This window comes from Exiguobacterium sp. K1, from assembly GCF_033721435.1.
Lineage (GTDB): Bacteria > Bacillota > Bacilli > Exiguobacteriales > Exiguobacteriaceae > Exiguobacterium_A > Exiguobacterium_A artemiae.
In genome coordinates, this window is record NZ_JAOTIT010000001.1 from 915,731 (window position 1) to 1,000,180 (window position 84,450).

119 protein-coding genes and 1 pseudogene (1 of these 120 running past the window's edge) are annotated in these 84,450 nt (G+C 47.1%); 46 read left to right on the forward strand and 74 right to left on the reverse strand.

Features of this window, described 5'->3' with window-relative positions:
* Window positions 1-1,127, reverse strand: the 5' portion of a protein-coding gene (locus N7U64_RS04735) for an MFS transporter (RefSeq protein WP_318928702.1). 73 nt of this gene lie to the left of the window's left edge; 1,127 of the gene's 1,200 nt are visible here — the first part of the coding sequence; the start codon lies at window positions 1,125-1,127; its stop codon lies beyond the left edge, outside the window.
* 234 nt (window positions 1,128-1,361) lie between these two features.
* On the opposite strand from N7U64_RS04735, the gene N7U64_RS04740 reads away from it, so the two are divergent.
* The gene (locus N7U64_RS04740) at window positions 1,362-1,658 is read left to right on the forward strand and encodes a hypothetical protein (protein ID WP_251135853.1); all 297 of its coding nucleotides are present in this window, start codon (window positions 1,362-1,364) and stop codon (window positions 1,656-1,658) included.
* Window positions 1,659-1,737: 79 nt separating this feature from the next.
* Here N7U64_RS04740 and N7U64_RS04745 read toward each other — a convergent pair whose 3' ends face one another.
* The gene (locus N7U64_RS04745) at window positions 1,738-2,496 is read right to left on the reverse strand and encodes an SDR family NAD(P)-dependent oxidoreductase (protein WP_318928703.1); all 759 of its coding nucleotides are present in this window, start codon (window positions 2,494-2,496) and stop codon (window positions 1,738-1,740) included.
* An 84-nt stretch (window positions 2,497-2,580) separates the two neighbouring features.
* Between N7U64_RS04745 and N7U64_RS04750 the strand changes: the two genes are divergently transcribed.
* Window positions 2,581-2,961: a MerR family transcriptional regulator gene (locus tag N7U64_RS04750; RefSeq protein WP_318928704.1), complete on the forward strand. Its 381-nt coding sequence runs from the start codon at window positions 2,581-2,583 to the stop codon at window positions 2,959-2,961.
* Here the strand turns inward: N7U64_RS04750 and N7U64_RS04755 are convergent.
* Window positions 2,958-4,028 carry a threonine aldolase family protein gene (locus N7U64_RS04755; RefSeq protein WP_318928705.1) on the reverse strand — a complete coding sequence of 357 codons (1,071 nt, stop codon included), beginning with the start codon at window positions 4,026-4,028 and terminating at the stop codon, window positions 2,958-2,960. The two genes, N7U64_RS04750 and N7U64_RS04755, sit on opposite strands and share 4 nt — an antisense overlap.
* A 134-nt stretch (window positions 4,029-4,162) precedes the next feature.
* Between N7U64_RS04755 and N7U64_RS04760 the strand changes: the two genes are divergently transcribed.
* Both N7U64_RS04760 and N7U64_RS04765 read left to right on the forward strand, forming a co-directional pair.
* A complete protein-coding gene (locus N7U64_RS04760) occupies window positions 4,163-4,834 on the forward strand; it encodes a hypothetical protein (RefSeq protein ID WP_318928706.1) in 672 nt (223 codons plus the stop codon).
* 206 nt (window positions 4,835-5,040) lie between these two features.
* Window positions 5,041-5,337, forward strand: coding sequence for a hypothetical protein (locus tag N7U64_RS04765; protein ID WP_012370268.1), 297 nt, complete (start codon window positions 5,041-5,043; stop codon window positions 5,335-5,337).
* A gap of 79 nt (window positions 5,338-5,416) precedes the next feature.
* Here the strand turns inward: N7U64_RS04765 and N7U64_RS04770 are convergent, their stop codons facing one another.
* The 5 genes from N7U64_RS04770 to N7U64_RS04790 form a co-directional block, all read right to left on the reverse strand.
* Window positions 5,417-6,559: a GGDEF domain-containing protein gene (locus tag N7U64_RS04770; protein WP_318928707.1), complete on the reverse strand. Its 1,143-nt coding sequence runs from the start codon at window positions 6,557-6,559 to the stop codon at window positions 5,417-5,419.
* 165 nt (window positions 6,560-6,724) lie between these two features.
* Window positions 6,725-6,991, reverse strand: coding sequence for an SPP1 phage holin family protein (locus N7U64_RS04775; RefSeq protein WP_012370266.1), 267 nt, complete (start codon window positions 6,989-6,991; stop codon window positions 6,725-6,727).
* The gene (locus N7U64_RS04780; RefSeq protein WP_318928708.1) at window positions 6,988-7,650 is read right to left on the reverse strand and encodes a M15 family metallopeptidase; all 663 of its coding nucleotides are present in this window, start codon (window positions 7,648-7,650) and stop codon (window positions 6,988-6,990) included. Before N7U64_RS04780 ends, N7U64_RS04775 begins: the two co-directional genes overlap by 4 nt.
* Window positions 7,651-7,665: 15 nt before the next feature.
* The gene (locus N7U64_RS04785; RefSeq protein ID WP_318928709.1) at window positions 7,666-8,469 is read right to left on the reverse strand and encodes a helix-turn-helix domain-containing protein; all 804 of its coding nucleotides are present in this window, start codon (window positions 8,467-8,469) and stop codon (window positions 7,666-7,668) included.
* 149 nt (window positions 8,470-8,618) lie between these two features.
* Window positions 8,619-8,816 (reverse strand): hypothetical protein, encoded by a 198-nt coding sequence (locus N7U64_RS04790; RefSeq protein ID WP_318928710.1) that lies wholly within the window; start codon window positions 8,814-8,816, stop codon window positions 8,619-8,621.
* Between the two features lie 113 nt (window positions 8,817-8,929).
* Between N7U64_RS04790 and N7U64_RS04795 the strand changes: the two genes are divergently transcribed.
* Window positions 8,930-9,718, forward strand: coding sequence for a hypothetical protein (locus N7U64_RS04795; protein ID WP_318928711.1), 789 nt, complete (start codon window positions 8,930-8,932; stop codon window positions 9,716-9,718).
* A 9-nt stretch (window positions 9,719-9,727) separates the two neighbouring features.
* Here N7U64_RS04795 and N7U64_RS04800 read toward each other — a convergent pair whose 3' ends face one another.
* The 6 genes and pseudogenes from N7U64_RS04800 to N7U64_RS04825 form a co-directional block, all read right to left on the reverse strand.
* The gene (locus tag N7U64_RS04800) at window positions 9,728-10,270 is read right to left on the reverse strand and encodes a DUF402 domain-containing protein (RefSeq protein ID WP_318928712.1); all 543 of its coding nucleotides are present in this window, start codon (window positions 10,268-10,270) and stop codon (window positions 9,728-9,730) included.
* An 11-nt stretch (window positions 10,271-10,281) separates the two neighbouring features.
* The gene (locus N7U64_RS04805; RefSeq protein ID WP_318928713.1) at window positions 10,282-11,067 is read right to left on the reverse strand and encodes a M15 family metallopeptidase; all 786 of its coding nucleotides are present in this window, start codon (window positions 11,065-11,067) and stop codon (window positions 10,282-10,284) included.
* A 71-nt stretch (window positions 11,068-11,138) separates the two neighbouring features.
* Window positions 11,139-12,239: a HAMP domain-containing sensor histidine kinase gene (locus tag N7U64_RS04810; RefSeq protein WP_318928714.1), complete on the reverse strand. Its 1,101-nt coding sequence runs from the start codon at window positions 12,237-12,239 to the stop codon at window positions 11,139-11,141.
* Window positions 12,232-12,929: pseudogene (locus N7U64_RS04815) on the reverse strand (response regulator transcription factor). Before N7U64_RS04815 ends, N7U64_RS04810 begins: the two are co-directional and overlap by 8 nt.
* Window positions 12,930-13,041: 112 nt before the next feature.
* Window positions 13,042-13,458 (reverse strand): NAD(+)--rifampin ADP-ribosyltransferase, encoded by a 417-nt coding sequence (gene arr / locus N7U64_RS04820; protein WP_318928715.1) that lies wholly within the window; start codon window positions 13,456-13,458, stop codon window positions 13,042-13,044.
* A 264-nt stretch (window positions 13,459-13,722) separates the two neighbouring features.
* Window positions 13,723-13,977, reverse strand: a complete 255-nt coding sequence (locus N7U64_RS04825; RefSeq protein WP_318928716.1) for a type II toxin-antitoxin system Phd/YefM family antitoxin — start codon at window positions 13,975-13,977, stop codon at window positions 13,723-13,725.
* Window positions 13,978-14,135: 158 nt separating this feature from the next.
* Here N7U64_RS04825 and N7U64_RS04830 point away from each other — a divergent pair, with 158 nt between their 5' ends.
* Together N7U64_RS04830 and N7U64_RS04835 are read left to right on the forward strand one after the other, a co-directional pair.
* Window positions 14,136-15,260, forward strand: coding sequence for a diguanylate cyclase (locus N7U64_RS04830; RefSeq protein WP_318928717.1), 1,125 nt, complete (start codon window positions 14,136-14,138; stop codon window positions 15,258-15,260).
* Window positions 15,261-15,286: 26 nt separating this feature from the next.
* Window positions 15,287-15,511 carry a hypothetical protein gene (locus N7U64_RS04835; protein ID WP_318928718.1) on the forward strand — a complete coding sequence of 75 codons (225 nt, stop codon included), beginning with the start codon at window positions 15,287-15,289 and terminating at the stop codon, window positions 15,509-15,511.
* Window positions 15,512-15,580: 69 nt separating this feature from the next.
* On the opposite strand, the gene N7U64_RS04840 is transcribed toward N7U64_RS04835, so the two are convergent.
* Window positions 15,581-16,126 carry a GNAT family protein gene (locus N7U64_RS04840; RefSeq protein WP_318928719.1) on the reverse strand — a complete coding sequence of 182 codons (546 nt, stop codon included), beginning with the start codon at window positions 16,124-16,126 and terminating at the stop codon, window positions 15,581-15,583.
* A gap of 164 nt (window positions 16,127-16,290) precedes the next feature.
* On the opposite strand from N7U64_RS04840, the gene N7U64_RS04845 reads away from it, so the two are divergent.
* The 6 genes from N7U64_RS04845 (at window position 16,291) to N7U64_RS04870 (ending at window position 20,367) form a co-directional block, all read left to right on the forward strand.
* The gene (locus N7U64_RS04845) at window positions 16,291-16,578 is read left to right on the forward strand and encodes a hypothetical protein (protein WP_318928720.1); all 288 of its coding nucleotides are present in this window, start codon (window positions 16,291-16,293) and stop codon (window positions 16,576-16,578) included.
* A 130-nt stretch (window positions 16,579-16,708) separates the two neighbouring features.
* Window positions 16,709-17,944, forward strand: a complete 1,236-nt coding sequence (locus N7U64_RS04850; RefSeq protein ID WP_318928721.1) for an MFS transporter — start codon at window positions 16,709-16,711, stop codon at window positions 17,942-17,944.
* A 113-nt stretch (window positions 17,945-18,057) separates the two neighbouring features.
* On the forward strand, window positions 18,058-18,558 hold the full coding sequence (locus tag N7U64_RS04855; RefSeq protein WP_012370254.1) for a DinB family protein: 501 nt from the start codon (window positions 18,058-18,060) through the stop codon (window positions 18,556-18,558).
* A gap of 56 nt (window positions 18,559-18,614) precedes the next feature.
* Window positions 18,615-19,052, forward strand: coding sequence for a MarR family winged helix-turn-helix transcriptional regulator (locus N7U64_RS04860; RefSeq protein WP_012370253.1), 438 nt, complete (start codon window positions 18,615-18,617; stop codon window positions 19,050-19,052).
* 61 nt (window positions 19,053-19,113) lie between these two features.
* A complete protein-coding gene (locus N7U64_RS04865) occupies window positions 19,114-19,635 on the forward strand; it encodes an NAD(P)H-dependent oxidoreductase (protein WP_318928722.1) in 522 nt (173 codons plus the stop codon).
* A gap of 27 nt (window positions 19,636-19,662) precedes the next feature.
* The gene (locus N7U64_RS04870; protein ID WP_318928723.1) at window positions 19,663-20,367 is read left to right on the forward strand and encodes an SDR family NAD(P)-dependent oxidoreductase; all 705 of its coding nucleotides are present in this window, start codon (window positions 19,663-19,665) and stop codon (window positions 20,365-20,367) included.
* A gap of 85 nt (window positions 20,368-20,452) precedes the next feature.
* On the opposite strand, the gene N7U64_RS04875 is transcribed toward N7U64_RS04870, so the two are convergent.
* Together N7U64_RS04875 and N7U64_RS04880 are read right to left on the reverse strand one after the other, a co-directional pair.
* A complete protein-coding gene (locus tag N7U64_RS04875; protein ID WP_318928724.1) occupies window positions 20,453-20,983 on the reverse strand; it encodes a GNAT family N-acetyltransferase in 531 nt (176 codons plus the stop codon).
* A 5-nt stretch (window positions 20,984-20,988) separates the two neighbouring features.
* Window positions 20,989-21,450 carry a MarR family winged helix-turn-helix transcriptional regulator gene (locus N7U64_RS04880; protein WP_012370249.1) on the reverse strand — a complete coding sequence of 154 codons (462 nt, stop codon included), beginning with the start codon at window positions 21,448-21,450 and terminating at the stop codon, window positions 20,989-20,991.
* Window positions 21,451-21,620: 170 nt separating this feature from the next.
* Here N7U64_RS04880 and N7U64_RS04885 point away from each other — a divergent pair, with 170 nt between their 5' ends.
* The 4 genes from N7U64_RS04885 (at window position 21,621) to N7U64_RS04900 (ending at window position 23,400) form a co-directional block, all read left to right on the forward strand.
* Window positions 21,621-22,163 (forward strand): hypothetical protein, encoded by a 543-nt coding sequence (locus N7U64_RS04885; protein ID WP_318928725.1) that lies wholly within the window; start codon window positions 21,621-21,623, stop codon window positions 22,161-22,163.
* A 23-nt stretch (window positions 22,164-22,186) separates the two neighbouring features.
* Window positions 22,187-22,408 carry a PLD nuclease N-terminal domain-containing protein gene (locus N7U64_RS04890; RefSeq protein WP_318928726.1) on the forward strand — a complete coding sequence of 74 codons (222 nt, stop codon included), beginning with the start codon at window positions 22,187-22,189 and terminating at the stop codon, window positions 22,406-22,408.
* Window positions 22,409-22,583: 175 nt separating this feature from the next.
* On the forward strand, window positions 22,584-23,009 hold the full coding sequence (locus N7U64_RS04895; protein ID WP_160168613.1) for a MarR family winged helix-turn-helix transcriptional regulator: 426 nt from the start codon (window positions 22,584-22,586) through the stop codon (window positions 23,007-23,009).
* Between the two features lie 19 nt (window positions 23,010-23,028).
* Complete coding sequence (locus tag N7U64_RS04900; protein ID WP_318928727.1) at window positions 23,029-23,400, forward strand: hypothetical protein; 372 nt, start codon at window positions 23,029-23,031, stop codon at window positions 23,398-23,400.
* 31 nt (window positions 23,401-23,431) lie between these two features.
* Here N7U64_RS04900 and N7U64_RS04905 read toward each other — a convergent pair whose 3' ends face one another.
* From N7U64_RS04905 to N7U64_RS04955, 11 genes are all read right to left on the reverse strand, one after another.
* Complete coding sequence (locus tag N7U64_RS04905) at window positions 23,432-23,791, reverse strand: hypothetical protein (protein ID WP_318928728.1); 360 nt, start codon at window positions 23,789-23,791, stop codon at window positions 23,432-23,434.
* Window positions 23,791-24,006, reverse strand: a complete 216-nt coding sequence (locus N7U64_RS04910; RefSeq protein ID WP_318928729.1) for a helix-turn-helix transcriptional regulator — start codon at window positions 24,004-24,006, stop codon at window positions 23,791-23,793. The genes N7U64_RS04905 and N7U64_RS04910 overlap by 1 nt, the downstream gene beginning before the upstream one ends.
* 113 nt (window positions 24,007-24,119) lie before the next feature.
* The gene (locus tag N7U64_RS04915; RefSeq protein ID WP_318928730.1) at window positions 24,120-24,371 is read right to left on the reverse strand and encodes a hypothetical protein; all 252 of its coding nucleotides are present in this window, start codon (window positions 24,369-24,371) and stop codon (window positions 24,120-24,122) included.
* Window positions 24,372-24,474: 103 nt separating this feature from the next.
* Window positions 24,475-25,269 (reverse strand): ATP-binding cassette domain-containing protein, encoded by a 795-nt coding sequence (locus tag N7U64_RS04920; protein WP_318928731.1) that lies wholly within the window; start codon window positions 25,267-25,269, stop codon window positions 24,475-24,477.
* Window positions 25,266-26,060, reverse strand: coding sequence for an ABC transporter ATP-binding protein (locus tag N7U64_RS04925; RefSeq protein ID WP_318928732.1), 795 nt, complete (start codon window positions 26,058-26,060; stop codon window positions 25,266-25,268). Before N7U64_RS04925 ends, N7U64_RS04920 begins: the two co-directional genes overlap by 4 nt.
* A 14-nt stretch (window positions 26,061-26,074) precedes the next feature.
* Complete coding sequence (gene nikC / locus N7U64_RS04930; protein WP_318928733.1) at window positions 26,075-26,929, reverse strand: nickel ABC transporter permease subunit NikC; 855 nt, start codon at window positions 26,927-26,929, stop codon at window positions 26,075-26,077.
* A complete protein-coding gene (locus N7U64_RS04935; protein ID WP_318928734.1) occupies window positions 26,926-27,870 on the reverse strand; it encodes an ABC transporter permease in 945 nt (314 codons plus the stop codon). Before N7U64_RS04935 ends, nikC begins: the two co-directional genes overlap by 4 nt.
* A 15-nt stretch (window positions 27,871-27,885) precedes the next feature.
* Window positions 27,886-29,499, reverse strand: a complete 1,614-nt coding sequence (nikA, locus tag N7U64_RS04940) for a nickel ABC transporter substrate-binding protein (protein ID WP_318928735.1) — start codon at window positions 29,497-29,499, stop codon at window positions 27,886-27,888.
* A 104-nt stretch (window positions 29,500-29,603) separates the two neighbouring features.
* The gene (locus N7U64_RS04945; RefSeq protein WP_318928736.1) at window positions 29,604-30,446 is read right to left on the reverse strand and encodes a hypothetical protein; all 843 of its coding nucleotides are present in this window, start codon (window positions 30,444-30,446) and stop codon (window positions 29,604-29,606) included.
* A 70-nt stretch (window positions 30,447-30,516) separates the two neighbouring features.
* Window positions 30,517-31,080, reverse strand: coding sequence for a DUF1349 domain-containing protein (locus tag N7U64_RS04950; RefSeq protein WP_318928737.1), 564 nt, complete (start codon window positions 31,078-31,080; stop codon window positions 30,517-30,519).
* A gap of 51 nt (window positions 31,081-31,131) precedes the next feature.
* Complete coding sequence (locus tag N7U64_RS04955; RefSeq protein ID WP_318928738.1) at window positions 31,132-31,518, reverse strand: hypothetical protein; 387 nt, start codon at window positions 31,516-31,518, stop codon at window positions 31,132-31,134.
* Window positions 31,519-31,578: 60 nt separating this feature from the next.
* Between N7U64_RS04955 and N7U64_RS04960 the strand changes: the two genes are divergently transcribed.
* Entirely contained in the window at window positions 31,579-32,088 is a 510-nt protein-coding gene (locus N7U64_RS04960; protein ID WP_318928739.1) for a hypothetical protein, read from the forward strand.
* A gap of 24 nt (window positions 32,089-32,112) precedes the next feature.
* Here the strand turns inward: N7U64_RS04960 and N7U64_RS04965 are convergent, their stop codons facing one another.
* Window positions 32,113-32,793, reverse strand: a complete 681-nt coding sequence (locus tag N7U64_RS04965) for a VOC family protein (RefSeq protein ID WP_318928740.1) — start codon at window positions 32,791-32,793, stop codon at window positions 32,113-32,115.
* A gap of 114 nt (window positions 32,794-32,907) precedes the next feature.
* On the opposite strand from N7U64_RS04965, the gene N7U64_RS04970 reads away from it, so the two are divergent.
* Window positions 32,908-33,777: an alpha/beta hydrolase gene (locus tag N7U64_RS04970; protein ID WP_318928741.1), complete on the forward strand. Its 870-nt coding sequence runs from the start codon at window positions 32,908-32,910 to the stop codon at window positions 33,775-33,777.
* A 22-nt stretch (window positions 33,778-33,799) separates the two neighbouring features.
* Window positions 33,800-34,351, forward strand: coding sequence for a hypothetical protein (locus N7U64_RS04975; protein WP_318928742.1), 552 nt, complete (start codon window positions 33,800-33,802; stop codon window positions 34,349-34,351).
* A 61-nt stretch (window positions 34,352-34,412) separates the two neighbouring features.
* Here the strand turns inward: N7U64_RS04975 and N7U64_RS04980 are convergent, their stop codons facing one another.
* Genes N7U64_RS04980 through N7U64_RS04990 form a run of 3 tightly spaced genes read right to left on the reverse strand, consistent with a single transcriptional unit; the run spans window position 34,413 to window position 36,320 of the window.
* The gene (locus tag N7U64_RS04980) at window positions 34,413-34,919 is read right to left on the reverse strand and encodes a DNA topology modulation protein (RefSeq protein WP_318928743.1); all 507 of its coding nucleotides are present in this window, start codon (window positions 34,917-34,919) and stop codon (window positions 34,413-34,415) included.
* 22 nt (window positions 34,920-34,941) lie between these two features.
* Window positions 34,942-35,193, reverse strand: a complete 252-nt coding sequence (locus tag N7U64_RS04985) for a hypothetical protein (protein WP_318928744.1) — start codon at window positions 35,191-35,193, stop codon at window positions 34,942-34,944.
* Window positions 35,194-35,243: 50 nt separating this feature from the next.
* Window positions 35,244-36,320 (reverse strand): DUF871 domain-containing protein, encoded by a 1,077-nt coding sequence (locus tag N7U64_RS04990; RefSeq protein ID WP_318928745.1) that lies wholly within the window; start codon window positions 36,318-36,320, stop codon window positions 35,244-35,246.
* 127 nt (window positions 36,321-36,447) lie between these two features.
* On the opposite strand from N7U64_RS04990, the gene N7U64_RS04995 reads away from it, so the two are divergent.
* The gene (locus tag N7U64_RS04995; RefSeq protein ID WP_318928746.1) at window positions 36,448-36,936 is read left to right on the forward strand and encodes a DUF4825 domain-containing protein; all 489 of its coding nucleotides are present in this window, start codon (window positions 36,448-36,450) and stop codon (window positions 36,934-36,936) included.
* Between the two features lie 84 nt (window positions 36,937-37,020).
* On the opposite strand, the gene N7U64_RS05000 is transcribed toward N7U64_RS04995, so the two are convergent.
* From N7U64_RS05000 to N7U64_RS05010, 3 genes are all read right to left on the reverse strand, one after another.
* Window positions 37,021-38,394, reverse strand: coding sequence for a PTS transporter subunit EIIC (locus N7U64_RS05000; protein ID WP_318928747.1), 1,374 nt, complete (start codon window positions 38,392-38,394; stop codon window positions 37,021-37,023).
* A 12-nt stretch (window positions 38,395-38,406) separates the two neighbouring features.
* Window positions 38,407-39,300, reverse strand: a complete 894-nt coding sequence (gene murQ / locus N7U64_RS05005) for an N-acetylmuramic acid 6-phosphate etherase (RefSeq protein WP_318928748.1) — start codon at window positions 39,298-39,300, stop codon at window positions 38,407-38,409.
* A gap of 140 nt (window positions 39,301-39,440) precedes the next feature.
* Window positions 39,441-41,378: a glycoside hydrolase family 3 protein gene (locus tag N7U64_RS05010; protein WP_318928749.1), complete on the reverse strand. Its 1,938-nt coding sequence runs from the start codon at window positions 41,376-41,378 to the stop codon at window positions 39,441-39,443.
* Window positions 41,379-41,591: 213 nt separating this feature from the next.
* On the opposite strand from N7U64_RS05010, the gene N7U64_RS05015 reads away from it, so the two are divergent.
* From N7U64_RS05015 to N7U64_RS05025, 3 genes are all read left to right on the forward strand, one after another.
* On the forward strand, window positions 41,592-42,104 hold the full coding sequence (locus tag N7U64_RS05015) for a hypothetical protein (protein ID WP_114595996.1): 513 nt from the start codon (window positions 41,592-41,594) through the stop codon (window positions 42,102-42,104).
* A 145-nt stretch (window positions 42,105-42,249) separates the two neighbouring features.
* Window positions 42,250-43,119 (forward strand): AraC family transcriptional regulator, encoded by an 870-nt coding sequence (locus tag N7U64_RS05020; protein WP_318928750.1) that lies wholly within the window; start codon window positions 42,250-42,252, stop codon window positions 43,117-43,119.
* 247 nt (window positions 43,120-43,366) lie between these two features.
* Window positions 43,367-43,672, forward strand: coding sequence for a hypothetical protein (locus N7U64_RS05025; RefSeq protein WP_147269816.1), 306 nt, complete (start codon window positions 43,367-43,369; stop codon window positions 43,670-43,672).
* Window positions 43,673-43,778: 106 nt separating this feature from the next.
* On the opposite strand, the gene N7U64_RS05030 is transcribed toward N7U64_RS05025, so the two are convergent.
* Both N7U64_RS05030 and N7U64_RS05035 read right to left on the reverse strand, forming a co-directional pair.
* Window positions 43,779-44,513: an acetoacetate decarboxylase gene (locus N7U64_RS05030; RefSeq protein WP_318928751.1), complete on the reverse strand. Its 735-nt coding sequence runs from the start codon at window positions 44,511-44,513 to the stop codon at window positions 43,779-43,781.
* 13 nt (window positions 44,514-44,526) lie between these two features.
* Window positions 44,527-45,549, reverse strand: coding sequence for a ketopantoate reductase family protein (locus N7U64_RS05035; protein ID WP_318928752.1), 1,023 nt, complete (start codon window positions 45,547-45,549; stop codon window positions 44,527-44,529).
* 100 nt (window positions 45,550-45,649) lie between these two features.
* Between N7U64_RS05035 and N7U64_RS05040 the strand changes: the two genes are divergently transcribed.
* Window positions 45,650-46,525 carry a LysR family transcriptional regulator gene (locus N7U64_RS05040; protein ID WP_318928753.1) on the forward strand — a complete coding sequence of 292 codons (876 nt, stop codon included), beginning with the start codon at window positions 45,650-45,652 and terminating at the stop codon, window positions 46,523-46,525.
* Window positions 46,526-46,593: 68 nt separating this feature from the next.
* Here N7U64_RS05040 and N7U64_RS05045 read toward each other — a convergent pair whose 3' ends face one another.
* Window positions 46,594-46,923: a winged helix-turn-helix transcriptional regulator gene (locus N7U64_RS05045; RefSeq protein ID WP_012370213.1), complete on the reverse strand. Its 330-nt coding sequence runs from the start codon at window positions 46,921-46,923 to the stop codon at window positions 46,594-46,596.
* 335 nt (window positions 46,924-47,258) lie between these two features.
* Between N7U64_RS05045 and N7U64_RS05050 the strand changes: the two genes are divergently transcribed.
* From N7U64_RS05050 to N7U64_RS15390, 3 genes are read left to right on the forward strand one after another with little or no spacing between them, the layout of a single operon-like run.
* Window positions 47,259-48,461 carry an MFS transporter gene (locus N7U64_RS05050; protein WP_318928754.1) on the forward strand — a complete coding sequence of 401 codons (1,203 nt, stop codon included), beginning with the start codon at window positions 47,259-47,261 and terminating at the stop codon, window positions 48,459-48,461.
* Between the two features lie 2 nt (window positions 48,462-48,463).
* The gene (locus N7U64_RS05055; protein WP_318928755.1) at window positions 48,464-48,652 is read left to right on the forward strand and encodes a hypothetical protein; all 189 of its coding nucleotides are present in this window, start codon (window positions 48,464-48,466) and stop codon (window positions 48,650-48,652) included.
* Window positions 48,615-48,743, forward strand: coding sequence for a hypothetical protein (locus N7U64_RS15390; RefSeq protein ID WP_413230421.1), 129 nt, complete (start codon window positions 48,615-48,617; stop codon window positions 48,741-48,743). Before N7U64_RS05055 ends, N7U64_RS15390 begins: the two co-directional genes overlap by 38 nt.
* A 12-nt stretch (window positions 48,744-48,755) precedes the next feature.
* Here N7U64_RS15390 and N7U64_RS05060 read toward each other — a convergent pair whose 3' ends face one another.
* Window positions 48,756-49,499, reverse strand: coding sequence for a class I SAM-dependent methyltransferase (locus tag N7U64_RS05060; RefSeq protein ID WP_318928756.1), 744 nt, complete (start codon window positions 49,497-49,499; stop codon window positions 48,756-48,758).
* A gap of 157 nt (window positions 49,500-49,656) precedes the next feature.
* On the opposite strand from N7U64_RS05060, the gene N7U64_RS05065 reads away from it, so the two are divergent.
* Entirely contained in the window at window positions 49,657-50,562 is a 906-nt protein-coding gene (locus tag N7U64_RS05065; RefSeq protein ID WP_214848626.1) for a TerC family protein, read from the forward strand.
* Window positions 50,563-50,690: 128 nt separating this feature from the next.
* Here N7U64_RS05065 and sstT read toward each other — a convergent pair whose 3' ends face one another.
* The 17 genes from sstT to N7U64_RS05150 all read right to left on the reverse strand — a co-directional run bounded on the left by sstT (window position 50,691) and on the right by N7U64_RS05150 (window position 62,302).
* On the reverse strand, window positions 50,691-51,962 hold the full coding sequence (sstT, locus tag N7U64_RS05070; RefSeq protein WP_214848625.1) for a serine/threonine transporter SstT: 1,272 nt from the start codon (window positions 51,960-51,962) through the stop codon (window positions 50,691-50,693).
* Between the two features lie 417 nt (window positions 51,963-52,379).
* Complete coding sequence (locus tag N7U64_RS05075; protein WP_318928757.1) at window positions 52,380-52,550, reverse strand: DUF6440 family protein; 171 nt, start codon at window positions 52,548-52,550, stop codon at window positions 52,380-52,382.
* A 197-nt stretch (window positions 52,551-52,747) separates the two neighbouring features.
* Window positions 52,748-53,599, reverse strand: a complete 852-nt coding sequence (locus N7U64_RS05080) for a hypothetical protein (protein WP_012370206.1) — start codon at window positions 53,597-53,599, stop codon at window positions 52,748-52,750.
* Between the two features lie 114 nt (window positions 53,600-53,713).
* On the reverse strand, window positions 53,714-53,947 hold the full coding sequence (locus tag N7U64_RS05085) for a hypothetical protein (RefSeq protein ID WP_318928758.1): 234 nt from the start codon (window positions 53,945-53,947) through the stop codon (window positions 53,714-53,716).
* A 16-nt stretch (window positions 53,948-53,963) separates the two neighbouring features.
* On the reverse strand, window positions 53,964-54,740 hold the full coding sequence (locus tag N7U64_RS05090) for an ankyrin repeat domain-containing protein (RefSeq protein ID WP_318928759.1): 777 nt from the start codon (window positions 54,738-54,740) through the stop codon (window positions 53,964-53,966).
* Between the two features lie 423 nt (window positions 54,741-55,163).
* Window positions 55,164-55,547 (reverse strand): hypothetical protein, encoded by a 384-nt coding sequence (locus N7U64_RS05095; protein WP_318928760.1) that lies wholly within the window; start codon window positions 55,545-55,547, stop codon window positions 55,164-55,166.
* An 18-nt stretch (window positions 55,548-55,565) separates the two neighbouring features.
* Entirely contained in the window at window positions 55,566-55,874 is a 309-nt protein-coding gene (locus tag N7U64_RS05100) for a hypothetical protein (protein WP_318928761.1), read from the reverse strand.
* A gap of 127 nt (window positions 55,875-56,001) precedes the next feature.
* Complete coding sequence (locus N7U64_RS05105) at window positions 56,002-56,685, reverse strand: hypothetical protein (protein ID WP_318928762.1); 684 nt, start codon at window positions 56,683-56,685, stop codon at window positions 56,002-56,004.
* Window positions 56,675-57,301, reverse strand: coding sequence for a hypothetical protein (locus N7U64_RS05110; RefSeq protein ID WP_318928763.1), 627 nt, complete (start codon window positions 57,299-57,301; stop codon window positions 56,675-56,677). Before N7U64_RS05110 ends, N7U64_RS05105 begins: the two co-directional genes overlap by 11 nt.
* A 151-nt stretch (window positions 57,302-57,452) precedes the next feature.
* A complete protein-coding gene (locus N7U64_RS05115; RefSeq protein ID WP_318928764.1) occupies window positions 57,453-57,665 on the reverse strand; it encodes a hypothetical protein in 213 nt (70 codons plus the stop codon).
* Window positions 57,666-58,029: 364 nt separating this feature from the next.
* Window positions 58,030-58,425 carry a hypothetical protein gene (locus N7U64_RS05120; RefSeq protein ID WP_318928765.1) on the reverse strand — a complete coding sequence of 132 codons (396 nt, stop codon included), beginning with the start codon at window positions 58,423-58,425 and terminating at the stop codon, window positions 58,030-58,032.
* 45 nt (window positions 58,426-58,470) lie between these two features.
* On the reverse strand, window positions 58,471-59,091 hold the full coding sequence (locus tag N7U64_RS05125; protein ID WP_318928766.1) for a hypothetical protein: 621 nt from the start codon (window positions 59,089-59,091) through the stop codon (window positions 58,471-58,473).
* Between the two features lie 82 nt (window positions 59,092-59,173).
* Window positions 59,174-59,929: a hypothetical protein gene (locus N7U64_RS05130; RefSeq protein WP_318928767.1), complete on the reverse strand. Its 756-nt coding sequence runs from the start codon at window positions 59,927-59,929 to the stop codon at window positions 59,174-59,176.
* Between the two features lie 155 nt (window positions 59,930-60,084).
* Entirely contained in the window at window positions 60,085-60,564 is a 480-nt protein-coding gene (locus tag N7U64_RS05135; protein WP_318928768.1) for a hypothetical protein, read from the reverse strand.
* A gap of 153 nt (window positions 60,565-60,717) precedes the next feature.
* Window positions 60,718-61,242 (reverse strand): hypothetical protein, encoded by a 525-nt coding sequence (locus N7U64_RS05140; RefSeq protein ID WP_318928769.1) that lies wholly within the window; start codon window positions 61,240-61,242, stop codon window positions 60,718-60,720.
* Window positions 61,243-61,313: 71 nt separating this feature from the next.
* Window positions 61,314-61,880 (reverse strand): hypothetical protein, encoded by a 567-nt coding sequence (locus N7U64_RS05145; RefSeq protein ID WP_318928770.1) that lies wholly within the window; start codon window positions 61,878-61,880, stop codon window positions 61,314-61,316.
* Window positions 61,881-61,909: 29 nt separating this feature from the next.
* On the reverse strand, window positions 61,910-62,302 hold the full coding sequence (locus N7U64_RS05150; protein WP_318928771.1) for a DUF5412 family protein: 393 nt from the start codon (window positions 62,300-62,302) through the stop codon (window positions 61,910-61,912).
* Window positions 62,303-62,676: 374 nt separating this feature from the next.
* Between N7U64_RS05150 and N7U64_RS05155 the strand changes: the two genes are divergently transcribed.
* Window positions 62,677-63,204: a hypothetical protein gene (locus N7U64_RS05155; protein ID WP_318928772.1), complete on the forward strand. Its 528-nt coding sequence runs from the start codon at window positions 62,677-62,679 to the stop codon at window positions 63,202-63,204.
* 184 nt (window positions 63,205-63,388) lie between these two features.
* Here N7U64_RS05155 and N7U64_RS05160 read toward each other — a convergent pair whose 3' ends face one another.
* The 4 genes from N7U64_RS05160 to N7U64_RS05175 form a co-directional block, all read right to left on the reverse strand.
* A complete protein-coding gene (locus tag N7U64_RS05160; protein WP_318928773.1) occupies window positions 63,389-64,258 on the reverse strand; it encodes an SMI1/KNR4 family protein in 870 nt (289 codons plus the stop codon).
* Window positions 64,259-64,284: 26 nt separating this feature from the next.
* Window positions 64,285-64,560, reverse strand: a complete 276-nt coding sequence (locus N7U64_RS05165) for a hypothetical protein (protein WP_318928774.1) — start codon at window positions 64,558-64,560, stop codon at window positions 64,285-64,287.
* A 46-nt stretch (window positions 64,561-64,606) separates the two neighbouring features.
* Window positions 64,607-64,927: a hypothetical protein gene (locus tag N7U64_RS05170; protein ID WP_318928775.1), complete on the reverse strand. Its 321-nt coding sequence runs from the start codon at window positions 64,925-64,927 to the stop codon at window positions 64,607-64,609.
* 178 nt (window positions 64,928-65,105) lie between these two features.
* Window positions 65,106-65,561, reverse strand: coding sequence for a VOC family protein (locus N7U64_RS05175; protein ID WP_318928776.1), 456 nt, complete (start codon window positions 65,559-65,561; stop codon window positions 65,106-65,108).
* A 77-nt stretch (window positions 65,562-65,638) separates the two neighbouring features.
* On the opposite strand from N7U64_RS05175, the gene N7U64_RS05180 reads away from it, so the two are divergent.
* Together N7U64_RS05180 and N7U64_RS05185 are read left to right on the forward strand one after the other, a co-directional pair.
* On the forward strand, window positions 65,639-66,547 hold the full coding sequence (locus N7U64_RS05180; RefSeq protein ID WP_318928777.1) for a YafY family protein: 909 nt from the start codon (window positions 65,639-65,641) through the stop codon (window positions 66,545-66,547).
* A gap of 77 nt (window positions 66,548-66,624) precedes the next feature.
* Window positions 66,625-66,846, forward strand: coding sequence for a hypothetical protein (locus tag N7U64_RS05185; protein ID WP_318928778.1), 222 nt, complete (start codon window positions 66,625-66,627; stop codon window positions 66,844-66,846).
* Between the two features lie 190 nt (window positions 66,847-67,036).
* On the opposite strand, the gene N7U64_RS05190 is transcribed toward N7U64_RS05185, so the two are convergent.
* Window positions 67,037-67,396 (reverse strand): cupin, encoded by a 360-nt coding sequence (locus N7U64_RS05190; protein WP_318928779.1) that lies wholly within the window; start codon window positions 67,394-67,396, stop codon window positions 67,037-67,039.
* 428 nt (window positions 67,397-67,824) lie between these two features.
* Between N7U64_RS05190 and N7U64_RS05195 the strand changes: the two genes are divergently transcribed.
* Window positions 67,825-68,409 (forward strand): histidine phosphatase family protein, encoded by a 585-nt coding sequence (locus N7U64_RS05195; RefSeq protein ID WP_318928780.1) that lies wholly within the window; start codon window positions 67,825-67,827, stop codon window positions 68,407-68,409.
* Here N7U64_RS05195 and N7U64_RS05200 read toward each other — a convergent pair.
* Window positions 68,387-68,842: an NUDIX hydrolase gene (locus N7U64_RS05200; RefSeq protein WP_290830790.1), complete on the reverse strand. Its 456-nt coding sequence runs from the start codon at window positions 68,840-68,842 to the stop codon at window positions 68,387-68,389. The genes N7U64_RS05195 and N7U64_RS05200 overlap by 23 nt on opposite strands.
* A gap of 203 nt (window positions 68,843-69,045) precedes the next feature.
* Between N7U64_RS05200 and N7U64_RS05205 the strand changes: the two genes are divergently transcribed.
* Entirely contained in the window at window positions 69,046-69,393 is a 348-nt protein-coding gene (locus tag N7U64_RS05205; protein WP_214848584.1) for a hypothetical protein, read from the forward strand.
* 23 nt (window positions 69,394-69,416) lie between these two features.
* Complete coding sequence (locus N7U64_RS05210; protein ID WP_318928781.1) at window positions 69,417-69,995, forward strand: GNAT family protein; 579 nt, start codon at window positions 69,417-69,419, stop codon at window positions 69,993-69,995.
* A 63-nt stretch (window positions 69,996-70,058) separates the two neighbouring features.
* Here the strand turns inward: N7U64_RS05210 and N7U64_RS05215 are convergent, their stop codons facing one another.
* Complete coding sequence (locus tag N7U64_RS05215; RefSeq protein WP_214764969.1) at window positions 70,059-70,280, reverse strand: DUF2188 domain-containing protein; 222 nt, start codon at window positions 70,278-70,280, stop codon at window positions 70,059-70,061.
* Window positions 70,281-70,418: 138 nt separating this feature from the next.
* Here N7U64_RS05215 and N7U64_RS05220 point away from each other — a divergent pair, with 138 nt between their 5' ends.
* A complete protein-coding gene (locus N7U64_RS05220) occupies window positions 70,419-71,060 on the forward strand; it encodes a hypothetical protein (protein ID WP_318928782.1) in 642 nt (213 codons plus the stop codon).
* A gap of 53 nt (window positions 71,061-71,113) precedes the next feature.
* On the opposite strand, the gene N7U64_RS05225 is transcribed toward N7U64_RS05220, so the two are convergent.
* Window positions 71,114-71,929, reverse strand: coding sequence for an HAD-IIB family hydrolase (locus N7U64_RS05225; protein ID WP_318928783.1), 816 nt, complete (start codon window positions 71,927-71,929; stop codon window positions 71,114-71,116).
* A 141-nt stretch (window positions 71,930-72,070) separates the two neighbouring features.
* Window positions 72,071-73,309 carry a beta-ketoacyl-ACP synthase II gene (gene fabF, locus N7U64_RS05230; protein ID WP_318928784.1) on the reverse strand — a complete coding sequence of 413 codons (1,239 nt, stop codon included), beginning with the start codon at window positions 73,307-73,309 and terminating at the stop codon, window positions 72,071-72,073.
* Window positions 73,310-73,427: 118 nt separating this feature from the next.
* Here fabF and N7U64_RS05235 point away from each other — a divergent pair, with 118 nt between their 5' ends.
* Complete coding sequence (locus tag N7U64_RS05235) at window positions 73,428-74,267, forward strand: helix-turn-helix transcriptional regulator (protein ID WP_131972940.1); 840 nt, start codon at window positions 73,428-73,430, stop codon at window positions 74,265-74,267.
* A 116-nt stretch (window positions 74,268-74,383) separates the two neighbouring features.
* On the opposite strand, the gene N7U64_RS05240 is transcribed toward N7U64_RS05235, so the two are convergent.
* The 4 genes from N7U64_RS05240 to N7U64_RS05255 all read right to left on the reverse strand — a co-directional run bounded on the left by N7U64_RS05240 (window position 74,384) and on the right by N7U64_RS05255 (window position 76,327).
* Window positions 74,384-74,584 carry a hypothetical protein gene (locus N7U64_RS05240; protein WP_318928785.1) on the reverse strand — a complete coding sequence of 67 codons (201 nt, stop codon included), beginning with the start codon at window positions 74,582-74,584 and terminating at the stop codon, window positions 74,384-74,386.
* A gap of 25 nt (window positions 74,585-74,609) precedes the next feature.
* Window positions 74,610-74,876, reverse strand: coding sequence for a hypothetical protein (locus N7U64_RS05245; protein ID WP_318928786.1), 267 nt, complete (start codon window positions 74,874-74,876; stop codon window positions 74,610-74,612).
* Between the two features lie 21 nt (window positions 74,877-74,897).
* Window positions 74,898-75,314: a hypothetical protein gene (locus N7U64_RS05250; protein ID WP_318928787.1), complete on the reverse strand. Its 417-nt coding sequence runs from the start codon at window positions 75,312-75,314 to the stop codon at window positions 74,898-74,900.
* Window positions 75,315-75,388: 74 nt separating this feature from the next.
* Window positions 75,389-76,327 carry an SMI1/KNR4 family protein gene (locus N7U64_RS05255; RefSeq protein ID WP_318928788.1) on the reverse strand — a complete coding sequence of 313 codons (939 nt, stop codon included), beginning with the start codon at window positions 76,325-76,327 and terminating at the stop codon, window positions 75,389-75,391.
* A 170-nt stretch (window positions 76,328-76,497) separates the two neighbouring features.
* Between N7U64_RS05255 and N7U64_RS05260 the strand changes: the two genes are divergently transcribed.
* Window positions 76,498-77,403 carry an EamA family transporter gene (locus tag N7U64_RS05260; protein ID WP_318928789.1) on the forward strand — a complete coding sequence of 302 codons (906 nt, stop codon included), beginning with the start codon at window positions 76,498-76,500 and terminating at the stop codon, window positions 77,401-77,403.
* A gap of 14 nt (window positions 77,404-77,417) precedes the next feature.
* A complete protein-coding gene (locus tag N7U64_RS05265; RefSeq protein WP_318928790.1) occupies window positions 77,418-77,882 on the forward strand; it encodes a hypothetical protein in 465 nt (154 codons plus the stop codon).
* A gap of 84 nt (window positions 77,883-77,966) precedes the next feature.
* Here the strand turns inward: N7U64_RS05265 and N7U64_RS05270 are convergent, their stop codons facing one another.
* Both N7U64_RS05270 and N7U64_RS05275 read right to left on the reverse strand, forming a co-directional pair.
* Complete coding sequence (locus N7U64_RS05270; RefSeq protein WP_131972948.1) at window positions 77,967-78,446, reverse strand: glutathione peroxidase; 480 nt, start codon at window positions 78,444-78,446, stop codon at window positions 77,967-77,969.
* 72 nt (window positions 78,447-78,518) lie between these two features.
* Complete coding sequence (locus N7U64_RS05275; protein ID WP_318928791.1) at window positions 78,519-78,737, reverse strand: hypothetical protein; 219 nt, start codon at window positions 78,735-78,737, stop codon at window positions 78,519-78,521.
* A 237-nt stretch (window positions 78,738-78,974) separates the two neighbouring features.
* Here N7U64_RS05275 and N7U64_RS05280 point away from each other — a divergent pair, with 237 nt between their 5' ends.
* From N7U64_RS05280 to N7U64_RS05305, 6 genes are all read left to right on the forward strand, one after another.
* Entirely contained in the window at window positions 78,975-79,946 is a 972-nt protein-coding gene (locus N7U64_RS05280) for a DUF2268 domain-containing protein (protein WP_318928792.1), read from the forward strand.
* Between the two features lie 50 nt (window positions 79,947-79,996).
* Window positions 79,997-80,434: a hypothetical protein gene (locus N7U64_RS05285; RefSeq protein ID WP_318928793.1), complete on the forward strand. Its 438-nt coding sequence runs from the start codon at window positions 79,997-79,999 to the stop codon at window positions 80,432-80,434.
* A gap of 77 nt (window positions 80,435-80,511) precedes the next feature.
* Window positions 80,512-80,736 carry a type II toxin-antitoxin system RelB family antitoxin gene (gene relB, locus N7U64_RS05290; RefSeq protein WP_026829710.1) on the forward strand — a complete coding sequence of 75 codons (225 nt, stop codon included), beginning with the start codon at window positions 80,512-80,514 and terminating at the stop codon, window positions 80,734-80,736.
* Window positions 80,733-81,002 (forward strand): type II toxin-antitoxin system RelE family toxin, encoded by a 270-nt coding sequence (locus N7U64_RS05295; protein ID WP_012370160.1) that lies wholly within the window; start codon window positions 80,733-80,735, stop codon window positions 81,000-81,002. The genes relB and N7U64_RS05295 overlap by 4 nt, the downstream gene beginning before the upstream one ends.
* A 376-nt stretch (window positions 81,003-81,378) precedes the next feature.
* The gene (locus N7U64_RS05300) at window positions 81,379-81,618 is read left to right on the forward strand and encodes a hypothetical protein (RefSeq protein ID WP_318928794.1); all 240 of its coding nucleotides are present in this window, start codon (window positions 81,379-81,381) and stop codon (window positions 81,616-81,618) included.
* Between the two features lie 15 nt (window positions 81,619-81,633).
* Window positions 81,634-82,551 carry a DMT family transporter gene (locus tag N7U64_RS05305; protein ID WP_318928795.1) on the forward strand — a complete coding sequence of 306 codons (918 nt, stop codon included), beginning with the start codon at window positions 81,634-81,636 and terminating at the stop codon, window positions 82,549-82,551.
* Window positions 82,552-82,595: 44 nt separating this feature from the next.
* Here the strand turns inward: N7U64_RS05305 and N7U64_RS05310 are convergent, their stop codons facing one another.
* The 3 genes from N7U64_RS05310 to N7U64_RS05320 all read right to left on the reverse strand — a co-directional run bounded on the left by N7U64_RS05310 (window position 82,596) and on the right by N7U64_RS05320 (window position 84,012).
* A complete protein-coding gene (locus N7U64_RS05310; RefSeq protein ID WP_318928796.1) occupies window positions 82,596-83,141 on the reverse strand; it encodes a hypothetical protein in 546 nt (181 codons plus the stop codon).
* A gap of 73 nt (window positions 83,142-83,214) precedes the next feature.
* On the reverse strand, window positions 83,215-83,688 hold the full coding sequence (locus tag N7U64_RS05315) for a GNAT family protein (RefSeq protein ID WP_318928797.1): 474 nt from the start codon (window positions 83,686-83,688) through the stop codon (window positions 83,215-83,217).
* Window positions 83,689-83,724: 36 nt separating this feature from the next.
* The gene (locus tag N7U64_RS05320; protein ID WP_318928798.1) at window positions 83,725-84,012 is read right to left on the reverse strand and encodes a hypothetical protein; all 288 of its coding nucleotides are present in this window, start codon (window positions 84,010-84,012) and stop codon (window positions 83,725-83,727) included.
* A gap of 177 nt (window positions 84,013-84,189) precedes the next feature.
* On the opposite strand from N7U64_RS05320, the gene N7U64_RS05325 reads away from it, so the two are divergent.
* Entirely contained in the window at window positions 84,190-84,429 is a 240-nt protein-coding gene (locus N7U64_RS05325; RefSeq protein ID WP_318928799.1) for a hypothetical protein, read from the forward strand.
* Window positions 84,430-84,450 lie beyond the last annotated feature (21 nt).

The following is an 84,450-nucleotide window of genomic DNA, read 5'->3' on the forward strand; positions in this document are numbered from 1 at the left end:
AGACCGCTTCCGGAAAAGAACAGAAACACGGTATCAATCGCAAACATGGTCGTCAAATAGGCCGTCAATCCGAAGAACAACGCCGAACTGAAGGTTGAAGCAGCGACCATCGCCGAACGAATCCGTCCGAGCAAGGCATCCGGTGTCGTCTGTTGCAACAGCGTCGAAAACGGAATTCCGAACAGACTGAGCGCCATCCCAAGCAACAACATCCCGCTGAAGGCAAACGGCAGAGATGTCGTCAGTCCGATCAGCAAGGTAAAACCGCCCTGCAAGACCATCGACAGATAAAACATCTGCATCAGATCAATCCGGTTCGCAAGTCGCGCATACAACAGCGACATGCCGATCCCGCCGATGACGAGGGCCAGTTCGAGCAGCGAAAACGTATTTGCTCCGCCCCGGATGACGTCTTTCGCAAACGGCGCGAGTAACGCGTTGACCGGTGTAATCATCCAGTTGGCGAGGATACCGAAAACTAAAATCCGGATCAAGCGGTTGTCCCGCGCTAAATAAGTAAACCCTTCCCGTAAATCGGTCCAATAAGTCAGTTGCGGTTTAACTGCCGTGTCTGGTGCCGACCGTAACGGGAACAACAGGAACCAGGCGATCAGGTGGACGACGGCTTCCATTCCTAAAATCACCGTAATCGAAAATCCACTGATTAATAAACCACCCGCCAATAGTCCGGCCAACGTCCCGACCCGGTCGAGCGTACTCAAATAGGCATTGGCAACCGGCAACTGCTCGGACGCGACGATCCGGGTGACGACTTTAAACGCCGTATTGCCACCGATGACCTGCAACAGCGTCTGAGCCGCAAGCAGACTCAGCAACGGCAGAAGGACTGCCTCCGTTTGCGTCAGAAGATACCAGACGGCACCAAGCAGTAAAAACCGGATCAAGACGGTCGCTTTCAGCAGACGGACCGGCTCGATCCGGTCAATCCACGGTCCGACCAGACTCGAACTGATGAAACGGATGACAAACACGGCACCGATGACTAACGAGACGGCTGCCGGCGACAGCAGTCCGGCACACGTCCAGTAGATCGCGATATAGGAGATGCTCGCTCCGACAGTTGCAATCAGGTCAGAGACATAAAAATAACGAAACAGGCGGTTCATTCCAACTTCTCCTCTCACAAGCGGGTTCTCTCCCCCGACATTTTCTCTTTCATCAGTTTACACTTTTTTACATAACCAGCACAGAAGCATTTCCATTTTTTACAGAACCGGTTTTTCCGACATCTGTTCGTCATATTCGATGAATCTTGTTATCGACTTCTCATCGGACTGTAACGCAGAAGTCGTCCGAAGTCCTCTATACTGAACACAGAAGGAAGTGAAGAGCCAATGAGAATGCATACACGTACAGTCACCCATCATGAATCGACGGATCATCCATCGGAAACACGGCTCGGCTATTACTTTTTATTAATCGTCTTGCCGCTTGGTCTGGCGCATCTTGCCCAGTCGCTGATTCCATCAGTCGATTCCCATCAATCGTTTTTATTGTCCCTGCTTACGGTTGGCGCAATCAGTCTGTTTTCGATTCTTGGACGTCGGACCGACGGCAGTGCTAAAACTACCTTTTTCAGCTACGCGCTGTTTTTAGTCGTCAGTTTAACGTCGACGTTTGTCATGCCGCTGATTTAAGATGAACTACATATCGTTTCATCTGCTTCAGACACAAAAAAAGCCAGTTTCCGCAATGCGGAAGCTGGCTTTTGATCTTTTACTTATTCGCACCGACATACGTAAAGAGTGGTCCGCGCAGTTCAAACGAATAATCTTCCGCGTTGACGATACCAACGATTTGATCGCTGTCGAGCAGTTGATCGAGGAACGTCGCCATCTCTGCCGCCGTATGGTACTTGGCGACGTTTTTACTGTAATCAAATCCAGCTTCCCCGCGTGATCGGTCGGCGAATTCCGTTTCCGTCGCCGCCGGTGCGAGGACTTTCGCCCGCAGTTTCGCCCCGGAATTTTTCAATTCTTGCGCGAGTCCTTCCGTATAGGCGCTGACATAAAACTTCGTCGCGCAGTACGTGACCGCGTTCGGGACGATCCGATAGCCGCCGCCGGATGAGACGTTCAGGACCGTCGTGCCTTCGACGTCATGATAATCGTGGACATAGCGGCTCGTTAAGACCGTCAAAGCTTCGATGTTCAGCCGGAGCATCTTCTCGACTTTCGGGACTGACACATCTTTGACATTGTCGAAATCACCGAATCCGGCATTATTGATCCATGTCTCGATGTCGAGATCTTTCAACGAGTCATACAGTTCGTGGACGTTGACCGATTCCGTCAAATCAACGGACCGCAGAATGACATCACTGTCCGGTGCCAGGGCTTTGACTTCATCGCGTAATTTTTCCAGTTCATCCGTCCGGCGGGCGACGAGAACCAGTGATTTTCCTTTTTTCGCAAGCACTTTCGCTGTTTCGTAACCGATACCGGAGCTGGCTCCTGTAATGACCGTGTATTTCATGAACAATTCCCCATTTCTGTTTGGTATAGTGAAAGTCTACAAGTTAGAGTCAACTCTAAGTCAAGCAGGAGAGGTGCGATTAAGATGTATACGATTTCAGAAATCAGCCGATTAACCGAAACAACGGCCCATACAATTCGCTATTACGAAAAAGAAGGACTGTTATTCCCGACCCGCACAAAAAGCGGCGTCCGGCGTTATGATGAAACCCAACTGACGTGGCTCCGCTTCGTCCTTCGGCTCCGGGCGACGCATATGCCGATCGACCAGATCCGGGAATATGTCGAACTGTTCCTCGCATCGTCCGAGACGCACGACACGTCGCTTGAGCGGCTCCGTCTCCTCGAAGCACACCAGCAAAACGTGCGTGCTCAGCTCGCGGAACTCATCCGGACGGAACAGATGATTACGGACAAAATTTCCGTTTACCAACAGCTTCATCCGTTAGTCAAAGAAACGTTTTAAGAAAAAGCTTGCCGGAGCCGGGCAAATCCGGCGTCTCGCGTTTGCTGATCCAGCTCTCCGTAAGCATCGCCGACACTGATTTCTGTTGAACAATACCCGTCTTTGTCGACGAGATAACCTACGAACCCGAGCCCCGTCTGTTCCTGGACCTGCTCGAGTTTCGGGGAAATGTCCACCGCCTGTCCGTCAAAATGGAGGTGGAACATGTTCGAGACCGGAACTTCCGGTGTCGTATGGACGCCCGGTAATGCATTAAACTGCTCTGCCAGTTGTTTTGCCTGCTCATAGTACTGCCCCATCCGGTCCTTTCGCAGTTCATAATAATAATCGGCCGAAACGATGTACGGATACAAACTGATTAAGTCCCCGCCGTACCGCCGCTTCCAAATTCGCGCCGTCTGACAGAACGCTGCTGGGCCTGCGAGAATCGCACCGGCAATCCCACCGAGTCCTTTATAAAACGAGATATAAATACTGTCAAACAAGCCGGCAATCTCCGCTGCCGTCTTTTCATAATACGGTAACATCTCAAACAGCCGTGCGCCGTCGAGGTGCAGCCGGATTCCCCGTTCGCGGCAATACCGGCTGATCGTTTCGAGTTCACTGAAAGCCGGAGCGACACCGCCGATTTCCCGTTGCGGCAACTCGAGCAACAGACAGGCGATGTCCGGTAACGCCTTAATTTCGTCGAGCGTCATCAGCCGGTCCGCTGCGCCGACCAGAATCGTTTCGATCGGGTGCAACTCCTTCAGTCCGTCCTGCTCATGGATTTCGAGATGACAGAGCGGATGGTAAGCGACGGTCCGGTTGTCCGTCTCGTCCGACCAGATCCGTAACGCCACCTGTTGCGCCATCGTACCGCTCGGGAAAAAGACGGCATCGTCCATTCCCAGTACATCCGCAAATTTTTGTTCGAACGGTTCGATGATTGATCCCGTTCCGTATTGATCACTCGCCGTCCCGTCTGCCACTTCTTCAAAAGCGGTTTTTAAGACGCCGACATTCCGTTTTCCGTGTCCACTGATCTGACCGGTTGCTTGTTGAAAACTTGTGCGTAAGCGATTCATGGGGTAACCTCCATTTATTTAGGAAATAATGACTATTTTTTGAAAAAAAATCAAAACGATGCCGTGTCGTATTTGCTATACTCAGTTCAGACTCATGCAACCGCCGTTTTGACGGTATGAAAAGAGGTGATCCCGTGCAGACTTCGTTCCGATTGAAAATCGGTTTGTTTCTTTCCAGTGTTTTATTGATTCTGTTTATACTCCAGTCGTTCATCCCCCGTTTTCTGACATCGTTCGTTTCTCTTTTCGACAGTCGGACGACAGGCTCCTGTACGACACGTTGTGGTGATTCATCTCATCTTACGCTTCCATCGGATCCGCTCGTCATCGATTTCGAGCCCCTGGTCGAGACCGTCGCGCCGGAGCCGGACCCGCTGTTACTGCGGACCGGATTTGATTCCGCCGTCGTCGCGCCTCCATACCCGTTCATCTTTATTTTCCTTTTGATCATATCAATCGGACTGCTCGTTTATTACATCAAAATCATCCGTCCAACCCGCTTCCAGCCGCTCCTCTTCACACCAAGCCGCGTCGAGGTGATCCGCTACGGACATTATGAACTGCCGGCGGAAGACATTCGCCAACATATGCTGCTGTTTAACCGCCGCCTTCCTCAAGCGCTGCAACGGCGGGAACAGGAGACGATGACGGAATGGTTCGCACGGATCAAATTTCCGTCTCCGGTCAATCCGCATTACTTAGAAGTCCGTTACGGCGGACATGTTTCGATTCCGGTCCACCAACTGACGTTTTTTAAACAGACGACCGAAGACTTTTTACGACGTGTCGGCTCGACGATCATTTGATCCAGCAGTGCCTGATTCCAGATCAGCCACTCCTGAATCAAGTGATTTTTTAGTGGTCATAAAAGTATTCCCTAATCCACCAATATTCGGTCTTTTTCAGGCAGAAACTGATATTCCTCAAGAAAATTGGGTATTAAAGACTATATAGCTAACTAACATCTTATAATCTTTTGAACTGTTTCTGAAAGAGAGCGAGGCGAAACGAGATGATTACAGCACAAGAAGCGTACTTCATAAAAAATGGTCTGAATGAACAGTTTGAAGACCCTCGAATCGACTGCGACTTTTCCATTTTCTCGCTCGAACCGTTTCAACTCTTGTTACATGTACATGATGAAGAGCTTGATGAATTGAGTACGGAAACCCGGTATGTCCTGAGTCGAAAGATTCGGTCTCAACTGCATCAACTGGACGCGAAAGTCGGCGGTACGCCGGTCAAGACGGTTTTTGTCATTTCTGCACCGTTGATTTCCGAACGGTCCTATTGCGTGATTTTGCAATGATTCGAACGACCATTCATGGATTTCAAAAAAGCTCTGATCCCATTTTCGAATGGAATCAGAGCTTTTTTAAGTAATCCGATTAACTGGCTTCATGGCTCGAAATTTGATTGCGGCCGCTCGACTTTGCCCGGTACAGGGCCTGATCGGCGAGGACAATCAAATCGCCTTCCGTCAACGTCTCGCTCGGCCGGACGACGGCCAGTCCGATGCTGACACTGAGCTGGCAAAGCGGTTCGTACGCTTTGTGTTCAATCTTCATCCGGAGAATCTCGCTGCGGATCCGTTCCGCGACATGTGTGATCTGTTCGACGTGTTCAGTCAAGATGACCGCAAATTCTTCCCCGCCGTACCGGGAGACATGCCCGAACTCGCCCGCTTGTTTCTTTAATGTCCCGGCGACTTTCTGCAGACACCAGTCACCTTTCAAGTGACCGTACGTATCGTTGTACAGCTTGAATTCATCGACATCGATCAAAATCAAGCCGACGTCCGTCTGCTGTTCCCGGGCAGCCGTGAAGGAAGCTTCCAGATGCTCGTCGAACGCACGCCGGTTCGGAATCGCGGTCAAGGCATCGTGCAAGGAGCGGTGAATCAGCGCCTGCTGACTGCGCTCTAGTCGGAACGTCTGCAGGAAGATCATCAGCAACAGGACGGCGACACTGACGACGATCACGATGACCCATTTGGCGGACGCCGACGCCCGTTTGGACCGTTCCGTCGCTTCCCGGATGATCTTATCGATGTCCTGATTGATTTTCGCATTGATCGGCCGGAACTGATTGACGTAGTCCATCCCGCTGTAGCGGTTTAAAGCCGCCCGTTCGATCTGATTGCTCTGAATCCATTTAATCTGTTGTTCGTAAAATCCGTCCGTCTGTAAAATCAACGGAATCGCTTCATCTGCCAGTAACTGCTTCAGAATCGGGTGACGTTGATCGAGCATCTTCAACCGGGCAATCGTTTCATTCAGTTCCGCATTGGTACTTTTAAATTGCTGAAACGTCTGATCATTTTGATCGAGTAGATAACTGCGGACGGTAAGCTCTTGATCGAGCAATAACGGAAACAGTTGCGAAGCGGCATTCGAGATCGGAATCGCTTCCGTCGTGATCCGGTCATTCTCTTGTTCAATTTTCAGGAAGGCATTGTAACTCCAGATACTCGTAAACATCAATGAAAACAATGCAAGTAATAAATAAAATTGCAACGTCGATAATTTCAAGTTCAGTCTGACCTCTTTCTTTTCCGTCGGCAGCGACTTCAAGACGCTGACGATACGGGACGCTACCTTATTATCGGTATCTTGGGATCAAACCATTAGCGCTCTACTCGAAATATTGCCCGTTGTCTGCACATTTCAAACAAATTACCAGTTCAGGCGGCACATTCATCCTGATTTTTCCTGTCCTTCGCGCCGAACCTGTCCTTTCCACTCTCGTAACATCACTTGCGCCTGTTGCGCCGCCTCGGTCAGATTGTTATTTTTCCACCAGGCATAGAGGAGACTGCCTGCCCCGAGCAGTGCCGTCAAAGCGGTTTCGATTTGATTCGTCTCAAACGGCAACGGGGTATAACCGAACGCAAGCAACGTTAAATTGACGAAACTATAGAGCGGCACGAACAATCGGATGAGGGCAATCAAACGTTCCTTCATCGGCGAGCCCCAAACAGATGCCGCCATGTGACCGGACCGATGATTCCGTCCACTGCTAACCGGTGCTGCCGTTGAAACTGTTTGATGCGTTGCGTCAACTTTTGATCAAATCGTCCGGTCAACGGCAGGCGGAGCCGCTTTTGAATCAGCCGGATCAGCGTCCGGTCCATCCCCTTGGCTCCCGCATAAAGCGGTTGACCGGGATAACGGGGTCCGAGCAACGGTTTTGTTTGACCATTGACGGCATCGTACAGTTGAAAATGCGGATAATCCGGAAAGCTGCCCCAGTCCCCGCCCCATTGCATCTGATACCGTTTCATCGCGGCAACGATCCGCTTCAACCGTGGATCGGGCGGTGCCGGAAACTCGGCCCGTTTGCCGCCGTCCGCGTAAACAAACAGATCGACGGCGACACCGAAGTTATGATTCGATTTCCCTCCTTTGGCATAGGTGACGATTTTCCCCGGACGTGTCCGCCCGCTGGCATACAAGTCGTCCTGTTCCTGTTTTGTCCGAAAGCCTTGCGCGATGCCGATCGGTAATCCTTCTGCCGCCAGTTCCGTGATGACGGTCCGTGTAATCGCGGCGACGTCCGGGTCCATCCCGTTCGTCAGTTTTCGGTTCGCTTGGTCAAGTAACCAGTCAAGTGACGGTATCATAAAAGTCCTCCTTCATCAGATCAGTTCTGCAAGCAATAAAGCCAGTTCCCCTTGGTCGGGAACGGTTTGTTCAAACCGTTGTTTTTGCTCCGTCTCCGCCTGTTGCTGTTGTTGGCGTTCCCGTTCGACCCAGTCCGGTAATTTCCCGTGTTTCTTCCGGCGGGGTGATCGCGTCACAGCGGTCCGGCGGCGTTTTTCATGCGTGTCGATTTGTTCCTGCGTCAATAGATTCCGCTGTTTCAGACTGTCGATGACGACCTGGATGTAGTTAAAGTTACGAATGTTCGCCGCCGCTGCCTGTTCGATTGCATGATGCAGGACGGCAGGACTCGTTTCTTTCAGCAACGCCTCCAGTTTCCTGCGAATCGACGGTGTGACACGACCGATTTCCGTCTCAAAATGAGTGAGGATTTCCATGACTCCGGGAGGTGGTGGTTCTTTTTTTAAAGACGGTTTCTTAACCCCTTTTTCTTCGGAGGCGACAGATGGCTGCCCGGTTGCCGTCTCTTGACCCGGGTCCTGTCCGGAAGTGACCGGGGACACCATTCGAATCCGGTAGCCGTTCGACGTTTGTCCCCCGTGCCGGTCGAACCGCTCGACCTTTTCGATCCATCCTTTTTCGACGAGCGTCTGAAGACAGTTTTTGACGGTCGTTTTGCCGCACGGAACAGCGTCCGCGAGCGTCTGATGCGACGGGAACGCGAGTCCATCCCGACCGGCATAACTTTGAAGCAGCAGATAGACCATTTTTTCATGGACGGATGAAAAAGCCGCTCCGTCGCGTAACAGTTGATGCTCGACACGTAAGTAAGGGTGCATGAACTTGTCCTCCTTTAAATTCAGGAGGAATTTCCTCCTTTCTATCCAGAAATAACAGGACGACGGACCCGGTTGTTCGGAAGTTTTTAGACAACAAACAGACCCGATGTACGCGGAATAGACGGTTCCGGATACATCGGGTCTGAAATTCAGAGAAAACGGAGATAGACATACGGCAGTACACCGGCGAGCAGGATGCTGAAGACCGTCATACCGGTTGTGATGAAAATAGCCTTTGCCATTGACAGCTGTTGTTTTCGATAAGCGGTCAGGACGGCTTTGACAATCGTCCCAAGCATTAAGGTACTTAAGAGAAATGAGCCCACCAGGAGAATCAGTATTTCCATACCAGTCACCCTTTCCTGTTTTTTAGTCATTCGACAATCTTTTCTTGACGCCCCACTCAAGCTTGCTAGACTGAACAAGAGAACGCTTACACCAAATAAAAGGAGTTTTGATGATGTCACGCCAACAGACGCTACTTGCACGCCTTGATCAGATCGGTCAGCAACTCGAACACACAAACAACGCCTGGTTATTACTCGGACTCGGTTCCGTCGGTCAGGAGCTGGAACGGCTCGACCGCTATTCCGACCTCGATTTTTTTATCATTACGAAACCAGGGCAAAAGCAACGGTTCCTCCAGCAACTTGACTGGTTGGAGTCGGTCCATCCGCTCAGCTTCATTTTCCAAAACACGGTCGACGGCTTTAAATTGTTATTCGCGGACGGGATTTACGGTGAATGTGCGATTTTCGAACTCGACGAGATGCCGGAAATCGCTTTTTCACCGGGACGGATTGTCTGGCAGGATCCGACATTCCCGGGCGTCGACTGGACCGTCTCGCAACAAGCGGCACCGCCAATCCGGCGTGATACACTCGACTTCGCACTGAACGAAGCGTTAACGAATCTCTATGTCGGCTTGTGCCGGTATGCCCGCGGCGAACGGTTATCCGGTCTCCAGCTGGTCGAACAGCATGCTTTTTCACAACTCCTGTCCGTTTTGCACCTGCTCGAGTCGGAAGTCGTGTATTATCCGGACCAGTACGGCAATGAACGCCGGGCCGAGCAACGATTCCCGCAAGCGCAGGAACGGTTTGCCGATGTCCTGCAAGGATACACCCGAGTCCCAGAATCAGCGCTTGCGCTGCTCGAGTGGCTCGAACAGATTCAGCCGGTCAATTCCTCGATGGCGGCTGAAATTCGGCGGCTCGCTACGGAATGCAGGGCGAAGCAAAATGGGTGATAACAGGCTTCATGGCAATGGCGTGGTGTGACGGTCGTGCCGTAATCGGTCCAGCCAACCGGTCAAAAATCCGTCAAACGGAAACGCCTGTCGTTGAATCTTGTCCTGCAGACGACGAAGCATCTGTTCCGCTCCTGTGATGACGTCTACCGGATACTGATACACTAACTGATTTTCCAAAAATTCATCTTCGTCGACGACTGTCCACTGTCCGGTTGTATCCCGAATGAGGTCCAGATCCAGGTCAACGAACCGGAGACCGGATGCTGTCCATTCCGTCGGCAGGCAAATGTTGCAGTAGTACCGTTCACCGTCTCGTTCGAGATCCAAGTTGACGGTATACCCTTCCTGCAAATCGTAATATTCGAGTGACGGTGTGGCACAACTAAAAGTTTGCTGACGTGTGTGATGGACGAGCGAACGTCCCGTCTGTCCGTAGACCAGAATATACTGAGGTGTTTCCTGCAGCAGGGTCGTATCCCATTCACAGTGGGGTGTTCCATCATATTTAACGACTTGGACGCGGACAGTTGCTGTGACAGACGAATGCATACGTTTCCCCCTTACTCTTGTTTTAGACGCGACGTAACAATAAAACCGTGTTCGTTCGTACCGGATACTTGAAACAGCGGCGTATCCGGTATCCGGATTGACCGCTGTTTCGTGTATTGAACAAAATATGTTTGATCTGCTATTTTCATCTTGTAGGCGTTCTCTTGTTTGAGATAAGCTATGTATTCTTCCAGCACCCAATCTTCCTCGTACATCTTATGGCTGTGCGGCAAGCCGACATAACGAATATGCCACGGTTCAAATGAAATTCCCGTTACTGCTTCCTTTCCTTTAGGATACCGGATGATAAAACCGAACTTATGGGCATTTTTCGCAAGCCATCTGCCTTCTTTGGATTGACTCATCTTCCCGCGGGTCGAACCGAGATCGACCGACAGACCCGTTTGGTGTTCGCTGTGACCGGCAGGCAACGCAAAATCCGCCCCATATCCTTCATATAGTTGCTGTTGCAGCTTCCCGCTTCGGTAGGCACTATTGATTTGAAAGTGTCTGACTCCCACTTTTCCCGCACGACGTATCATCTGTCGTAAAGCTGTCCCGACATGCTGTTGTACTAATAAATCCGCTTCGTTATGTGTCTCCGTTGCCACCTTCGGGATTTTGCCAAGATTGTGCGGATTTTCCTGAATCTCCGTTTGTTTATTGATCAATACTAAATCTCCTTGATACAACGATGCATCCTTCAATGAAATTTTGTTCGTCAGAGCCGGTGTACGTGTGAGGTAGAATTGAAAAACGACAAGCATAATCAAGAGTACCCCGATTAGTTTTTTCATGTTAAATCCTCTCCTTTTCGTTATTACACATAGCGTAAAGAAAAGGGTTTAAACGAAAGTCGGGATAGTTCTTAAGAATTTCTTAAATCAGCCGGCAAAACGACTTCAAACTGAATTTTTCCGGCAGCTTGTTTTAATTCAATCGTCCCTTCATGTCTCTCGACAATCGTCTTTGCAATGAACAGACCCAAACCGGTTTGTTTCGTCGGCATGTTCCGGACTTGATCGACGGTGTAGAACATATCGAACAGATACGGTACATCCACTGCTTGAATCATTTGACCGGCATTGGTGACTTGAATGACGATGGCTTCGTCACGCCGGAAAGCTCTGACAACGACCGGCTGATGTAAATCACCGTAACGCAATGCGTTACTGAGCAGGTTCTCGAAGACGCGCGCCAGCTCTTTGCCGTTACCGCTCACGAGCAGATGCTGTGAAATCTGCTGGTGTACTTTGGCCTCGACACGGCTGATCAAGGGATACATTTCATCCAGGAGTTGCAACAGAAGATGATGCAGATCGACCTCTGTCTGTTCTGTTGTCTTCAGCGACAAATCAAGTTTTGAAATATCAAACAAGGTTTCGAGCAGTTCTTCCAGATCCCGTGATTTTTTGTAGGCAATTTTGGCATAGACGGTCCGTTCTTCAGGCGTCGTCGTCGGTTGATTCAGTAAATCGAGGTATCCGGTCACGGATGTCAACGGTGTTCGTAAATCGTGCGCCAAGTTGGCAATTAGCGTTTCTTTACTGCGCTGGGCGAGCGTCTCTGCCTGAATGGCCGTTCGTAAGCCGCTGCTTGCCGCATTTAAGTCGTTTGCGATTTGGCGAAATTCATCTTTCGAGGCAATCTCGACATGATGCGAAAAATCACCTGCTGCCAGCTGACGGATCCCGCTAGAGATATCCTCAAAATATTTCGTATACGTCCGCGTCAACAGATAAAAGATAAGGATTGAAAAGGGGATATACAACGCTAAAAAGATATAGACGTCGCCTACTTCCCGCATCCAAAACCGGTACCGCATATACGTATCCCCGTAAAAGACATGATGATGGTAATAGTACTGGAGTGCCTTATACAGCGCGAACGTGATGACGGCTGCAATCAACAGACTTTTGATGAACAGATAGATGATGCGGGTCCGAAAGCCGTTTATAAACTTACGCATTGACCTTATACCCAACACCCCAAACGGTCTCAATCAACATCTTTGTTTTATTCGTATCGGATATTTTTTTTCGAAGTGTCCGGATGTGGACCATGACCGTATTGGCTCCGTCAAAGTAATCTTCCTTCCAAACCCGCTCAAAGATTTTTTCCGTACTGAAAACCTGATTCGGCGAGCCGGCGAGCAGCCAAAAGATATCAAATTCCTTTGGTGTCAAATTGACAGCCTGTTCGTTGACGAGGACCGTCCGTTGGTTGGCATCGAGCATCACGTTTTGAAGGCTGATGAGATTCGTCTCGACCGGGTTCGCTTGTCCTGTCCATTGGAAAACACGCCGTAACTGGGCATTGACACGGGCGACCAATTCAAGCGGATTAAACGGTTTGGTTATATAATCATCCGCTCCGATCACAAGCCCGCTGATTTTATCAAAATCCGATTGTTTGGCGCTTAAAAAAATAACGGGTGTCTGATGGGTTTGCCGGATTTGTGTCAGATTTCGTGCCCGTTCAAATTCGGCATCATGATGTCCAGAATGACGAGATCGACCGGATGCCGCCGGAAGCGTTCGAGTCCTGACATCCCGTCATGGGCAAGTAATGTCTGAAATCCTTCGTTGCGCAAATGAATCGAGACGAGTTCGGCAATTTCGATTTCGTCTTCAATGATGAGAATGGTTCGTGTTGTCATAAGCTGTCCCCTTTTCTAAACTTGAACAGCTTAAATGATGGCATATCAACTAATTCATTTCCCTTTTTTCAAAACATTTTTCACAGGTATTTCCATTTTTATTGGAATGATCTTAATCCAAAATGACATTTTTCCCTTCCTTCGTTAACCGGGCTAAGTAAGCCTTCATTTGTTGAATCATTTCCTCCGAGTGCCGCTCCCAAACAGCAAGCTCCGCGACGATGAGAAGCGGCTCCTTCGACCGGTAGGACCGTGTTGGATTACCGGGAAACCGCTGATCCGTCAAGTTTGGATCATTTTCGAACGTCCCGAGCGGTTCGACGAGATAAATCCGTTCCATGCCGTCACCTTTGGCAAGCTCAGCTCCCCACTTCGCAGCTTCAAGTGTTGCCGTGAAATAGATATAATTTGACCGTTTCTCCTGATAGTTCGATTGATAATCGGGTGTCAATTGATCGCCGACCTGCAAAACGGCTTTCGTCCCGTGCAGAAACGGTCCCTGGTCGAGCACTTTGGTTTGTCCGGTCATTACTGTTCACGTCCTTTTTCAGTAGTCTTGTTAGTAGTGTAGGGCAGAACGAACTGTAAAAGTAGTCTGTTTCCGTCTAGCGATTCGCGGTATAATTCGAGTAGAGAAGAACAAAAAACTCCCGAATATACGTCACGTTCCATAAGGAGCGGTGCGTTTCGTTCGGGAGTTTTCGCTTAATAATGATAACGGCATTGAAGGATTTCCACCTATTCACTCGTCGACCTGTAAACGAGGCGATGATCCGTAAAAAGTAGACGGACTTTACTCATCAATCAACGTTCTTTCTGTCAGCTTTTCTTGTTGGAGCTGGTCAATTGACTCCAGTAGACGGACTGAATTTTGAGGACTTCGCATTAAATAGATGGTCTCCATCAAACGATTGTATTCTTCTTCAGAAAGTAACACGGCATTTTCGTTATTTTTTCGTGAAATGATGACTGCTTCCTTATCATCATGCACTTGATCTAAAATCTGTTTAAAATTTTTACGGGCATCACTGTATGTGACAATCGACATGTTAGTTCCTCCCTACTTGTTTTCTCTATTTTTATTGTACATGATTTCGTACAACTACTTAATCTTCGTTTCTGATTTCTTTCACAATCGAAAGCCCAGATTTCTTCCTGATTGACAACTTTTGTCAGCATGGTATTGTAAAAGTATCACGGTCAAGGATGTGGAAAATCATATTCATCGTCGAGCTGCTCGTCAACGCCTGTATCGCGTTCACCGGGTTTTACATCATTTCAAAAATCATCCATTCCACCCGATTTTCATCCTATGCCGTTAAGTCGTTGATCATTGGTCTTGCGACCGGTTTACTTGGTGTCGTACTGATGTTCAAGGGCATTCAGGTCAATGACTCGTTACGGATGGACTTACGTCATTTGCCGCTCGTCCTGCTCGCTTTTTACGGCAACCGTTTCCCGCTTGTCGTCGCCACGTTGATCATCGCCGGTTCGCGGTTTTTATTTGGCGTCACGCCCCAAGCGTTTATTGCGTTCGTCGCCATCATTGCGATCAGTACCGGGATGATTTGGATTCATCGCCAGCTCTTGAATCGGCCGTTTCGTCAGAATCTCGCCCTCAACGTTTGGGCGCTGTTGATGATTACGTTCACCGTTCTGATTAATTTAGGCTTTAACGATGCCTCGCTTCGTTTGTTACTTGCGACCTGGACGATCGGTCTTGCCGTCGGTGTCCTGTCGAGTATGCTGACGCTTGATTTCCAAACATTGAACCGTCAAGTCGAACTATACAAACAATCGTCCGAACGTGATCACCTGACCGGACTCTACAACCGGCGTGTCTGGGATACGCGCACAGCCGGTTTGGAACAGGAAGGCCGCATTTACAACGTACTCGCCCTCGATATCGACCACTTTAAGCATGTCAACGATACATACGGTCACGGAAACGGGGATCTCGTATTGCAACAGTTCGCAAACATCCTGATGGAAGAAACGCGTCCCCACGATATCACGGCACGGATTGGCGGAGAGGAATTTATGATTCTGATTTATGACCTGACTCCACCCAAAATAATCAAGGTCGCAAACCGGATCCGGGAACGGATTGCGCATGAACGGTTCCAACTGGACGGATTTCCCGACATCACCGTCACGGCTTCGATCGGAATTGCTCACGGAAAACAGATTCACATCCAGCACATGAACGGACTCGCGGACGAAGCCTTATACACCGCTAAACAACAGGGGCGAAATCGGACGATTCTGTTTAATCAACTCGATCAGCAGAGTATTGCTGCGTCACACTCCTCAACGGAAACAAGGATTTAACTACATACTATTGGAGGTTTTACTTAATGTACGAACCAAAACGGGAATTCATCACGACTTCGGAAACGATTCTTTTTGTCAGTAGCCTGTTCATGTGGATATATGTGATCCAATACTTCGGTGCGGTCGATTCTGCATGGTGGATCTTGCCAGCAGTAACATTCGTCTTATTTTTACGTTCGTTTATCGGCAGACGGGTCGATTTGAGTTTTAACTGGGTGGAGGAAGAAGAAGAACGCAAGTCCGAATAAAAATAACGCAAATCAAACAACAGCCCGGCTTCTCCGCTTGTTCAGGAGAAAGACCGGGCTGTTGTTCATTCACTGTTCTAAATAACGTTCCCGCGTCAAGGCCATCAGAATCGAATCGACTCGTCGTCCGTCAACTTCGAAATCGTCCTCTTCTACCCCGGTCACCTGAAAACCCAATTTTTCATAGACGTGCCGCGCCCGCGGATTAAAGTCAAAAACGCTTAACGTCAAGCGGGCAAGCGATGTCTGCCGAAACAGGTAATCCATCAGCAACCGGGTCGCTTCCGTTCCAAGCCCGCGGTTTCTGCCGGCTTCCCCAATCAGAATCCGGAAGTTCATGCTGTGGTCGCTTGACTGATACTCATTGACGACAACCTCACCGACGAGCGTTCCAGTTGCTTTGTCGACGACTGCCAAATCCAGACGGTCCGGCTGGTCATGTCTCGTTCCATACCAGGTTTTAAGTGTCTCCCGGTCAAAATCCGCTTCACTTCCGGTCAGTTGAAGGACTTCAGGATCGCGCAAACACTGTTCGATCATCGGAAGATCTGCCGTCTCAAAAGGTCGGAGGATGACCGATTTTCCTGTCAAGACAGGCTTAACCGTTAAATTCATAATCAGATGGCTCCTTTTCGATTGTATCGGATTCACTTTCATTCACTATACACGATATCAAATCAAAAAATGACACTTACTTACAATTTTGTACGTTTTATTTACAATTCCAATCTTTTATACTGAATGTATTCTTAATGTATTTAGAAGGAGTAATGTTCCCTATGAAATTTCCTAAATGGCTCCTTTACCTCGGCGCACTCCCGACTTTCGTTTTTGCCTTTTACGCCATTACGAACCCTGCCTTCCGTGCTCAAATCGCAGAGTCGTTTCCGCTTGCGGCGCCCGTCCTCGCTGTCATTTTTACCGTGTTTATCGCCTTTTGGACCCTGTTCTTCATCTTAACGAACGGGCTTCGCCGGCATCTCGATTTAATCCTCCTATCCGCCCTGTTGCTGATTTGTTTTCTGTTAACGAGTTTGTTTGCGACACTCGACTATTTTCTCACGTAACAGATTTTCCTCGAGCCATCTTCCGGATGGCTTTTTCCATTTTCTTCTTGCTTTCTCACTTTGCTTCCCGTAGTATCAACTGTAATCATTTTCTATATATTCAAAAAACATTCAGTAGGAGTGATGGCACATGCGCGGAACATGGAAACATCCTGCCCTCTTATTATCAAGCGTCGGCATCTCCAATCTCGGGGCGTGGGTCTACTTCATTGCCCTGAATTTGATTGTCCTCGACCGGACGAATTCAGCGTTTGCTGTCTCCGTTCTCTACATGCTCGTCCCAATCGCTACCCTGTTATCGAGTTTTTGGTCCGGTACGGTCATCGATCGTGTCGATAAGCGGAATCTGATGGTGGTGCTTGATCTGGCACGGGCTGTCTTAATTGCCGTCCTGCCGTGGATTGACTCGTTATTGCTTTTGTACACGCTGGTCTTTTTCATCAATATCGGCAGTTCACTGTTCGAATCGGCTTCCCTCATCTATATGACAAAACTCGTCTCGAAAACCAACCGCCAACGGTTTAATGCCTTAAAAAATTTCATCCAATCGTGCGGCTTCATTCTTGGGCCGACAATTGCCGGTCTCTTGTTCCTCGTCGGATCGCCGACGTTCGCCATCTATCTGAATGCCGGTGCTCTCGGTCTGTCGGCTCTGATCCTGTTTTCCCTGCCGGACATCGAAAAACAGACGACAATCACCGGTGCCGAACGGCTCAGTTTCGCTATGATCGTCGCGGACTGGAAAGAAACGTTACGGTATGCGCACAAACACTGCTACATCACGCTCGTATATGCCCTGTTCTGTGTGATGACGATTTTCATGTCCGGTCTCGATTCACTGGAAGCGACGTTTGCGACCCGCGTCCTTGATTTTCCCGAGAGTACGTACGGCTTTCTCGTCAGTATCGCCGGGCTCGGTATCATTGCCGGTTCCGTCATTAACGCGACGTGTACGAAATGGCTCAGTTTACGATTCCTGATCGGCTTCGGAGCCATCGCGACACCGGTCGGCTACCTCATTTTTGCGACGTCAACCGATTTTGTCATCGCAGCACTCGGCTTTTTCCTGCTGACGTTTGCGTTATCGTTCGCGAATACCGGGTTTTTGTCGTTTTATCAAAACAATGTCCCCGTTTCGATCATGGGTCGATTCTCGGGCGTCATCAACGTCGCCGAGTCGATTCTCATCATCGGACTGACGTTATCGATTGGTCTGCTGGCCGAAATGTTTTCGATCCGCTCGACCTATATCGTCTTCTCGCTCGGCTTTTTCCTGATTGGTCTCGTCTCATTACCCATCGTCTTTAAACGGACCAAACAAACGTTGTATACGATGACGGTCGACGACGAAGCCAAAGTATCCTGAACCGGACAGGACCATGAGGAATGATTCCTTATGGTCCTGTTTTTTAGTCGCCCAGACGCCGGCCGGACATGCTATAGTCAAGAAAATGGATATCTGCTGAAGGAGGGATTGATGTGACGGGAATCGACTGCCTGTTACACCTGTATCAGGAACTGGACCGGTATACGGAAGATCAGATTCATCACATTTCGCAACCCGGCGTCTGGTCGCTTGGTCAAATGTATGACCATATTTTACTTGTCGCCCACGAATACCTGGACGAAGTCGGAAACTGTGCTTCACTGACGACCGATACAGCGGACGGTAAAACACCGTTTGGCGAAGAATTATTCCGCCAGCAGGCTTTCCCACCGATCAAAATCAGACTGCCGGACGAGATGAATGCCCCGCCGGACAATACGGACAGCCGGGATCGCTTAAAACAGCGTCTGCTTGAACTTGTTAAACGGATGGAAGACTGGTCGCAGCAGCTCGGTCAAATCGAACCGCAACGGAAATCAAGACATGGCGGTTTTGGCTGGTTGAATGCGCAGGAATGGTATCAACTGATTGAAATGCATACCCGGCACCACTTCCGGCAGAAAAAAGAATTGGAACAGGTTCTTCCGGATTGACGACAGGCTTTTCAATATGTTAATTTGTATATGCAAATGAAAGGAGTTGATTTTCGATGCGTTCCGAAGAGGAAGAGGTGTTAATCCATTGTCTTTACTTCACAGCCAGTCGATTCGCGCGAAATATCACGAAGATGGCGGAGAAGTCGTTTGACCTTGATGACTTGGCCCCCTCCTATCTCTACCTGATCATGATCGTTAAATTCCGTCCGCGGATTACTCAAAAAGAGTTGTGCCAGGAGTTATCGATCGCACCGTCGACGAGTACCCGATTCATCGATAAGCTCGAGAAAAAAGGTCTTGTCCTACGTGAAATGGACGGAAAACAGTCGCTGATTTCCTTGACGCCTGAAGGGGAAGAGATTTATCGCCGATTCCGGCTTTCGTTAAAGGAATTTTTCCAGGCCTACTCGGATATTCTCGGTAAAGAGTTCAGCAAAGACTTGAGTAAGACGTTACATGAAGCGAGTAATACATTAGAAAAAGAACTCTAGTTCTTTTTTTTGACCTTTCATTTGCATATACAAACGAAATTTACTTAGAAGGAGCCTGAATATGAAAAAAACATTAATCATCGTCGCTCACCCGAATCTTGAAACTTCCGTCGTCAACAAGGCATGGCGGGAACAATTGTCGAAAGAGGTGGAAGGAACGGTCCATGATCTCTATGCGAGTTATCCAGATGAAGTGATCGACGTCGAAAAAGAACAGGCGTTGCTGCTCGCACACGACCGGATCGTCTTCCAGTTTCCGTTTTACTGGTACAGCAGTCCTTCACTTTTGAAAAAATGGCAGGACGAAGTGCTTTCGTTCGGCTGGGCATACGGTCCTGGCGGTACGAAATTGAACGGGAAAGAATTCATGCTCGTCATCTCGACAGGCGGTCCGGCGGAATCCTACCAGGCCGGCGGATATAACCGCTACAGCATGAGTGAGTTGACACGTCCCTTCCAGGCGATGGCGAATCTGACCGGGATGCAATTCCTGCCGTCCTTCATCGAACAGGGCGTCCGGTTCCTGTCCCCGGAACAAGTCACAGAAAGTGCTGTACAGCTCGTCGCCCACGTCCAAAAATAAAATCCAACAGAAAAAGAAGTTTTCACCATGTCCACACAGTATGCGCTCGTCACCGGTGCCAACAAAGGAATCGGACTTGAAATCGTCCGTCAATTGGCAGAGCAGGACTATCATGTCTTTTTAGCAGCACGTGATGAAGCGAACGGTCAATCGGCCGTCGCCTCCCTTGCCTCGGACAAGGTCACTTTCGTTCAACTCGATGTCACGGATCCGGGATCAATCGACCAAGCTAAACAACAGATTCTTGCTGTGACGGACCGGTTGAATCTGTTGATCAACAATGCAGGCATCGCCCTTGATTTCGGACAGCCACCGATTACGGTCGACGTCGATGTCTTGCGTCAAATCTTCGACGTCAATTATTTCGGGACGTTCCAAGTGACGCAAGCCTTTTATCCTTTGTTATCAAATGGAAAAATCATCAATGTCACGACAGACATGTCGTCCCAGACTTCGTTTGCTGAAGGACGGATTCATCCGCTTAACGTGTTAGGTTACAATTCTTCAAAAACTGCATTAAACGCCATGACGTTATCACTCGGCACACAGTTTCAGGAGAACGGACCAGAGATTTTCGGTGTGACACCCGGATTCACGAGTACAGACCTGAACGGCAATGCGCCCGGAGGCAAGACGACAGCCGAAGGAGCAGCCGTCATCGTCCGCTATGCGCTTGATGATACGAATTACAACGGAAAAATCCTGAATGATCAAGGAATTATGCCTTGGTAAAAAAAATCGAATGGAAAGAATCGCTCTGTTGTACACTAAAACCTCCCGATCTCATGTCCGGGAGGTTTTTAGGTCTTACCGTTCCTCATTCCGCTTCAAGCGTCTTCGTCATGATCCAATCCACTTGTTCATCTTCTCCCATAAAGAAAGAGTGTGCCCCTGTCTGCACAAAACCGAAACGTTGATAAAAGCGAATCGCATGATGATTTTCTTCCCATACCCCTAACCAGACCTGGTCCATCCCCTGCCCCTGAGCAATCTCCAGAGTTTTTTCCAGCAATCGCTTCCCAAGACCTGTTCCCTGGTAATCCGAACGAATGTAAATCCGTTCAAGTTCCAAGGTGTTTCCTTCCATCGGTTCAGTTTGAGCAGCACCGACATTCAGCTTTAAATAACCGGCAATTTTTTCGTTACTTTTGATGAAAAAGAAAAATGAATCCGGACGTTCCAACTCCCGTATCAATTTTTCGCGTCCGTAGGATTGTTTGAGGTAATCCTCGAGGTGCTGCGGATCATTCTCAGATCCGAATGTATCCGTAAATGTTTCCACACTAATTGCTTGCAATGCTTCAACATCTTTGACGTCACAGCGGACAAACTCAATCGTTTGTGTCATTCTGTTCACTCCTCCAAATAATTTCGTATTCCGCCTTTTTTGACGAAGTCCCACTCCTGTTCGATATTTTTACGAACCCGCTTCGTCAACTGGTGTAACTGCGTCTGTTCCTCTTCACTCAGACCAGCCAGAGCAACGCGCTTCGAATACGCATGCTCCTGAAGGATTACCGGGCATGTCGCCAATCCTTTTTCAGTCGGATACAATTTCTTGATTTTTTTGTTCACGACATCCGCCCGTTTTTCGATGAATCCGGCTTTTTCTAATTTTTGAATCGACCGGGCTGCCGTCGTCCGGTCCACAAGAATCAGTTCAGCAAGTTTTTCTTGAATGATACCCGGATGCTCACAAATCCGGACAAGATAAATGTATTGTCCTTTTGTCAGTTCCAACTCTTTAAATTCCACATTGCTGATGGAATCAAGTGCTCGCGCAATCATTCCAATCTCACGTAATAGTTCTCCCATATCGTCCCCTGTTCTTTGTTTAAAAAATTATATAGTTTTATTATATTATTTTTTGTTGCAAATGCAACAAATTTTCAATTGTATGATTTTGTTAAAAAACTCTTTTCTCCATTTGACAAAAAGTGTATATTAAAACCATCTATTCATTTAAAGGAGGATCTACCTACCCCGTGAAATTCTTTAGAACAACCCGGACCCCTGAATTGTCGTGGATTCCGGAGCAGGAATGGCAAACCGTCTGTGCCAAACGATCCATTCATATTCAACAGCATCCGAACGAACAACTCGTCGGTCTTGCTTACAATAATCAGCAACAGATCGTCCAAGTGACACGCAACATTCATGTGCCACTATTCAGTTACTACGTCACGTTACTGGAAAATCGTCATACGTATAAAACGGTTTTATCCAAACGGTCCCATATGACAATTCAACACTTGTCGACACGCTTGCTCGGCTCGAGTGAACTTGCCGAGTTCAGCTTACTCGATATCCATGTGCGGGAAGAAGGTCTTGGGGAACGCGGTTTATTGCTCGAGTCCTTAATACACGACATTCAACATAAATATACCCATTACCGGGTCAGCGGTGATTTTACCGCCATTTCTTACGGCGGCCGTGTTGCTGCCGAATGCTTTACCCGATACGGCTTTACTGTTGAACAGGATCGATTGATTTTGAAGAATTTCCATGACCGATTGTTCGTCAGCTAATCAGTGCTCAGGAGGTATTCCGTTTGAAATTAAATAACCGGAAATGGTTGACCAATATTGTCCACCTGCTTGGATTCTGTTTGATGATCACAGCTTATCTCGATTTGTGGAAACGCCCGAAGACACGTGGTCCGAAATGGATCTGGGCTATCCTGATTTTTCTCGTCAACTATCTTGGTCCGGTCGGTTATCTCGCCTGGGGACGCCATGTTCCGCCGGCAAAAACCGGTTCAAACATTAACTAAAAAGCTTCGTTCGTCCACCTGCTTATCAGGTCAAACGAACGAAGCTTTTTTGTCAGGCACAAGTGGTAGGAGATCACCCGATTCTGTGTTAATTTGAATATATGAAACCGCTTGATTCAAAACCGGCGTTTCTTATTATTTTACCGTTTACACGGTGACAGAAAAGAGGGATCTGATGACTTCACACCTGTCTACTCCATCCTACCGTCATTGGCAGGCCATCCAAAAACTGCATCACCGCTATATGAAGGAAGTCAACGCCGTCCTGAAGGACTGGGGCTTATCGAAATCACAGTTCGATATGCTCGATACGTTATACCGGGAACAAAGCGCGACACAAAAATCACTCGAGACGACACTTGAACTGTCGAGCGGAGCCATCTCGCAAACCTTAAAAAAACTATTCGAACTTCACCTCATCACCCGCAAACGCATCGACCGGGAAAAACGGTTGGTCCTGACACCGTCAGGCGAGACAATCGTCGAGGAATCGTCCCCTGTCGTCGAAGTCATTCATGAACAGTACTTCAAACAGTTTACGATGGACGAGCATGAGTCGTTCGACCGCCTGCTCCACAAGATGCAAAACAATCATATCTAACCCGGAAGGAGCTGTTCTGATGATCCTCAGACATTTTACACACCGTCGCTTTTTACCGGCCATCGTCGCCCGCGGCGGACTTTCCGTCAAAGATACAGGCGGAGATTACTTACAATTCGAGTTCGATCCTCCAAGTGACCGGCTGTTAAAGACAATCCATGACACCCGCTCCTCGGATGAACTGCCGTGGGACGAGACCGATATTGTTGCGCTAGACTTCGATTTCGTCAAGATGCAGGCAGCTGACATCGAAGTCCTGGAACAGGTAAAGGACGCTACGTGGAACATCGTACCCGATTCGAATGTCGGTCCTTCCCGATTCGTCAAAAGCTTTTTATCGCTCGGTTATCTGACGGAAGAATCAAGAGAGCAGTTGTCCGAATATTATTAAAGAACGGGTCGCTGACCTGTTCTTTTTTTCGTCAGCTGCGCCGATTGTAAATAAACAGCATCACCGGGAACGTCATGACCTGAACAAACAGCACACACAGCAACGCTGTCATGATGTCGTCGACGACTTTCCACTGGACGAGTGTCAGCATTACAAAAACGTAGACAATACTCAGGACATAGGACAGTTGACCGCTTTTCATCTTAATTTTTTCCTGCCGTTCGTCATACGTCTCAGCAGCCGGGAAAACTAAATCGACCGCCAGTTGACTGATTCCGACCAGCATAAGGATGATACTGTGCGGACTGGGTCCGTTGAACAGCGTCAGATAACCGCCGTAAATCAGTAGAACGGAGAACAGTAAACGATTGATCACCGGCATATATTTCATCAGACATCGTCTCCTTTTTCTTTCGAATCGGATATAAAAATCGCTTCAATCGGACAATCAAACAACGCAGCGATTGAAAAGGCCAGTTCGAGCGATGGATTATAGCGCTCTTTTTCAATTGAAATGACGGTCTGTCTTGATACACCAAGTGCTTCTGCAAGCTGCCCCTGCGACCACTGACGGGCTTCCCGTAACCCCTTCATTCTGTTTTTCATCCCAGTCACCCCTCAATTCCAATAATAGGTAACTTACATTCGAGTGTCAAGTTTCCTTTACAAGCAGGATAAAAGAAAAACCACTCAATCCGCTTGGACTGAATGGTTCGCGCTCAAGAAGATTTAACCGGTTGACCAACAGTTTCCTGTTGCTTTTTTAGATCCTGTTGCCACCAGCCGGCAATGTAAAATAAAGCAGCCATTACGAAAAAGGCCATTGGATAGTAGATCAAACCAAACGCCGCTAGACCCTGGGCCGATGTTTCCTGTGTTAAAGTCATATACGTTCCAAACAGTTTAATGACAAACAGCATGAAAATCCCGACTGCAACCGCAAGTGTTCCCAACAAATAGTGTTTGTTCATATTAAACGCTCCTTCTCCACTTTTGTTAACGATACCATTTTAATCCATTATTTACCTTATAATTAAAAAAATAAAAACACCTCCTGCCCGATGGAAGGAGGTGTTACTTTCGAATCGTCCGGTCCCGCGGATGAATGGCGAGGACGGCCTGACGGATTGCCTGAACGTGCTCATCCGTCGCTTCCGAAAACGACCGGAGCGTCGGGTAGTCACCGACCAGCTGACCTTGATCGAGAATCACGAACCGGTCGCTCAGCGCTTGCGCCGCCTGCACATCATGCGTGATGAAGACATAGGCGAGACCAAGCATCTCTTTTAAATTCCGCAATAAGTCGAGAATCAGCGCTTTATTGACCATGTCGAGACTGCTGACGGCTTCATCGAGGATAATCAGCTTCGGATTCGTCGCGATCGCCCGGGCGATACAGATCCGTTGCAACTGACCGCCGCTGAACTGATTCGGATACTTCGTTAAATCCGTTTTTGATAAACCGACCTGTGTCATCAGTCCGCCTAACCGTTCGTCTAATGCATCGGGTGACAACCCGAGGAAATTCGTCAACGGTTCGGCGATGATCTGTCCCGCTGTCAGCTTCGGATTGACGGCCGCAAACGAATCCTGAAAGACGACCTGGATGTCTTTCCGGTATTCCTTCGACGCCGATTCGTAAATGTCTTGTCCTTCAAACAGGACCCGTCCTGCTTTCGGGCGCTCGAGTCCGAGTAAAATCCGACCGAGCGTACTTTTTCCGGCACCGCTGCGGCCGAGTAAACCCAGGCAGGTTCCGGCTTCAAGCGTCAGTGAAACGTCCTGTAAGACCGTCTGCTCCGCCTGCCTCGTTAAAAACCGTTGATTGCCGTAGCGGTGGGAGACGTGTTCCAGTTGCAACAGGCTCATGCCTTCATCCCTCCCGCCTGAATTCCGTGTTGGGTCAACAGTTGCCGGGTGTACGGGTGACTCGGCCGGTCGAACAGATCAAAAACATCCGCCTGTTCGACGATTTCACCGTCCCGCATGACGAGGACATGGTCCGCCATCTCGGCGATGACACTCAAGTCGTGGGAGATCAAGAGAATCGCCGTGTCATAGGTAGCACGGACTTTCTCGAGATAATACAGGACCAGTTTTTGATTGTAGACGTCAAGCGCCGTCGTCGGTTCGTCGGCAATCAGGACATGCGGCCGGAGACAGACCGCGAGTGCAATCATGACCCGTTGCAGCATGCCGCCACTCAGTTCAAACGGATAGGCTTTTAAAATCCGGTCCGGCTGTTCAAGATTGACTTCAAGCAGCGCTTCAATCGCCCGCTCTTTCGCTTCACGTTTACTGCACCGGTCGTGCGTCCGGATTGTCTCCATTAATTGATGACCAATTGTATAGACCGGTGTGAAGGCACTCATCGGATTTTGCATGATGAAGGCAATCTTCCCGCCGCGGACACGCCGGAGCGTGCGGTCGGACAATGTCATCAAATCGGTCGCATCGAGCACAATCCGTCCAGACTGACGGATGACCTTTTCGTCGAGCAGACGGAGGAGAGCCAGACTCGTCACCGTCTTACCGCAACCGCTCTCCCCGACCAGACCGACGATTTGTCCGGCTGCCAGTGAAAAAGAAATATCACGGACGAGCGGCTGACCGTTCGTCGTTTCGATCGTCAAGTGTTCGACGGATAATACAGGTTTCATCCGAGTCTCTCCTTTCATTTCGTTTGTTTGGTCACTCCGAACCGTTCCGATAATGATTCCCCGAGCAGATTAAAGCTCGCAATGACGAGCATGATCAGCAGACCGGGATAAATCATCAGTTCCGGATTCGTCCGGGTATATGATTTACCTTCGTGAATCATCGCTCCCCATTCGGCTCCCGGCGATTGAACACCAAGTCCGAGAAACGACATCGCCGAGATGTCCATGATCGCCCAGCCCATCTCAAGTGTCCCGATGACAAGGAGCGGCGGCAGGATGTTCGGCAACAGATGCGTCCGGAAGATTTTCCAGTGCGAGGAGCCGTTGACACGCGCCGCGGCAATGAAGTTTTTTTCCTTCAGCGTCATGATCAACCCCCGGAACATCCGGGCGTAGTAGACCCACTGGACGAGCATTAAGGCGACGATGACCTGTTTCAGTCCCGGTCCAAAAATCCCGACGAGACCGAGGACGAGAATCAGACTCGGAAATGCCATCACGCCGTCACAAAACCGCATCAGCAGTTGGTCGACCCAGCCGCCGATGTAGCCGGCAAGCGTCCCGATCAATAAACCGATCAACAGTGACGAGGCAAAAATCAGGACGGCAAATCCGAGCGACACCCGGGCACCATGCAACAGTCGCGACAACGTACAGCGTCCGAGATGATCGGTTCCGAGCGGATACGTCCAGGACGGCTCCTGCAGTTTGACCGCCAGATTGACGAGATACGGATCATGAGGGGCAAGCCACGGTGCAGCCAGAGCCGCGAGAAACAACAGCCCTAAAAATACGGAACAGCCGATCAAAATCAGCCGTTGATTCGACAGGCGGTCAAGCAGACGCGGTCGTCCAAGCGGAACATTCATCGTCTGTTCCCTCCTTTCCGGGCAATCCGTGGATCGATTGCCAGTTGCAATAAATCAACGAGCAGACTGCTACCGATAAACAGCAAGGCCGCGAGGAAGACGTAGCCTTGAATGATCGGCATGTCGCGGTCAAAGATGGCTTCAATAAAATAACGGCCGAATCCCGGCCATGAGAAGACAGTCTCGACGATGATCGTCCCCGTCAACAGCTTCCCGAGGTTCATCCCGAGTCCGGTCAACATCGGCGGAATCGCGACCCGCAAGACGTGTTTTCCTAAAATGATCGTTTCCCGGATGCCGCGTGTCCGGGCAAACAGGACGTACGGTTCGCGCATCGTCTCGATGACGCTCGTCCGTAACAGCCGCGTATACAGCGCAATCAGCGGCAACGCCAGCGTGATTGCCGGCAAGATGACGTGACTCGGACTGCCGATCCCGCCGACCGGTAATAAATCAAGCTGGACGGAAAAAAAGAAAATCAGCAGGTAGCCGAGCCAAAATGACGGAATCGACGCCCCGATGAAGGCGATCCCCCGGCTCAAATGGTCAAAAAAACCATTCTTCCGAATTCCCGCGAGAAAGCCGAGCGGGATACTGACGAAAATTGCGAGCAACAGACTCGACAGCGCCAGCTGGACGGTCGCCGGCAAACGGAGCAACACTTCGTCGAGGACCGGTTTCCCGGAAACGTACGATGTTCCGAAATCAAAACTGGCCAGCCGGACGACGGTCGTCACGTACTGGGTCAAAAACGACTGATCGAGTCCGAACTCGGCCCGCTTTTGTGCGAGCACCTCTTCCGTCGGTTGGATGTGGGCGGCAGACAGATACGCTTCCGCCGGATCAACCGGTGACAAATAAATCATCACCGTCAGTAATAAAATAGCGAGGAGCAGAATCGGAATGACCGACCCGACCCGTTTCAGAATATAGACGCCCATTCCGTTCACCTCCTTTTACTTGATGCCGATTTGGGCGAACGGACTTTCATCCCGGTTCGCGGCAAATTTAAAGTTCGTGACCCCGTTTTGATAAATCGCCATCTTTTTCAGATACGAGATCGGGACGAGGGCTCCTTGATCTTGGAGCGACGGCAGAATCTCGGCATACATCTTCTGACGTTTCGTTTCATCTGTCGTCTTCAGGACATCTTTCATTTCCTGTAACAGTTGATCCTTGTTCGGATAAGCGGAAATCGCTTCTTTAAAACCGAATCCGTCCGTCCCGATGATGTTAACGAATGTATGCGGATCATACGGTGCGCCAAAGTTACTGTACATGTTGATATCGAATTTGTTGTCTTTGAAGCGCTGGACTTGATCCGGCAGCTCGACACCAACGATTTTCAAATCGACACCGATGCTCGCCCACTCTGATTGTAACGTCTCCGCCATCGCTTTTTGAACAAGTTCCGCAGCATCATACATCATTTCAATCTGTAACGGTTGTCCGTCTTTTTCACGGACCTTTTTGCCGTTCGGCAGTTTCCAGCCGGCTTCGTCCAGTAGCGTTTTCGCCTTTTCGACATCAAAGTCCCGTTTTTCAACGTTCAGGTTCGATGTGTACGGCAGGTTCGGCGGCAGGATGAAGTCAGCCGGTGCTTCGAGACCGGACGTGATCCCTTCAACAAGTGTCTTCTTATCAAAGCCGTATTGCAGGGCTTGACGGACGCGTTCGTCTGCCAGCTGTTTTTTCTTCGTGTTCATGATCAACAGACGCGTCGCGACCGGTTCTGACATCGTCGTCTTGTAAGATTTCGTTTCTTTCAGTTGATTATAGGCGTCGACACTGATTGCCCCTTCGCCGAAAATCAAATCGATGTCGCCTTTTTCAAAGGCGAGTACGCGGCTTTCGGCATCGGGAATGATGTCGACCTTGATTTTCTTCACTTTCGGCTTTGGTCCCCAGTAGTTTTTGTTGACCTTAAACGTCGCGTATTGATCCGCTTTGTACTCGTCGAGCACCCACGGACCGGTTCCGACTTCTTGTTCGACGCCTTTTGACGTATCGCCGTTTTTCGGGAAGCCGGCTTCGCCGAGGAAACGAACCGGACGGACGACCGCCAATTCCTGAATCGTCGGATAGTAGGCTTCCGACAACGTCATCCGGAACGTCTGCTTGTCGACGGCTTCCGTCTTGTCGATTTTTGAGATAAAGCCAAGCCAGCTATGTAAGGCTTTGTTTTTGAGCACGGCGTCAAAGTTCTTTTTGACGATTGTCGCATCAAACGTCGAGCCGTCCGAGAACTTGACATCGTCACGCAGTTTAAAGGTATATGTTTTTCCGTCTTTTGAGATGTCCCATGATTTCGCGAGGAACGGCTCGAGCTTTCCGCCTTCTGCGTAATGGACAAGCGGTTCGTAGACCATCGACTGAGCGAACAGTTGCGACGGGTTGTAGACATGCGGATTCATCTCGCCGATGTCACGCGGCCAGGCCATCGTTAATGTATCTTGATTTGATTTATTGTCAGCATCTTCGTTCGGATTTGAACAACCGAACAGCAGTGTCGTAATCGAGAGGATGGAAACAGCTTGAATGATGGATTTCTTACGGCGTGATACGTTCATAGTGGACAGGACTCCCATTCGTATTGATAATCATTTTCAATTGTAAGAGTCCGTGCTAAGAATTGTCAATGGATAATCCGTGAAAGCGTTGATTTCCCTGTGTTTTATGGTGAAGTCGAATCATTTTTGTATTGCATATATGACGTTTCAACAAATTCGAAAAACCACCCAGGCAAATAGTAAAACGAAATGATTCCACCAATCCACCTACTTATGTCAGCTAATCCCTCTATCGCCAGTGAGAAATTGAATACACTACCGACTAGAAGAATGATATGAAAACATACCTTTTTTTGAGCAATCTGCCTCTTTCTAGTTTCACTTGAAAACCGATTTTTAAAGTCTGTCCGATAGTAACACCAGTCAAACAGAGTTGTATGCGACGACAAGGATAAAAAGAAGAACCAACCGACTAAACTACCAGTCAACCACAATTCATTCCATTGGAGGAAAGGTATCACAGTAGTCAAGACACCCGTGCTGAATATGAATGGCATGAGAATGAAAAACAAGACCTGATCGACGAAGAAACAGAAACGACTTTTTAAAAAGTTCCAAAACGTTTTTTTGTCTCGATTTAGACCAACCTGATTTTCCTCGTTTGAAGATTCATCTTTTACAATTAAAGGACTGATTGTGAGAAGAAAAATAAGTGCCAAAACGATTAAGGCAATTCCTTTCAGCGAAACACTACCACCTCTGTGCAGATTCTCTAACAAAAGAACAGTCGCATAGAGAATAATTAAAAGATACCCCGCAAACAGAAGGTAGTTGATCCGCCCTTGCTTAAAGACGATCCGTCCATGAACCAGTTGACGGATTGTCGTTTCATACCAACAAATGAAGCCATCCATTGGACGATTTAACTGATGGATGAGATACATGAATCGACCGACAATGCCGTAAAATAGGCAGCATACTATAAAGATACTGAAGATCATGGCCACTTCATTTTTCCTCCCTTCATAAATAAAGCACTCATAAGACGATATGAGTGCTTAAGTAATCTGATTTCATTTATACTTCGCGATAGTCAAACTCCAATACTTCGACGTCACATCCCTGACCTTCGAGATTCGGACTGCAGGCGTATGGACCGACTTTCCAGTCTCCGTCCGCATGCAGATGAGCAATCCGTAACTGCTCCTTCGTCTCACCATCGACGAAGTAAAGTTCAACGTCCTGTTGATTGCAGACGAGTTCAAATATCAGCGGCTGATCAAAGACCGTATTATCGATATCGCGCGATGACCAATCGGAATAACCGAATGAGGTGACGACGGCTCCGAGATGCGATTTCCCGTCCGGAATGAATTCCGCTGAAACTTTTAGCCAGTTGTCCTCGTTTAAATAAAGTAGGATGCCTGCCTGATCATATGTTTTTTGCGGATACAGCTTCACTTCGATTCGGCAGGAAAAAGCCGGTGCTGGAATCGGTGTTAACAAGGCATGCCCCGTCATCCGGTTGAATCCGTAATACGTGTTGCGCCAGAAGTCGGTATCGCCATTTGTTGTAAATTTCAATTGTTGTTGGTTGTCAATTTCAGTTGGTTGGTTGAGCCATTCGTAGTTTTGCCACATGTGAATTCCTCCTGTTTTAAGATTGAGTGTATTTTGTAACATCTCACTCGCTTACGGATCATCTCTGAATTGTTCAAACTCGGGATGTTTTGGTTCTCGGAAATCAATGAATTCTTCGGATGGATCTAAAAAATTATGTCCTGAGTATACTGCAAAGTAGTTCCCGTCTTTATCTCTGACACTAAACAAATAGGATGTTCGCGGTTCATCTTTTAGAAATACACTGTATCCATAACCAAACTTTGTGAATTGACCGAATATCTGATACTCGTCTTTTTTCAGCCCGTACTGCTGTTCTAATCTGTCTTCCAAGTACAACTGCCGCAGGATTTTCTGATGGTAGGTATACAAAAAACATGAAATCAACACCAACAGTATCGCAAGTAAGACAATCCGCCCGATCCGCCACTTGCCGTTCACTTTCCAAAAATGTGTCATCCGTGCTCCTTCCCTCTTATCTTCACGTATGATACGGTACGGATAAGGAAGATATTGTTAATGAAAGTTCCTACTCTTACGAAAGAAGTGATTCACTTGAAGAAACATCTTTTGAGCCTCTGTTTTCCGGTCGTCTTTTTAATCGTTCCGTTCTGGACCAATCAACTGTCGCCCCTCCTGCAGGCACTCTTTTTCCTGATGTTGTTCATCTCGATTTGTCTGTCATTACATACGGCTTGGACGTTACTCAGCCCACGCATTCCGAACTGGACGGCGCGTGTCAACCGGCTTCATCCAGCGCTCGGGATCCTGCTTGGTCTCATCCTCCTCGCAGGATTCGGTTATCTGTTCTTTACCGTGTTTTCCCTCGTCACGTTCGGCATTATCCAAAGTATCCTGACGATTGTCCTGATGTATATCGGCCTGGCGATCTTCGTCTTCCTCCTCAGCTGTTTCGTCGAAGGAATCACACGCCAAGCCAAAGACTCGCTCTTTCAGCCCGTCTTGATTTTTGTCTCGGTCTCTTATGTCGTCTTGACGACGTTCGGGATTTTACAACTCATCGCCTGACCTTTAACCCGTCACAGGACGGGTTTATTTTTCGTGGTGCAAGTTTCCCTCTGCATCAAGCCGGACGTGCAAATTCCCGTCCAGTTCAAGCACAAGCGGGCTGGTAATGGCCGGTTTCGGTGCGAACAACCACGTCCGGTCTTCTCGTCCGAGCAACAGATGGGTGCCGTCTTCCGGCGCGCCGAGGAAATTCAGGAAGTCGACATTAATCGGCTGATGGTACCGGTGAAAGACACCAAGTTCGGCGAATTGTGCACCGACACCGGCGACATCCGGTGTCGTGACGTTCATTTCACCAATATCGAGAATATCGCTCACCGTAAACGTCTCAAGTTCTTTGTTCGGATTGACGTCATGCCGAGCAATCAATTCGACGACATTTTCGTCCGTATCATAAAAATAGACGGAATGAGCATTGATGTTTTCAAAAAAGATTTCGTCTTCGCCGTCCTCGTTCAGTAACGGGACACGATGCCGCAACCAGTCCTTCGCTAGTCTGAAGGCATCTCCGGGAACGTTAAACGCAAAGTGATATTGTTTCGGTTGCTGTGTCGTGTCGAGCTCGAATCGAAGCTGACTCGTTCCGATTTGCACCGTAAACGCGGTCGCTGTCTCCTCGACGAGCGGAAAATCGAGTGTCCCCGTATAAAAGTCCTGCATCGGTTTGACATCATTCGTCCAAAGTGTCGCTGCTGTAATTTTCATCGTCTATCTCCTCCATCTCATTTCAATCCATTTGCTAGTTTCAGTATACAATAATTGATGTATAATACTGGTTAAAAAGTAAGTACATACCTATTTCGAAATGGAGGCAGAAAAATGAAACGATATATCATTGCATGCGGCGGCATTTCGACACAAATTACCGAGTGGGGTGAACCGGACCGGCCGGTCATTTTCTGCCTGCATGGTCTCGGCGGAACAAGCCTCAGCTTCATCGAACTGGCGGACGCCTTACAAGATACGTACCGGATCGTTTCGATTGATGCGCCGGGTCACGGAAAAACCGAGCCGTTCCCGGACGAACGCGACTATCAATTCGCCCGCTTTTCCGATTGGCTGAATCAGCTGTTTGACCAGATCGGTATCCAGGATTTTTATTTTCTGTCCCACTCTTGGGGCAGTTTCATCGCCCTCTTTTATCAGAAGGAACAGCCGGACCGGGTTCTCGGCTCGATTTTGATCGACGGCGGATATCAGAGCAAACGATTACGCGGTACCCCACTCGAGCAGGAATCCGCGTTTTACGACACCGATTTCGAAGAGTCTGTTGCGACGTGGGAAGAGTTCCGCGACGTTGCCGTCTATGGACCCAACATGCGCCGATCGCCACTGCTTGATCTGGCTGGTAAGGATTTTGTCCGGATGCAGGACGGCCGGTACTACTGGCATGCCCGCGCGAAGACGGCCCGTGCCATTTTGACGGCGATGTATCAAGATGAGATTCTCGATTTCCTCGATGACGTTCCGGGTGACAACCTCGTGTTGCTCCGGGCGACGTTACCCGTTTCCGATGAACCGTTCCGTCAAGAAGCGATCGCCTTGTGGCAGGAGAAAACCGGCGGTACCGTCATCTCTGTTCCGTCGACTTCCCACATCACGCATTGGGACGATCCGGCATTTGTACTGCAGGTGATTCAGAAACACTGGACCAGAACGCTTGCCGTTGACGAAAGACAGCAGATTTAATTACGTAAAGGAATGAAGTCATTTGAAAAAAAAATCTTTGTTTTGGCTGATCAGTTGTTTCCTGACGATCAGTGTCGCTGTTTGGTTTAATCCCAATACCGTTTCGGTCGATACAGCATCTCAAAAACTGCCGAAGCCGCGTTATTCGTCCATCGGCGATTACCCGGCCGCTCTAAACGGCGATCAGTTTAAGCGGACACCGCTGCATATTCATGTCCAAGACGACCAGACCATCGACTTGCAGATGAAACTGAAACTGTCGAAGGCATTGCTGGAAAGATTCAAACAGACGGCCCATCCGCCGACGTTCAGTTTTGCCGCCAATGTAAATCAGGATGTTCTCAGTCCGTATGTGAAACGTAAACAGCCCGCACACGTGACGGTCGATTTTACTTCTATTTCAAACAGGACGATTGTAATTAAGCAACGGTTGTCTTTAAAGTCAGCGTTGACGCCCTATCAGAAAAAACAGTTTCTTGATGCCGGAAACTATCAATTTTTATTTTTAAATGAACACGATGCCGCTGCCGGCATTGTGTTTGATTTGGATCTGTCGACATGGGACTCCAGATGATCTGTACTATTAAAAACGACTCCCGGACGTCCGGGAGTCGTTTGCTTTGTCTATTCCTGGATTAAGCGATATTGTCGATGAACCGCCGGACTTCTTTCCGTGATTTTAACACGACAATTGTCTTCGTCGCTGTCACTTGTGCGAGTCTTGCTTGAATGCCCGGCCGCTGTTCATCCGGATAACGCCACACCCACTTCAAAAAAGCAACATCGATTTTTTCCGGACACCCGGCTGCCATATCCGGTCGTGCCTGATGCCGGTACCGGATTGACCGTTTCAGAATCCGGTAGACACAGGTCGTTCGCGGCAAATCAAGAAAGATGATCGTATCCGCTGCGTTGAGCCGAATATCCATCGTCCCGCCGTAATTTCCGTCGATGATCCAGTCATCCCGGCTGATCAAGTCCGTTTGAATCTGTTGTTGTTCTGCGCGCGGTACTGCCTGCCAGTCGGCCCGCCACAATAAGCTGTCGAGGTGGTGGACACGGATTCCGAGCCGTTGACCGAGTTGTCTCGCAAGCGTCGACTTACCCGATCCGCCGGAGCCGATCAACATAATCTTTTTCATTTCGTGTCCCCCCTTTCTTTCCTTACACGTCATTTACCGGCTCGTCTTCTTTCGCGTATCGTTCCATATAAACAGAAAGCAATTCGTTTATTTGAAACGCCAGTACATTACCACCGTTAACGGAAAGTCTGAAAAATGGTGTCGTATAATGTTCAGCCGTCTGATGATGTTCTAAAAATCCATCAATTGCTTCCATGAACATATTTAAATCAGCAAAAGCGTCCACCGAATAGAGGTTTCCATTTTTCAATTTTAAAAAGAGCTGCTCCTTCATACTATCCCTCCTTCTCTATGTAAATCATTTTTTCATTATTTATGATTCAATTACATAGAATTGTTAGCGACTTCCGCCTTGACCCACTCAATTCGGAATCGTCCGCCGGGACCAATTTGTTGTAGCAACGGTCGATCGGCTTCGATCACGCGTCCGATGACATTGACCCGTTCGTCTGCCGCAAGATCCCGTTTTGTGATCTGCAGTTCCCCCGCATACCTGCCGTAACGCAGATTATCGATCGTAATCGATCCAACAGGTCGATCGGCTAGAGTTGTAGGTTCGAGAAGTCCGTCGCCCGTTCGGCCGTAGGCACGTGACTCGACCGAACGGATGACATCGCGTGCCGGATCCATCCGGTTTGTCTGGATGGTTTCTAACATCGGATCTTCGCCTTGTCCCGTTGCCCGGAGAACAATAATTCCCTCCTGATAGGCGGCAAACTGATGCATCGAGCTTTCCGACAAGCCCGGGTCCCCGACCAGTATCCGGTCGACGGATACTTCAAGCTCCAGATAACAGGCCAACGGTGATTGTCCGCGGTGATCCTCGAGCGTCGGTAACGTTTCGTAAAGCGGACCACGCAGTTGCCCGTCACCCGGGATGAAGGCCTGAACACGGATTCCTTGTTGATGGAGCCACCAGTTTTTGTCGTCGAACCAGTTCCGGTCGAGCCCGGTTTCCGGTCGAGGGTAAAAGTTATGCCATGCTTCGACGTGCTCAAGTACCAGCCCCTCTGCTTTCATCGCGTCGAGTTCTTCCGCTGTTACTGTACTGGCGTTCAAGGCGATCATCATCTGTTTTGACAAATTCGCGACCTGTTTCGGCGTCACTCCGTAATCAATCCGTAGTCCGGTCACGCCCCACCCGGTTAACGTTCCGGCATCATCCCATGTCTTGCCGAGCGCAGCAAGCGAAGTCGGAGCGATATCCGCGACAAGCTCCATCTCGAGTTCTCTTGCCAATTCGCCTAAAGTTCGCAACCGCTCTGTATATAATGCCGGGTCATCTTCCGGGATATGTAACGAAGTAAAGATCGAGGTAAAGCCGAGTGACCGCATCTGTCCGATGGTTACTTTCACCTCATCCGTCAATGCTTTACTCAAATAAACGGCCAGTCCTTTCATTTGAATCACTCCTTTTTAATTGCCTAACACGAAAAAAATGACACGAATGTTTAAAATTCACATTTTTTAGGAGATTCCACCTGAACTATGATACCATGAATGTGTATTACATAAGGGGGAAAATAAAATGAAACGTATCTTCATCCCGTTCCTGTCCGTCGCATGTCTCGTGCTGGTATGGAACGTCTACAGCCAGCATGCTGATTCGAAAACGGATTTGTTCCACTATAAACATTCCGTAGTCGGCAATAACAGTGCCGTCACGAATATCGTCAAGGAATTAGCCCACCACCAGGAATTACGGCAGATTGCCCTGCAAACGAAACAAACACCATACGGCATTCATTTGACTTACAAGGACATCGAGACAGAAAACATCGAACAGGAAATCAAAGAAACGGTTCTGTTTAATGCCACTTATCTGTTTGTCCTCGTCGATAATGTCGACCGGATCACCTTTACATTCCCGGACTATAAGTATACCGTGACACGGAATCAGCTCGACCAGTGGTACGGTCAAGCTCTCAGTACGATCACACAGGAACAGGACGTAAAACAGTTGCTTCAACACCAGTTGAAGTCGGAAATGAACATCAATCAGGTTTTGACTGACTGATGCCGGCAACGCGTCAAAAAAAGATGGAACATCACCGTCACGTGATCTTCCATCTTTTTGTTGTGTGCGGTTCTTGTGCCGACGTTAAATTCCGTCTGCCATTTCTTCCTTGAATCCAAACCAGAAGGTAAACAGGAATCCGAAGACGTACGAGATGACAAGCCCGCCGATATACGTCAGGTACATCCCGTTATCAATCAACGGTGTCAACGACAGACCGGACACGCCGACGCCAAGCGCTGCTGTCTTCATCGTCGCCTGGAAGGCCCCGCCGACTGCCGCTCCCATACAGGCTGTCAGGAAGGGACGACCGAGCGGTAACGTGACCCCGTACAACAACGGTTCGCCGATTCCGAGGAAACCGACCGGAATCGCACCCTTGATGATGTTGCGCAATCGTTGATTGCGTGTCTTGACGAAAATCGCCAGTGCGGCACCGACTTGTCCGGCTCCCGCCATCGCAAGGATTGGCAAGAGGGCCGTATTGCCGACGGTGTTGAGCAGTTCGAGATGAATCGGTGTCAAACCGTGATGCAGTCCGACCATGACGAGCGGCAGGAAAAATCCGGCGAGGACGGCACCGGCGAGTGGTCCGCCGACTTCGAGAATCACGTTGATTGCTTTCATGATCCCGTCAGACAGGACACCGGCGACCGGCATGATGGCATAAAGTGCTGTAAATCCGACGATCAGGACCGTCAAGAGTGGGGTAAAGATGATATCAATCGAGACCGGCATGAATCGGCGGATGTGTTTTTCGAGATATGTCATCAACCAGGCGGCGAAGATGACCCCAAACAACCCTCCCCGCCCGACGACAAGCGGTTCGCCGTAAATGACGATATCGACGAGCAACGGATTAAATAAGATTCCCCCGGCAATCGCCCCAAGGACCGGTGTGCCACCGAATTCCTTCGCCGTGTTCCACCCGACGAGAATCGCTAAGTAGGCAAAGACGGTGCTGCCGATCAGTAATAAAATCTGCATCCACGTTTCCGTCGCATCGACTCCGGCGTTTTTCACAAAGTTCGCCGCTCCATTGATAATTCCCGACGCGACCAGTCCCGGAATGAGCGGGATGAAGATATTTCCTAAGCGCCGTAAAAAGCGTTTGAACGGTGATTTTTGTTTGTCCTTCACTTTTTGCCGTTCGATGGCGGCCCGCTCCTCAAACGTCAGATTCTCATCGACCGACTCTTCCCCGATGGCAAGCCCCGTTTTCCGGCTTAAATGATCCGCGACCCGGTTGACCGTTCCCGGTCCGACGACGATTTGCAGGGTCTCGTCATCGATGACGCCCATGACGCCGTCCAGTTGTTTGAGTGCCTGGATGTCCGCTTTCGTCGGATCCTTCAGCGCCAACCGGACGCGTGTCATACAGTGGGCCAGCTGGCGGAGATTGTCTTTTCCGCCGACATGTTCCAGTATTCCTTCCGCCAATACTTCTTCCTTCTTCATCTGAATCCCCCCTTAGAGCGCGTCGCGGACGAACCCGTGCGCACGCTGTAATCGTTCGACCGCCTCAGTATACGAAACATCCGCTAAAATCATGACGATCGCCGTCTTGACGTGACCATTCGCCGATGTGAAATAACGCGCGGCTGTCTCAAGATCAACCCCTGTCGCTTCCACGATCATCCGTTTGGCCCGGATTTCAAGCTTTTCATTCGTCGATTGAACATCGACCATCAGGTTTTGATAGACTTTTCCGATGCCGATCATCGCTGCCGTTGAAATCATGTTCAGGACGAGCTTTTGTGCCGTTCCGGCTTTGAGCCGGGTCGAGCCGGTCAAGACTTCCGGTCCGGTTTCGACTTCGATCCGGAGGTCGGCGTGCTGGCTGATGACGGCGTCTTTATTGCAGGACAACGCAGCTGTCGCCGCGCCGATTTCACGGGCGTAATCGAGACCGCCGATCACGTAAGGGGTCCGGCCGCTTGCGGCGATGCCGATGACGGTATCGTTTGCGTTTACTTTGAGCGCCTGTAAATCTTCGACAGCAAGCGTTTTGCTGTCTTCCGCCCCTTCAACGGCCTTGATGAGCGCCCGTTCGCCTCCGGCAATCAAACCGACGACCATCTTTGGTGAGACACCAAATGTCGGCACACATTCTGCCGCGTCGAGCACACCGAGGCGGCCGCTCGTTCCGGCTCCGATGTAAATCAGGCGTCCGCCCGCTTGAAACGATTGAATGACTTGCGCGACGACTTGCTGGATGACCGGGATTTCCTGTCGAATCACACCTGCGACAGACTGATCCTCCTCGTTCATCACCGTCAAGATCTCCTCGACCGTCATATCGTCAAGCTCCATCGTTCGTTGATTCCGGCGTTCTGTCGCCAATTTCTCTAACATGATTTTCATCCTCTCTCCACAGCTCCTTTTTATCCTGAACATAACGAAACATTAATTCAAAAATAAATTGATTTAATAGAAATAAAATTGCAAAAGAAGTCAATAGGGAAAGCCCAACCGCGTCGATTGGACTCCCTCAAACGAGCCTGTTACTTATTCCAATTGCGGAATCCGTCCCCGAACTCCCGGTACAAATCGGTTTGGAACGTACCGTCCTTAAACTTCGGCACATCGACCGGCAATTTCCCTTGTGGTACGAATTCACCAAAAATGGCGCGGATTCCTGCCGGTAAATTCGGTCCGGCTGATTTTGTGTTTCCCGCTTCCGAATCCGGTCCGTTCGGATCCCCTTTGAAGCCGTAAACGAGCAGTTGGGCATCAGCGTCCGGTTGTACGGCGACATCATACGGATTCCGCAGACTGAGCAGGACGGATTTCTTTCCTGTTCGGTTAGCCTGATGGAAGACTTCCGCCGGCACATAATGATCCGCGGAAGATGCTCCGAGCTTCGCACTGTTGTTGACGTTCGAGCCAACAATCAGATAATCGGCTTGATTGATTTTCTCCTGAAGTGCCGGATTTTGATTGAGATGCGGCGTCGAGGCTCCGTAATTTTCCGTCAGCACGTTCACCCGCTTCAGATTGCCGGCATTTTTCTCAAGCGACCGGATCGTCTTGACCATACTGTCCGTCTGGTCTTTTGTCGGTGACAGGACGAGGACGGTCTGCCCTTTTTTCGGCTTGAACGGTAATGTCTTGCGATCATTTCTGACGAGCGTGACTGCCGCTTCCGTCATCTGCCGCTCAAGCGCCTTATGTTCGGGACTGCCGACGACAGCCTTCGCCTCAACCAGTTGTTCCTCAAGCGTCACCGGATCAATTGTTTCCTTCCAGATGCCGCGTGTCGCTTTGAGCGTCAGAATCCGCTCGACGGAACGATCGATGTCCGCTTCTTTTAAGTCACCGCTTTCGACGGCTTCGATCACGTCGTCAAAAATCGACTCCAGTTTCGTCACGTCGTTCGCAGATCTTAAAATCGTCGGCATCAACGCGATATCGACACCGGCTTTAAACGTCTTGATGACGGCTTCCGACTCCGTAAAGTTGTCGGCAATCGCCTGCATGTTTAAGGCATCGGTGACGACAAGTCCCTGATAGCCGAGCTCTTCCCGTAAGACACCGGTAATGACGTCATCCGATAACGTCGCCGGTAGCGGGAACGTCCCTTGTTTGGACTCGACGACCTCATCCTCAATCTGCGGCATGCCGATGTGTCCCGTCATGACCATGTCGATTCCTTCGTCAATTGCCCGTTTAAACGGAATCAGTTCCAGCTGTTTCAGTTCAGCCAGCGATTTGTCGACGACCGGTAAGCCGTAATGCGAGTCGACTGCCGTATCGCCGTGTCCCGGGAAGTGTTTCGCCGTCGCAGCGACTCCTTGCTGCTGAATGCCTTGCGTCATGGCCGAGCCCAGTTCCCCAACCAGGTTCGGATCACTTGAAAACGACCGGACTCCGATGACGGGATTGCCCGGATTATTGTTGACGTCCAGGACCGGACCAAAGTTGACGTTGATGCCGAGTGCATGCAATTCGGAGCCGATGATTCCCCCTGCCGCTTTTGCGTAAGCCGGACTGCGAGTCGCCCCGAGTGCCATGTTGCCCGGTAAATTGGTCCCCGTACCGAGTCGTGTGACGATGCCGCCTTCCTGGTCAATCGTCACGAACAACGGGATATCGTTGCTCGGATCCTGCTCGACGACTTCCTGCAAATCATGGACGAGTTTCGTCGTCTGTTCCGTCTCGCTGACATTTTCCGCAAACAGGATGACACCACCTAAATCAAACCGGTCGATGATCCGTCCGACTTCCGGTGCCAGTTGCGTATGATTAACCCCGTTCCATAACCGGAAATCCGGCATGATCATTTGACCGATCTTTTGCTCAAGCGTCATCTGTTCCAGTTGCGCGTCAACCCGTTGTGTAACGGATGGTGTCTCGGCCGCGACCGGGTGCATCGGCAATGACGCGGCAAGTAACGCCGTCGTCAATCCGAGTGTCGCCGTCCAGTTGAGTTTCTGTCCCATATACTCAGCTCCCCTTTTGTTTTGACCCCTGCATGATTGCTACTTCCCCGTGTTCCCCGTTAGTATAACAAGCCCGACATTCAGAAACAATGTTTTATTTGAAAGCGTAAACATTTTGAAATAAAATTTCTTTATTGTTTTTATTTATTTTGTGTGATGATGACTCCTGTATAATGAATAGAACATCATTCCCTGCAAGGAGACACCTATCCCATGAAAAAATTCCGTGGCAAACGCCGCTACTTTCGACAACTTCAGGCCGAACAACACATCTCGGCCCATGCCTTAGATTTCAGTTCTGACAGCTGGTTTGATTTTTGGCATGTCCACCTTGATTTTTATGGACGTGGAAATGATCACCTCAAAATTCGAAAAGCACATGTCCGGGCACTGTTTCAGCTGATGAATGAGCTCGATGCCGCACTCAAGGAGTGGGGACAACCGTATCAGCTTTGGATTGAACTGTCCCGGCTAGATGCAGGATTGGACGCCGTCTACATTCATACACACAATCCAAACGACGATAATTTTCCGTTTACTAATCCAACTTTAACGGAACCGACCGAAAGATTGCCGGACTATCTGCAAACCATCGATGGATTGGAGCATTATCAGATCCGTTCATATGAACAGCGAAACTATGATGAATTTGACGATGTGCCGGTAGAAACCGCTGATCAGATCCTCGTCATTGAACGACGAGATCACCACTTATATCCGCTTTAATTCACTGGTCTCATATATCTTGATAATGAATGAAGTCTTTTCTTTACTGTTCGATTCAATCACCATCCGACATCATCCGTCCAAAAATCGTCAAGTTCGTTTATTTTGAATCCTCTACACTGATATCAAGAAAGGAGGAATGACGATGTTAAAAGAACTGAACCAACTCATGGACCATATTGAACACCATCTGACCGAGGAACTTTCAGGAACGGACATTGTCCGAATTACTGGAGTTTCCGAATACCATTTCAGACGAATGTTTTCGTATATGTCCGGCATGACACTAAACGAATATATCAGAAACAGACGTCTTTCGCAGGCGAACCTCAATCTCGTCAATCAGCATTCGGTTACCGAAGTCGCTTACGAATACGGCTATCAATCGATTGAAGGATTCTCACGTGCCTTTCGTGAGTGGTCTGGTTTCCTACCTTCAGAAGTCATTAAAAATAAAATTCAAAAATCTTTTCCCCGTTTTACTTTTTATATTGATATTAAAGGAGGAGTTTCCATGGAGTTTAAAATTGAACGAAAAAGTCAGTTTCATGTCGTCGGCGTCTCCAAACGTGTTCCGATTCAGTTCGAGGGCGTCAATCACTCCATTGTGGAGTTAGCTCAATCGATTACGCCACAGCAACGCCAAGAAATGCACCAATTAGCCGATCTATATCCGGAAACCGCCTTGAATGTCTCGTTTGATTTTGATGAGGGTTATCTAGAGGAACAAGGAAGTTTGACTCATATGATTGGTTTTGCGACGAGTAGACAAAATCCTTACGGAGATTTAGAGCAAATTACGATTGAGGACAGTCTGTGGGCCGTTTTTCCAAACACCGGTCCGTTTCCACAAACGCTTCAAGAGACGATGGCAAAAACCTATGCAGAGTGGCTACCCACTTCAGGCTATGAACTCGTCGACTTTCCAAGTATCTCATTCACGATTCACAAGGATGATTCCCTGAACGTTTACAGCGAAGTTTGGGTCGCGGTCAAGGAAAAAACGACGTCTTAATTCACCTTGCGGACAACGGCTGCCCGTAGTTTTCATTTATTATTTTACAAAACATCCCGTGCCATCGATACTGTTGGCGCGGGGTGTTTCGTTTATCAGAATTCATTTGTGATAGTTCTTATTAATGTAATCATGATTTGTACTGTGCAAGAACCATTTTCCATGCATGATCGAGCGTTCTTTATGCTTTAACACCATGCGTGATCCAATCAAAAAAAATCAGCAGTAACATTCCGCCGAATACGAGATGGATCAGCCAAGGCAACGTCCCCATAAAGACTTCCCGTGCCGCACCGTTGAACGATTACCGTTCTACTTAAAACGCTTTCTGTTTTTTGTAATTTCCTATATCGTTGCTCCTTCGGCCTCCTTGTTACTGTTGATCCACTGGAAATCGCTCCGTCCTCAAACGCGCGACGCACGTTTGATTGTCTCCACCTTGTTTCTGCTGTTGTTTCTCGTCGATTTTTTCCCTCGTGGCTGGTACCAGAATGCCATGCTTGCCTTTACGCTTACCGTCGGATTGTTCGTTACCTTCATCGGACTGCGCTGAAAGAGACACACTCGACAAGTGATAATACGTCAAAAGACCGCATCACCCGGATGCGGCCTTTTAGTTCATCGCGATTCAGGAAGATACGGCTTCCCGTCTCGTCACTTCACTTCATATAATCAAAAATCTTCTTCGGACCGCCAAGCCGTAAATCGGCGATGATGTGTTGGGCATCAATGATTTTTCCGACTGGGAAATCGGCCAGCGGTGCCATGACATGCTGGAACAATTCCAAACGGGCCGGTCCACGGTAGGCTTCCTTCACCTGAATATCCGTGATTTGACTGCGCGTTAATTCAGAGATAATCAGCTCCCCTTCATAGCCGCGATGCTGTTTCAGCATGAATTGCGGTGTCCCGATGATCGCTTTCGCCTCTTCTTCCTTGACCGGATAGTATTTGTAGCCCATCGTCGCCTGGGCGACACGAAGCGAATGATAATCGAGAGTTCCGACGAGAACGTCGTTGTCTAAAAACAGCTTCGGCGAACCGTATTTTTTCGGGAACGAGGCAACTTCACGCCCGGAAGCGATGGCCGCCTGGTTATTGACGTACATCGACAGGTAGAACTCCCCGACTTCCCCGTTGTACCGGACCGGGATGACATGACCGCATTCCAGATACGATCCGAGTCCCGTACTGTCCGGCATATTGATGACTTCGAACTTGATCTGGTTGCCGATCAGCTCAAGCGGTTCCGGTACAACGGCCCGCAATTGCTCCAGGTCCGTTTCATAAACGATATTCATGTATTCGCGGTTCCGGAAGAAAATATCGACCGCCGGAAAGACCGGTGCGTTGACCGGTGTCGCGACGATATTCTGGACATCCTCTTTTTTCATCTGCTCATCCCCCTTATTTGACGGCGAGAAGTGCCTTGAACTGCTCGACACTTTGTTCAAAGTCGGTTACTTCCTGTTTGTCCTGTGCATTTCGGACGAGTGCTTGAATCATTGAATTGACCGGAGTCGGAATGCCGTACGTTTCCCCGTACATCGTGACGACACCGTTAATGTAGTCGATTTCCGTCGGCTGATGTTTCCGTAAGTCCTGCAACATGCTCGCTTCAAGATTCCGCGAGCTGTTCATCAGTTGCGGCAGTTCAATCATCTTTTGGTCGATGTCACTGAGTTCGCTGTAGACCGTGAAGTCCACTTCTCCCATCCGGGCAAATTCGATTCCGTGCGCCTGACCGACATCAAGGACTTCCTTCATCGCGTGAATCGCGGCCCGCAACAGGACCGGATGGTCGAGCACGTCACCATACGTCGCGTTACAGGCGGCAGACAATCCGCTGAACGCACTGTTGATGATCAGTTTCGACCATTTCGTGCCCGGCAGGTTATCGGAAATTTCCGTTCCGCCGATCGTATCGAGGACTTCTTTTAACCGAACGATCCGGTCTGTCGTCGCCCCGTCGAGTTCGCCGATTTGCAACGCATATTTTTTGAAGAACGCGTAATCTGTTGTCAGGCGGGATTGTCCCGGTCCGACATACGTCGCCCCGAACTCCACGGATCCCGCGATAATCTGTTCGCTCGGAATATGCTGGCGGATGATTTCTTCCGGTACTCCGTTTTGCAAGGAAACGAGGATGCCGTCTTCTTTTAAAATCGCTTTGACCGCCGGTAAGACTTGCGGATTGTAGAGCTGTTTCGTCAGCAACAATACGATATCATACGTTTTCGTAATCTCTTCCGGCAGAAAAGCCGTGACGCGTTGCGTCATATCGGGTCCGACGACGTGTGCCCCGTTCTCGTTTAGTCGCGCGACATGTTCTTTGTTCGTGTCAATCAAGTCAACGACAGGATATGTTTCACTCAAATACGCACCCATGATGGTACCGAGTGATCCTGCTCCATAAATTGCGATATTCATTTCCATCACCTCTGCACTCAGCATATACCGGTTTCCACATAAACAAAAATATATAATGATGTATACTACTATAAACGATTACTTATAGGAGGTGTGAGAGGTGGAATTGCTTCATTTACATTATTTCAGAACCGTCGCAGAAGAACTGAATTTTACTCATGCCGCGAAACGTCTGTTCATCAGTCAGCCGGCACTCAGCATGACGATCAAAAAACTCGAACGGGAATTGGATACCGAATTATTTAACCGGAACGGTCGGACGATCACCTTGACGAATCAGGGACGGATCCTGTTGCAGTCCGTCGAAAAAATCGAAAATGAACTCGCACTCGTCAAAGAGCGGCTGTCTAATCCGGAACAGGACGTGACGATCAGCCTCGCCAGTTCACACGGTCGCTTTATTCAGATTCTGCTGGCGGAATTTTTGGTTAACCCGTCAGCGACGCTGTTCAATACAGAGATTTTGTCGAACCGTGAAATCCTGTCGCAACTTTTGACCGATGAAATCCATTTCTCGATCAGCTTTATGGAAATCAAACATCCCGAAGTCACGAGTGAACCGGTCATCGAAGAAGAGATTGTTTTGACTTACCCCGATCATTATACGGAGCAGGAAGTAATGCGTGTGCTTTATGACAACGAGACGGCAAAATCGTTCCTGTTCCCGTCACACAATAAGGATTACAACAGTTTCATCAAATTAAAGATGACGGAATTCAGTTTATACGCGGATTCGATTCGTTACATTGATGACGTTTCCCTGCAGGTCGCCCTGCGTCAGCAACGGTATTTCAGCTTCGTTCCCGTTTCCGTCTGCCAGGAACTGAAGCTTCCGTTCGTCGCCAAGGATAACCTGACGATCGTCTCGAACATCTATTTGTCACGCTTGAGCCGCGGTCTGACCGAAGAACAGCAGATTGTTTACGATGCCATTAAACAGTTCTTCCTCCGCGAAGCTGCTTCCTTCGTTAAATAACGGATACCCGAAAAAACGACCGTCCTGATGACAGGCGGTCGTTTTGCTGTGCAGTATGATAGTTCGCTTTAAGAAGATACAACTTCCTCACCGGTTAAATCGATGTGCCCTTCACCCCAGGCACACATCGCATCTAAAATCGGGCGCAACGACCAACCGTAATCCGATAACGAATAGATGACTTTCGGCGGAACCTGTTCGTAGACGGTCCGGATGATGACACCGTCCTGTTCGAGTTCACGCAGTTGTTGCGTCAACATTTTTTGCGTGATGTTCGGCATCAGCTTTTTCAATTCGCTTGTCCGGCGTTCGCCTTTAATGAGATGACACATGATGACGACTTTCCATTTGCCTCCGATGACTTGTAGCGTCGCTTCGACCGGAATATTGTAGGCCATGCTGATTCTTCCTTTCGTTACGAAGTACGGTGGGACAGGTACTTTTTAGTACCTATCGCACTTGAAAGTGCGTACTTCTCAAGTAGATTTGATGGGTTTATGATAACAACTGTTAACGGAAAGTACAAGCCACCTTCGTCCATTGCTTTAATTGGTGATGGTAGGGTACTTTTTAGTGCCTATCGCACTTAAAAGTACGTACTTCCATAAAAAACAATGCCGCTCTATGATGGGATCACGCAGAAGTGTCCCTGTTTGAAAAACGATCCGGGCCCGGTCGTTCGGAGCATGGTTGCACTATCTCACTTTAGCTCATTTATCCAGGAGGAATTATCATGAATCAATTAAACCCGCGTGCTGAACAGGAACAGGTCCCGCAAAACGGCCGCTTCGCCCTGCTCGCACTTGCTATCAGCGCCTTTGGTATCGGAACAACGGAATTTGTCCCGGTCGGTCTGCTCGCTGCGATCGCCGGTGACTTAAATATCGGCATCACTCTGGCCGGACTGATCATTTCCGGTTACGCAATCGGTGTCGCCGTCGGTGCACCGATCTTGACTGCCCTGACGAACCGGATGAACCGGAAAACATTACTGATGGCGTTGATGGTCGTCTTTATCGCCGGAAATCTCGTATCAGCCATCGCACCCACTTTCGAACTGTTGATCGTCGCCCGGTTCATCACCGCGTTTTCGCACGGTGTCTTCTTCTCGATTGGCGCAACGATCGCCGTTCAGCTCGTACCGGAACATAAAAAAGCCAGTGCCATCGCTTTGATGTTCACCGGTCTGACGGTTGCGACCGTAACCGGCGTCCCGCTCGGCACATTCATCGGTCAATCATTCGGCTGGCGTGCGACGTTTTTTGCCGTTGCCGCACTCGGCGTCATCGCCATCATCGCGAGCTTTTTCCTGATTCCAAAAGACTTGAAACAATCACCGCCGGCGAAGTTTTCCGACATGTTCAAACTGTTGACGAACGGTCGTTTAATGCTCGGTTTCCTGATCACCGCCCTCGGGTACGGTGGAACGTTCGTCGCCTTCACCTACTTGACGCCGATCATGCAGGACGTCACCCACATCAGTCCAAGTCTGATCAGTATCATCCTGCTTGTCTACGGCATTGCGGTCGCCATCGGCAACACGGTCGGCGGAAAACTCGCCAACGGAAATCCGATCAAAGCGTTGTTCTATATGTTCATTCTGCACGCGATTGTCATGATTGCCCTGTCCTTCATGATTCCGTTTAAAGTCGCCGGCATCATCGGCATCATCCTGATGGGACTGCTTGCTTTCATGAATGTCCCAGGTCTGCAGCTGTATATCGTTCAGCTGGCGGAAAAATACGTCCCGGCAGCGGTTGATGTCGCTTCCGCGTTGAACATCTCCGCCTTTAATATCGGGATTGCGCTTGGGGCAACCATCGGCGGACTCGTTGCTGACACGATCGGACTTGTCCACACACCGTGGGTCGGCGGGATCATGGTCATCCTCGCCGTCATCCTGACTGCCGTCTCCCGTCGTCTTGAACGTCTATAATCATGCCGACGGATATGCGTGCACTTGACTACACCGTCCGGATGCTCGGAACGGTGCATGAGATGCACATCATCACTCAATTATTGCAGACTTCCTTGTTCCATCGACCAGTTGTCATCAACCGGACCCAAGCATTCACGGCGAGAGTTGACCGTGTGTCTGACTCATCTTACACAACGGGGAGTCATTGAACGACCGGAAGCCGTCTATCAACTGACGCCAACAGGTAAAAGTTTGCACCCGATTTTTCAAGCCATCGCCGAACAAACCCAGCATCCATGAGGACGCTGGGTTTTATCTTGTCGCGACAAGCGTGAATTCCCACGGGATGTTTTCGCCCTTCCACCCCCGATGTTCGTCCAGTTGCACGAGCGTGAAGCCGCTTCTGATGACGGTGTTCACGATTTCACTCATCGTATAATGCAGCAATAGCACCTTCGGAAAGTCAGCTTGTTCAGCCGGATCAAAATGGGATTGATACGCAATGTTTTCTTCATATGTATTCTGATCGAAATAGTGCGGGATGTACTTGTCTTCATGAATACAATGTTTGATCGGATGATAATCACTCAAAATCAGTTTCCCGCCCGGTTTGAGCAAGGCAAACAAAATCGCCGTGAATGCCTCCAGGTCATGAAAATAATGCAATATCCCGCCTTCAAGATACAGGACATCGATTTGGTGCTGATAGGTATGCAAATCGATCTCATAAATATCGCCGACGACATATTCAATTTCTGTCCCGGTACAGGCGGCAAGTTCAAGGGCATAGCGGCGGTTTTCTTCCGAGATATCGAAGACCGTGACGTCCGCTCCAAGCAGTGCCAGTGGAACAGCCTTACGTCCGTTTGATCCGCAGAGATTGGCAATTCGTTTTCCGACAACTTCTTCAAAATAGTTCTGATGTTTCTTCAGGCTTGCCCTCGGGTCGGCCATGATTTTTTTTGCCTTGTCCACCGGTGACCCGTCACGCTGATTCCAAAATTCGTAGGCCCGGTATTCCCAGGCCGTTTTGTTGCGTTCACTGGATTTTTTCACATTTTTTAGCTCCTTTTCAGTCTGACTCTATTTTAAGGCAAAAAAGTGTCCAACTGTATTTTTAAAGAAAAACAGCACACTTGCCGCTTTACTTTGAGTTCTTATGAACTTATAATCAAAATATAAACAGGATAGTATTTAAAAGGAGGAAGCGCTGTTGACACTATTGATTGTATTTTTAGCGATCGTCTTCATCATGCTCGCATTGGACCTTGGCGTGTTTCACAGGAAAGCCCATGAGGTCTCGCTCCGCGAAGCCTGGACGTGGACGTTCGTCTGGATCGGACTCGCCGTCGCCTTTGGCGGTTGGTTGTTCTACGCACAAGGCAGTGACGCTGCCATTGAATACACGAGCGTTTATTTCATCGAGAAGGCACTCGCGATTGATAACGTCTTCGTCTTCTCACTCGTCTTTGCGTACTTCGCGATTCCGTTGAAGTACCAGCACAAAGTCTTGTTCTGGGGAATTCTCGGTGCCATTCTCTTCCGCGTCATCTTCATCGTCGCCGGAGTATCGCTTCTTGAGAACTTCGCATGGGTGTACTACATCTTCGGGGCATTCCTTGTCTACACGGGTTACATGATGTTTAAGAACATCGGTCAGGAAACGTCGCTTGAAGAAAACAAAACGATCCGTTGGCTGGAGAAACGCTTGCCAATCACACAAGACATCTCGTCCGGTAAATTTACACAGCGAATCAACGGTAAATTGTTCTTTACACCACTGTTAATCGCGTTGATCTTCATCGAAGTCTCGGATATCGTCTTCGCCGTCGACTCGGTCGCAGCAAGCTTTGCCTACTCGCGTGATCCGTTCATCATCTTCTACGCGAACATCATGGCGATTCTCGGACTCCGCAGTCTCTACTTCGTCCTCGCGAACCTGATTGACCGCTTCTACTACTTGAAACACGGTCTCAGCTTCATGCTCGTCTTCATCGGAGCGAAGATGATTTTCAGCGATGTCTACAAAATGCCAATCTGGATGTCACTTGGAACAATCGTCCTTGTCATCCTGATCAGTGTCATTTACAGCTTTAAAAAGACAAAAACACAAAAGTAACTTCAGGCAAGGAGGGAATCACATGATTCTCTCCTTGTTTTCCGTTCCATCCATGACGACAAAAAAGATGATAGACATCTCTTCTTACGGGATGTCTTTCATCTTTTTCATGATCTCATCAACGCAAATCAGCTGTTGACGACTTGTTCAGTTGGTTCTTCCGCCATGATTGGCCGATTGATTGACAGTTGTTCGCCGTCTTTTAACCGTTTTTTAAATTCAGCTGTCGCTGTAAACAGTACATCCGTTGAAGAGTTGAGTCCTGTTTCAAACGAGTCTTGTAAGACACTGATGATGAATCCGACAGCGATGACTTGCATCGCGATCTCATTCGGAATTCCGAACAAACTGCAGGCAAGCGGAATCAACAGGAGAGATCCACCGGCGACACCGGAAGCTCCACAGGCACAGACAGCAGCCAAGACACTTAAGATGATGGCAGTCGGAAGATCGACCGGGATGTTAAGCGTATTGACCGCAGCAAGTGTCAGGACGGAAATCGTTACGGCCGCCCCTGCCATGTTGACGGTCGCGCCAAGCGGAATCGAAATCGCATACGTCTCTTTATCGAGACCAAGTTTTTTACACAGCTCCATGTTAACCGGAATATTGGCAGCCGAACTCCGTGTGAAGAAGGCTGTAATTCCGCTCTCACGGATACATTTAAAGACGAGCGGATACGGATTTTGACGAACGTTGATGAAAACGATCAGTGGATTGACGACAAGCGCAACAAACAACATCGTCCCGATTAACAGGACAAGCAATTGACCATAGTTGAGAAGGGATCCGAGACCGTTTTTCGTAATCGACTCAATGACAATCCCCATGATTCCGAGTGGTGCGAGTTTAATGATCCACCCGACCATCTTCGCGATCGCATCCGAAAAATTTGAAATGAACGTTTTCGTTGAATCGGAAGCATTTTTCAGCGCTAAGCCCAATACGATGGCCCACGTTAAGATCCCGATGTAATTGCCTTGGACTAACGCATTGACCGGATTGTCCACCATATTCAAGACGAGTGTCCGGATGACTTCAATCGCATTACCCGGCGCAGCTAATTTCTCCGTACTCTCCGTCAGCGCGATGTTGACAGGGAACAGGAAACTGAATACGACAGCAACGGCTCCCGCCAAGAACGTCCCGAGGAGATACAGGAAGACAATCGACTTCATGTTCGTCTGTTGTCCCTTTTTATGCTGGACGATTGCTGCCATGACCAGGAAGAATACTAAGACCGGCGCAACGGCCTTCAGCGCGGAAACAAACAGTGTTCCAAAGATGGTGATGGACTGGGCAGCTTCAGGAATCGATACAGCTAAAATAATACCAATAATCAAACCGACTGCAATTTGTTTCACTAAACTGATTTGGTTCCACATCTTCAAAACTTTCATACGTTCCCCTCCAGGTTCAAAACGAATAAGTTATTTAGAATTTGAAAAATAACGATTCTCTCTCCTATCCAAAAGACAGATAGTTTACTCGTTTACTTTTCTAAAAATTCTCTCAGTTTGTTGTGTTCTATTTTTACATAAATCCCGTGAAATAAAAACTAGTTTTTTGCAAGAAATCCGATTCGTTTAAGACTAGGTGTTAAAAGAATAGGTATGCAATCGATTGCATTATTAAGAACAGGAAGTGCGTTTCAAGGAACTTTCTCTTACGAAATAGAATCAAAAAGGATTATTCGAGGTACGATCAAAACTGATCGATTTTAGCGAAATACAAAAAGACGATTCCTCATTCAATACAGGAATCGTCTTCTTTAATTATCAGAAATGTCTCAGGCGAAGTTTAATATGTAGATTACTTTAATTTCTATCAACAACTACATTTCCTTCTTTATCTAATAAAGGCGTCATCCCACTGAGGCCAAGACCGCTCGTCATTATATAATTCACACCGGTTTCTGTATCAACGATGATTTTAATGATTCCCCCGCTCAGATGTTGTTTGGCTTTTACAGTAAAACGTTTTTTCATTCCGCGCACACTCCTTGCTTCATTTTTTAATCAAGACATATATTTTCCCGGGAACTTCGAGCTTATCAATATTCAAACGCTGTATCTCTAACGTCATCTTCAAATTCCTGTCTTCTGCGACCCAACAGAATAGAGCTCAAAGTAAAACAATAACAGCATCCGAAAAGGATGCTGTGCATTGTAAACCAATTCTGTTGTTACTTTTCCGTCATGTAGACTTCAATAATTTTTGTGTATAACGCATCTAATTTCGCGTTTTCTTCAACCAGGATCGTTTCTTTTGTATTCACAAACAGTTGATTTGCTTCTTCAAATTTACCGGCGTAAACCAGCAGTCTGATTGCACCGCGTTTGTCTCCGACGATTTCTGATGAGTCTTCACGAGCATACAAAAGCCGATCATATACTTGATCCATGATTTCGATTTTCTCGTCTGCACTGAAGTTATTGGCATCCAGGTAGATTTTCAAACGATTGGCGTAGTCCTTATAGTCGAGTACGGTTAAAGCTTTTGTAATCGATCCGTACTGACCTTCAAATAACTTGATTTGCTTATTTTCGTAGTCAACAATCACTTTATAAAGAGCCTGTCCTTCTTTGGTCAACACCTTTTCCGCCTTCGTCAAACGAATCGTTTCTTTTTTCAAAGTATCAATCCGTTTGTCCGCAGCCTTTCTTTCCTTCTGCGTGTTCACTTCTTTAATCAGCTTTTTCAAGGCTTCCGCTTCTTTTCGTGCCTTCTTCCGGTCCGTCATATACTGTTTTGATTTTTTGTTATACGCTTCCACTTTGGCGCGGTACACAGAATCCGTGATGTAGTCCGGTACTTTGATTCCGCCCAGATTCCCCATATGGAAGAGTGTGCTGCCGTACGATGCTACGACTTTCGTTTGTTTGGCGCGATACTTTTTGTAGTCGAATTTTTTCTTCGCGACTTGCGTCGTCTTGGTCGAAGCGTCCGCTACATTGCTGTTTACTCCGACTCCCGTCAATACAAGAGCCGTTACAAGCGTACTCGCCATTGCTTTACGAACCGTTACTTTTTTCATACGTTCACGTCCTTTTTTATGTGGATTATGTTTTACATAAGGAAATAAGTAAATATATTCCATAATTTCAGTTTATCATGTCCGGATGCCGTTGTTGAACAGAATTCACTCGTGTTACCACTTTATTTTATCTTCCGGAATGATGAGATAAATACCTAAAACAAGTAAGATTCCGAACAGGACATAATCCGTTGTCGGTAGTCCTCCTCCCCAGGCAAGATCCCCTTCTTTCGTAACAATCATTGATCCCACAGCCGCAATCGTCTCCGTCATTTTGTTGAGTTGAATGATCAGCATACTAAACAAAACCGTCTGGACGATAATCAAGACCCCAATCCATTTCTTCACGTCGATTTCCTCCTGCTCAAGTTTGTAATAAGGCTACGATTTCCGGATAACGATGCTTGATGGCAAAGTCGAGTGCCGTTCTCCCTTCCGTGTCTGGATGCTGTCGATCTGCACCATGCTCCAACAATAATTTGGTGATTTCGGTCCAGCCGTACTGACTCGCAAGCATCAACGGGGTATTGTTCTCATTTAACGGATTTTCGACTTCCATGTCGGCTCCTGCTGTCAACAATGCCTGTACCGCTTTGACATGCCCTTCCCCGGCCGCCAGATGGAGCGGTGCGAAGCCGTTCATTTCAATCCGGTTGACATCGGCCCCCGCCTCCACCAGTATACGAATTTTCTTTGTCTTTCCTTCTTGAGCCGCATAATGTAGCGGCGTATGCCCTTTTCCATCATCTGTCTGCCAATTCACATGTGTCCGGTCTTCCAGTAGTCGCCGGAGAACCCGTTTGTTCCCGGAACGGGCAGCGATAAAATGCAGTGCCGTAAAGCCGTCCCCGTCAAAATCAAGGCCAGCGCCGCGGTCAATCAGTTGGATCGCGATTTCACCCTGCTTTTCATACAAGGCGAGATGCAACGGTGTCAGACCATCTTTATCGTGTTGGTTGATGTCCGCCCCATGATCAAGCAACAGCGTGACGATTTCGTCATACCCTTCCTCGACTGCCCAGTGCAGTGCGGCAGATCCTTCTTCATCGAGCGCATTCAAATCATCTCCGCGCTCGATACATGTCTTCACCTTTTTGATATTTCCGAAAAAAGCATGATCTTGAATAGATTTCCCAGGCATCTTCCGCTCCCCTTTCAACGAGACTTTTTTAATTTGGATATTATCGACAATTAAAATTACTCATGTCACTATAAACGTATGAACAAGAAACGTTTGAGTACACACTTGGCCCAAGCAACTTTAATGTCGAAACACAGAGGGAGGGACATGGCCAATGAAAAAGCAATTGGCTTATGCCGGTTCATTCGTGTTATCTATCATCGTAATCGTTGCGGTTCTTAAATTAGTCGGAGTTGATATTTAAACTATCGACTGACGTTTGACACTTTAACTTAATGTATAGAAAAAGAAGGAGACGACTTACATCGTGCCCTTCTTTTTTGCAAGTCGCGTCAAAAAGCGTTCCATCATTAACAGATTTTTATCGTATATTAGATACATCGAAAATAGCGTACATAACGCGTGACGCTCCACTTTATGATTTCATTTGTTTGAAAACACATGACCAGCAATCGTCCGCTTGAACTTCGGATGATTTGCAATCCGATCCGTAAAGTTTTGAATCCAGTAGTCTGCAACCATCGGTGTCTCTTGTCGTTGAATGACTTGTAAAATAGTTAAAAATTGTGGAGCATATTCAAGTTCCATCGCTTCGACAATCGTCAATCCTTCTACAAAGTATTGGCTCGCTTCTTGTTCTTCACCTAGTTCCAGATACAGCATACCGATATGTAGCAGCATACTCGATACTGCTCTCGGCTCTTCCAGACGCACGACGTGTTTCCCTAACATTGAAATCGCCCGTCGTCTCATATCGAGCATGGACAGTTGTGTAGCGGCATGGGTGACCCAGATGTATCGATTCATGCTTAACTCCTTTACGTGTTAAAAGTTCGTTTGTTTTTTACGTTTAACCAGCAAGAGAACAATCAGGAGAAGAGCCTCAAGAATCAGAAAGATACCACCGAAGAAATAAACGACCAGAACCTGACTGACTCCATCAATCGCCACTTCATAAAACCACATTAGGGAGATGACCAGTGTATAGATGAAGTTGATGACTGTTCCTCTCAACAGACTTTCTTTTAGGCTTTTCGTGTTCCGAGCTTGACTAGTGATGACAACAATTGCTCCTATTGCCCAGATGACCAACAAAAGCTCAAAGATGAAATCAGAATTCCGTTGTACGTCCATGATATCGCTCCCTTTTTCGATAGACTGATTCAGTTCATGAATCGTGCCGGTTAATGTGCCACCTCTATTTTACAGGATTGTTACACCCACAAGTCTTCCAAAAGTTGAGTGCATGGGATTTTCAGTTTCACTCTTCGAAATCCGGATACTCTGTTATTTTCCGTCTACTGACACGTTTACCTTGTCCGATTTGATCCGTTTTTTTCAAATGATGCTGCACGACAAGTAATACCAACATAACTGCTGATACAACAGATAAAGTGGCGTAATATGGCTGTACTTCCCGCTCCAGTTCAAAAGCGGACAGGACCTGCAAGATCATCAACGCACCAAACATCCCGTGAAAATATCGTCGGAAAAATTTCGGCAGACCAACCTGACTAAATGTTTCATACCAGACGTACAGTCCTAAACCGAATGCAAAGTTATTTAGCCTCTCGTAAGGAAGAACGAACAGGAGGATCCCGAGTCCAAGGAGCAGCCACGCCAAACGAATGGCCGGCTTAAAAAAGGCCGGATCAAGCGCTGGTTCTTCCGGCGCTTCGATGACGTGCGCTGCCTGTTCTGCCTCCGTCAACGGTCGAAAGCCGATTGCTGCTTTTTCTTCCACTAACTGATGCATTTGCTTTTTCATGCCAAAATAGAACGGGAACCGTTCTGTCGTGACTTCTCCTTCGTTCGTTTCACCGTTCGGCTGCTCTTGGACGGAGACCTGATAAAGCGTCCGCCCCACCCGGTAACAGACCCAGTAATCGACGGTTTGGCTGATCTCTCGTTTTAATTGAATCAGTGATTCTTGTTTACCCTTCATGCGGCGTGATCTCCTTCGTTGTCAGTTCCTTCAGTTGTTGAGTTGCGTACAGCAAGAGGATGAACCCTGCGATGAGGCAGACGGTTCCGTTGGCAGAAAGATTAAATGGTTTTAAATAATCTTTTGATGAACCGGCTAATATAAAAAAGAATACGCCTCCCGACCAACGATAGAAACGGGCACGGGCTGTTTTCCCTTCGATGTAGATCGGATAAAAGAAAGATAAGAACACAAGCGGAATATATCCCGGGATCGGTAACAGACCGGTCAATGTCGATAATCCGCACAGCATGAGTAATAGAGCACTCAGGAGGCGCAGTTTGATGTTGCGCCGATCTGCACGGTAGTCCATCGCCTCAGATTGGGGTAAATGTGATTTTAAATATCCTTCATCCATCTTTTGACGCATCCATTCTTTTTTCTGACGATAGGCGGCAAACGTATTTTTAAAAAGCATTCGGACAGTCGCCGTCTCTTCGTTAATTTCAATCATATCGTCACTATCCGGGGCCGGTTCTTTCCGGGCAACGCCTTCCCTGACGAACAACGTACGTCCTTCTTGGTGATAGACGACGTGATAGACTTCATCGTCGATTTGTTTTAATAATTGAATCATGCTGGTATCTCCCTTTACACTGCTCTGTATGAATTGTTCAAGACTGCCTTCCAGACCTTCAGTCTTTTGTGATGAATGATGCCAGCCTTCTGTTTCTTCTCTTTTCCTTACCAAACTGCGTTGACACCATACAGTAAAAGCAATCCTCCTGCTAAGCATACATAACCGTATTGTCTGACGGATAATGAACTAAAGAGGATGACGCCAATTGATAAGAGGAGACTAAGCACAAATGAATCGACATGATCGACCCCGTCTCCATGTCCTGATAGCGGCGTTTTGTGTGCATGCTTACATCGGATGAAGTCGTTCCTAACATCAGCAAAAAGAGTCCGGCAGCAAGACCGATGAATGGTAAGATCACGAACGATTCCTCCAAGATATGTATTCAATTTCCTTAGGTAGAAAGTTTTTTTAAGGGAATATTACTATAAGTACAGAAAAACAAATAATGGTGATTAAAATCATACCAAGCGTCATAGCTAGGTTAAATGTCCAATAAGGTATCGTTTGATTCTTATAAACATCCAGTCTCTTGACCGGCAAGAAAAATATTAACCAAATGATTATCATGAAAAAGGCAGATAAAATGCGTTTATCAGGAACTAACTCATCGATTGAAAATCTTATGATGATCCATAATAATATGTTAATCACAAATACTACGATGAAAGATCTTATTAATATTGATTTATTCATATTGTCACCTCAATTGTATTAATCGTTAATTAGTCACCCCAAAAACAAATCAACGCGTTTTGGTACACAGACGCGATACACATTCGCTTGAGCAACTCTAAAAAATGATGTAGTTCCATTATTAACTCATCTGATTGATGGATCATCCAAGGTTCGTTTGGATAATAATGTGCCTGATTCAATAACCATGGTTCCTTTGGTGTACAATACCGTTGAATGAGCAGTTCACAGATTCCAATCAGCTCGTTCACTTCTCTTGCTACAAACAATTTATCAGCATAGGAATCAAGATGAATCAGCAAATCACAACGATCCGAAACGCTGGAGAAGTCTTGAATCAAAAAAATGTGGACACGACTTGGATAACGGAGAATGTCTTTTTCTTCTTCCGGAATTTCTTTTAAGCTCGTACTGATCCCAAACATATTTTTGCCTCCCCTTTCTTTAAGATTTGCCGGTTTTGATTTCCCTTACTCATACTCATAGTATTCAATGCCGTCACCTTCAGGCAGGAATGTTTTCGCCTTGTCCTCTGTATCAAAACAGGCTTCATTCGAAAACAGATAATAGCCCATGAAATCATGCTCGATTCTGATGAATAACATTTCTTCCGTCGTGTTAACGACAGGAACAATCATTTCCCTTTTGAAGAACCATCGCCTGACTATTCTCGATTCAAAAGTCAGGAGATTCTTAAACGACAGGAAGTAAAAATCGTTTTGAGCCCCATACCAATAGGTCTCTTCTGGCAAAAGCTCAAGCTCTCTCGCATGATTCACTTGAACGCTATAATAAGGGCGCTTGTTTGGTTGAAACTTTGTATACGATAAGTTGTTCTTTTGAAAAAACGGTTCGACCTCATCATCCGAAAAAACTTCACCGAACGTGACGAAAACTGGATAACGATTAAGACGCGTCAGAAATTGTTTCAAGACTCGATTCGAGGCCCCTTGATAGTCCCCTTTTTCATCATCCGGAATACCATCCATCGAATAGATGAAGTCGATACGTTCCGGTTGATCAATATATAAGTATCTGTCTTTGATGACTTTTGCGTGATCCATATGCTTCTCAAAGTAGACATCCAGCATGATTTCCCCTCCTCTTTCTCAATCAATCCATCTGCCTAGTGAGTAACCTCGTTATCAGGAAAGAGTTCGTCGAAGATAGTACTTAAATTTGTTTTCCATGACGTAAATTTCCGAAGTGCGCAATCTTTCCATTGGTACAGAAATGATCGAGCATACCAAACCGTCCATTTGCATCACGTGTCACAATAAAGTTATACGGCATGCACAACATGAACTCTGTCATGAAGTTCTCGAGCGTTTGTTGAGAGGGCTTTGAGTAATTCGTTGGCAGGAATCCAGAAGTGATTTCTTTTCGGTTCAGCAAATGCAACAAACGATCTTCGAAGGCGGCTTGCCAATTCGTATCGTTCAACGTCATCGCATGGATCGAGTCTTCATCATTTAAAACGCCACGGCCGCAAAAGACGACCTCAATCGGGAACGTCGCATATGGTAAGACAGCATCAAAAAAGTTTTCGTACTCCGTGCCCGACTCGCTTAGTTCCTCATAGACGACACCATACATCGAGACACTATCGTTAGTGACACGAACAATTTCCTGCCCTTGTTTCCGAATGCTGAGAATCGTCTTCGACTCGGCTGACATCTCTATCTGTTCGATTTCGAGTTGATTTAGAAATGTCTTCAGTTGCGAAGTATCTGTCATAATGACATGCGACAAGACCGTCCAATCTGATAAATCGTAGATATTGCGGTTTTGTTTCACCGGTCGTTCCAACAACTTGACTTCAAAAGGATAGTTATGCTGAGTCATTTGAATTCGGACGAGCTCTTGCCAATCGTCATGCGGTAACAGCTCCCGATAGACATCAATCGATTCACCACTCTGAAATTCCACTTTTGCCCCTCCTAACTCTAGGCTTACCTCATTTGTAAAATTTTCTTCTTAGTACGTTGCAAACCCAAAACCCCATTCACCAATCGCATCGTCCGACTACTCAGGTCATACCGTTAAATTCTTCCTTGGATGACCGTTGAGATTTTTCTATCTATTCAATCCCACCGACAGGTCACGCTTTCGTCTACTTCAAGCCGTAAATGAATCAGGGTATTTGCGTGCAGACCTGAGAGAGTCAGAGCGCGAGTTTCTCCACCCGAATAGGGCAACTCGAAAACGACATCTTTCCTCTCTTTTAGTAAAAAGAAAGCCCAGTGAAGGTCGTATTCACGCTCATACAAAAGATCCCACAATGCTTCAGTAAAGGCTGTTTCGTCTACCACATACAACTTCATGAATTCATTTTCGTCCAACAGTTGAAACGCGGAAAACACCTTTTCAGTTGGAATCCGCGGTTTTTGAATGATCAAGGAGTAACCTTCTGCGAGCTTCTCAAGCAGTTTCATTTTACTGTCCAAGATGTCCTCTTCCATCACGGATGAGGGCAGGTCACTGATCTTCAACGGAAGACCCGATTCATATTCAAACGGGTCGTCGAGTTTTAGAAGCTCTGCCCGGGAATACGTTGTCTTCATGGAAATAGTCCTCCTTTCATCAGCTCGTCTTTTCAATGCTCTTTAACATCCTGTGATCAAGTTTTCGGATATGGATACTAAAACATCTCACCTTCTACTTGAATTGATACTTCAACAAGTTTAGGTGAGACGCTTTCAATCGCTGGTATTGAATTATTCGAAGTCCTCTTCAAAATTTTCATGTTCCCCGATGACCAGCAAAATACCGGTGACCTGATCCGCATCTCGTCGTACGCGAACCTTGTAGTGGCCGTCTCCCATCAACTGGACGGCAACGCCAAACGGAAACAGAAAGATTTCCTCCTCCACCATCTCATCTGAGATGGCGACATAAAATGGATCGATCTCATCGTCGAACTCAAGCGTGTTCCGAATCTCCCAATCAATGGCCTCGCGTTTTCCGTAATCCGCTGTATTCATGACGACGAGCTGTGAGGAATCCACCACTGCATAACCTTCAAGAATGTCAAAGTCATCCGCTGCAATCTCTGCGTGGTCCTTAATCGTCAAGTACACTAAATTAATTTCCGGCTGGTCGTCCTCGTTATACCAGACTGTCCATGTCGAATCAGGAGCAACCGGAATCGTGATGTTAACTTCCGGATCCGGTTCAAGAAAAGCTGGGTCCGAAACGATCATATTGCCTTGTTGATTATTAAAAGTACCTAGTTTTTTCATTTTATATCGCTCCTTTTCATTTATCAAAAATCGATTTTTCTATTGATGATATTTCGTTCAAATCATTACTTTTACGATTCAATCCGTTGCCTCTTGAAAGTCGTATACACATATAGGAACATACCCGTTGCGATTAACAAACCGGCGTCCAGATATTTTATGTCCGGTGCCTGCCTGTTACTGATGTTAATCAGGACATAACTGATAAAGCAAATCGCTTTGACCCAAAAGGGCAGCATTTTACCGCTCGTCGACATGATGAGGAAGGGTACTGCAAGAATGACTAATACGTACGGAGATAAAGACCAGGGTGTGACAAGCGGAATCAACCCCACTACGAAAAGTACATACGCAAACCATGTCGCCCGATTGTGAAACGTCAACTGTTCTTCCCGACTCGGCACCGGATCCGGTGTGATTTCCTGTTGATACCCGTCCGCCTGCTTCTCGGCAATCAGTTCCTTCACGCGTCGTCGGGCTTGATAACGAAACGTAAACCGTTCTTCCGTTTTTTCATCGAGATCTTCATCAAGCATCCATGGTTCATTGACTCCAAAAAATGCCTGAACCGACCGGCCATCGCGATAAATGGTCCAGGAATACATCAATCCTTCGATTTGTTTTCTAAGTATGATCATCAGGATATTTCATCTTCCCTTCATGAATTCTATTTTGCTGGATAAATTGGTTGATCCAATCTGAAATCATACACCTCTGTCCAGATTTTTAAGCGGGTGTCATTAATAATGACAACGTCCCGTCGCCATTTCACACTTACCTCTCTGCACGGATATTCCCAATAGACACGCCGCTGTTCTTTTGTTTTTTGATCTTCCATGATGCCGAGCATCGCAAATCCCGTCGTCGCCCCTCCGCTCGAACGATAAAATCGTAACGTATACTGCTCGTCCGGAGAGGTGACCCTCCTGTATAAATCGCCTTGCGGTACATATTTGATATCTACGGCGAATAATAAAATGTAGATTTGCCAGGCCAAATATCCAGCCAGCAGTATGCCAAGTAGACTCGCGATGATTCTAATTTTTTTCCACACGTTCATTTCCTCTTCTCTTGCTTTTTACCATGACGCACTGATCCAATACAGTAGAAGAAAGCCTACAGTAACACTCAAACACTCAGAAATTGATGTTTTTTTCTTCCATAATATCTTCTAGTTCCAGAATCACCGTTATCTCTCCGCGATGTTATTCTAAATACTCAATACAGTTTATTTGTATGTACCTACCGTTTTGTTCGACAATGAAACAAGACTTAAAATAAATTTTATTTACACTTCACATTATATAATCAGATAATATTATTGGGAATTTTTTATTTTTAATTGCCAACTTACTGCTTTTTAATTTCATTTTAAGTATATATTCCAATTTATTGGTTGCTACAATGTTAAACGAACGTGAAAGGAACATTTCCATGAAAAAATTGTTAATGGCTTCACTGATTGCTGCAACTGCACTTGCCGGCTGTGATCCAAGTGAATCTAAGGAAGTAAACGCTTCTTCCTATGATGGATCTTACTTAAAAATCGCTGTGATTGGAAAACAGCCTGATCTGCAAGAGAAAAATGTAAAGTTCATGACACTCTCATTTAAAGAACTAGAGGACACGAACCGGATTTCCTCAAATTTTGATGCAGTGTTCATCACAAAAGATAATCTAAAACAGGCAGGTGAAGAGAAGTACGTCAAGGTGTACCGGAAACTCGATGTTCCGATTTTCTTCTTAGAGACGACAAAAGGATTCCTTCCCTTTGTTTTTGAAGACTTGACGTATGACAATGCGAGCGAGGTAAATGATGCCTATGCATCCGGTTATCTGCAAGAGAAAAAGGACAGCTATCGCTACTGGGAATACGGACTCAATAACAATCAAAAGAATGATCAAAATGTCAAAGACGTCTACTCACGAATCTTTGAGACCATTTCAGAAGTAAACGAATAGCAAAAGGAGTGTAAACAGGTCTGTTCCATCGCCCGCTTACACTCCTTTTACCATATCTAATTCTGACGTTCGTTCGACATCCTCATGACAGTGAAAACGAACTTTTCCTTTGTCCTCGGATGGAAAGATAAAAGCAGTTCCTTCACCGACCAACATACTATCCAACTCCATTATCCCAACTCCTTCATTCATCCTCTGCGAAGTTGACCCGTACACCGATGATTTGCCTCGAGATATCATACTGTATGTCCACATCGTACAGTCCGTCCCCAAAACCTGACGTTGAGACGACACCAAACGAGACGATACCGGCCTGATCGTCGGCAGAAACAACTGTCTCGAACTCCATCGCTTGATGCTGACGATAAGCTGTCCCATCAAAAATGCCAGCCAGTGCCGAGTCCACGCCGATTGGTTGTTCCTGCCGGTGCCATTTGCCGCTCCGCTTTTTGTCCCCTTCAAAAACAAGCAATTGCTTAACCCATTCGTCTTCCGTGTAAATGATAGCTGCGGTCCAGCTGCCTGATTTCACATTCGACAACATCAGCTGTAGATCTGTTTCTTCCTCTAGTCCATAGTAAGGATCCGTCACGATTAGTTCGTTGCCCTCTACCATGAAACGGCCAAGTCGGTAGGCCTGATTCGTTTTTCGTTTCGGGACATGCCAATCGACGAACTGTTCCAAAGAAGACGACGGATATTTTGTGATACCCGTCTTTTCATTCCCTCTAAAGACGAGTTCCTGCAGAAAACGTTTCCGGATCCGGTAACACAATTTGTCGCCGGTCAGATTTTCACCGATACAGATCAAGTCATCGGGTAAACCGGCCGGACGCTTCTCATTGTGACGAACGATATCCTGTAAGACTTCTTGTCTGGTTGGTACAGGATACAGGCTCCATTCGCCAAACTGTGCACCATTCGTCTGTAAAAAAAGGTCTTTGTATTCATCCGGAAACAAAACACCTAAGGCACGTTCTGCTTTTTTCAAGTCAACAGCTGACGCCCCGGGCACCCTTGAATCGGGGTGGAGACGTTTAATGAGTTTACTCACGACATCTTCGCTCCTGTCCATGTTGTTTAGACGGCTTCAGGCAACCAAATAATTAGTATAAGTGCCAGCACCGTTTTCGAAAATTGTTTTTTCTCAAGAAACCATGGGAATAACACCAGTCCGATTAGTGTCATGGTAAGCAACGCCAGTCCCAGATTAAAGTAATGCGCTCCCGCTGCTAACGGAATATTCATAATCCGAAAATCTGCATTCGGAAAATAACCGAGCCGGGTAAAAAGTATGTTTCCAAATACGCCGCCTGCCATCAATAGAATGGAGATGACCAATATTTTTTTCTTCAATATGAACAGCTCCTTTTTAACGTCTATGTACGATTTCTATCATATGTCATTCTAAAATTGTTCCGAACACCAATACGATCAAGGCCAGCGTCAGTGACCAGACGATAGTTCTCCTATTGTTTCCTTCAATTCGTACATACCAGAGCGGAAAGATATTCATAACTAAACATCCAAAGGACCGGTACAGCTTTTCCTCTGCAGCATTCCATCCAATCCACACGGTTACGCTTACCAGGATCAACAACAAAACGGTCACGCTGATACTGATTGTCCAGACACGACTGCCCGGTTGCAACCGATTAAATAAAAAGGCCGCGACTGTTCCGATACAGGCAATCAGACACAGATTGTGTAAAACAAGTTCCACTTTCATTCCTCCATCTTCCGTTCGACATCTCTTTTACGTATACCGAGGTTAATCGGTTTCGCCTTCAAACAACCAGTCGTCATTAATTTGTGAAATATAGAAAAAGCCAGCCTCCATAAATCCGGAGAACCAGCTCTTTGCATGTCATGCATTCTTTTTTTGATGACTCTTTTCCTTTTTACTTTGTAAAGCTCTCAAGAAACTTACTCGCTTCACTGTTAAATTTCCATGTCACACCAAATTGATCAATCAGCATTCCGAAACTGGCCGACCAAGGGGTGTATGATAAAGGCATGATGACAGTGCCTCCTTCAGAGAGACCGTTAAAAAGAGAGGTATTCACTTCCGGTGTCGCATCGACGATACTGATTAAAAGAGAATTCCCTTTGTGAATTCCTCCTGTCACCGTTTGCATTGCAGAAGGAACATCTGAAAGCATTAAGGTATTCCCTGCAAATTCAATACGTGACTCCATGATTAACTCTTGATCCTCTTTTTCAAGCGGCATATTAGGATTCTCTCCTAAAGCATTGAATCGTACTTTCTTAACATCTGTTGCCTGTAATGCTTTTTCATAGAACTTCAATGCCTCTTCCGCTTGACCATCGAATTGTAAATAAGCTACCGTTTTCATTTTGTATCTCCTCCTTTGTTTAATCAAAGTATAATAGGCTATAGGTGACAACTAGGTGTCGTATATAGGAGGACTTCATGAAAAAAATTGAACGACTCATCTCGATCGTAATGATTCTACTGCAAAAAGAAATAATCTCCGCTTCAGAATTCAGCCGGCTATTCCATGTCTCAAAACGGACGATTCAACGAGACATGGAGGCATTGAGTTATGCAAACATCCCCATCTATGCGCAACATGGCGCTGAAGGTGGATATGCATTGATGGACGAATACAAGTTTGATAAACGTTTGGTAAATCACCATGATTTAGAAAATATCCTGATTTCGTTGGCCGGATACGATCAATTAATAACGAATCCCAACATCCAGATGACGATTCAAAAAATCAAAGCCATGTCTAAAGCGCATACTCCATCAAAGCTTAACCTGACCTTCTATGAATGGTCGGGAAGAGACGAAATCAAAGAAGACATTGCATTCATGCATCAGGCAATCGAACAGCATTGGTTGTTGAAGTTTGACTATATTGATCAGGTTGGACAAAGGACGTGTCGGATCGTAGAACCCTATAAACTGCAATTCATCGAAAGGCATTGGTATCTGGTGGCTTACAGCCGGGAACGAAACGACTATCGTACGTTTAAGTTGACAAGAATGTTAGACATTCAAAAAGCAGGGTTTTTTAAACCAAGATCTGAAGAAGACCTAATGAAAAGCAATGGCAAGGCAGAGAAATTAGATCTGGTCACGGTGCAACTATTGATTGATGCTCGCGTACGAGATCAATTCATCGAGAGGTATGGAAAAAAATCTGTTACGGAAGTGACGATCCATCAGTATTTGGCGAACATTGAATTACCCGAGAGCCCGTTTTCCTATCAGTTCTTAGCCGGTTTGGGAAACATGGTCAAAATTCTAAGTCCACAACATTTCATAGACAACTACTTGGAATTTTTACGAGAAGCCATTGCATCGTACGATTAAGTATTTTTTAATCATTCATCGCATCGGTCTTAACGCAGCAAATATCACAATAGATTCACCTTGAAAGGATGAGCTTGATGTGGAAAGCACTATTATTCTTTTCTGTATGGATCGGCATTACCATTCCGATTCTTCTGTCTATCGTGTTCACTATCTTTAAACCGCTTGTTTTAGCAGATGAGACCGGGATCAGTATGATTGTCATCGCAGCTATCGTTGCAGTATGTAATATTTATGTCGCAACGCGTATTTGGAATCGAATCGAAGATAAACTGTACAAACGAAAGACTTTCATGTGAAAAACGCAGATCCTCCTGTTCACGGAAGAACAGAGAATCTGCGTTTTTCACATGAAAGTGATCTATAGACATCCTCTACATTAAATTTTGTAAGACAAAGAAATACTTTTCACAATTATTACACTGAATGAATACGCTGTAACGGCAGCTTAGTTAGGATGTTTTTTAGTTTCTCATATGTCTTTAACACTTAAACTTTCTCCAAAGATATTAAGGATGAAGTGGTCAGCTCTTCGCCTTCTATAACGATTGCAGTCAACCCCGTATCTGTTTTGGTTTCATGCCATTCATTTTTATCCCAAAATACGGCTTCCCCACTATGAACTTTGATGTATTCATCCGTTTCACCTCTGACCCAACCTTCTCCATTTACAACTAAAAGAAGCTGAGACACAACAGCCTGATGATAACCGATTACTCCATTTCCATCTAAATGTACACATCCTATATGTACTGCTTTCTCTGTCTGCGTAATACGTGACATTACAAAATCAGAATCAAATTTTGTGATTTTTTTACCCGCTTCTTTTTTTAATTGATAGAATTTCATTTAACTCCTCCTGACCAATTACTTTTGAGTACGTTACCTTCAGCCTGTCTCTTGCAAGACATTTTCTCTTCGTATGTCTCGATGGACTACAGTTATGTCGTTTCACACATCCAATCAATCAAGCAGTTGGACCGTTTCTTTCCCGAGACGATTATCGCCGTTGGTCGGTCTGTGAGCATCAACAACTGATTCATGACCTTTTTCCATCGGCAGAAGTCCCGTACCGAGAAGTACTTTTCGCTTGATAGACAAAACGGGTTGGTTACTCCATCGTCTATCGCTCATAATAATCTAACAAGGGTTAGACTGTTTACTAAGATCACAAAGCCCAGAGTATTAAATTTTGTCCTTTGTGACAGCTGCTTCATCTCTCTTTGAACTCCAAAACCGGATCTTACCTATTTAAAGAAAAGAGGTTCATTCAACTCATGAGTACCATTTACTTCGTCCGCCACGCCGAATCTCCGAAAACTGATTTAGATGAACGAACACGCGGGTTGACCGATACGGGACAAATGGCTGCAGCACGCGTCTCGCGTTTCTTAACGACTGAAAAAATCAATTTCTTTTACTCGAGTCCGTATCAACGTTCCTTGTTGACAATTGAAGGAGCAGCCCGTTCACTCGGACAAGCTATCCGGATCGACGAGAACTTGCGGGAATGTGTTTTCTCCGGACAACACCAGACGATGCCGCAAACGGATGTTTATCCGCTCGTCCGACAAATGTTTGCTGATCATGCTTTTTCACGCGACAGCTCGGAATCGTTTCAATCCTGTCAGCGCCGCGGTGTTCAAGCGTTGACCTCCATCCTGCAAAATCATCCCGGAAAACGAATCGTCATCGGCACGCACGGATTGATCATGACGGCGATTTTTCACCATTTTGATACGAAGTACGACTTTGATTTTCTGTGGCAGACGACTAAACCGGATATCTATCGACTTACCTTTAATGGGACAGAGCTCGTGAACGTATCGCGTTGCCGCTTTATGATTGATACGTTGCAATGAACTCGAGCAAAATCGGATGTTCCGGCGGATTGATTCTGTCCGGCAGCTCTTCTAGACGGAAGAACCGTAAGTCCGCGACTTCTTCATCGTCCTGCACCAATCTCCCCTGATAGTCACCACAGATATAGGCAGAGATGACATTGTAGACTTCATCCCCGTGCGGATATTTATAGTAAAAGTCGTTGCTGGAATAGACATTGAATAACTCAAGCCGATTTGCCGTCAGTCCGGTTTCTTCGAACAGTTCACGGGCCGCTGCCTGCTCCAGCGTCTCGCCCGGATCGAATGCTCCGCCGGCCAGTCCCCAACAGTGGTTATCGCGGCGCAGTTGTAATAACACTTCCTTTTGTTCATTCAGGACGATGACACAAGCGCCGGGTACGACGAGCGGACGTGTGCCGACCAATTTTCTGAGTTCCATGATATAGTTCATTCTTTTATTCCTGCTTTCTATTTTATATCGTACATAACCTATCCAGAGGTGGTGCTATAACAACCTTGAAGCTTCTGAACGAATGCCAACTTTCCCCTTCTATTTTACCATCATCTGGTTTTACAATAATCCAAATGTTAAAATGATGGAAATACATTTCGAACGTCGTTATCTCCATTTTTTAAGGACAGGAGTCGAAGGATATGATTGACCACGATACACAAATCAGGGTTCTCCTGTACGGCAATCCGTATCAGTTTGCCTGCGACACACTGAATGTCTCTGACATGCGGAATCATTCCTACGCGGATGTGTTTACGGTCACGGAAACCGACGTCCTCGCTTATACCAAAAAATACGGGTTCCCCGACTCACCGGCCATCAACCGGCTGACGGACGGATTTTATTACTATGAGGAGCAAGGGACCTGGTATACCTTTTTCCGTGAACGCGGGAACACGTTTGATGCGCAACAGTTTTCGGATACACAAACGGCAAAAAACTACATCGTCTCGATGCTGTTGAAGCTAACGATGACCGGCTTGTATTAAATAGTTAGAAAGAAGGGATTACTTTGACGACACTTGCATTTCCTGTACTGACGACAACCAGGCTGACCTTACGCGAAGTCACGCCGCTTGATGCTCCAAGTCTGCTGACGTATCTTGCTGACGAACGCGTCGTCACACAAATGGGACTCGATCCGTTCCAAACGGAAGCCGATGCGTTGGATGAAATCAACTGGTATCACTCCATCCGAACAGAACAGACCGGTCTCCGTTGGGGCATCACCGAACATGCGACTTCTGACATCATCGGCAGTTGCGGTTTCCTGAACCGTTCTTCCCGGCATCAGCGGGCGGAACTCGGCTTTGAACTGAGTCCTGCTCACTGGGGCAAAGGACTGGCACAAGAAGCCGTTCGGGCCGTACTCGCTCACGGTTTTAATGAATGGGACCTAAACCGGATCGAAGCGCTTGTTCTGCCGGACAATATAGCCTCTCAACGGTTGCTCGAACGGCTTGGTTTTCAGCGGGAAGGACTGTTGCGTCAATACGAGAAGACACGCGGTCAGTTCGATGATCTATATATGTATTCCTTGTTGAAGCCAGAATGGCAGGACGGCTCAGTCCATAATAAAAACACCCTATAAAAGTTGGATTTTTATGTCCAACTTTTATAGGGCAGTTCATATAATGGCGATGTATTTTTGCGTTTATCCGCGCGGCGGGAACGGATCATTGCCGTATGAATCTTTATCGCGAATCTGACCTTCCTTATTATGAATGATCAGCTCAACCTGTTGATCCTTCGCAATCTTCCGTCCTGCTGCGATGGCTTCTTTTTGTGTCGGAAACCGTTCCGTTGCTTTTGATGCCCCTTCCGCAATGACCTGATAGCCGCCATCCGGATGAGGTGTTACATGCTGATTCGCCATGCGTTCACTTCCTTTTTGAGTGGATCGTTTTAGTTTGCTTCTATATTCGATACCCTTAACCTGAAATCTTCATTCATCCGGAGACGTTCTTGAACGCATTAGGAAAGTACATAATAATCACCAAGACAGGAGCACTTTATGAAACTAAACGATTATTTCCACACTCACTTTGACAATTCAGATATTTTGGAAGAGTCTTTTGCGGAGCGTCCATTGACACTCAGTCTCGATTTGCAAAAGGAACTGTATCAGATTCAACCGGATTCCGACGAACTGAATATGGAATATTTCGATAAGGTCTATCAAAAATCACTCACTTTATTTGAAGATCTGTTTCATGAAAACGACCGTTTGTACCTCATTGTACGTGTCCGAAAAGAACTACATTCTCCTCCGGCGAAAAGTACAGAGATCTTTGAGCGCTATCTCAAAAATAACAAGAATCGATACGCGCTTGAGTTTGAAAAAAAGGAGGTTCGTGATGAGGAGGAAGTCATTTACCAATACGCCCGCTTGTTGCCGAGCAGAAAGTCCCTTCGTTATAAAAAATTGCTTCAAGCGATTTGCAATCAGGACTTTCCCGAGTTGTATCCCCGCTTCAAATCAAGACAAACATACTATCCCGAGATTTATTTCGTGAATCCCGGCAAAGACATCATCCTGTATATTTTTGACGACCGGGGTTGTTTCATTCTGCTTAACAAGAAAGAGACCTTGCACCGTCTGAAGGAAACATATAAATCGGATCAGTCAGACGGCTTCCCGGTTGAAGAACCATGATATTGTATTCCGGATGTTTCGTCTCCATCTGTTTCAGCTTTCCTTACGCGTCCTCAAGTTGTCTTGATTTCCGCCTGTTCCTCAATCGTCCGCCGAATCGTTTGCAATACACTGTCAGCATCATTTGATCCGATCACGGCATGCGCCCGTGCTTTCAACTCCGGTACGGCATTACTGACGGCATAGCTGAAATCGGCCCGTTCGAACAGTTCCAAATCATTGTAGCCGTCCCCAAACGCCATCGTCTCATCCGGCCGGACCTGTAACATCCGTTGCAGTTGTTCAACGGTCGTCCCTTTATGGACCTCGTGATTCGCGATATCGATCCAGGCGGCTTCCGAGGCAACAAAATAAGCACTCTCCCGGAACGGTTCCAGCGACTTAACCGTCTCAAAACAACGTAGTTTCGGATCATGAACGGTAATTTTGACAAAATCATCTTCAATCGCCGTTAAGTCTGCGACCCGCTCCACCTGTCTGTACGACCCGCGGACGATTGCCCATTCCTCGTCTGAAATCGTCTCACTGACGACTGCCGCTGCTCTTGTACAGGCGATGATCGTATGTCCGAGCTCCAGTTTCTCCAATTGCCGGATGATTTGACGACCGATCTTGTTCGGAAGCAGGGATTCATAAACGTAAGTACCCGCCCGCTTAATCCGTGTCGCACTGTCGCCTAAAATCCACATCCCGTCGGCGTCCTCCAAAAAGAGTTCTTCAATCCGTTCACACTGCTTACCGCTGACTGGTGCAAATTGAATATCGTGTTGCTTCAACAACGTCTGGATTTCTTGAAAAAAGGTCAGATTAAAATCGCCGCTACTGTTTAAGAACGTGCCATCCATGTCAGTCAAAATCAGCTTAATCATCTGTGAAGTCCCCTTTTGAATATTCGATTTTGTAGCTTCCCCTTCATATTGGCTCACTGACAAAGCCGATGCAAGTGATACCCGGTCAAGATGGTGACGAACGGTTCCCTGTTGCGTCCATCTCATTAAGAAATCAATCCGTTATCCTTCGTATTTTTTTAAGACAATCGCCGCATTATGACCGCCAAACCCAAAGGAATTGGATAAACCGAATGTCATCTCTGCAGTCCGGGCCTCTCCCGGAACATAATCCAGATCACATACAGGATCTGCTGTTTCGAGATTGATCGTCGGCGGGATGATTCCCTCCTGTAAACTCTTCGCCAAGGCGATCGCTTCCGCTCCTCCTGCCGCTCCGAGCATGTGTCCAAGCATAGACTTGTTTGCTGTAACGGGAATCGTGTAGGTATGCTCCTGAAACAGTTTTTTGATGGCCAGCGTTTCTGACTGGTCGCCCACCAAGGTACTGGTTGCATGCGCACTGATGACGTCAATTTGACCGGCTTCGATTCCGGCACTCTGCAATGCCTTTTTCATGGCCAGATATGCGCCCTGACCTTCCGGATGAGTGGCCACGATATGATACGCATCAGAGCTCGCTCCATACCCCGTAATCTCGGCATAAATTTTTGCTCCTCTTGCTAAAGCATGTGTCAGTGATTCGACGATTAAAATACTCGCCCCTTCGGCCATCACAAATCCGTCGCGTCCTGCATCAAACGGACGGCTGGCTTGAGTGGGGGCATCGTTTCGTGTAGATAAGGCCGTCGCGTTTCCGAAACTCGCTAAAGATAAATCCGTAATAGCGGCTTCCGTCCCTCCTGCAAACATGACATCTGCTTCTCCCATCCGAATCAGCCGGAATGCTTCTCCAATCGCTGTATTTCCGATGGCACATGCCGATACCGGCGACATCGTCGGGCCCATGGTTTTCCATTTGATGCTGATATGAGCCGCAGCCGCATTTGACATGATGGATGGTACTAAACTCGGACTCACTCTTCTCGGTCCCCGCTTATGCAGGACATCCACGTTCTGAATCAGGGTCTCGATTCCGCCTATTCCTGAACCGACATACACACCCATCCTCTCGGGATCCGTACTAACGCTTTCTAATTCCGAATCTTCCCATGCTTCGGTTGCGGCTGCGAGTGCAAACTGTGTGAACCGATCCAGTCGTTGCGCCTCTTTTTTCCCGATGACCTGTTCCGCATCAAAATCCCGAACGATTCCAGCAATCTTTGCTTTATGCGGCGTTGTATCAAACGTATCAATCATTGAAATACCGGACTTTCCTTCAATTAAATGCTTCCAAAATGTATCGACATCATTTCCAATAGGAGAAATCACACCAACACCTGTAATGACCACTCGTTCCAAATTCCTCACTCCTCGTTATCGTATAGAGTAAGCATAGCTGTTTACTATCCTATTACAAGTAGCTGTTTATCCTATTATAAATTATACTTGGATGGTGATTTCGATTGGAGGACAAGACATGAACGATAAAAACAGACTCGACGCCCTTTCAACGTTTTTAAAAACCAAAAGAGCCGAGCTTAAACCGGAATCCCTCGGTTTCCCGTCCGGCACAAGAAGACGCACCCCGGGGTTACGCCGGGAAGAAGTCGCCCAATTAGCAGGTGTCAGCACGACATGGTATACCTGGCTCGAGCAAGGCAGAGACATCAAAGTCTCGAGAAGTGTCCTGGATTGTGTAGCGCAGGCATTGTGTTTGAACAAGGATGAGCGGGAGTACCTGTACGATTTAACGATTGATGCGAACTCCGTCACTCCGCCGTTAAAAAAAGATCCATCTCCAATCAGTTCATCGCTCGAAAAAATTTTATCGGACCTGACGTATTGTCCGACGATTGTCACGGACCGCTACTGTCAGATCGTTGGTTGGAATACGGCGGCGGCCCACGTATTCGTAGACTTTGCAAACATCCCGGAATCTCAACGGAATTTAATCCGGCTCGTTTTTTCCCAAAAGGAATTTAAGGTACTGGCTGTTAACTGGGAACATTTCGCAAAAGGTTTTCTGTCCATTTTCCGCACCTATTACGGTCAGTATTCCGGAGACGAGTGGTATACCGCCTTTATCGAGGAGATGAGCAGCACATATCCAGACTTCCTGGAACTATGGACTCAAAGCCAGGTCAGTAAAGCACCCGAGATCATGATTGAATTTCGGCATGCAAAAGCAGGAAAAATGCTGTTTGATCTGACCTCGCTACAAGTTCAGGGAGAGACTGATTTAAGATGCAGTATCTATACACCGATGGAGGGCACGACAACGGAACAAAAGTTAAAACGTTTAATCGCCAACACTTAACATACGTCTGGCTTTTGCTTTATATCTTCTTCAGCAAAAAACGTGAACTCCTCCCCTACGCTGTATTTAGCGTCGGGCAGAGTTCACGTCAGTTAGTTTCAAAGCATTTATCCTGTTTACATCCGTTTTCGATTTCGCTCATAACTCGTGACCCAGCCATGCAACACCATTCCGATGATGCTCCAGGAAATCATCACTAATCCGACAAGCGTTAAGACGATCTTCAAAAATGGAACCATCTCCGTGTTCGATAAAAAAGTCATAAATACAATTCCACCCACCAGCAACATCAGTAAACTCGAAAAGTTTTTAACCATTGACTTCACTCCTACAAAATCACATTTACTCAGCTGATTTTTCAGCTTCTAGTGCTGCTCGTTTTTGCGCTTCCTGTTTAAAATCCTCATTCCACCAACCGCCAATCAGGAACGTACATCCCACAATCAATGCGATAACCGGAAAGTACATCAAATGATATTCTTCGAGTGCCTCTCCATCAAAATTGGATGAGAGCTCGATGTAGGCACTGAACAGTTGAACGATAAAGAACAAGAAAAAGCTGACAATCAATGCCCAAGTGCCATAACGATAATTTGGATTCTTCAACATATGCGTTCCTCCTGGATTGAATTATTTTAATCTGATTTCTGTATCGCCGCCTTCACTTTCACCGATATCATCACGAACGATGTAGTCAATGTCATACAGCCCCGCTGGAATGACACCGGCTTTGACTTTTCTCTTCAGCGTCACCGTGGTATGCGGTTGTACTTCTTTCGACAACCGTTTCGGCTCCACCTCTTCGTACGAATCGTAGACGACTTTTTGCGTATCGTGCTTGCGGATCTTAACGTTGAGCAGATGACCGGCCCGGGAGGCGACTTTCACCGGATAATCGCCGGTATTGGTCAGTTTGTATTCAAATACAAACCCGTCTTTAACACTTCCTGTATACCCCGTTTCAATTGTCTGACTGCTCGGCTTCATGTCGAGCGACATACATCCGGCTAAACTGAATAACAATGGGATCATCAGTAGTTTTTTCATTTCCATTCCTCCTTTTCGCATGCGTTTCTAAAGAGTGGATGAAATGAAGGTGCTCTTTGAACGTAATGCTTGGTTTATTCCCAACCCGGTAACGGACGCGGTAAATCGTTCACAAAGGCTTGATACCCGTCATACTGCATGATTTGGGTTTGCGGATGTTCGACGCGTTTCGCGATCTGTTCACCGGATGCATCTTCACTTTCCCAAAGCGGTGCTTCTTTTTGGAACACTGTGATTTCTGTAAAATGGAACCGTAGTTCTTTCAAAGTACTCACAAGAGAACGATGCACCTGTTTCATCGTATCGTAGTCAGATCTCCACCATAAATCAGGTTTTCCATTTTCATATGTATAGAAAGAAACAATAAACCCTCCCCGGCGGTAAATCGGATACTCAATTTCAATCCGGACCCGTTCCTCGGACGCAATTGGTACGCCCGCCTGCACGTCCTCCATTTCTTCTTCAACATAGTAATCATCTTCCCGGACATCAAAGCTGTTGAACTCCCAGTACATGTCGCCTTGGGCGATGATCGAACGTTCCAGAAACGTCCCGAAATTTTGACCGATGGCATCGGTGTCTTCAGTCGATCCTTCATGATACTTCCAGTACATATAAGGGGTATCTTCTGTTTTTGCATGATCCGTGTGAATCAAAAGGTACCCTTCGTTGATTTCGCCGATGATCCAGTAATGATCATAGTCTTCATCAATCAGCCCGTCTTCCTTGGCCTCGATTGTCTTTTCGATCACTTCCGCGAGCGGATACAAGACCAGCCCCTCATCGCCCAACATGAACAGTTTCGCTCCGTCATACAGTTCGAGAAATGTCTGGTATTCGCTTGGTAACGGTTGCTTGAACTCCGCTTCGAATGCTTGAAGTGTTTCCGGCTTGACCGGTTTTGGCAAGTGGAACGTGGCTTGACCGATTGAATTGTAACTGCGCTGGATGAACGTAGATCCATGGCTGATTTTTTGTTTGAGTCCGTCAAGGACAACTGCGATTTGATTCATTGAATCCACCCTCTTAATTCTCTATGTATGAGCCGTCCTGCCTCATCTTCCTTCATTCTACCATTTTACCAATAATTTGGGTGATCCTAACTTCCTGTTTCTGTGGTATTCTTTTTCTAATCAAAATGATTCTCAAACAGCTTCTATGTCTATTAACCCGGAGGTGAACCATGCAGAAACAGTCTTCGATGCTGCTGATTTTACTGGCAGCAATGCTTTGGGGTACGACCGGCACGTCGCAAGTCTTTGCGCCGGAAACGGCCCATCCGATTGCGATCGGGGCAGTCCGCTTGGCGGTCGGCGGCTTCTTTTTACTTTGTCTCGTCTTACTGACCGGAAAGCTGAGCTTAAAAAATTGGCCGTTGCCCACGATTTTTCTCGCCGCCGTCAGCATGGCCGCCTATCAGCCGTTGTTCTTTTCCGCCGTTCTTATGACCGGAGTCGCCGCCGGAACGGTCGTCGCAATCGGCAGTGCGCCGATGTTTTCCGGACTGATTGAATGGCTGGTCTTAAAAAATCGACCGGGCACGATTTGGTGGCTGTCGACGTCGCTATCGATTACCGGCTGTTTGTTGCTGGTCATGAATCAGGCAGCCGTTTCCGTCAATCCGTTCGGCATTCTGCTCGCGCTCGGTGCCGGACTATCGTTTGCCATCTACACGTTTGTCAGCCGGGACTTGGTCAACACCCATTCTCCATTGTCCGTCGTCGCGGTTGTCTTTACACTCAGCGCTCTTTTGTTATCGCCACTGTTATTCCTGTTTGATCTGTCATGGGTCTTCAGCCTGCGCGGTGCCGGCATCAGTCTCCACCTTGGTGTCTTAGCAACAGGTGTTGCTTATCTGTTATTCGCCCGCGGTCTTGCGCAGGTTTCGTCGTCAACGGCCGTCACGCTGTCGCTTGGTGAACCGTTGACCGCTGCCCTGCTCGGCGTGTTTGTCCTTGGAGAGACGCTCAGTCTGTTGTCGTGGGGCGGTATTTTACTTTTATTTTGCGGTATCGGTCTGCTCATTTGGTCGTCGCGTCCGACACGTCAGCCGGACGTTCTGGAACTCGCCAAGGAAAAACACTCTTAAGGAGGGAATCCGTCATGCATATCACATTCGAGAAACTGTTGTACCGGGAAGACTATCAGATTAAACTCGATCACATTGTCATGAACGAGGAAAATGGCAACCGGCTGGCACTCTATTTTCGTGGCCATACGGACGAAGTCATGGTGCTCATCGGTGACTATTCCTGCAATTATTTTGAACTGTTGTTTGAAGCAGATTGCGTCCTGCTCCGCTCGTCGGATTTACATGAACTGGATGACGGACTGGAGTTCAGTCCGGTTCCGCTCACCCTGTATCAAGACTCGGCACTTCTGACCTTTGCGACGGCCTGGATGGGCTTGAAGCGGGACCCGTCGCGAGACTGGACGCACTATGCCATCCGGGCATTTGAACAGGACTTTCATGTCCTGTCCCCGCGTCCGCCGGTCTTTACGGACCTTGGTCATAAGATGAGTGACTTTACGGTCAGACATTCTTTTAATCTGCCGAAAGAGAATTAATATAAAAAAAGCCCTACCTCGCCAAAGGTAGGGTGATGCGACTCGTCCCGCCCGACGGCTTGCGCCGGACGGGACGTAATTCAATTATACATAGCGCTCCAGTGTTTTTTCAATCGTCTGAATCGAATCGACCGGCGCAAACCGTTTGACGACCCGTCCTTTTCGATCGACAAGAAACTTTGTGAAATTCCATTTGATTTTTGACGATAACAGACCACCCTGCTGTTGCTTCAAATACGTATACAACTGATGTTCCGTCGGTCCGTTTACGTCAATCTTCTGAAACATCGGGAATGTCACACCGTAATTCAACTGACAAAACTGCATCGTTTCCTGCTGATCGGCAAACTCCTGATTGTTGAATTGGTCACACGGGAATCCGAGCACTTTGACACCTTGATCCGCATACTTATCATGCAACTGTTGCAGGTCTCCGAGTTGCTTGACGAGCCCGCACTTACTTGCAGTATTGACGATGACAAGCACCTCTCCGGCGTAGTCGTTGAGTGAAACAGTCTGACCGGTTGCGTCCTGTACCTCGATTTCATAGAGCGATGTATTCATTTTCATTCCCCCTTTGTCATCAGTATACCTCGCTGAAAAAGCACCGTCTTTTTTGAACACGCGTCAACTTACTTACCAGATGTGTTCTTCCCGGTCGCTCAGCTTAATGACAAACGGCATGATCAACAGAAAAAACAGGCTGACGTATCCGAGTGACAGATAATGCTGGGTATCTTTTGAAAGATATTGCTTCTTCCCACAGTTCGGACAGGTCTTGCCATGGTTTGCAATACTGACAGCGAGCACATCCTTCGTCTTCCACTTATAATTACAATTCGTGCATCGTACCATCTCATCATCCCCTTTCCTCTTTTTACCTGTTTTTTTGAACAAAGGTTTCATGAATACGATGATTGCTTGAGAAAATTCAATCAGCGAAATTAACTATTCTCCTTTAAATAGCTTCAAGCATCATTAACCCCCTTAATTTTCATGGTATAATTTTACATATGAAATTCTGAACTTTATCCTCATCAATCAACGAGAACATTCATCAGTCTAACGAATTCGAAATGGAGGTCATTCCCTTTGAAAAAAGTAATCGCTCCTTTACTTTGCATCCCGTTCCTGCTGTTAGCAGCCTGTACAGACGAAGCAGAAAAAGCCGTGACGCACTCCGAAAGTAAAGAATTTAAACCAGAAACTGTGAAGATCGGCGAGGACGGTGAATTAAACATCGTCCCACTTTATGCGCCCTATCAAACTTATTTGAAAGCATCGCTTAAAGCCGACACTTCAGAAACGGATTCAAAAAATTACGCAGAATACGTCCTTCGTTACATAGATAAGATTGGAGAGAAGGAAAATTTTGATCCGACCACCCTAGAAACTTTCTTCATGTTAAAGGCAACAGCTTACGAGCAGGATCTGCTGAACCAAACGAATGAATTGATGAAGCAGCATGACGAAATCAAAGATATCATTACGAAAAACTATAGCGCTTCCTATGACGCGCTGCCTAAAAAGAAAGCTACGATTTTCATCGCACCGTCCAATCCGGAATTTTGGTCAATGACGGATCCTTTGGCCGGAGTGTCAGGAGCAGCTTTTCAAGACTCGATTATCATTCAACTGAATCCAAACTTCGATAAAGAAGTTTTGGCCTATACGATCGCGCATGAATATCATCATCTGGTTTTAAATGATACACCCGAGTTAAGCAGAATTGACACATCCCTTGATTCGGTCATCTTCGAAGGAAAAGCAGATGCCTTTGCCGATCAGATCGTCACGGACGCCTCGCCTCCTTGGAATATACCGATGGATGATACGACCAAAAAACATGTGGCGCGTCTGATTCAAAACGGCGAAGCCACTTATCAGGATGTTGCCATCGGGAACGAACAAAAAGATATCCCGATTTGGAGCAGATACTCTTTAGGACGTGATATCTTAAGTCATCATTTGAAGATCAATCCTGATCTTTCCATCAAAAAATGGACGTATGAAGAGAATCACGCTATTTTGAACGGGTATAAATATCAAAAGCTCCTTGAATGAAAAGATTGTTGACACAGAAGAATACCACTTACGAAGGAGGACAGTTTCACATGCGTAAATTTTTATTAATCGGCTCCGTGATGATCATCATTACTTTTTTCGTTCAATTCGAACCTTTCCGTGATGAACCACCCGATCCCCGTGTCGAGATACAGGGAAAAAGTATTCCAACGGTCCAAGGGACATTTTGCTGGAGTGGTATGTTTAGTGGCCAATGCGTCGATAAAATCTATGTAGACGGTTTGCACATGACTGAAAAAAGTAACCCGGTCACCGTCATGCCGAACGAGAAAATCCGGATTTCCTTCGATCCGGAACCTGATACAATCAAAATCCTGCGATTTAACAAGGAGACCGGTAAGCCAGTGACGTTAAAAAATAATCAACTCGTAACACCGAAAGAAGCCGGCACATATGCCTATGAACTTCAAGCAAGATGGTCCGAGAATGGTGACGGGCAGTTTGCTTTCTTAATCAAAGTAGATTGAAGGAAGAACAAATAAACCTCGTGTCTGTACTAACATCTGAATATGTATTACAATGTATTACAAAGGAGATGATAAGTATGAGTACGATTTCTGTTCGACTCGATGATCAGGATACGCGACTAATCAAAGAATATGCGAAAGCAAAAAACATCACGATTTCTACACTTGTTCGCGATGCCGTCCTCGATCGTATTGAAGACGAGATTGATTTACAACTCTATCATGATTCCATGGCAGCACACCGCAAAAAATCAGAAGCAATCTCGTTTGACGATATGATGAAGGAACTTGATTTAGAATGACAACATATACAGTGGAGTTTGAGCGTGGAGCTCAAAAGTCCCTTAAGAAGATGGATCCTCAACAATCGCGGATCATCATGTCCTGGATCAAGAAGAACCTGGTCGGGACGGATGATCCGCGTCGTCATGGAAAGGGACTTATCTCGAATCGTTCGGGTGAATGGCGGTATCGCATTGGCGACTATCGTCTGATTGCTGACATCCAAGATGACAAAGTCTTGATCTTGATTCTTGAGATCGGACATCGTCGAGATATCTATAAATAAGGGAGTTAAGACTCACGAATGAGGAAACATATTCGTTTCTCTTTTTAACGACCGTTTTTGCAAACATAACTTAAACATTATTCATACGTATGATGAAAAGGAGCAACGTGCCTTCACCTCTAACAGAGAAGGAATTTTGCTCCTTTTAAGGTGTTACTTAGTCTACGCTGTTCAGATTCCCATACCATTTCTTCTATCCTAAACTGTCTTCTATCAGTTAGCTATTACCGGTACACCGTCCTCTTCTCGATTCATAATACAAAAATCCGTAGTTTTAGAGGATTACAGGCAAAGACATTTAAGGTGCCCCTTCCTCAGTTGTAAATTTTATGTAAAAATGTATAATAATATAATAAATCAAACAGGATGTGATTGGATGCAAAAAACATTACTCTACCTTTCGATACTGAACAGTGTTTACCTCGTAATTAACTCATTCACGTATTCCGACAGTTTCCTTAACGCCCCGCTCGGCTTAACAACACTGTTCGCTGTCATTTTATTGGTTTTCAATGACAGAGCAAAGAAAACGGGACGCTCGTTCTTTACAAAAACAACGGATACCCTCAGTTTCATTAACATTTTAATCGGGCTTTCGCTGATTGTCTTGATCTAGGAGTAGAGTCTATTTATGACGATTTTCATGTACATCTTTTGTTTACTCATTTGGGGTCTTAATTTCATTGCTGTCAAGATTCAAGGGACGCCGGTCAGCCTGGAGCTATCATTGACCTACCGTTTAATCCTGACTGCTGTGTTGTTCAGTCTTCTGGCATGGTTCATGAAACCGGTCGGAAAACCTCTGAAACAGGATATTCCGTATATCCTGGTGTTCGGGATCTGTAATTTTGCACTCAGCTATCTCTGTCTCTATTACGCGACGATGCTTAGTTCAGCCGCAATCGTCACGTTGATTTTTTCACTGAAAGTGATCCTGACACCCGTTGCCTTGCGAATCTTTTTAAAAGAACAGCTCCATCTCCGCATCCTGTTTGGCGGCCTGCTCGGTGTGCTGGGTGTTTTGATTTTACTGTATCCGACTCTATCCGACATACATCCGAATGATATGAAAGGAATTTTACTTGCCCTGCTTGGTACTGGCATTACAGCAATCGGCGACGCCAGTTCCGCACGAAATGCGAAGCAGAAAGTAAATCCGGTGTATGCCAATGCCATCGGCTTCACGGCAGGAGGTATTTTGCTCGGATCCGTCTTATGGTTTCAGGGGCAGACCGTTAGTGTCCCGTCATCCGTTTCTTACTTGTCCGCGCTTCTTTACCTCACGCTGCTCGCATCGTTTGGCGCCTGGTTCTTTTACCTGAAGTTGGTCGAGAGCATCGGTGGTGCCAAAAGCGGCTACATGGTAGCTCTGTTTCCGGCAATTGGAGGAGTCGCTTCCGTCCTGATCGGTGAATCAAATTTATCGATTTACTTAGTGTTCGGTTGCTTGTTCAGTTGTACCGGTGCCGCTGTTGCGTTAGGTATCGGAACTTCTCTTCGAAAGCGGTTGTCGAGTAAACGGCCGTCGATGAATGCCGATTTGAAATAATCAGACGTCACCTGTTTCCGGCTGTCCGTCGGAAACAGGTTTTTTCATTCGTCGATGATTTCCCGGTCTTGAAAGGGATGCTCCGTGAAGTTCGCGACAAAATCAAAACCGGCAGCATCGTGACCAATCATTAGATAGTAGATATCCTTCGATGGAATTGAAAAATCGAATTCAAACAACAACCAGTCCTCCGGATCATTGATGATCGAAACGTCTTTTTCCGTCGTGATCAGAACATTTTGCCCGTTATACGCATCAAAATAAGCTAGCGGAAGAAGCTGTTCGATTTCTTCGAGTGAACGTATTTCAAGGAGATGATGATACCGTCCTCTTGATAACTTGGTCGTTTCCCCTACTTTTGGAAGGCAAATCTCTGAACCACCACTAAAAGAATGCACATAGAGCGGATACCGTTTCAGTCCCAAAACGAAGTGTTTCAGAAGAGAAAACTTCCCATCTTGATATTGATCTGCTCCAGGAAATACAGGCTCATAATCTGTATCATCAAAAAAAGCATAGAATTGCGTGTCTCCTTGAAGTGTGGTTTTCCATTTAAACGTGTCGTCTAATCCTCCTAATAGTCGGTACAAAATCATCGACTCCACCCTTTCACTTTCGACTCGATTTCCTCGTTGTACGTCCACATTAACTTTTGTTCCATATTCACTTCATGATTTCTGTATGCAGACGCATTTTGACGAATTCATAACTTCCGCCGTTCGTTTCCTGTTGAAACCGTTCGACCGGCTCAAAACCGCTTTTCGTATACAGCCGGATGGCCCGTTCGTTAAAAGCCGCGACGGCTAATTCGATTTGCTGTGGTTGATACTTTTGAATCGCAAAGGCGAGACCACTTTCCAAGAACGCTGTCCCGTTTCCCTGCCCCGTCAAATCCGGCCGCATCCCTAACGCCAATTCAAGGCTGCCCTGTCCGGGTTCAAACACAAAAAATCCGATTAGTTGTGTACTATCCATAACAGCATAGTAATGTTCCGTCCGTTGATCCGGATCCAAAAATTCCGCCAGGTCCTCTGGATCATTCGGCATATCGTAGAACGAAAAGTCACCCTCGTATTGCCAGTCATACGTAATCTGTTCCGCCTGACGTTGTGTCAGCGGTAAAAAGGTATAGGTCATCATATACTCTCCTTTTTAAAACCTTTCATCGGTCAATCATGATCTGTTTTTCCTCGTTTCCAGTAAGACCGGTGTCAGATTCAATCCAATCGATATAATCGTCAAAACCCAAAAGGCGCGCTCCATTCCAGGTATCACGTCTGCAAGCGCCGCCCAGTCTTCTGCTTCGACCCAGCTCTTCAGTTGACTGTATTCTGCGCACAGCGTGAGTGCCGTAAGCGATAAACCGGCAGCCATTGCCAGCTTATAATCCTTACCGATGAAGTACAAAATCAGATTCACCGCCGTTGCGAGAATCGCGAGTATCCCAAACAGTAACCACATTCTTTTACCTCCTGTCTTCCGTTAATCTATTTTTCGGCAACTGATGAAGGGTTCCCTGTTTAAAAGAACTATTCAGCTCCACACACTTTATTTTTTACAATTTTTACTATTAAATTGGTAAAATAAAAGAAAATGTAGAAATACATCATTACGCTTCGTTTTAAGAGAGGAGAACGCATGAGAAAAAAATTGGGTTGGATATCCGTCGGACTGTTCATCTTCAGTATTGCTCAAGTGTATCTATTACCGGTCAACGGATTTTGGGGAAGCATATTTTTAATAGGCGGTTTATTAGCCTCACTAGTGACTGCTCTGTTCAGCACGAGAGGTGTCGGAAAAGTGATTGCCCTCATCCTGTTATCAGGTGTTGTGGTGTATTTTGTTTACGGTGTATATGTCATGATTGGATTTGGATGATAAACTAAAAAACCGCTCAGA

What these genes read in the sequence shown, in the direction of transcription:
- N7U64_RS04740 (WP_251135853.1), top strand. Translation starts at nt 1,362, where the DNA reads ATGCATACACGTACAGTCACCCATCATGAATCGACGGATCATCCATCG.
- N7U64_RS04745 (WP_318928703.1), bottom strand. Translation starts at nt 2,496, where the DNA reads ATGAAATACACGGTCATTACAGGAGCCAGCTCCGGTATCGGTTACGAA.
- N7U64_RS04750 (WP_318928704.1), top strand. Translation starts at nt 2,581, where the DNA reads ATGTATACGATTTCAGAAATCAGCCGATTAACCGAAACAACGGCCCAT.
- N7U64_RS04755 (WP_318928705.1), bottom strand. Translation starts at nt 4,028, where the DNA reads ATGAATCGCTTACGCACAAGTTTTCAACAAGCAACCGGTCAGATCAGT.
- N7U64_RS04765 (WP_012370268.1), top strand. Translation starts at nt 5,041, where the DNA reads ATGATTACAGCACAAGAAGCGTACTTCATAAAAAATGGTCTGAATGAA.
- N7U64_RS04775 (WP_012370266.1), bottom strand. Translation starts at nt 6,991, where the DNA reads ATGAAGGAACGTTTGATTGCCCTCATCCGATTGTTCGTGCCGCTCTAT.
- N7U64_RS04780 (WP_318928708.1), bottom strand. Translation starts at nt 7,650, where the DNA reads ATGATACCGTCACTTGACTGGTTACTTGACCAAGCGAACCGAAAACTG.
- N7U64_RS04785 (WP_318928709.1), bottom strand. Translation starts at nt 8,469, where the DNA reads ATGCACCCTTACTTACGTGTCGAGCATCAACTGTTACGCGACGGAGCG.
- N7U64_RS04790 (WP_318928710.1), bottom strand. Translation starts at nt 8,816, where the DNA reads ATGGAAATACTGATTCTCCTGGTGGGCTCATTTCTCTTAAGTACCTTA.
- N7U64_RS04795 (WP_318928711.1), top strand. Translation starts at nt 8,930, where the DNA reads ATGTCACGCCAACAGACGCTACTTGCACGCCTTGATCAGATCGGTCAG.
- N7U64_RS04800 (WP_318928712.1), bottom strand. Translation starts at nt 10,270, where the DNA reads ATGCATTCGTCTGTCACAGCAACTGTCCGCGTCCAAGTCGTTAAATAT.
- N7U64_RS04805 (WP_318928713.1), bottom strand. Translation starts at nt 11,067, where the DNA reads ATGAAAAAACTAATCGGGGTACTCTTGATTATGCTTGTCGTTTTTCAA.
- N7U64_RS04810 (WP_318928714.1), bottom strand. Translation starts at nt 12,239, where the DNA reads ATGCGTAAGTTTATAAACGGCTTTCGGACCCGCATCATCTATCTGTTC.
- arr (WP_318928715.1), bottom strand. Translation starts at nt 13,458, where the DNA reads ATGACCGGACAAACCAAAGTGCTCGACCAGGGACCGTTTCTGCACGGG.
- N7U64_RS04825 (WP_318928716.1), bottom strand. Translation starts at nt 13,977, where the DNA reads ATGTCGATTGTCACATACAGTGATGCCCGTAAAAATTTTAAACAGATT.
- N7U64_RS04830 (WP_318928717.1), top strand. Translation starts at nt 14,136, where the DNA reads ATGTGGAAAATCATATTCATCGTCGAGCTGCTCGTCAACGCCTGTATC.
- N7U64_RS04835 (WP_318928718.1), top strand. Translation starts at nt 15,287, where the DNA reads ATGTACGAACCAAAACGGGAATTCATCACGACTTCGGAAACGATTCTT.
- N7U64_RS04840 (WP_318928719.1), bottom strand. Translation starts at nt 16,126, where the DNA reads ATGAATTTAACGGTTAAGCCTGTCTTGACAGGAAAATCGGTCATCCTC.
- N7U64_RS04845 (WP_318928720.1), top strand. Translation starts at nt 16,291, where the DNA reads ATGAAATTTCCTAAATGGCTCCTTTACCTCGGCGCACTCCCGACTTTC.
- N7U64_RS04850 (WP_318928721.1), top strand. Translation starts at nt 16,709, where the DNA reads ATGCGCGGAACATGGAAACATCCTGCCCTCTTATTATCAAGCGTCGGC.
- N7U64_RS04860 (WP_012370253.1), top strand. Translation starts at nt 18,615, where the DNA reads ATGCGTTCCGAAGAGGAAGAGGTGTTAATCCATTGTCTTTACTTCACA.
- N7U64_RS04865 (WP_318928722.1), top strand. Translation starts at nt 19,114, where the DNA reads ATGAAAAAAACATTAATCATCGTCGCTCACCCGAATCTTGAAACTTCC.
- N7U64_RS04870 (WP_318928723.1), top strand. Translation starts at nt 19,663, where the DNA reads ATGTCCACACAGTATGCGCTCGTCACCGGTGCCAACAAAGGAATCGGA.
- N7U64_RS04875 (WP_318928724.1), bottom strand. Translation starts at nt 20,983, where the DNA reads ATGACACAAACGATTGAGTTTGTCCGCTGTGACGTCAAAGATGTTGAA.
- N7U64_RS04880 (WP_012370249.1), bottom strand. Translation starts at nt 21,450, where the DNA reads ATGGGAGAACTATTACGTGAGATTGGAATGATTGCGCGAGCACTTGAT.
- N7U64_RS04895 (WP_160168613.1), top strand. Translation starts at nt 22,584, where the DNA reads ATGACTTCACACCTGTCTACTCCATCCTACCGTCATTGGCAGGCCATC.
- N7U64_RS04900 (WP_318928727.1), top strand. Translation starts at nt 23,029, where the DNA reads ATGATCCTCAGACATTTTACACACCGTCGCTTTTTACCGGCCATCGTC.
- N7U64_RS04905 (WP_318928728.1), bottom strand. Translation starts at nt 23,791, where the DNA reads ATGAAATATATGCCGGTGATCAATCGTTTACTGTTCTCCGTTCTACTG.
- N7U64_RS04910 (WP_318928729.1), bottom strand. Translation starts at nt 24,006, where the DNA reads ATGAAAAACAGAATGAAGGGGTTACGGGAAGCCCGTCAGTGGTCGCAG.
- N7U64_RS04915 (WP_318928730.1), bottom strand. Translation starts at nt 24,371, where the DNA reads ATGAACAAACACTATTTGTTGGGAACACTTGCGGTTGCAGTCGGGATT.
- N7U64_RS04920 (WP_318928731.1), bottom strand. Translation starts at nt 25,269, where the DNA reads ATGAGCCTGTTGCAACTGGAACACGTCTCCCACCGCTACGGCAATCAA.
- N7U64_RS04925 (WP_318928732.1), bottom strand. Translation starts at nt 26,060, where the DNA reads ATGAAACCTGTATTATCCGTCGAACACTTGACGATCGAAACGACGAAC.
- nikC (WP_318928733.1), bottom strand. Translation starts at nt 26,929, where the DNA reads ATGAATGTTCCGCTTGGACGACCGCGTCTGCTTGACCGCCTGTCGAAT.
- N7U64_RS04935 (WP_318928734.1), bottom strand. Translation starts at nt 27,870, where the DNA reads ATGGGCGTCTATATTCTGAAACGGGTCGGGTCGGTCATTCCGATTCTG.
- nikA (WP_318928735.1), bottom strand. Translation starts at nt 29,499, where the DNA reads ATGAACGTATCACGCCGTAAGAAATCCATCATTCAAGCTGTTTCCATC.
- N7U64_RS04950 (WP_318928737.1), bottom strand. Translation starts at nt 31,080, where the DNA reads ATGTGGCAAAACTACGAATGGCTCAACCAACCAACTGAAATTGACAAC.
- N7U64_RS04955 (WP_318928738.1), bottom strand. Translation starts at nt 31,518, where the DNA reads ATGACACATTTTTGGAAAGTGAACGGCAAGTGGCGGATCGGGCGGATT.
- N7U64_RS04960 (WP_318928739.1), top strand. Translation starts at nt 31,579, where the DNA reads ATGAAAGTTCCTACTCTTACGAAAGAAGTGATTCACTTGAAGAAACAT.
- N7U64_RS04965 (WP_318928740.1), bottom strand. Translation starts at nt 32,793, where the DNA reads ATGAAAATTACAGCAGCGACACTTTGGACGAATGATGTCAAACCGATG.
- N7U64_RS04970 (WP_318928741.1), top strand. Translation starts at nt 32,908, where the DNA reads ATGAAACGATATATCATTGCATGCGGCGGCATTTCGACACAAATTACC.
- N7U64_RS04980 (WP_318928743.1), bottom strand. Translation starts at nt 34,919, where the DNA reads ATGAAAAAGATTATGTTGATCGGCTCCGGCGGATCGGGTAAGTCGACG.
- N7U64_RS04985 (WP_318928744.1), bottom strand. Translation starts at nt 35,193, where the DNA reads ATGAAGGAGCAGCTCTTTTTAAAATTGAAAAATGGAAACCTCTATTCG.
- N7U64_RS04990 (WP_318928745.1), bottom strand. Translation starts at nt 36,320, where the DNA reads ATGAAAGGACTGGCCGTTTATTTGAGTAAAGCATTGACGGATGAGGTG.
- N7U64_RS04995 (WP_318928746.1), top strand. Translation starts at nt 36,448, where the DNA reads ATGAAACGTATCTTCATCCCGTTCCTGTCCGTCGCATGTCTCGTGCTG.
- N7U64_RS05000 (WP_318928747.1), bottom strand. Translation starts at nt 38,394, where the DNA reads ATGAAGAAGGAAGAAGTATTGGCGGAAGGAATACTGGAACATGTCGGC.
- murQ (WP_318928748.1), bottom strand. Translation starts at nt 39,300, where the DNA reads ATGAAAATCATGTTAGAGAAATTGGCGACAGAACGCCGGAATCAACGA.
- N7U64_RS05010 (WP_318928749.1), bottom strand. Translation starts at nt 41,378, where the DNA reads ATGGGACAGAAACTCAACTGGACGGCGACACTCGGATTGACGACGGCG.
- N7U64_RS05015 (WP_114595996.1), top strand. Translation starts at nt 41,592, where the DNA reads ATGAAAAAATTCCGTGGCAAACGCCGCTACTTTCGACAACTTCAGGCC.
- N7U64_RS05020 (WP_318928750.1), top strand. Translation starts at nt 42,250, where the DNA reads ATGTTAAAAGAACTGAACCAACTCATGGACCATATTGAACACCATCTG.
- N7U64_RS05025 (WP_147269816.1), top strand. Translation starts at nt 43,367, where the DNA reads ATGGATCAGCCAAGGCAACGTCCCCATAAAGACTTCCCGTGCCGCACC.
- N7U64_RS05030 (WP_318928751.1), bottom strand. Translation starts at nt 44,513, where the DNA reads ATGAAAAAAGAGGATGTCCAGAATATCGTCGCGACACCGGTCAACGCA.
- N7U64_RS05035 (WP_318928752.1), bottom strand. Translation starts at nt 45,549, where the DNA reads ATGAATATCGCAATTTATGGAGCAGGATCACTCGGTACCATCATGGGT.
- N7U64_RS05045 (WP_012370213.1), bottom strand. Translation starts at nt 46,923, where the DNA reads ATGGCCTACAATATTCCGGTCGAAGCGACGCTACAAGTCATCGGAGGC.
- N7U64_RS05050 (WP_318928754.1), top strand. Translation starts at nt 47,259, where the DNA reads ATGAATCAATTAAACCCGCGTGCTGAACAGGAACAGGTCCCGCAAAAC.
- N7U64_RS05055 (WP_318928755.1), top strand. Translation starts at nt 48,464, where the DNA reads ATGCCGACGGATATGCGTGCACTTGACTACACCGTCCGGATGCTCGGA.
- sstT (WP_214848625.1), bottom strand. Translation starts at nt 51,962, where the DNA reads ATGAAAGTTTTGAAGATGTGGAACCAAATCAGTTTAGTGAAACAAATT.
- N7U64_RS05075 (WP_318928757.1), bottom strand. Translation starts at nt 52,550, where the DNA reads ATGAAAAAACGTTTTACTGTAAAAGCCAAACAACATCTGAGCGGGGGA.
- N7U64_RS05080 (WP_012370206.1), bottom strand. Translation starts at nt 53,599, where the DNA reads ATGAAAAAAGTAACGGTTCGTAAAGCAATGGCGAGTACGCTTGTAACG.
- N7U64_RS05090 (WP_318928759.1), bottom strand. Translation starts at nt 54,740, where the DNA reads ATGCCTGGGAAATCTATTCAAGATCATGCTTTTTTCGGAAATATCAAA.
- N7U64_RS05095 (WP_318928760.1), bottom strand. Translation starts at nt 55,547, where the DNA reads ATGAATCGATACATCTGGGTCACCCATGCCGCTACACAACTGTCCATG.
- N7U64_RS05100 (WP_318928761.1), bottom strand. Translation starts at nt 55,874, where the DNA reads ATGGACGTACAACGGAATTCTGATTTCATCTTTGAGCTTTTGTTGGTC.
- N7U64_RS05105 (WP_318928762.1), bottom strand. Translation starts at nt 56,685, where the DNA reads ATGAAGGGTAAACAAGAATCACTGATTCAATTAAAACGAGAGATCAGC.
- N7U64_RS05110 (WP_318928763.1), bottom strand. Translation starts at nt 57,301, where the DNA reads ATGATTCAATTATTAAAACAAATCGACGATGAAGTCTATCACGTCGTC.
- N7U64_RS05120 (WP_318928765.1), bottom strand. Translation starts at nt 58,425, where the DNA reads ATGTTTGGGATCAGTACGAGCTTAAAAGAAATTCCGGAAGAAGAAAAA.
- N7U64_RS05125 (WP_318928766.1), bottom strand. Translation starts at nt 59,091, where the DNA reads ATGCTGGATGTCTACTTTGAGAAGCATATGGATCACGCAAAAGTCATC.
- N7U64_RS05135 (WP_318928768.1), bottom strand. Translation starts at nt 60,564, where the DNA reads ATGAAGACAACGTATTCCCGGGCAGAGCTTCTAAAACTCGACGACCCG.
- N7U64_RS05140 (WP_318928769.1), bottom strand. Translation starts at nt 61,242, where the DNA reads ATGAAAAAACTAGGTACTTTTAATAATCAACAAGGCAATATGATCGTT.
- N7U64_RS05145 (WP_318928770.1), bottom strand. Translation starts at nt 61,880, where the DNA reads ATGATCATACTTAGAAAACAAATCGAAGGATTGATGTATTCCTGGACC.
- N7U64_RS05150 (WP_318928771.1), bottom strand. Translation starts at nt 62,302, where the DNA reads ATGAACGTGTGGAAAAAAATTAGAATCATCGCGAGTCTACTTGGCATA.
- N7U64_RS05155 (WP_318928772.1), top strand. Translation starts at nt 62,677, where the DNA reads ATGAAAAAATTGTTAATGGCTTCACTGATTGCTGCAACTGCACTTGCC.
- N7U64_RS05175 (WP_318928776.1), bottom strand. Translation starts at nt 65,561, where the DNA reads ATGAAAACGGTAGCTTATTTACAATTCGATGGTCAAGCGGAAGAGGCA.
- N7U64_RS05180 (WP_318928777.1), top strand. Translation starts at nt 65,639, where the DNA reads ATGAAAAAAATTGAACGACTCATCTCGATCGTAATGATTCTACTGCAA.
- N7U64_RS05185 (WP_318928778.1), top strand. Translation starts at nt 66,625, where the DNA reads ATGTGGAAAGCACTATTATTCTTTTCTGTATGGATCGGCATTACCATT.
- N7U64_RS05190 (WP_318928779.1), bottom strand. Translation starts at nt 67,396, where the DNA reads ATGAAATTCTATCAATTAAAAAAAGAAGCGGGTAAAAAAATCACAAAA.
- N7U64_RS05195 (WP_318928780.1), top strand. Translation starts at nt 67,825, where the DNA reads ATGAGTACCATTTACTTCGTCCGCCACGCCGAATCTCCGAAAACTGAT.
- N7U64_RS05200 (WP_290830790.1), bottom strand. Translation starts at nt 68,842, where the DNA reads ATGAACTATATCATGGAACTCAGAAAATTGGTCGGCACACGTCCGCTC.
- N7U64_RS05205 (WP_214848584.1), top strand. Translation starts at nt 69,046, where the DNA reads ATGATTGACCACGATACACAAATCAGGGTTCTCCTGTACGGCAATCCG.
- N7U64_RS05215 (WP_214764969.1), bottom strand. Translation starts at nt 70,280, where the DNA reads ATGGCGAATCAGCATGTAACACCTCATCCGGATGGCGGCTATCAGGTC.
- N7U64_RS05220 (WP_318928782.1), top strand. Translation starts at nt 70,419, where the DNA reads ATGAAACTAAACGATTATTTCCACACTCACTTTGACAATTCAGATATT.
- N7U64_RS05225 (WP_318928783.1), bottom strand. Translation starts at nt 71,929, where the DNA reads ATGATTAAGCTGATTTTGACTGACATGGATGGCACGTTCTTAAACAGT.
- N7U64_RS05235 (WP_131972940.1), top strand. Translation starts at nt 73,428, where the DNA reads ATGAACGATAAAAACAGACTCGACGCCCTTTCAACGTTTTTAAAAACC.
- N7U64_RS05240 (WP_318928785.1), bottom strand. Translation starts at nt 74,584, where the DNA reads ATGGTTAAAAACTTTTCGAGTTTACTGATGTTGCTGGTGGGTGGAATT.
- N7U64_RS05245 (WP_318928786.1), bottom strand. Translation starts at nt 74,876, where the DNA reads ATGTTGAAGAATCCAAATTATCGTTATGGCACTTGGGCATTGATTGTC.
- N7U64_RS05250 (WP_318928787.1), bottom strand. Translation starts at nt 75,314, where the DNA reads ATGAAAAAACTACTGATGATCCCATTGTTATTCAGTTTAGCCGGATGT.
- N7U64_RS05255 (WP_318928788.1), bottom strand. Translation starts at nt 76,327, where the DNA reads ATGAATCAAATCGCAGTTGTCCTTGACGGACTCAAACAAAAAATCAGC.
- N7U64_RS05260 (WP_318928789.1), top strand. Translation starts at nt 76,498, where the DNA reads ATGCAGAAACAGTCTTCGATGCTGCTGATTTTACTGGCAGCAATGCTT.
- N7U64_RS05265 (WP_318928790.1), top strand. Translation starts at nt 77,418, where the DNA reads ATGCATATCACATTCGAGAAACTGTTGTACCGGGAAGACTATCAGATT.
- N7U64_RS05270 (WP_131972948.1), bottom strand. Translation starts at nt 78,446, where the DNA reads ATGAATACATCGCTCTATGAAATCGAGGTACAGGACGCAACCGGTCAG.
- N7U64_RS05275 (WP_318928791.1), bottom strand. Translation starts at nt 78,737, where the DNA reads ATGGTACGATGCACGAATTGTAATTATAAGTGGAAGACGAAGGATGTG.
- N7U64_RS05285 (WP_318928793.1), top strand. Translation starts at nt 79,997, where the DNA reads ATGCGTAAATTTTTATTAATCGGCTCCGTGATGATCATCATTACTTTT.
- relB (WP_026829710.1), top strand. Translation starts at nt 80,512, where the DNA reads ATGAGTACGATTTCTGTTCGACTCGATGATCAGGATACGCGACTAATC.
- N7U64_RS05295 (WP_012370160.1), top strand. Translation starts at nt 80,733, where the DNA reads ATGACAACATATACAGTGGAGTTTGAGCGTGGAGCTCAAAAGTCCCTT.
- N7U64_RS05300 (WP_318928794.1), top strand. Translation starts at nt 81,379, where the DNA reads ATGCAAAAAACATTACTCTACCTTTCGATACTGAACAGTGTTTACCTC.
- N7U64_RS05305 (WP_318928795.1), top strand. Translation starts at nt 81,634, where the DNA reads ATGACGATTTTCATGTACATCTTTTGTTTACTCATTTGGGGTCTTAAT.
- N7U64_RS05315 (WP_318928797.1), bottom strand. Translation starts at nt 83,688, where the DNA reads ATGACCTATACCTTTTTACCGCTGACACAACGTCAGGCGGAACAGATT.
- N7U64_RS05320 (WP_318928798.1), bottom strand. Translation starts at nt 84,012, where the DNA reads ATGTGGTTACTGTTTGGGATACTCGCGATTCTCGCAACGGCGGTGAAT.
- N7U64_RS05325 (WP_318928799.1), top strand. Translation starts at nt 84,190, where the DNA reads ATGAGAAAAAAATTGGGTTGGATATCCGTCGGACTGTTCATCTTCAGT.